The 109,400-nt window shown below is 66.5% G+C and carries 113 protein-coding genes (2 of these 113 only partly in view); 52 read left to right on the top strand and 61 right to left on the bottom strand.

The window, feature by feature from the left end; translation table 11 throughout:
- A protein-coding gene (locus tag ACFO5X_RS22025) for a DMT family transporter (protein WP_380721523.1) crosses the window boundary here: on the top strand, positions 1-363 show its 3' end. Its footprint begins 546 nt before the window's first position; the window shows 363 of its 909 coding nt (coding positions 547-909); its start codon lies beyond the left edge, outside the window; the stop codon is at positions 361-363.
- On the opposite strand, the gene ACFO5X_RS22030 is transcribed toward ACFO5X_RS22025, so the two are convergent.
- Positions 350-1,357, bottom strand: a complete 1,008-nt coding sequence (locus tag ACFO5X_RS22030) for an HWE histidine kinase domain-containing protein (protein WP_380721526.1) — start codon at positions 1,355-1,357, stop codon at positions 350-352. The genes ACFO5X_RS22025 and ACFO5X_RS22030 overlap by 14 nt on opposite strands.
- 402 nt (positions 1,358-1,759) lie before the next feature.
- A complete protein-coding gene (locus ACFO5X_RS22035; RefSeq protein WP_380721530.1) occupies positions 1,760-1,906 on the bottom strand; it encodes a hypothetical protein in 147 nt (48 codons plus the stop codon).
- Between the two features lie 343 nt (positions 1,907-2,249).
- On the opposite strand from ACFO5X_RS22035, the gene ACFO5X_RS22040 reads away from it, so the two are divergent.
- The gene (locus ACFO5X_RS22040) at positions 2,250-2,894 is read left to right on the top strand and encodes a sulfotransferase family 2 domain-containing protein (RefSeq protein ID WP_380721533.1); all 645 of its coding nucleotides are present in this window, start codon (positions 2,250-2,252) and stop codon (positions 2,892-2,894) included.
- Between the two features lie 3 nt (positions 2,895-2,897).
- On the opposite strand, the gene ACFO5X_RS22045 is transcribed toward ACFO5X_RS22040, so the two are convergent.
- On the bottom strand, positions 2,898-4,109 hold the full coding sequence (locus ACFO5X_RS22045) for a polyhydroxyalkanoate depolymerase (RefSeq protein ID WP_380721536.1): 1,212 nt from the start codon (positions 4,107-4,109) through the stop codon (positions 2,898-2,900).
- Positions 4,110-4,211: 102 nt separating this feature from the next.
- Between ACFO5X_RS22045 and ACFO5X_RS22050 the strand changes: the two genes are divergently transcribed.
- Positions 4,212-4,865, top strand: coding sequence for a glutathione S-transferase family protein (locus ACFO5X_RS22050; RefSeq protein ID WP_380721538.1), 654 nt, complete (start codon positions 4,212-4,214; stop codon positions 4,863-4,865).
- Positions 4,866-5,345: 480 nt separating this feature from the next.
- Here the strand turns inward: ACFO5X_RS22050 and ACFO5X_RS22055 are convergent, their stop codons facing one another.
- The 9 genes from ACFO5X_RS22055 to ACFO5X_RS22095 form a co-directional block, all read right to left on the bottom strand.
- The gene (locus ACFO5X_RS22055) at positions 5,346-7,547 is read right to left on the bottom strand and encodes a 3-hydroxyacyl-CoA dehydrogenase NAD-binding domain-containing protein (protein ID WP_380721541.1); all 2,202 of its coding nucleotides are present in this window, start codon (positions 7,545-7,547) and stop codon (positions 5,346-5,348) included.
- A 40-nt stretch (positions 7,548-7,587) separates the two neighbouring features.
- Complete coding sequence (locus ACFO5X_RS22060; RefSeq protein ID WP_380721544.1) at positions 7,588-8,049, bottom strand: hypothetical protein; 462 nt, start codon at positions 8,047-8,049, stop codon at positions 7,588-7,590.
- A complete protein-coding gene (locus ACFO5X_RS22065) occupies positions 8,049-9,260 on the bottom strand; it encodes an acetyl-CoA C-acetyltransferase (RefSeq protein ID WP_380721547.1) in 1,212 nt (403 codons plus the stop codon). The genes ACFO5X_RS22060 and ACFO5X_RS22065 overlap by 1 nt, the downstream gene beginning before the upstream one ends.
- A 15-nt stretch (positions 9,261-9,275) precedes the next feature.
- Positions 9,276-9,914, bottom strand: a complete 639-nt coding sequence (locus ACFO5X_RS22070; RefSeq protein ID WP_380721550.1) for a glutathione S-transferase family protein — start codon at positions 9,912-9,914, stop codon at positions 9,276-9,278.
- 268 nt (positions 9,915-10,182) lie between these two features.
- Positions 10,183-11,307, bottom strand: coding sequence for an acyl-CoA dehydrogenase family protein (locus ACFO5X_RS22075; protein WP_380722350.1), 1,125 nt, complete (start codon positions 11,305-11,307; stop codon positions 10,183-10,185).
- Between the two features lie 55 nt (positions 11,308-11,362).
- Entirely contained in the window at positions 11,363-11,575 is a 213-nt protein-coding gene (locus tag ACFO5X_RS22080; RefSeq protein ID WP_380721553.1) for a hypothetical protein, read from the bottom strand.
- 76 nt (positions 11,576-11,651) lie between these two features.
- Entirely contained in the window at positions 11,652-13,433 is a 1,782-nt protein-coding gene (locus ACFO5X_RS22085) for an acyl-CoA dehydrogenase C-terminal domain-containing protein (protein WP_380721556.1), read from the bottom strand.
- Between the two features lie 72 nt (positions 13,434-13,505).
- Positions 13,506-13,904, bottom strand: coding sequence for a MerR family transcriptional regulator (locus ACFO5X_RS22090; RefSeq protein ID WP_380721559.1), 399 nt, complete (start codon positions 13,902-13,904; stop codon positions 13,506-13,508).
- 194 nt (positions 13,905-14,098) lie between these two features.
- Complete coding sequence (locus ACFO5X_RS22095; protein WP_380721562.1) at positions 14,099-14,467, bottom strand: MerR family transcriptional regulator; 369 nt, start codon at positions 14,465-14,467, stop codon at positions 14,099-14,101.
- A 146-nt stretch (positions 14,468-14,613) separates the two neighbouring features.
- Here ACFO5X_RS22095 and ACFO5X_RS22100 point away from each other — a divergent pair, with 146 nt between their 5' ends.
- The 3 genes from ACFO5X_RS22100 to ACFO5X_RS22110 are packed head-to-tail and all read left to right on the top strand — an operon-like array spanning position 14,614 to position 16,899.
- A complete protein-coding gene (locus ACFO5X_RS22100) occupies positions 14,614-15,030 on the top strand; it encodes a PaaI family thioesterase (protein ID WP_380721565.1) in 417 nt (138 codons plus the stop codon).
- Entirely contained in the window at positions 15,030-15,551 is a 522-nt protein-coding gene (locus ACFO5X_RS22105; RefSeq protein ID WP_380721568.1) for a PaaI family thioesterase, read from the top strand. The genes ACFO5X_RS22100 and ACFO5X_RS22105 overlap by 1 nt, the downstream gene beginning before the upstream one ends.
- Positions 15,544-16,899 (top strand): MATE family efflux transporter, encoded by a 1,356-nt coding sequence (locus ACFO5X_RS22110; protein WP_380721571.1) that lies wholly within the window; start codon positions 15,544-15,546, stop codon positions 16,897-16,899. The genes ACFO5X_RS22105 and ACFO5X_RS22110 overlap by 8 nt, the downstream gene beginning before the upstream one ends.
- Before the next feature lie 70 nt (positions 16,900-16,969).
- Here ACFO5X_RS22110 and arsC read toward each other — a convergent pair whose 3' ends face one another.
- From arsC to ACFO5X_RS22125, 3 genes are read right to left on the bottom strand one after another with little or no spacing between them, the layout of a single operon-like run.
- Positions 16,970-17,311, bottom strand: coding sequence for an arsenate reductase (glutaredoxin) (arsC, locus tag ACFO5X_RS22115; protein WP_380721574.1), 342 nt, complete (start codon positions 17,309-17,311; stop codon positions 16,970-16,972).
- On the bottom strand, positions 17,308-18,366 hold the full coding sequence (locus ACFO5X_RS22120; protein WP_380721577.1) for a quinone-dependent dihydroorotate dehydrogenase: 1,059 nt from the start codon (positions 18,364-18,366) through the stop codon (positions 17,308-17,310). The genes arsC and ACFO5X_RS22120 overlap by 4 nt, the downstream gene beginning before the upstream one ends.
- Positions 18,363-18,701: a DUF952 domain-containing protein gene (locus ACFO5X_RS22125; protein WP_380721580.1), complete on the bottom strand. Its 339-nt coding sequence runs from the start codon at positions 18,699-18,701 to the stop codon at positions 18,363-18,365. The genes ACFO5X_RS22120 and ACFO5X_RS22125 overlap by 4 nt, the downstream gene beginning before the upstream one ends.
- 131 nt (positions 18,702-18,832) lie before the next feature.
- Here ACFO5X_RS22125 and ACFO5X_RS22130 point away from each other — a divergent pair, with 131 nt between their 5' ends.
- Positions 18,833-20,389: a bifunctional metallophosphatase/5'-nucleotidase gene (locus ACFO5X_RS22130; protein WP_380721583.1), complete on the top strand. Its 1,557-nt coding sequence runs from the start codon at positions 18,833-18,835 to the stop codon at positions 20,387-20,389.
- A 45-nt stretch (positions 20,390-20,434) separates the two neighbouring features.
- On the opposite strand, the gene ACFO5X_RS22135 is transcribed toward ACFO5X_RS22130, so the two are convergent.
- The gene (locus tag ACFO5X_RS22135) at positions 20,435-20,662 is read right to left on the bottom strand and encodes a hypothetical protein (RefSeq protein WP_380721586.1); all 228 of its coding nucleotides are present in this window, start codon (positions 20,660-20,662) and stop codon (positions 20,435-20,437) included.
- A 367-nt stretch (positions 20,663-21,029) separates the two neighbouring features.
- Here ACFO5X_RS22135 and ACFO5X_RS22140 point away from each other — a divergent pair, with 367 nt between their 5' ends.
- The 3 genes from ACFO5X_RS22140 (at position 21,030) to ACFO5X_RS22150 (ending at position 22,699) form a co-directional block, all read left to right on the top strand.
- Positions 21,030-21,365 carry a hypothetical protein gene (locus ACFO5X_RS22140; RefSeq protein ID WP_380721589.1) on the top strand — a complete coding sequence of 112 codons (336 nt, stop codon included), beginning with the start codon at positions 21,030-21,032 and terminating at the stop codon, positions 21,363-21,365.
- Between the two features lie 54 nt (positions 21,366-21,419).
- The gene (locus tag ACFO5X_RS22145; protein WP_380721592.1) at positions 21,420-21,884 is read left to right on the top strand and encodes a GFA family protein; all 465 of its coding nucleotides are present in this window, start codon (positions 21,420-21,422) and stop codon (positions 21,882-21,884) included.
- 149 nt (positions 21,885-22,033) lie between these two features.
- Complete coding sequence (locus tag ACFO5X_RS22150) at positions 22,034-22,699, top strand: SOS response-associated peptidase (RefSeq protein ID WP_380721599.1); 666 nt, start codon at positions 22,034-22,036, stop codon at positions 22,697-22,699.
- Between the two features lie 2 nt (positions 22,700-22,701).
- On the opposite strand, the gene ACFO5X_RS22155 is transcribed toward ACFO5X_RS22150, so the two are convergent.
- Complete coding sequence (locus ACFO5X_RS22155; protein ID WP_380721602.1) at positions 22,702-23,163, bottom strand: MarR family winged helix-turn-helix transcriptional regulator; 462 nt, start codon at positions 23,161-23,163, stop codon at positions 22,702-22,704.
- A gap of 96 nt (positions 23,164-23,259) precedes the next feature.
- Here ACFO5X_RS22155 and mnmH point away from each other — a divergent pair, with 96 nt between their 5' ends.
- Positions 23,260-24,321, top strand: coding sequence for a tRNA 2-selenouridine(34) synthase MnmH (mnmH, locus tag ACFO5X_RS22160; protein WP_380721605.1), 1,062 nt, complete (start codon positions 23,260-23,262; stop codon positions 24,319-24,321).
- Here mnmH and maiA read toward each other — a convergent pair.
- From maiA to hmgA, 8 genes are all read right to left on the bottom strand, one after another.
- Positions 24,318-24,959, bottom strand: coding sequence for a maleylacetoacetate isomerase (gene maiA, locus ACFO5X_RS22165; protein WP_380721608.1), 642 nt, complete (start codon positions 24,957-24,959; stop codon positions 24,318-24,320). The genes mnmH and maiA overlap by 4 nt on opposite strands.
- Positions 24,952-25,149 (bottom strand): DUF2783 domain-containing protein, encoded by a 198-nt coding sequence (locus ACFO5X_RS22170; protein WP_380721611.1) that lies wholly within the window; start codon positions 25,147-25,149, stop codon positions 24,952-24,954. The genes maiA and ACFO5X_RS22170 overlap by 8 nt, the downstream gene beginning before the upstream one ends.
- Complete coding sequence (locus ACFO5X_RS22175) at positions 25,146-26,765, bottom strand: FAD-dependent oxidoreductase (protein ID WP_380721614.1); 1,620 nt, start codon at positions 26,763-26,765, stop codon at positions 25,146-25,148. Before ACFO5X_RS22175 ends, ACFO5X_RS22170 begins: the two co-directional genes overlap by 4 nt.
- Positions 26,766-26,768: 3 nt before the next feature.
- Entirely contained in the window at positions 26,769-27,032 is a 264-nt protein-coding gene (locus tag ACFO5X_RS22180) for a hypothetical protein (protein WP_380721617.1), read from the bottom strand.
- Positions 27,033-27,037: 5 nt separating this feature from the next.
- A complete protein-coding gene (locus ACFO5X_RS22185; protein WP_380721620.1) occupies positions 27,038-27,988 on the bottom strand; it encodes an MBL fold metallo-hydrolase in 951 nt (316 codons plus the stop codon).
- A 121-nt stretch (positions 27,989-28,109) separates the two neighbouring features.
- Positions 28,110-29,366 (bottom strand): fumarylacetoacetase, encoded by a 1,257-nt coding sequence (fahA, locus tag ACFO5X_RS22190; RefSeq protein ID WP_380721623.1) that lies wholly within the window; start codon positions 29,364-29,366, stop codon positions 28,110-28,112.
- A gap of 199 nt (positions 29,367-29,565) precedes the next feature.
- Positions 29,566-29,721: a hypothetical protein gene (locus ACFO5X_RS22195; RefSeq protein ID WP_380721625.1), complete on the bottom strand. Its 156-nt coding sequence runs from the start codon at positions 29,719-29,721 to the stop codon at positions 29,566-29,568.
- A 1-nt stretch (position 29,722) separates the two neighbouring features.
- The gene (hmgA, locus tag ACFO5X_RS22200; protein WP_380721628.1) at positions 29,723-31,078 is read right to left on the bottom strand and encodes a homogentisate 1,2-dioxygenase; all 1,356 of its coding nucleotides are present in this window, start codon (positions 31,076-31,078) and stop codon (positions 29,723-29,725) included.
- A 71-nt stretch (positions 31,079-31,149) separates the two neighbouring features.
- Here hmgA and ACFO5X_RS22205 point away from each other — a divergent pair, with 71 nt between their 5' ends.
- Entirely contained in the window at positions 31,150-31,581 is a 432-nt protein-coding gene (locus tag ACFO5X_RS22205; protein ID WP_380721631.1) for a MarR family winged helix-turn-helix transcriptional regulator, read from the top strand.
- Positions 31,582-31,688: 107 nt separating this feature from the next.
- Positions 31,689-34,463: a protein kinase domain-containing protein gene (locus tag ACFO5X_RS22210; protein WP_380721634.1), complete on the top strand. Its 2,775-nt coding sequence runs from the start codon at positions 31,689-31,691 to the stop codon at positions 34,461-34,463.
- An 18-nt stretch (positions 34,464-34,481) separates the two neighbouring features.
- On the opposite strand, the gene ACFO5X_RS22215 is transcribed toward ACFO5X_RS22210, so the two are convergent.
- From ACFO5X_RS22215 to rplS, 4 genes are all read right to left on the bottom strand, one after another.
- On the bottom strand, positions 34,482-35,291 hold the full coding sequence (locus ACFO5X_RS22215; protein WP_380721637.1) for a division plane positioning ATPase MipZ: 810 nt from the start codon (positions 35,289-35,291) through the stop codon (positions 34,482-34,484).
- A gap of 119 nt (positions 35,292-35,410) precedes the next feature.
- Positions 35,411-37,015 carry a tetratricopeptide repeat-containing sulfotransferase family protein gene (locus ACFO5X_RS22220; protein WP_380721640.1) on the bottom strand — a complete coding sequence of 535 codons (1,605 nt, stop codon included), beginning with the start codon at positions 37,013-37,015 and terminating at the stop codon, positions 35,411-35,413.
- 140 nt (positions 37,016-37,155) lie between these two features.
- Positions 37,156-37,377, bottom strand: a complete 222-nt coding sequence (gene rpmE / locus ACFO5X_RS22225; RefSeq protein ID WP_380721643.1) for a 50S ribosomal protein L31 — start codon at positions 37,375-37,377, stop codon at positions 37,156-37,158.
- An 11-nt stretch (positions 37,378-37,388) separates the two neighbouring features.
- Positions 37,389-37,772, bottom strand: a complete 384-nt coding sequence (gene rplS / locus ACFO5X_RS22230) for a 50S ribosomal protein L19 (RefSeq protein ID WP_380721645.1) — start codon at positions 37,770-37,772, stop codon at positions 37,389-37,391.
- 239 nt (positions 37,773-38,011) lie between these two features.
- On the opposite strand from rplS, the gene ACFO5X_RS22235 reads away from it, so the two are divergent.
- From ACFO5X_RS22235 to ACFO5X_RS22270, 8 genes are all read left to right on the top strand, one after another.
- Entirely contained in the window at positions 38,012-39,217 is a 1,206-nt protein-coding gene (locus ACFO5X_RS22235) for an endonuclease/exonuclease/phosphatase family protein (RefSeq protein WP_380721648.1), read from the top strand.
- Between the two features lie 92 nt (positions 39,218-39,309).
- Entirely contained in the window at positions 39,310-40,392 is a 1,083-nt protein-coding gene (gene hisC / locus ACFO5X_RS22240) for a histidinol-phosphate transaminase (RefSeq protein WP_380721650.1), read from the top strand.
- Positions 40,392-41,318 carry a prephenate/arogenate dehydrogenase family protein gene (locus ACFO5X_RS22245; protein ID WP_380721653.1) on the top strand — a complete coding sequence of 309 codons (927 nt, stop codon included), beginning with the start codon at positions 40,392-40,394 and terminating at the stop codon, positions 41,316-41,318. The genes hisC and ACFO5X_RS22245 overlap by 1 nt, the downstream gene beginning before the upstream one ends.
- Positions 41,315-42,163 (top strand): extensin-like domain-containing protein, encoded by an 849-nt coding sequence (locus tag ACFO5X_RS22250; protein ID WP_380721656.1) that lies wholly within the window; start codon positions 41,315-41,317, stop codon positions 42,161-42,163. Before ACFO5X_RS22245 ends, ACFO5X_RS22250 begins: the two co-directional genes overlap by 4 nt.
- A 39-nt stretch (positions 42,164-42,202) precedes the next feature.
- Entirely contained in the window at positions 42,203-42,733 is a 531-nt protein-coding gene (locus ACFO5X_RS22255; RefSeq protein ID WP_380721659.1) for a gamma-glutamylcyclotransferase, read from the top strand.
- 70 nt (positions 42,734-42,803) lie between these two features.
- Positions 42,804-43,994, top strand: coding sequence for a biopolymer transporter ExbB (locus ACFO5X_RS22260; protein WP_380721662.1), 1,191 nt, complete (start codon positions 42,804-42,806; stop codon positions 43,992-43,994).
- 3 nt (positions 43,995-43,997) lie between these two features.
- The gene (locus ACFO5X_RS22265) at positions 43,998-46,577 is read left to right on the top strand and encodes a peptidoglycan -binding protein (RefSeq protein WP_380721664.1); all 2,580 of its coding nucleotides are present in this window, start codon (positions 43,998-44,000) and stop codon (positions 46,575-46,577) included.
- 115 nt (positions 46,578-46,692) lie between these two features.
- On the top strand, positions 46,693-47,118 hold the full coding sequence (locus ACFO5X_RS22270) for a DoxX family protein (RefSeq protein ID WP_380721667.1): 426 nt from the start codon (positions 46,693-46,695) through the stop codon (positions 47,116-47,118).
- Here the strand turns inward: ACFO5X_RS22270 and ACFO5X_RS22275 are convergent.
- From ACFO5X_RS22275 to gloB, 3 genes are all read right to left on the bottom strand, one after another.
- Positions 47,105-48,064, bottom strand: coding sequence for a M23 family metallopeptidase (locus ACFO5X_RS22275; protein WP_380721670.1), 960 nt, complete (start codon positions 48,062-48,064; stop codon positions 47,105-47,107). The two genes, ACFO5X_RS22270 and ACFO5X_RS22275, sit on opposite strands and share 14 nt — an antisense overlap.
- On the bottom strand, positions 48,064-50,385 hold the full coding sequence (gene clpA / locus ACFO5X_RS22280) for an ATP-dependent Clp protease ATP-binding subunit ClpA (protein ID WP_380721673.1): 2,322 nt from the start codon (positions 50,383-50,385) through the stop codon (positions 48,064-48,066). The genes ACFO5X_RS22275 and clpA overlap by 1 nt, the downstream gene beginning before the upstream one ends.
- A gap of 174 nt (positions 50,386-50,559) precedes the next feature.
- Positions 50,560-51,327: a hydroxyacylglutathione hydrolase gene (gene gloB, locus ACFO5X_RS22285; protein WP_380721676.1), complete on the bottom strand. Its 768-nt coding sequence runs from the start codon at positions 51,325-51,327 to the stop codon at positions 50,560-50,562.
- Positions 51,328-51,394: 67 nt separating this feature from the next.
- Between gloB and ACFO5X_RS22290 the strand changes: the two genes are divergently transcribed.
- From ACFO5X_RS22290 to ACFO5X_RS22320, 7 genes are all read left to right on the top strand, one after another.
- Positions 51,395-52,135, top strand: a complete 741-nt coding sequence (locus tag ACFO5X_RS22290; RefSeq protein WP_380721679.1) for a class I SAM-dependent methyltransferase — start codon at positions 51,395-51,397, stop codon at positions 52,133-52,135.
- 350 nt (positions 52,136-52,485) lie between these two features.
- Positions 52,486-53,046: a F0F1 ATP synthase subunit delta gene (locus tag ACFO5X_RS22295; protein ID WP_380721682.1), complete on the top strand. Its 561-nt coding sequence runs from the start codon at positions 52,486-52,488 to the stop codon at positions 53,044-53,046.
- The gene (gene atpA / locus ACFO5X_RS22300) at positions 53,047-54,585 is read left to right on the top strand and encodes a F0F1 ATP synthase subunit alpha (protein ID WP_380721685.1); all 1,539 of its coding nucleotides are present in this window, start codon (positions 53,047-53,049) and stop codon (positions 54,583-54,585) included.
- Positions 54,586-54,600: 15 nt separating this feature from the next.
- On the top strand, positions 54,601-55,476 hold the full coding sequence (locus ACFO5X_RS22305; protein ID WP_380721688.1) for a F0F1 ATP synthase subunit gamma: 876 nt from the start codon (positions 54,601-54,603) through the stop codon (positions 55,474-55,476).
- Between the two features lie 20 nt (positions 55,477-55,496).
- Positions 55,497-56,918, top strand: a complete 1,422-nt coding sequence (atpD, locus tag ACFO5X_RS22310) for a F0F1 ATP synthase subunit beta (RefSeq protein WP_380721691.1) — start codon at positions 55,497-55,499, stop codon at positions 56,916-56,918.
- A 13-nt stretch (positions 56,919-56,931) separates the two neighbouring features.
- Positions 56,932-57,348 carry a F0F1 ATP synthase subunit epsilon gene (locus ACFO5X_RS22315; RefSeq protein WP_380721694.1) on the top strand — a complete coding sequence of 139 codons (417 nt, stop codon included), beginning with the start codon at positions 56,932-56,934 and terminating at the stop codon, positions 57,346-57,348.
- Between the two features lie 125 nt (positions 57,349-57,473).
- Positions 57,474-57,824 carry an H-type lectin domain-containing protein gene (locus ACFO5X_RS22320; protein WP_380721697.1) on the top strand — a complete coding sequence of 117 codons (351 nt, stop codon included), beginning with the start codon at positions 57,474-57,476 and terminating at the stop codon, positions 57,822-57,824.
- Between the two features lie 16 nt (positions 57,825-57,840).
- Here the strand turns inward: ACFO5X_RS22320 and ACFO5X_RS22325 are convergent, their stop codons facing one another.
- Positions 57,841-58,860: a ribose-phosphate pyrophosphokinase gene (locus tag ACFO5X_RS22325; RefSeq protein ID WP_380721700.1), complete on the bottom strand. Its 1,020-nt coding sequence runs from the start codon at positions 58,858-58,860 to the stop codon at positions 57,841-57,843.
- Between the two features lie 104 nt (positions 58,861-58,964).
- Between ACFO5X_RS22325 and ACFO5X_RS22330 the strand changes: the two genes are divergently transcribed.
- Positions 58,965-59,567, top strand: coding sequence for a 2-hydroxychromene-2-carboxylate isomerase (locus tag ACFO5X_RS22330; RefSeq protein ID WP_380721703.1), 603 nt, complete (start codon positions 58,965-58,967; stop codon positions 59,565-59,567).
- The gene (locus ACFO5X_RS22335) at positions 59,564-60,385 is read left to right on the top strand and encodes an alpha/beta fold hydrolase (RefSeq protein WP_380721706.1); all 822 of its coding nucleotides are present in this window, start codon (positions 59,564-59,566) and stop codon (positions 60,383-60,385) included. The genes ACFO5X_RS22330 and ACFO5X_RS22335 overlap by 4 nt, the downstream gene beginning before the upstream one ends.
- A 4-nt stretch (positions 60,386-60,389) precedes the next feature.
- On the opposite strand, the gene ACFO5X_RS22340 is transcribed toward ACFO5X_RS22335, so the two are convergent.
- From ACFO5X_RS22340 to ACFO5X_RS22375, 8 genes are all read right to left on the bottom strand, one after another.
- Complete coding sequence (locus ACFO5X_RS22340; RefSeq protein ID WP_380721709.1) at positions 60,390-61,430, bottom strand: threonine aldolase family protein; 1,041 nt, start codon at positions 61,428-61,430, stop codon at positions 60,390-60,392.
- Positions 61,430-61,900 (bottom strand): YcgN family cysteine cluster protein, encoded by a 471-nt coding sequence (locus ACFO5X_RS22345; protein WP_380721712.1) that lies wholly within the window; start codon positions 61,898-61,900, stop codon positions 61,430-61,432. The genes ACFO5X_RS22340 and ACFO5X_RS22345 overlap by 1 nt, the downstream gene beginning before the upstream one ends.
- Before the next feature lie 39 nt (positions 61,901-61,939).
- Positions 61,940-62,872, bottom strand: coding sequence for a bifunctional riboflavin kinase/FAD synthetase (locus ACFO5X_RS22350; RefSeq protein WP_380721715.1), 933 nt, complete (start codon positions 62,870-62,872; stop codon positions 61,940-61,942).
- Positions 62,873-62,983: 111 nt separating this feature from the next.
- Positions 62,984-63,427 (bottom strand): MaoC family dehydratase, encoded by a 444-nt coding sequence (locus ACFO5X_RS22355; RefSeq protein WP_380721718.1) that lies wholly within the window; start codon positions 63,425-63,427, stop codon positions 62,984-62,986.
- A 104-nt stretch (positions 63,428-63,531) separates the two neighbouring features.
- Entirely contained in the window at positions 63,532-64,407 is an 876-nt protein-coding gene (locus ACFO5X_RS22360) for a TIGR01459 family HAD-type hydrolase (RefSeq protein ID WP_380721722.1), read from the bottom strand.
- Positions 64,408-64,479: 72 nt separating this feature from the next.
- Positions 64,480-64,881 (bottom strand): DUF1294 domain-containing protein, encoded by a 402-nt coding sequence (locus tag ACFO5X_RS22365; protein WP_380721724.1) that lies wholly within the window; start codon positions 64,879-64,881, stop codon positions 64,480-64,482.
- Positions 64,882-64,945: 64 nt separating this feature from the next.
- Positions 64,946-65,866 (bottom strand): manganese-dependent inorganic pyrophosphatase, encoded by a 921-nt coding sequence (locus ACFO5X_RS22370; protein ID WP_380721726.1) that lies wholly within the window; start codon positions 65,864-65,866, stop codon positions 64,946-64,948.
- 263 nt (positions 65,867-66,129) lie between these two features.
- Entirely contained in the window at positions 66,130-67,113 is a 984-nt protein-coding gene (locus ACFO5X_RS22375) for a TraB/GumN family protein (protein WP_380721728.1), read from the bottom strand.
- A 107-nt stretch (positions 67,114-67,220) separates the two neighbouring features.
- Here ACFO5X_RS22375 and ACFO5X_RS22380 point away from each other — a divergent pair, with 107 nt between their 5' ends.
- The 4 genes from ACFO5X_RS22380 to groL all read left to right on the top strand — a co-directional run bounded on the left by ACFO5X_RS22380 (position 67,221) and on the right by groL (position 70,578).
- On the top strand, positions 67,221-67,898 hold the full coding sequence (locus tag ACFO5X_RS22380; RefSeq protein ID WP_380721730.1) for a DUF2161 domain-containing phosphodiesterase: 678 nt from the start codon (positions 67,221-67,223) through the stop codon (positions 67,896-67,898).
- 62 nt (positions 67,899-67,960) lie between these two features.
- Positions 67,961-68,347, top strand: coding sequence for a hypothetical protein (locus tag ACFO5X_RS22385; RefSeq protein ID WP_380721732.1), 387 nt, complete (start codon positions 67,961-67,963; stop codon positions 68,345-68,347).
- A 240-nt stretch (positions 68,348-68,587) separates the two neighbouring features.
- Positions 68,588-68,875 (top strand): co-chaperone GroES, encoded by a 288-nt coding sequence (locus ACFO5X_RS22390; RefSeq protein ID WP_380721734.1) that lies wholly within the window; start codon positions 68,588-68,590, stop codon positions 68,873-68,875.
- Between the two features lie 59 nt (positions 68,876-68,934).
- Positions 68,935-70,578 carry a chaperonin GroEL gene (gene groL, locus ACFO5X_RS22395; protein ID WP_380721736.1) on the top strand — a complete coding sequence of 548 codons (1,644 nt, stop codon included), beginning with the start codon at positions 68,935-68,937 and terminating at the stop codon, positions 70,576-70,578.
- 119 nt (positions 70,579-70,697) lie between these two features.
- Here the strand turns inward: groL and ACFO5X_RS22400 are convergent, their stop codons facing one another.
- Complete coding sequence (locus ACFO5X_RS22400) at positions 70,698-71,510, bottom strand: phosphatase PAP2 family protein (protein WP_380721738.1); 813 nt, start codon at positions 71,508-71,510, stop codon at positions 70,698-70,700.
- 93 nt (positions 71,511-71,603) lie between these two features.
- Here ACFO5X_RS22400 and ACFO5X_RS22405 point away from each other — a divergent pair, with 93 nt between their 5' ends.
- From ACFO5X_RS22405 to ACFO5X_RS22415, 3 genes are read left to right on the top strand one after another with little or no spacing between them, the layout of a single operon-like run.
- Positions 71,604-72,086 carry a GNAT family N-acetyltransferase gene (locus ACFO5X_RS22405; protein ID WP_380721739.1) on the top strand — a complete coding sequence of 161 codons (483 nt, stop codon included), beginning with the start codon at positions 71,604-71,606 and terminating at the stop codon, positions 72,084-72,086.
- Between the two features lie 37 nt (positions 72,087-72,123).
- On the top strand, positions 72,124-72,861 hold the full coding sequence (locus ACFO5X_RS22410; RefSeq protein ID WP_380721741.1) for an esterase/lipase family protein: 738 nt from the start codon (positions 72,124-72,126) through the stop codon (positions 72,859-72,861).
- Complete coding sequence (locus ACFO5X_RS22415; RefSeq protein WP_380721743.1) at positions 72,858-74,000, top strand: alpha-D-ribose 1-methylphosphonate 5-triphosphate diphosphatase; 1,143 nt, start codon at positions 72,858-72,860, stop codon at positions 73,998-74,000. Before ACFO5X_RS22410 ends, ACFO5X_RS22415 begins: the two co-directional genes overlap by 4 nt.
- Here ACFO5X_RS22415 and ACFO5X_RS22420 read toward each other — a convergent pair whose 3' ends face one another.
- The 4 genes from ACFO5X_RS22420 to ACFO5X_RS22435 form a co-directional block, all read right to left on the bottom strand.
- Positions 74,001-74,522 (bottom strand): HutD/Ves family protein, encoded by a 522-nt coding sequence (locus ACFO5X_RS22420; RefSeq protein WP_380721745.1) that lies wholly within the window; start codon positions 74,520-74,522, stop codon positions 74,001-74,003.
- Positions 74,519-75,598 carry a 5-(carboxyamino)imidazole ribonucleotide synthase gene (locus tag ACFO5X_RS22425; protein ID WP_380721747.1) on the bottom strand — a complete coding sequence of 360 codons (1,080 nt, stop codon included), beginning with the start codon at positions 75,596-75,598 and terminating at the stop codon, positions 74,519-74,521. The genes ACFO5X_RS22420 and ACFO5X_RS22425 overlap by 4 nt, the downstream gene beginning before the upstream one ends.
- Entirely contained in the window at positions 75,591-76,079 is a 489-nt protein-coding gene (gene purE, locus ACFO5X_RS22430) for a 5-(carboxyamino)imidazole ribonucleotide mutase (RefSeq protein WP_380721749.1), read from the bottom strand. Before purE ends, ACFO5X_RS22425 begins: the two co-directional genes overlap by 8 nt.
- Before the next feature lie 73 nt (positions 76,080-76,152).
- Positions 76,153-76,377 carry a YdcH family protein gene (locus tag ACFO5X_RS22435; RefSeq protein ID WP_380721751.1) on the bottom strand — a complete coding sequence of 75 codons (225 nt, stop codon included), beginning with the start codon at positions 76,375-76,377 and terminating at the stop codon, positions 76,153-76,155.
- Between the two features lie 160 nt (positions 76,378-76,537).
- On the opposite strand from ACFO5X_RS22435, the gene ACFO5X_RS22440 reads away from it, so the two are divergent.
- Positions 76,538-76,951, top strand: a complete 414-nt coding sequence (locus ACFO5X_RS22440) for an Hsp20 family protein (protein WP_380721753.1) — start codon at positions 76,538-76,540, stop codon at positions 76,949-76,951.
- Between the two features lie 3 nt (positions 76,952-76,954).
- Entirely contained in the window at positions 76,955-77,179 is a 225-nt protein-coding gene (locus tag ACFO5X_RS22445) for a DUF1150 family protein (protein WP_380721755.1), read from the top strand.
- A gap of 36 nt (positions 77,180-77,215) precedes the next feature.
- Here the strand turns inward: ACFO5X_RS22445 and ACFO5X_RS22450 are convergent, their stop codons facing one another.
- On the bottom strand, positions 77,216-78,073 hold the full coding sequence (locus ACFO5X_RS22450; protein ID WP_380721757.1) for a sterol desaturase family protein: 858 nt from the start codon (positions 78,071-78,073) through the stop codon (positions 77,216-77,218).
- Between the two features lie 198 nt (positions 78,074-78,271).
- Between ACFO5X_RS22450 and ACFO5X_RS22455 the strand changes: the two genes are divergently transcribed.
- Positions 78,272-79,159: a PhzF family phenazine biosynthesis protein gene (locus ACFO5X_RS22455; RefSeq protein ID WP_380721759.1), complete on the top strand. Its 888-nt coding sequence runs from the start codon at positions 78,272-78,274 to the stop codon at positions 79,157-79,159.
- 5 nt (positions 79,160-79,164) lie between these two features.
- The gene (locus ACFO5X_RS22460; RefSeq protein WP_380721761.1) at positions 79,165-80,028 is read left to right on the top strand and encodes a hypothetical protein; all 864 of its coding nucleotides are present in this window, start codon (positions 79,165-79,167) and stop codon (positions 80,026-80,028) included.
- A gap of 110 nt (positions 80,029-80,138) precedes the next feature.
- On the opposite strand, the gene ACFO5X_RS22465 is transcribed toward ACFO5X_RS22460, so the two are convergent.
- The 3 genes from ACFO5X_RS22465 to trxB all read right to left on the bottom strand — a co-directional run bounded on the left by ACFO5X_RS22465 (position 80,139) and on the right by trxB (position 84,719).
- Positions 80,139-81,848, bottom strand: coding sequence for a bifunctional sulfate adenylyltransferase/adenylylsulfate kinase (locus ACFO5X_RS22465; protein ID WP_380721763.1), 1,710 nt, complete (start codon positions 81,846-81,848; stop codon positions 80,139-80,141).
- Between the two features lie 138 nt (positions 81,849-81,986).
- Complete coding sequence (locus ACFO5X_RS22470) at positions 81,987-83,669, bottom strand: adenylate/guanylate cyclase domain-containing protein (protein WP_380721765.1); 1,683 nt, start codon at positions 83,667-83,669, stop codon at positions 81,987-81,989.
- Between the two features lie 78 nt (positions 83,670-83,747).
- A complete protein-coding gene (gene trxB / locus ACFO5X_RS22475) occupies positions 83,748-84,719 on the bottom strand; it encodes a thioredoxin-disulfide reductase (protein ID WP_380721767.1) in 972 nt (323 codons plus the stop codon).
- 181 nt (positions 84,720-84,900) lie between these two features.
- Here trxB and ACFO5X_RS22480 point away from each other — a divergent pair, with 181 nt between their 5' ends.
- From ACFO5X_RS22480 to ACFO5X_RS22490, 3 genes are read left to right on the top strand one after another with little or no spacing between them, the layout of a single operon-like run.
- The gene (locus tag ACFO5X_RS22480; protein WP_380721769.1) at positions 84,901-85,401 is read left to right on the top strand and encodes an Lrp/AsnC family transcriptional regulator; all 501 of its coding nucleotides are present in this window, start codon (positions 84,901-84,903) and stop codon (positions 85,399-85,401) included.
- Positions 85,402-85,451: 50 nt separating this feature from the next.
- Positions 85,452-86,252 (top strand): PaaX family transcriptional regulator C-terminal domain-containing protein, encoded by an 801-nt coding sequence (locus ACFO5X_RS22485; RefSeq protein ID WP_380721771.1) that lies wholly within the window; start codon positions 85,452-85,454, stop codon positions 86,250-86,252.
- A gap of 31 nt (positions 86,253-86,283) precedes the next feature.
- A complete protein-coding gene (locus ACFO5X_RS22490) occupies positions 86,284-86,622 on the top strand; it encodes a DUF2794 domain-containing protein (protein WP_380721773.1) in 339 nt (112 codons plus the stop codon).
- Here ACFO5X_RS22490 and ACFO5X_RS22495 read toward each other — a convergent pair.
- From ACFO5X_RS22495 to ACFO5X_RS22505, 3 genes are all read right to left on the bottom strand, one after another.
- On the bottom strand, positions 86,619-87,437 hold the full coding sequence (locus tag ACFO5X_RS22495; RefSeq protein WP_380721775.1) for a C40 family peptidase: 819 nt from the start codon (positions 87,435-87,437) through the stop codon (positions 86,619-86,621). The genes ACFO5X_RS22490 and ACFO5X_RS22495 overlap by 4 nt on opposite strands.
- Positions 87,434-88,816 carry a leucyl aminopeptidase family protein gene (locus ACFO5X_RS22500; protein ID WP_380721777.1) on the bottom strand — a complete coding sequence of 461 codons (1,383 nt, stop codon included), beginning with the start codon at positions 88,814-88,816 and terminating at the stop codon, positions 87,434-87,436. The genes ACFO5X_RS22495 and ACFO5X_RS22500 overlap by 4 nt, the downstream gene beginning before the upstream one ends.
- Before the next feature lie 76 nt (positions 88,817-88,892).
- Positions 88,893-89,282: a hypothetical protein gene (locus ACFO5X_RS22505; RefSeq protein WP_380721779.1), complete on the bottom strand. Its 390-nt coding sequence runs from the start codon at positions 89,280-89,282 to the stop codon at positions 88,893-88,895.
- A gap of 144 nt (positions 89,283-89,426) precedes the next feature.
- Here ACFO5X_RS22505 and ACFO5X_RS22510 point away from each other — a divergent pair, with 144 nt between their 5' ends.
- A complete protein-coding gene (locus tag ACFO5X_RS22510; protein WP_380721780.1) occupies positions 89,427-90,077 on the top strand; it encodes a carbonic anhydrase in 651 nt (216 codons plus the stop codon).
- Between the two features lie 9 nt (positions 90,078-90,086).
- Here the strand turns inward: ACFO5X_RS22510 and ACFO5X_RS22515 are convergent, their stop codons facing one another.
- From ACFO5X_RS22515 to ACFO5X_RS22535, 5 genes are all read right to left on the bottom strand, one after another.
- Entirely contained in the window at positions 90,087-91,700 is a 1,614-nt protein-coding gene (locus tag ACFO5X_RS22515) for a DUF4139 domain-containing protein (RefSeq protein ID WP_380721782.1), read from the bottom strand.
- 63 nt (positions 91,701-91,763) lie between these two features.
- Positions 91,764-91,979, bottom strand: a complete 216-nt coding sequence (locus ACFO5X_RS22520; protein ID WP_380721784.1) for a hypothetical protein — start codon at positions 91,977-91,979, stop codon at positions 91,764-91,766.
- 71 nt (positions 91,980-92,050) lie between these two features.
- Entirely contained in the window at positions 92,051-93,832 is a 1,782-nt protein-coding gene (locus ACFO5X_RS22525) for a gamma-glutamyltransferase family protein (protein WP_380721786.1), read from the bottom strand.
- 89 nt (positions 93,833-93,921) lie between these two features.
- The gene (locus tag ACFO5X_RS22530) at positions 93,922-97,899 is read right to left on the bottom strand and encodes a translocation/assembly module TamB domain-containing protein (RefSeq protein ID WP_380721788.1); all 3,978 of its coding nucleotides are present in this window, start codon (positions 97,897-97,899) and stop codon (positions 93,922-93,924) included.
- Complete coding sequence (locus ACFO5X_RS22535) at positions 97,899-99,662, bottom strand: autotransporter assembly complex protein TamA (RefSeq protein WP_380721790.1); 1,764 nt, start codon at positions 99,660-99,662, stop codon at positions 97,899-97,901. Before ACFO5X_RS22535 ends, ACFO5X_RS22530 begins: the two co-directional genes overlap by 1 nt.
- A 272-nt stretch (positions 99,663-99,934) precedes the next feature.
- On the opposite strand from ACFO5X_RS22535, the gene ACFO5X_RS22540 reads away from it, so the two are divergent.
- The 3 genes from ACFO5X_RS22540 (at position 99,935) to ACFO5X_RS22550 (ending at position 103,250) form a co-directional block, all read left to right on the top strand.
- On the top strand, positions 99,935-100,858 hold the full coding sequence (locus ACFO5X_RS22540) for a LysR family transcriptional regulator (protein ID WP_380721792.1): 924 nt from the start codon (positions 99,935-99,937) through the stop codon (positions 100,856-100,858).
- A gap of 79 nt (positions 100,859-100,937) precedes the next feature.
- Positions 100,938-101,576, top strand: a complete 639-nt coding sequence (locus ACFO5X_RS22545; protein WP_380721794.1) for a TetR/AcrR family transcriptional regulator — start codon at positions 100,938-100,940, stop codon at positions 101,574-101,576.
- A 582-nt stretch (positions 101,577-102,158) separates the two neighbouring features.
- A complete protein-coding gene (locus tag ACFO5X_RS22550; protein WP_380721796.1) occupies positions 102,159-103,250 on the top strand; it encodes a histidine kinase dimerization/phosphoacceptor domain -containing protein in 1,092 nt (363 codons plus the stop codon).
- Between the two features lie 8 nt (positions 103,251-103,258).
- Here ACFO5X_RS22550 and uraH read toward each other — a convergent pair whose 3' ends face one another.
- The gene (gene uraH / locus ACFO5X_RS22555; protein ID WP_380721798.1) at positions 103,259-103,612 is read right to left on the bottom strand and encodes a hydroxyisourate hydrolase; all 354 of its coding nucleotides are present in this window, start codon (positions 103,610-103,612) and stop codon (positions 103,259-103,261) included.
- Between the two features lie 141 nt (positions 103,613-103,753).
- Between uraH and puuE the strand changes: the two genes are divergently transcribed.
- The 3 genes from puuE to ACFO5X_RS22570 all read left to right on the top strand — a co-directional run bounded on the left by puuE (position 103,754) and on the right by ACFO5X_RS22570 (position 107,134).
- Positions 103,754-105,166: an allantoinase PuuE gene (puuE, locus tag ACFO5X_RS22560; RefSeq protein WP_380721800.1), complete on the top strand. Its 1,413-nt coding sequence runs from the start codon at positions 103,754-103,756 to the stop codon at positions 105,164-105,166.
- Positions 105,163-105,651, top strand: a complete 489-nt coding sequence (locus ACFO5X_RS22565; RefSeq protein WP_380721802.1) for an ureidoglycolate lyase — start codon at positions 105,163-105,165, stop codon at positions 105,649-105,651. Before puuE ends, ACFO5X_RS22565 begins: the two co-directional genes overlap by 4 nt.
- Positions 105,652-105,712: 61 nt before the next feature.
- Positions 105,713-107,134 (top strand): uracil-xanthine permease family protein, encoded by a 1,422-nt coding sequence (locus ACFO5X_RS22570; protein ID WP_380721804.1) that lies wholly within the window; start codon positions 105,713-105,715, stop codon positions 107,132-107,134.
- A 136-nt stretch (positions 107,135-107,270) separates the two neighbouring features.
- Here the strand turns inward: ACFO5X_RS22570 and ACFO5X_RS22575 are convergent, their stop codons facing one another.
- Together ACFO5X_RS22575 and ACFO5X_RS22580 are read right to left on the bottom strand one after the other, a co-directional pair.
- On the bottom strand, positions 107,271-108,239 hold the full coding sequence (locus ACFO5X_RS22575; RefSeq protein WP_380721806.1) for a type I glyceraldehyde-3-phosphate dehydrogenase: 969 nt from the start codon (positions 108,237-108,239) through the stop codon (positions 107,271-107,273).
- Positions 108,240-108,284: 45 nt separating this feature from the next.
- Positions 108,285-109,109, bottom strand: coding sequence for a bifunctional allantoicase/(S)-ureidoglycine aminohydrolase (locus ACFO5X_RS22580; protein ID WP_380721808.1), 825 nt, complete (start codon positions 109,107-109,109; stop codon positions 108,285-108,287).
- Between the two features lie 129 nt (positions 109,110-109,238).
- Between ACFO5X_RS22580 and ACFO5X_RS22585 the strand changes: the two genes are divergently transcribed.
- Positions 109,239-109,400, top strand: the 5' portion of a protein-coding gene (locus tag ACFO5X_RS22585) for a hypothetical protein (RefSeq protein WP_380721810.1). 798 nt of this gene lie beyond the right edge of the window; the window shows 162 of its 960 coding nt (coding positions 1-162); the start codon lies at positions 109,239-109,241; the stop codon falls past the right edge of the window.

Below are 109,400 nucleotides of genomic sequence, written 5' to 3' on the forward strand. Positions count from 1 at the left end.
GGCGGGGCGATGCTGGCGCTGATGCTGCTGGGGGCGGGCGGGCTGGTCTGGCTGGCGCTGTTCCCGGTCGAGGCGGCGCCGGGGGCGGAGGGGTTTCTGCAGCGCGGCTGGGTCTGGCCGATGCCGCAGGCGCTGCCCTGGGTGGTGGTGCAGGCGGTCGGATCGGTCGGGGCGGTGTTCCTGATCACGCGGGCCTACCAGCTGGGCGAGCCGTCGCTGGTCGGGGTGTTCGAGTATTCGGTGATGATCTTCGGCCCGCTTTACGCGGTGCTGGTCTTTGCCCAGGGCATCGGGCCGTGGCAGGGGCTGGGGATCGGCCTGATCGTGCTGGCGGGCGCGATTATCGCGGTCAGGAGCCGGTAGCGAGGATTTGGTCGGCCGGCAGATCGATCCGGGCGATCAGACCCTCGGGGCGGTAGTCGAGGTCGATGATGCCGCCAAGCGAGCCGGCCAACACATGCGTGAGCAGCTGGGTGCCGAAGCCGGTGTCGGAGGGCGCCGTGACGGGCGGGCCGTTGGTTTCGGTCCAGGTGAGGACCAGTCGTTTGGTGTCGTCGCCCTCCAGCGTCCATGCGACGGCGACCTGGCCGGCGGGACTGGAGAGGGCGCCGTATTTGGCGGCGTTGGTCGACAGTTCGTGCAGCACGCGAATCATGCTCTGCACTTCCTTGGGATTCAGCGCGAGATCGGGGCCCTTGATCCAGATGCGCCGCTTTCCATCCTCGTCATAGGGGGCTGCGGCGGCCTGAACGAGGGAGGTCAGCGAGGTGCCCTGCCACTGGGCGTCGAGCAGCAGGCCGTGGGCGCGGCCCAGGGCCGAGAGACGGCCGATGAAGGAATCGCGCAGCGGCTGGGCGGCGCCGCGCAGGCTTTGCCGGGCCAGCGACTGGACGAGGGTCAGCACGTTCTTGACGCGGTGGTTCAGTTCCTTGACCAGGATGGACTGCAGCCGCTCGGTGCGTTTGCGTTCGGTGATGCTGTTGAACAGGACGCCGACCCGGTAGAGACAAGGATCATCGAAGGGGAAAGCGAAGACCTCGTATTCTTCGCCCAGTGCGGCGGCGGCGGCCTCGAAGCGGATGGACTGGCCGGTTTTGGCGACATCGCCGTAGGTCCGGAACCAGTGGTCTTCGTGGGTCGGGTGATGCTCGCGCATGGTTTTGGTGGTGGCGTCTTTCAGGCCGGTCTGCTGTTCGAAAGCGGCGTTGACCTCGACGAAGCGGTAGTCGACCGGAATTCCCTTAGGGTCGAAGACCATTTCGATGACGCAGAAACCCTGGTCGATCGCGTTGAACAGCTGGCGGTAGCGGATGCCGTGATTGGCTGCCTGGGGATCGTTCCTGATATGAGACGTCACCGGCACAGTTCCCAATGTGAGATGGTTCTGCGTAGAAACGCGCGCAGTCCGTGCAGGCCAAACCGCTTGGCTTTGGAACAAATGTAGTCCGCTTGATGTGATGTTCCAACAGCAATGAATGGAATTTTCGAATATTAGGGAACCCTTTGTAAAGTATGATCATTTTATGGCCCACCCTTGCCGGGATAGCCAGCGGGATGATTCCTTTTGATCTGCGGAGCGTTGCCGGATTAGGGTCCTGTCCATGATCCTGAGCCCCGGACGCGGTTACGTCTTCGCTTCTATCTAAAGGAGGGCGCAGAGGCAGCGCAAAGCGACCGCGGAAAAGTTCGGGACAGATCGGGGCGTATGACGGCAGGGCTTGAAGCCTTCATTCCGGAGAGAGGATGCGCATCGGGCGGCTCACTCCACCTTCCAGCGGCCCCAGCCGTCGAGATCGCTGTCGCGCTTGTTCGGATAGAATTTCTTTTTATGGGTCAATTCGTAGAAGAGAATTCCATCAATTCCCCTGATGTCTTTTCTCGCCACAGGCCGACGCCACATGCGCATGAACGCTTCGTCGTATTCGTCTCCCCATCTCTCTAAAAAATCTTCAATGAATTCTATGTCCTGGCCATCTCACGGAAAGATTACGTCAAAAAATTCCGGTTCCGCATCAAAGCAATCATAGGCGCAGTTGAGAGCGCCATCGACTATGAGGATCGTTCTAAAAGTCTTCATCTCTTGGTCTTTCGAATCTGTCCAAAGCGAATTGATATCGTAATGCTTGGAGACTTACGACTCACTTCAATAATTTCAAACGGTTTTGCCGCCGTTGGCGTGACGGTAAAGCGGGATGCTCCTGCTCACCGCGGGATTCCCGCCGACCGTCATTTGCGCTAGCCTGCCTCCCATGATCCTGAGCCCCGGACGCGGTTACGTTTTCGTGCATATCCCCAAGACCGGCGGCACCGCGATGGCGCTGGCGCTGGAGGGGCGGGCGATGCGGGACGATATCCTGATCGGGGACACGCCCAAGGCGCGGCGCCGCCGGGGCCGGCTGGAGGGCGTGCGGGCGCGGGGGCGGCTGTGGAAGCATTCGACGCTGGCGGATGTGGAGGGGCTGGTGCCCGATGCGGTGCTGGACGGGCTCTTCTCCTTCACGCTGGTGCGCAATCCCTGGGACCGGATGGTGAGCTATTATCACTGGCTGCGGGGGCAGGGGTTCGATCATCCGGCGGTGCGGCGGGCTAGCGCAATGACCTTCGACGGCTTCGTGACGCATCCCGAGACGCGGGCGGCCTTCGCGGCGATGCCGGCGGCGGCCTACATGCGGCGCAGCGACGGGCGCGAACAGTGCGCGGCCTATGTGCGGATCGAGCATTTGGCCGAGGACATGGCCCCGGTCGAGGCGCATCTCGGGTTCCCGGTCGCGCTGGAGCGGGTTAACGCATCAGCCCGGAGCGCCGATTACCGGGGCTATTACAGTAACGCGGCGGCCGAGGCGGTGGCGACCGCCTGCGCCGAGGATATCACGCGGTTCGGCTACACCTTCTGAGCGCTATTCCATCGCCAGGATCATGTTGCGCACGACGGGGTAGATCTCTTTTTCCCACCGCTTGCCGTTGAACACGCCGTAATGGCCGACGTTGGCCTGGAGGTGGTGGCGCTTCAGGTGCGGGCGCAGCGAGCGGCAGAGGTCGTGGGCCGAGGAGGTCTGGCCCAGCGAGCAGATGTCGTCGCGCCCGCCTTCGACGGTGAGCAGCGCGGTGCGGTGGATCGCGCCGCAGTCGACCGTGCGGCCGCGATAGGTGAAGGTCCCGTTGGCCAGCTGCGCCTGCTGGAAGATCTGGTCGATGGTTTCGACGTAGAATTCCTCGGGCAGGTCGAGCACGGCGAAATATTCGTCGTAAAATTCCTTGATCTTGCGCGCCTCTTCTGTGTCGCCGCGGGCCAGCAGGGCATACATCTTCTGGTGCTGGTCGCGGTGGCGTTTCATGTTCATCGACATGAAGGCGAAAAGCTGGACGAAACCCGGGTAGACCTTGCGCCCCGCGCCGGGATAGCGGCCCGGCACTTCGGCGATGACCTGGCTCTTGAACCATTCGAGCGGCTTCTCGTTGGCGAGATCGTTGACGGTGGTGGGGCTTTCCCGCACGTCGATCGGGCCGGCCATCAGGGTCATCGTGCGCGGGGTCGCGGGGTGCCTGTCCTCGGACATGATCGCGACGGCCGCCAGTGCCTGGACGCAGGGCTGGCAGACGGCGAGGATGTTGTTGTCGGGGCCGATGGCGTCGAGAAAGGTGATGAGGTAGTCGATATAGTCCTCGACCCCGAAGCGCCCGGCCGAAAGCGGCACGTCGCGGGCGTTCTTCCAGTCCGTGATATAGACGTCGTGATCCTGCAGCATGGTGCGCACCGTGCCGGCGAGCAGGGTGGCGAAATGGCCCGACATGGGCGCGACGATCAGGACCTTGGGCTGGGGCGCGTCGATGTCCTTGGCGAAGTGCAGCAGGGTGCCGAAGGGCAGATCGAGCGCGACCTCCTCGCGCACCGCGACGATCTGGTTGCCTGTCTGCACGGTTTCGATGCCCCAGGCGGGGCGGCTGTGGGTCAACTGGTAGCGCGAGAGCATTTCCATCAGCGCGTCGACGGGGCGGGTCAGCTCGTCGAAGGCCTGCATGAAGGGATAGCCGGTGAACCGGGTGCGGGCCGCGAAGGCGCGCAGCGGGGCGAGCAGATCGTCCTGCATCTGATACATCTGGTAGAGCATTCCGGCGTCTCCGCGTGTGAAGGTCTTTTCCAGAAAATTAGTGCACGCCATTTCGCGCTGCGACAGAATTATCTGCAGTGCAGCATTCCGAAGGGACAGGTCATGGCGCGGGCGACACTTACGATTTCATCCAAGAATTATTCGTCCTGGTCGCTGCGCGGCTGGCTGCTGTGCCGGATGGCGGGGCTCGATTTTGTCGAGCAGCCAGTGGACCTGGACGATCCGGAAAACCGGCAGGAACTGCTGCTGCTGGCCCCCTCGGTGCGGGTGCCGCGGCTGAACCATCAGGGGGTGCAGGTCTGGGACACGCTGGCGATTGCCGAGTATCTGCACGAGATCTCGCCCAAGGCGAAGATGCTGCCGGCGGGGATCAAGGCGCGGGCGCATTGCCGGGCGGTGTCGGGGGAAATCCATTCAGGATTTTACAACCTGCGCTCGGCTTTACCCATGAATATCAAGGCGAAACACGAGTCGTTCAAGATTTTCTCGGGCGCGCGGCCGGATGTGGCGCGGGTCAAGGAAATCTGGACGGATTGCCTGACGACCTATGGCGGGCCGTACCTGTTCGGCAAGCCGACCATCGCGGATGCGATGTATGCGCCGGTCTGCACGCGGTTCCGCACCTATGCGGTGGAGCTCGATCCGATGCTGTCCGCCTATTGCGACACGATCTTCGCCTGGGAGCCGATGGTGGAGTGGTGCGCGGCGGCGGTGGCCGAGCCGGACGAGGTGCTGGAGCTGGAGGTGGAGTTCTGAGGCGGGGCCGGGGGTGAGTCTCGGCGCCGCATGGACAAGGGGCCATTTTTGGATCTGCGGCACGCCCGGAAAATGGGCGGAGAGCCTTAGATCTGGGCGGTCGGCATCTTGGCTCTGAGGGGGTGCGAGCTGCGGTTGATTCGATGACGAGGTCTGGCGGTCTTCCGTGGTGCCGGGCTTCGTGCCGGCGATTGAGGGGGGGTGGGCAGATTGCCCACCCTACGTGGTGGATGGATTGACGGCGTTGTCCGGTGGGCAGATTGCCCACCCTACGCGGTGGGTGGATTGACGGCGTTGCCCGGTGGGCAGATTGCCCACCCTACGGGGTGGGTGGATTGACGGCGTTGTCCGGTGGGCAGATTGCCCACCCTACGTGGTGGGTGGATTGACCGCGTTGTCCGTTGGGCAGATTGACCGCCCAACGGTGGAAGGTGGAGAAGCGCCCGTCCGGCGGGCGGGCGCTTGCCTTGGGTTGCGGTCTCAGGCCGCTTTCGTCTCGACCCCGAAACGGCCGTAGAAGGTCTCTCCCTTGTCGGCCATCTCGCGGAGCAGGTCCGGGCACTTGAACCGCTCGCCATAGGCGGCGGTGAGCTGGTCGCAGCGTTCGACGGCGTAGTCGAGGCCGATGATGTCGAGCCAGCTGAACGGGCCGCCGGACCAGGGCGCGAAGCCCCAGGCGAGGATGGCGCCGACGTCGCCTTCGCGGATGTCTTCCAGCACGCCCTCTTCCAGCGCGCGAACGGCCTCCAGAACCTGGGCGAACATCAGCCGCTGCTGCACCTCGATCAGGTCGGGCTGATCCTCGGCCAGCGGATACTTGTCCTGCATCCCCTTCCAGTAGCCGAGGCGCTTGCCGGTCTCGTCGTAGTCGAAGAACCCGGCCTTCGCCTTGCGCCCGAGGCGGCCCTTTTCTTCCATCCAGAAGATCATGTCGTCGGCCGGGCTTTCGGGATAGGCGTTGCCCATCGCGGCCTTGGTCGCGCGGGCGATCTTGGCACCGAGGTCGATGGAGGTTTCGTCGGTCAGCTGGATCGGCCCGACCGGGAAGCCGAGCTGCTGCGCGGCGTGGTCGATCAGCGCGGGGGCGACGCCCTCGGTGATCATCCGCGCGCCTTCATTGACGTAGGGAATGATGCAGCGGTTGCAGTAGAAGAACCGCGCGTCGTTCACCACGATGGGGGTCTTGCGGATCTGGCGGACGTAGTCGAGCGCCTTGGCGACGGCGGTCGGCCCCGTTTCCTTGCCCTTGATGATCTCGACCAGCAGCATCTTCTCGACCGGCGAGAAGAAGTGGATGCCGATGAAATCCTTTTGCCGCGGGAAGGCCCTGGCCAGATCGGTGATCGGCAGGGTCGAGGTGTTGGAGGCGAAGATGCAGGTCTCGGGGATGACGGCGGCGACCTTCTGGGTGATCTCGGCCTTGACTTTCGGATCCTCGAAGACCGCCTCGATGATCAGGTCGCAGCCCTTGAGCGCGTCGAGATCGGGGGTGGCGGTGATGAGGTTCAGCATCGCCTCCTTCTTCTCGGGCGTGACCTTCTTCCGCTGGATGCCCTTGTCGAGATATGCCTCGGTATAGGCCTTGCCCTTGTCGGCGGCGGCCTGGTCACGGTCGATCAGCACGACCTCCATCCCGGCCTGGGCCGAGACCAGCGCGATGCCCGCGCCCATCATGCCGGCGCCGAGCACGCCGAGCTTCTTCACCCGCTGGTCGGGCACGTCCTTGGGCCGCACCGCGCCTTTTTCCAGCGCTTCCTTGTTCAGGAAGAGCGAGCGGATCATTGCGCCCGAAGAGGGGTTCATCAGCACGTGGGTGAACCAGCGCGCCTCGATCTTGAGCGCGGTGTCGAAGTCGACCAGCGCGCCTTCGTAGACGGCCGAGAGTAGTGCCTTGGGGGCCGGGAAGGCGCCCTTGGTCTTGCCGTTGACCATCGCGTTGGCGCCGACGAAGGTCATGAAGCCGGCCGGGTGATAGGGCGCGCCGCCGGGCATCTTGTAGCCCTTGTCGTCCCAGGGTTTGACCAGATCGGCGGGCTTGGCGTTCAGCACCCAGTCCTTTGCGGCCGCGAGCGGGTCTTCGACCACCTCGTCGATGATGCCCGCGCCCTTGGCCTTCTTCGGTTCGACCATCTGGCCTTCCAGCAGGAAGGGCGAGGCGGCCATCGCGCCGAGCTTGCGGGTGAGGCGGGTTGTGCCGCCCGCGCCGGGGAAGATGCCGACCATGATCTCGGGCAGGCCGATGCGTGCTTTCGGGTTGTCGGCGACGAAGATGCGGTGGGTGGCGAGCGGCAGTTCCAGGCCGATGCCGGCCGCGGTGCCGGGCAGGGCGGCGGCGACGGGCTTGCCGCCCTTCTTGGTCTTGCGGTCCATGCCGGCCAGCTCGATCTTGCGCAGCAGGCGGTGCATGGCCATCGTGCCCTCGAAGAGACCCTTGGCCGGGTCGTCACCGGCCTGTTCCTTGAGGGTGGCGAGCAGGTTCAGGTCCATGCCGCCGGCAAAGCTGTCGGGCTTGCCCGAGGTGATGACGATGCCCTTGACGGCCTCGTCGGCCAGGGCGGTGTCAAAGCAGGCCTCGAGTTCGGACAGGCCGTCGAGGGACATCACGTTCATGGATTTGCCGGGGCAGTCCCAGGTGATGATGGCAACGCCGTCGGCGTCGGTTTTCAGGGTGAAATCGGTCATGTCTGTTTCCCTTGTGTGGGTCGAAGGCGGCGCGCCGGTGTCAGTGCGGGGCAAAGTCGGGATGCACCGGTGGGGCGACGGTATAGACGCCCTTTTCGGTCAGTTTCATCCGTTCGTGCCAGTCATACATCCCGACGCTGGCGGTTGCCGAGATGGCGCACCAGCGGCCGCGGACCTTGCGGACGGTCATGCAGGTCAGATAGGGATCGACCGGTTGTCCGTCCTCGCGCACCGGCTGGGTTTCGAAGATGAAGCTGGCCAGCGACTCGCCCAGCATGGTGGACGAGACCACCTTCGCTGAGGCGTCGACGAAGCCCATCTTGAAGAAGCCCATGCGGAAGAGGTGGAAATTGTCCACCAGTTCGGATTGGCGCACGAAGAAATGCGAGCCGGCCGCGGTATTGATCAGATAGGGCAGGTCGATCAGCGGAAGATAGGATTCGAGGTCATCCCGCCGGATGGCATCGATGATCTTGTCGATGAAGGACTGGAAGTTCGCCATCACACGCGCTCCAGAACTGCGGCCGCTCCCATGCCCGAGGCGATGCAGAGGGTGGCCAGGCCGGTTTCCTTGTCGGAACGCTCCATCTCGTCCAGCAGCGTGCCGATGATCATTGCGCCGGTGGCGCCCAATGGGTGGCCCATGGCGATAGAGCCGCCGTTGACGTTGACGCGTGTGTCGTCCACGTCGAAGGCCTGCATGAAGCGCAGGACGACGGCGGCAAAGGCCTCGTTCACCTCGAAGAGGTCAATGTCGGAGATCTTCATCCCGGTCTCGCGCAGCACCTTTTCAGTGACGGGCACAGGGCCGGTCAGCATGATCGTCGGGTCGGTGCCGATCTTGGCGGTGTGGCGGATGCGGGCGCGGGGCTTGAGGCCCCATTTCTCGCCAAAAGCCTTGCTGCCGATCAGCACGGCGGCGGCACCGTCGACGATTCCGCTCGAGTTGCCGGCGTGGTGGATGTGGTTGATCTTTTCGAGGTGCGGGTATTTCAGCATAGCCACCTTGTCGAAGCCCGGCATCACCTCGCCCATGGCCTGGAAGCTGGCGGTGAGCGCACCCAGCGTCTGCATCGTGGTTTCGGGGCGCATGTATTCGTCGCGGTCGAGGATGGTCAGGCCGTTCTGGTCCTTTACGGTGATGACGGATTTGTCGAACCGCCCCTCGTCCCAAGCCTGTTTGGCGCGCTTCTGGGATTGCACCGCCAGCGCGTCGGCCTGATCGCGGGTAAAGCCGTATTCGGTGGCGATGATGTCGGCGGAGATGCCCTGCGGGACGAAGTATTTCTCCATCGCCAGCGTCGGGTCCACGGCGATGGCCGCGCCGTCGCTGCCCATGGCCACGCGGCCCATCATCTCGACGCCGCCGGCGATGTATCCGTCGCCCGCGCCGCCGCGCACCTGGTTGGCGGCAAGGTTCACCGCCTCCATGCCGGAGGCGCAGAAGCGGTTGATGGCGAGGCCGGGGATACGTTCGTCGAGATCCGAGGCCAGGACCGCCGAGCGGGCAAGGCAGCCGCCCTGCTCCATCACCTGCGTGACGTTGCCCCAGATCACGTCCTCGACGGCGTGACCGTCGAGGTTGTTGCGCTCTTTCAGGGCATTCAGCGTCAGGGCGGAGAGCCGCAGGCTGGTCAGTTCGTGCAGGCTGCCGTCGGCGCGGCCCTTGCCGCGCGGGGTGCGGATGGCGTCATAGATATAGGCGTCGGTCATGGTGCGGTCCTTTCTTCAGAGGCCTCGGTCCGAGGGGCGGCCGGGCATCAGGTCGTAGGGGTGTTTCCAGCCGGGCAGCGCGGCGATGCGGTCGAGCCAGGCGTCGATATGGGGCCAGTCCTTGCGGTCGAAGCCGAAGGGTTCGGGGTAGTAGAGATAGCCGCAGCAGGAGAGATCGGCGTTGGTGATCGCGTCGCCGACGATCCAGTCGCGGCCATCGAGGTGATTGTTGAGGACGGCATAGGCGGCCTTGAGCCGGCCTTTGGCAAAGTCGATCACATCCGGGTTGCGGTGCTTTTCGGGCAGGAAGTTGATCATGAAGCGGGTCATGCCGGCCTGGGAAGAAAGTTTGTGGTTGTCCCAGAGCACCCAGCGCAGCACCTCGTATTTCTCGGCCTGAGAGGTGCCGCCGAACTTGCCGGTCTTGTCGGTGACATATTGCTGGATGACGCCGGATTGCGACAGCTTCACATCGCCGTCGACCATCACCGGCGCCTCGCCCATCTCGTTGATGGCGCGGTATTCCGGGGTGCGGGCGGCACCGTTGAAGAAATCGACGAAGACCGGTTCCCAGTCGAGCCCGGAGAGCTGGAGCGCCAGCGCCGCCTTGTAGGAGTTGCCGCTTTCGCCGAAGCAGTAGAGTTGGATCGTCATTCCCTTGCCCTCCCCGGGCGCGCTGGTGTGGTCTGTTGCATCGGGATTTCACACCCCGTCGCCATTGTCTGTTAAGGTCGATGCGGTCGCGTCAGGGGTGCGGTACAGGCTGGAGAGCCGATGACTGCAAGAGGAGAAGCCCCGCCGTCCGCCGCGAGAGGCAGCGCGCCGGATCGGCGCCGGATGTCGGGGTTGACCTGACTGCATCTTCTTCTCTTTCCAAATACTCCCGCCGGAGGCGATCCTGTCCTTGCCACGCGCGCGCCGGTCACAGGGCGCGCGCGATCAGTTCCTTCATGATCTCGTTGGTGCCGCCGTAGATTCGCTGCACACGTGCATCGGCCCACATGGCGCCCACTTCGTATTCCATCATGAAACCATAGCCGCCGTGAAGCTGCACGCAGTCGTCCAGCACCTGTCCCTGCGCCTCGGAGGACCAGAGCTTGATCATCGCGGCCTTGTCGACGGTCAGCCTTCCTTCGAGGTGTTCGGTCATGCATTCGTTGAGGAAGGCTCGGCTGACCATGGTGCGGGTCTTGCATTCCGCAAGCTTGAACCGGGTGTTCTGGAACTGGGTCAGCGGGCCCTTGAAGGCCTCGCGTTCCTGGCAGTAGCTGATGGTGCGCTCCAGCGCGCCTTCCATGGCGCCCTGGGCGGTGCAGGCGATGGTGAGCCGTTCCTGCGGCAGCTGCTGCATCATCTGGTAGAAGCCCTGGCCTTCGGCGCCACCGAGCACGTTTTCGGGGGGGATTTCGACGTTGTCGAAGAAGAGTTCCGACGTGTCCGAGACGCGCAGTCCGACCTTGTCGAGCTTGCGGCCGCGCTGGAAGCCTGTCGCGCCGTCCGTCTCGACCACCATCAGAGAGACGCCCTTGGCGCCGAGCGAGGGATCGGTCTTGGCCGCGACCACGATCAGGTTGGCGTGCTGACCGTTGGAAATGAAGGTCTTCTGGCCGGAGAGGCGATAGGAGTTGCCCTCTTTCACCGCCCTGGTTTTGATCGCCTGCACGTCAGAACCGGTGGAGGGTTCGGTCATTGCCAGCGCGCCGACCAGTTCGCCCGAGACCATCCGGGGCAGCCAGCGCTGTTTCTGCTCTTCCGAACCGTAGTTCAGGATGTAATGGGCCACGATGGGGCCGTGGATCGCGGCGCCCCAGCCGGCGAGGTTGGCGCGGGCCGCTTCGATCAGGATCGCGGCCTCGTGGCCGAAGTCGCCGCCGGCGCCGCCATATGCCTCGGGGATCGAGGGGCAGAGCAGGCCGAGCGCGCCGGCCTGCTGCCAGCAGGAGCGGTCCATCTCGCCCTGCGCGCGCCAGCGCTCGTACTGGGGTACCCATTCCCGGGTGATGAAATCGGCCGCCAGTTCGGCGGTCATGCGATGCTCGTCGGTCATCCAGGTGGATGTGGCGGCAAAGGTGTCTTTCAACAGCGTCCCTCCCCAGGGTCTTTCAGCGTTTTCGGGCGTCGATCTCGTCGTTGAACAGCCGCAGCCGGGTGGCCAGCTTGTCGTGGTCGATCACCGAAGTGAAGTTCTCGAACAGGAACGACAGGGCCTCGCCCTCGTCAAGCCCGGCCTCGGCCGAGAAGGATTTCAGCCGGCGATAGCCGTCTTCGGTCATGGCGACCGGGAAACGGCGGGTCAGGCGGAAGCGTTTGGGCATGTCGGGTCCTCGTCGCATCGGCAGGGCGGGGCGTGCCCCGCCGCCACCGGAGGGCGGGGTTGCCCCCGCAGTACCGTCAGAATTGTGCCGCGTCGAGCGCCATGACGGTATCTGCCCCGGAGCTGATACGTGCAAGATGCATTCCGGTCGCAGGAAGCTGGCGCGCCATGTAGTAGCGTCCGGTGGCCAGCTTGATTTCGTGGAATTCGGCATCCGAGGTGCCGGCGGCCAGTGCCTCCATCGAGGCCTTCGCCATGCGCGCCCACATCAGGCCGAGGCAGACGTGGCCGAAGAGGTGCATGAAGTCATAGGAACCGGCGAGCGCGTGGTTGGGGTTCTTCATGCCGTTCTGCATGAAATACATGCCCGCCGCCTGCAGGTCCTTCGAGGCCTTCTTGAGCGGTTCGAGGAAGTCGCGGTCGAAGGCTTCGTCCTGGCCGGCGTTGTCCTTGGCGAAGGATTTGACCAGATCGAAGAAGGCCATGACGTGCTTGCCGCCGTCCGCCGCCAGCTTGCGGCCCACGAGGTCGAGCGCCTGAACACCGTTGGCGCCCTCGTAGATCTGGGCGATGCGGGCGTCGCGGGTGAACTGCGACATGCCGGTCTCTTCGATATAGCCGTGGCCGCCGTAGACCTGCTGGGCCTGAACGGTGCAGTCATAGCCCTTGTCGGTCAGGAAGCCCTTGATGACCGGGGTGAGCAGGGAAATCAGGCCATCGGCCTCCTTGTCGCCGCTGCGGTGGGCGCGGTCGATCAGCGATGCGCCCCAGAGCAGGAAGGCGCGGGCGCCTTCGACAAAGCTTTTCTGGTCCATCAGGTTGCGGCGGATGTCGGGGTGGACGATCAGCGGATCGGCGGGGCCGTCGGGGTTCTCGGCGCCGGTGACGGCGCGGCCCTGGAGGCGTTCCTTGGCATAGTCGAGCGCGTTCTGATAGGCGACGTCGGCCTGGCTGAGGCCCTGCATGCCGACGCCGATCCGGGCCTCGTTCATCATCGTGAACATGGCGCGCATGCCCTTGTGTTCCTCGCCCAGCAGCCAGCCGGTAGCGCCGTCGTAGTTCATCACGCAGGTGGCGTTGCCGTGGATGCCCATCTTTTCCTCGAGCTTGCCGCAGGCCAGCGCGTTGCGCTCGCCGAGGCTGCCGTCTTCCTTGACGAGGAATTTCGGGACGATGAAGAGCGAGACGCCCTTGATGCCCTCGGGTCCGCCGACGATCTTGGCGAGCACGAGGTGAACGATGTTGTCGGCCAGATCATGTTCGCCGGCGGAGATGAAGATCTTCTGCCCGGTGATCTTGTAGGACCCGTCGGCCTGCGGCTCGGCCTTGGTGCGCATCAGCCCGAGGTCGGTGCCGCACTGGGGCTCGGTCAGGTTCATCGTGCCGGTCCAGTCGCAGGCGACCATCGGCGGCAGATAGGTGGCCTTCTGCTGGTCTGAACCATGGGCGAGGATCGCCGAGGCGGCGCCGTGGGTCAGGCCCTGATACATGGTGAAGGCGTGGTTGGCGGCCGAGAAATACTCGCCCACGGCGGTGCCAATGATGTAGGGCATGTTCTGGCCGCCGAATTCCTCGGGCATGTCCAGACCCGGCCAGCCGCCTTCCTTGACCTGATCGAAGGCCGCCTTGAAGCCTTTCGGCGTGCGCACGACGCCGTTTTCGAGATGGCAGCCCTCGGTATCGCCGACCGCGTTCAGCGGGTGCAGCACTTCGGAGCTGATCTTGCCGGCCTCCTCGAGGATCGCGGCGGTGAAATCGGGTTCCAGATCGGCATAGCCCGGGATGTCCTGCGCGGTCACCTTCAGCACGTCGTGCAGAAGGAACTGCATGTCCTTGGTCGGGGCGGTGTAGCGGGTCATCCGGGGGTCTCCTCCGTCTTGGGCGATACTTGCGATGTTGCGGTGCGGGCCGGGGCCGCGCGGCCGCCGAGATTACTCGGCGGCGTTCTTCTGGTCGGCGGCGGCGATCATCTGGCGGCCCCATTCGAGCTGTTCCTTGAGCTCGTCAATGGCGGCGGTCAGGTCGTCGCGCTGTCGTTCCATCGCGGCCAGCCGCTGCTGGGCGATCTCGTAGGTGCGCTGCAGCTGGGTGTGCTGCTGGTCGCCCATCTGGTAGAGGTCGAGCAGCTGACGGATCTCTTCCAGGCTGAAGCCGAAGCGCTTGCCGCGCAGGATCAGCTTGAGCCGCGCGCGGTCGCGCTTGGTGAAAAGCCGCTTCTGGCCCTGGCGGATCGGGGCGAGCAGTTCCTTGGCTTCGTAGAAGCGCAGGGTGCGGGCGGTCACGTCGAAGGCCTCGCACATCTCGCTGATGGTCATGGTTGTTTCAGTCATAAGACTCACTCTGGTCGATAAGTATCTAAGGGCCAGATGTTGCGATCGGCTTTCGATTACAACACTGGTTGACGTTTACGTAAGCGCTACGTCACGTCACTTTGGGGTTGACGTAAGAGTATTTCACGGCATCCCGGCAGGCCGCAACTTTGCAACCCGGAAACGGGCTGGTTTCCGCTGGCGGCGGGGTTGTTTCAGCTAAGATTCGCGGCGGTTTCCTGGCGCAGGGCGGTCAATTCGGCCATCGCCTCGTCGATCTGGGCGCGCTGGTCGGCGAGGTCTTTCAGTTGGCGGTCGGCCATGTCGAGAAAGGCGCGCATCTGCGCCTTTGTGCCTTCCTTGCCGTAGATCAGGAGCCACTGGCGGATGTCCTCGAGCTGAAACCCGAAGCGGCGGCCGCGCAGGATCAGCTTCATCCGCGCCTGTTCGCGAGGCCCGTAGAACCGCGAGCGTCCCTCGCGGTCGGGGCACAGCAGTTCGATATACTCGTAATATCGCAAGGTCCGTGGGGTCACGTCGAAGCGTGCGCACATTTCCTTGAACGACAGGCGTGCCTCGGACATCGCCACCCTCATTGTCTTACCGATTGTCTTGCTTGCGCAGCGCAACCGTAAGTCGACGCAACGGCAAGCGCAACGGGTGGGCTTGCGCTTTTGGCGGCGGTCTGGTCTTGGTTTCCCGACAGACGGACGCAGGCCGGTGGTGGCAGATGGCAGACAAGGCACATTTCGCGCGCCAGTTCATCGCGGCGATTCCCCATGCCAGGGCGTTGGGCATGAGCCTGACCGCGCTGGGCCAGGGCAGTGCCGAGATCACCATGCCCTATGACAAGCGGTTCGTCGGCGATCCGAAGACCGGTGTGCTGCACGGCGGGGCGATTTCGGCGGTGATGGACACCTGCTGCGGCGCGGCAGTGATGAGCCATCCCTCGGCGCCGGGGGCGACCGCGACCATAGACCTGCGCATCGATTACATGCGGGCGGCGACGCCCGGGCAGACGATCACAACGCGGGCGACCTGCTATCACATCACCCGGGCCGTCGCCTTTGTGCGGGCCGAGGCGCTGGACGAGGACATGGCGAACCCGGTCGCCGTGGCCACGGGCGCCTTTACGGTTGAGCGCTGATGGCCCGCCCGCCGCCAGAACCGGTTCAGGTCGTCAAGCAGCGCCGCGACGCCGCTTTGAAGGCGCTGGTGGATGGCGTGCCCTATGCGCAGTTCCTTGGCATCGGGTTCGACCGGCGCGGCGACGAGCTGACCGCCGTGCTGCGCTTTGACGACCAGCTGATCGGCAATCCGATGCGGCAGGCGCTGCATGGCGGGGTGACGGCGGCCTTTCTGGAGGTGACGGCGATCATCACGCTAAGCTGGAGCTATCTCTGGGCCGATATCGAAAGCGGCGTCATTGACGTGGAGCGTTTGGTGGCGGGCGATCTGCCGCGGCTGCCGAAGACGATCAACATGACGGTCGAATACCTGCGCGCGGGTCTGCCGCGCGACGCCTATGCGCGCGCGGTGGTCAGCCGGACGGGCCGGCGCTATGCCACCGTGCGGGTCGAGGCCTGGCAGGACAACCGCGACCGCGCCTATGCCGAGGCCTCGGGACATTTCCTGATGCCGCCGCCCGAGGGCACCGGGCGTGGCTGAGACGGCGGTCGGGGCTACCGGCGTGCTGGGACAGGCCGAGATCACGCACCGCCGGGTGCTGAACATCGCGATTCCCATCGTCATCTCCAACGCGACGGTGCCGATCCTGGGGGCGGTTGACACCGGCGTTGTCGGCCAAATGGGACTGGCCGCGCCGATCGGCGCGGTGGGGATCGGCGCGATCATCATCTCGTCGCTCTATTGGTTCTTCGGCTTCCTGCGAATGGGCACGACCGGCCTGACCAGTCAGGCGCTGGGCGCCGGGCGGCAGGGCGAGGTGGTCGCGATCCTGTCGCGCACGGTTCTGGCCGGCGCCGTAGGCGGGCTGCTGATCCTGCTGTTGCAGGCGCCGCTGTTCTGGGCCGCCTTCCGCCTGTCGCCCGCCTCGCCCGAGGTGGAGGAGATGGCGCGTGCCTATCTCGGGATCCGTGTCTGGTCGGCCCCGGCGGCGATCTCGATCTATGGCGCAACGGGCTGGCTGATCGCGCAGGAGCGCACGCGGGGCGTTCTGGTCTTGCAGCTGTGGATGAACGGGCTGAACATCGTGCTGGACCTCTGGTTCGTGCTTGGCCTTGGCTGGGGCGTCGAGGGGGTGGCCTTCGCCACCTTCCTGGCCGAATGGACCGGGCTGGCGCTGGCGTTGTGGCTGTGCCGCGACGCCTTCCGCACACCGGCCTGGCGCGATGTTGCCCGCGTTTTCGACGCCGAGCGGCTGATGCGGATGCTGACGGTCAATGCCGACATCATGATCCGCTCGGCCCTGCTGATGAGCGTCTTTGTCTCGTTCCTTTTCGTCGGCGCGCGGTTCGGCGATGCCACGCTGGCGGCCAATCAGGTGCTGCTGCAATTCATCGAGATCACCGCCTATGCGCTGGACGGCTTTGCCTTTGCGGTCGAGACGCTGGTTGGGCAGGCCATCGGCGCGGCGAGCGTCGCGCGGCTGCGCCGGTCGGTCTGGATCGCCACGCTCTGGTCGCTGGCGGGGACGCTGGTGCTGACGGTGGTTTTTTTCGCGGCGGGGCCTGCGATTGTCGACCTGATGGCCAAGGCGCCCGAGGTGCAGGCCGAGGCGCGTGCCTATCTGCCCTGGATGGTGGCGGTGCCGCTGCTGGGCATCGCCAGCTGGATCCTGGACGGCATCTTCATCGGCGCGACACGGACGGCGGACATGCGCAACATGGCGGCGGTATCGACCGCCATCTATGCGTTGGCCGCGGTGCTGATGGTGCCGGCCTGGGGCAACCACGGGCTGTGGGCGGCGTTCCTGATCTCGTTCGTCGCACGCGGCGTGACGCTGGCGTTGCGCTATCCGGCGCTGGAGCGGGCGACGGCGGCCGGGGCGCTGTAACCCCGCGGGCGGTCATGCGGCGGCGCCGCGCCTTGAGTATTTGGAAAGAGAAGAAGCCGCAGGGGGCGCGTCAGAGCAGGTCGAGCAGGCGTTCGGGCGGGCGGCCGATCACGGCGCGGGTGCCGCTGATGGCAAGCGGGCGTTCGATCAGCGCCGGGTTGGCGGCCATCGCGTCGAGCAGGGCGGCGTCGTCCTTCCCCGCCAGGCCAGCTTCGCGGAAGGCGGCGTCCTTGGTGCGCATCATCTCGGCGACCGGCGGCTTGCCGAGCGCTTCCCAGGCGGCGGCGAGTTCGGCGCGGGTGGGCGCGTCTTCGAGATAGCGGCGGACGCGGAGGTCTGCGCCTTTAATTTCGAGCAGGGCAAGGCCCTCGCGGGATTTCGAGCAGCGCGGGTTGTGCCAGTAGTCGATCATGTCCAGTCCTTCGTTCGGGTGCCGACCGCCTCGGCCACGGTGGCGAAGCCGTCGCGGGCAAGCAGCTGGTCGAGGCCGCGCGCGATGCGGGCGGCGAGGCTGAGCCCCTCGTAGACCAGCGCCGAGTAGAGCTGGACTGCCGAGGCGCCGGCAGTGATCTTGGCATAGGCGTCTTCGGCCGAGCCGATGCCGCCGACGCCGACCAGCGGGATCCTGCCTTCGGTGATTGCGGCAAGCCGGGCCAGGATGCGGGTCGAGCGGTCGAACAGGGGTGCGCCGGAAAGGCCGCCGGCCTCGCCCCGGTGGGTCGAGGTCAGACCGTCGCGGTTGAGCGTGGTATTGGTGGCGATGATCGCATCGACCTGCGTGTCGGCGGCGGCCTCGGCCACATCGGCGAGCGCGGCGGGGTCGAGATCGGGGGCGATCTTGAGGAACACCGGAATCGGCCGGGGCAGGGCGTCGCGCGCGGCCATGACGCCGCGCAGCAGGGCGGTCAGGGCTGCCTTGCCCTGCAGGTCGCGCAGCTTTTCCGTATTGGGCGAGGAGACGTTGACGGTGGCGAAGTCGAGATGGGCCGCTGTTGCCTGAAGCACCTGCACGAAGTCCTGCGCGCGGTCGGCGCTGTCCTTGTTGGCGCCGAGGTTCAGGCCGATCACCGCGTCCTTCGGGCGCCGTGCGAGGCGGGCGGCGATGGCCTCCATCCCCTCGTTGTTGAAGCCGAAGCGGTTGATGACCGCGCGGTCCTCGGTCAGACGGAACAGGCGCGGACGGGGGTTGCCGTCCTGCGGGCGCGGCGTGGCGGCGCCGACCTCGATGAAGCCGAAGCCGGCGCGGGCCAGGGGATGCAGCGCGACGGCGTTCTTGTCGAAGCCCGCCGCCAGCCCGACCGGGTTGGCGAGATCCAGCCCGGCGAGGCGGGTTCTCAGGCGGGGCGAGGTCACGGTGCCGGGCAGGGGTACGAGCCCCGCACGCAGTGCCTTCAGCGCCAGACCATGGGCGGTTTCGGGGTCGATGCGGCGGAGCGCGGCGAGGCCGAGCGTTTCGGTCAGGCTCATGCCATGTCATCCGGAAAGGCGTGGGTGCCGTCGACCAGCGGCAGCGGGCGGGACCAGAGCACGTCGGCCATCCGCAGGGGACGGTAGAGATGCGGGAACAGCGCGCCGCCGCGCGAGACCTCCCATTTCAGCGCGTCGCCCAGCGGATCGGCCTCCACCGCCAGCAGCATCAGCCCGTCTTCGCCGGCGAAGTGTTTCGCCGCCGTCTCGCGCGCCTGGGCGGCGGTGGAGAAATGCACGAAGCCATCGGCCAGATCGACCGGCGCGCCGGCGGTTTCGCCGGCGGACTGGAGCGCGGCCCATTCGGAGGCGCGGAATATCTTGTAGATCAGCATGGGCGTTCTGATGCCCCGGGCGGCGGTCTTTCGCAAGCCCCGGCTGCGGCGCGCGGGCCGGGTGCGCTATCCTTTGACAAGCGGGGCCGGGCCGTCGCACCATCCGGGCAAACACTAACAGGAGAGCTGCCATGCTGACCCGATTCCTCTCGACCGTCGCCGTGCTGGGCCTGAGCGCCGGCACCGCTGCGGCGGATTACACGCTGACCATTCTGCACACCAACGACTTTCACGCGCGGTTCGAGCCGATCAGCAAATACGACAGCACTTGCGGCGAGAAGGATGCCGCCGAGGGCAAGTGCTTTGGCGGCTCGGCGCGGCTGGTGACGGCGATTGCCGAGGCGAGGCAGCGCAGCAACAATTCGATCCTCGTGGACGGCGGCGACCAGTTTCAGGGCACGCTGTTCTATACCTATTACAAGGGCAAGCTGGCCGCCGAGATGATGAACAAGATGGGCTATGACGCGATGACCGTGGGCAACCACGAGTTCGACGATGGCCCCGAGGTGCTGCGCGGCTTCATGGATGCGGTGAGTTTTCCGGTGCTGATGTCGAACGCGGATGTCAGCCGGGAAGAGCTGCTGAAGGACGTATTGAAGAAATCCACCATCATCGAGAAGGGCGGCGAGAAGATCGGCCTGATCGGCCTGACGCCGCAGGACACGGATGAGCTGGCGAGCCCGGGGCCGAACGTCATCTTCACGGATCCGGTGGACGCCGTGCAGCACGAGGTGGACGCGTTGACCGCCGAGGGGGTCAACAAGATCATCGTGCTGAGCCATTCGGGATACGGTGTCGACCAGCGCGTCGCTGCCGGGACCACGGGCGTCGATGTGATCGTGGGCGGGCATTCGAACACGCTGCTTGGCAGCATGGAGGGGGCGGCCGGTCCTTATCCGACGATGGTGAACAACACCGCCATCGTCAGCGCCTATGCCTATGGCAAGTTCCTGGGCGAGCTGAACGTGACCTTCGACGACGCGGGCAACATCACCGAGGCCAAGGGCGCGCCGATCATCATGGATGGCGCCGTGGCGCAGGACGAGGCCACCGTGGCGCGGATCGCCGAGGCGGCCAAGCCGCTGGACGAGATCCGCAACAAGGTGGTGGCCGAGACCGCCGAAGCGATCGACGGGTCAAAGGACAATTGCCGGCAGGTGGAATGCGCGATGGGCAATCTGGTGGCCGACGCCATGCTGGCGCGGGTGAAGGACCAGGGCATCCAGATCGCCATCGCCAATGGCGGCGGCCTGCGCGCCAGCATCGACGCGGGGCCGGTGACCATGGGCGAGGTGCTGACGGTGCTGCCGTTCCAGAACACGCTGTCGACCTTTCAGGTCAAGGGTGCGGTCGTGAAGGAAGCATTGGAGAACGGCGTCAGCCAGGTCGAGGAGGGCGCCGGCCGTTTCGCGCAGGTGGCGGGGCTGACCTATGCCTTCGACCCGAGCCAGCCGGCCGGCAGCCGGGTCAGCGACGTGATGGTCGCAGGCGCGCCGCTGGTGATGGACAAGGTCTACGGCGTTGTGTCCAACGACTATGTCCGCAAGGGCGGCGACGGTTACAAGATGTTCATCAATGCCGAGAACGTCTATGACTTCGGGCCGGATCTGGCGGATGTGACGGCCGAGTTTCTGGCGCAGAACGGGCCATACAAGCCCTATACCGACGGGCGGATCGTCCGGAAGTAAGCGATCTGGGGGCGTGCCGGGCGGCGCGCCCCTGTTTCCCGCGCGTCAGTCCTTGGGCTTGAGCACGCCAAAGCTGCCCGAGGGGGCGCCTTCGGCGCGGCTGAAATAGCCTTCGGCCTCGAGCCCGCGGCGCAGGAGTTCGCGGACAGCGGCCGAGCGGCTGGGCATCCGGGCCTCGAACCGCCAGTCGTCCAGCGCCTGGATTTCTTCCGGTGTCAGCATGATCTGAAGTCGGTCTGACCGTTTCGCCTGGTCATCCTGCATGTCGTCCATCCGGGCTCCGCATCCTTTCTGCTCATAATACTGTAGGTCTCAATTTCACACAAATACGTTTAAGTGGCATGAGGGTAACTTGCGTGTTGTGTGCCGGTTCCCGGTATTACGCATTCCCCCATATCACTGGTGATGAGTACAAGTAGGTCTTTATGTATCTGATTTATATTGATAAATTATGAAAAATCGTTGCATCTCACCCGCGCTGCCAATAATGTGTCAGATGCGAACAAGGTCCCGACTCCGAGTTCTACCCGGATGGGCCTCTCTGGCGGCCCACCCTTACTCTCGACACAGGCGACCTGCAGAGATGACACTACACGGTTTGCAAAGACCCAGAATAATTACGTGCATTCACGACGCCGTCGTGGCGATGGATGTGGAGGCGGCCTTTGGCGAGGCCGGGTTCGACGTGCTGAACATCCGGGCCGGTGCGACAAGCGGCGATCTGCCCAGCGCTTTCCGGAATTGTTCCTACGTGCTGCTGGATCAGGATATCGGCTGGCAGGACCTTGTGGCGCTGGCTCAGCCGGCGCGGGAGCAGGGCATTCCGGTCGGCCTGTTCATCGTTGACGACAAGGACGACGCCTTGCCGCCAGAGTTGTCTGGCGCCAAATGCTGGCAGAAGCCCTTCGACACCGGTGCCCTGGTCGACGAGGTGCAGGGCTCCTGGCCGGGACAGCCCGTTCTGCAGGGGGCTTGACGCGCGGCTTTCCGGTAGGATGATCGTGCGGCGAGTCCAGTTGGAGCGTCTGTCATGAATGGAAGATGCGCCTGTGGCGCGACGGCCTATCGTCTGAACGACAGCCCACTGTTCGTGCATTGCTGCCATTGCCGCTGGTGCCAGCGCGAGACCGGCTCGGCCTTCGTGCTGAATGCGATGATCGAGACGGCGAAGGTGGAACTGACCGAGGGGCGGACCGTAGAGGTGCTGACCCCGAGCGAGAGTGGACGGGGACAGCGCATTCACCGCTGTCCGACCTGTCACGTGGCGCTGTGGAGCCACTATCCGGGGGCGGGGCCGAAGTTTGCCTTTGTCCGCGTAGGCACGCTGGCCGATCCGGATGCCTGTCCGCCGGATGTGCATATCTTCACCGAAAGCAAGCAGCCCTGGGTCAGCCTGCCCGACGGCGTGCCGGCCTTTGCGCAGTTCTATGACCGTGACAGCCTGTGGCCTGCCGGGGCGCTGGCCCGGCGGGCGCGCGTGCTGGCGCAGGGCTGAGCGGCGCCTGCGCGGATGGAGGCGCGGGTTCCATCCTCTGGGATGTCAGCCACTTTTTTCCTGACCTCGCCGAGCGCTTGGTGGATGCGATGATGCAGGCCGCCTGAGGGGTGGATTGCATTCGCGCGCATGCCGTCTAGATTGCCGGCATGTGCGGACGATTTGCGGTTACCCTGCCCCCCGATGCGATGGCGCAGCTGTTCAAGGCGCAGCCGGCAAACGATCTGCCGGTCGTGCCGAATTTCAACGTCTGCCCGACGAACCGCGTACATGTGGTGCGGTTGGGCGCGACGGGGCGGCAGTTGGTGGGGATGCGCTGGGGGTTCATTCCGCATTGGTACAAGGAAGAGAATGGCGGGCCGCTGCTGATCAATGCGCGGGCCGAGACGGTGGCCGAGAAACCGGCGTTCAAGGCGGCCTGCCGCGAGCGGCGGTGCCTGATCCTGGCTACGGGGTTCTTTGAATGGACCAAGGACGAGGCGGGCAACCGGCTGCCCTGGTATTTCCGGCGGCGTGACGGCGCGCCGGTGGCCTTTGCCGGTCTGTGGCAGAGCTGGGGCCGCGAGGCGCCGCAGGATACCTGCGCGATTGTCACCACGGGGGCGAATGAGGAGGTTTCGGTGCTGCACCACCGGATGCCGCTGATCCTGGAACCCGACGAGGTGGCGCTGTGGCTGGGCGAAGAGGGCACCGGCGCGGCGCGGCTGATGCAGCCGGGGCGCGAAGGCGTGCTGGAGTGGTATCGCGTTTCGACCCGGGTCAATTCCAACCGCGCCTCGGGCGAGGATTTGATCGAGCCCTTCGAGGAGGACTGAGGTCAGTCCTCCACTGGACGCAGAGGGGCGCGGCTGAGCGCATTGCCGGCCATCGTGACCTTGTCCAGCAGGTCCAGGAACTGCGCGCGCTCGCTGTCGCTGAGCCCGCCGAGGATCTGGGGCTGCACGGCCTGCACATGGGGCAGGGCGGTGCGGTAGAGGGTCCAGCCCTCGTCGGTCAGGTTCAATACCTTTGCGCGACGGTCGGCCTGCGAGACGTCGCGGCGGACCGCGCCGCGTTCTTCCAGACGGTCGATCACCTTGCCCAGCGTCGCACGGTCGTAGGCGACAAGACCGGCCAGGGTGGCCTGGTCGATACCGGGGTGTTCCGTCAGCGCGTTCAGCGCGGCGAACTGGACCGGTGTCAGGCTCAGTCCGGCCGCGGCCATGCGGTCCATGAACAGACCGGTCGAAATCTGGTTGAGGCGCCGGACGAGGTGCCCCGGCATGTGGTGTATTTCCATGGGCCATATCCTGCGTCCAGACCGGAAAAATGGCAAGTATGCTTATGATTTCCGCGCTGGCTTCCACCGGATCGCGGGGCGGGGTATGACGGAGGCATGGCGCTTGAATTCACCTCTCTGAAGACCCTGCTCGACCACGGATATGACACCGTGATCGACGTGCGCAGCCCCGCCGAATTTGCCGAGGATCACATCCCCGGCGCGATCAACCTGCCGGTGCTCGACAACGAGGAGCGCGCCCGGGTCGGGACGATCTACAAGCAGGAAAGCCCGTTTCTGGCGCGCAAGCTGGGTGCGGCGCTGGTGTTCCGCAATGCGGCCCATCACATCGAGACGGTGCTGGCCGGCAAGGATGGCGGCTGGCGGCCGCTGGTCTATTGCTGGCGGGGCGGGCAGCGGTCGGGCTCCTTTGCCTGGATGCTGGGTCAGATCGGCTGGCGGTCCGAGGCGATATCCGGTGGCTATCGCACCTATCGGCGACTGGTGGCAGGGATGTTGTACGACGCGCCGCTCCCCCACCGGTTCATCGCGCTGGACGGCTATACCGGGACGGCGAAGACCGAGCTGCTCCTGCGAGCCGGGGCGTTGGGGCTGCAGGTGCTGGACCTGGAGGGCGCGGCGGCGCACCGGGGGTCGCTGCTGGGCGCGATGGCCGAGCCGCAGCCGTCGCAGAAGGCCTTCGACACCCGGCTGGCGGTGGCGCTCTGCGGGATGGACCCGGCGCGGCCGGTGCTTGTGGAGGCGGAGTCGAGCAAGATCGGGCGGTTGAATCTGCCGCCCAGCATCTGGGAAGCGCTGAAGGAGGCGCCGCGGATCGAGGTGACGGCGGATATCGAGGCGCGCACCGGATATTTGGTGCGGGCCTATGAGGATGTGCTGTCGGATGCCGAAGGGATGAGCCGCAAGCTGTCCTTCCTGCGGCGGTTCCGGGGTCATGCAGTTGTCGACGCCTGGGACAAGCTGATTTTCGAGGGCGACAAGGCCGGGGTGACGCGGGCGCTGATGGAACAGCATTATGACCCGGCCTATGACACCTCGCGCCGGGTGCACGCGCATACCGTCGCGGGCGCCGTGCGTGTCGAGCGGTTCGATGAGGCCGGGCTGGATGCCGCGGCGCGTCGGGTCGTGGCCGAGGTGGCGCGGCTGTCGGCGGCCTAGGCTGCCGGCTGCCACTTGTCGGGATGGGCCGCTGCAAAGGCCGGGTGCGCGGCGCAGGCGGCGGCGACGCCGCTGAGGCGCGGCAGGTCGTCCGTATTCACCCTCCAGCGGGTGGCGTTGTAGAGCTGCGGCATCAGGCAGATATCCGCAAGGCCGGGCGTATCGCCGCAGCAGTAGGGCGCCTGGGTGAAGCCGGCGAGCAGGCCCTCGAAGGCGACGAGGCCGGGGCGGATGAAACGCTGCATCCAGAATTCCATCTTGTCCTGCCCGCCGCCGGCCATCTCGCGCGCCTGGGTGGCGACCGAGAGGTTGCAGACCGGGTGCAGGTCGACCGCGATGGCATAGGCCAGCGCCCGGGCATGGGCGCGGGTCACGGGATCCTCGGGCAGGAGGTTCAGGCCGCGCGTCTCGTCGAGATACTCCAGCATGGCCAGCGACTGGGTGAAGCGGTGGCCGTCGATATCGAGCACCGGGACCAGCCCCTGCGGGTTGCGCGCCACATGGTCGGGCGTGCGGTGTTCGCCCTTGGAGAGATCGACCGGGACGGAGGTATAGGCGATGCCTGCGAGATGCAGGGCGATGCGCATGCGGTAGGCGGCGGAGGAGCGCCAGTAGTCGAAGAGGACGGTCTCAGCCATGGTCATAACTCCGGGCGGTCGTGAGGATATCGGTCAGCACATCGAGATCGCCGATGCGGTTGGCCATCAGCAGGACCAGCCGGGCGTTGAGCGCGTGGCTCTGCGCCTCGGTCAGGCCGGCGTGGGCCGCCATCAGCGCGCTGTAGAATTCGTCCTGGAAGGGGGCGAGGCGGTCGGGGAAGACGGTCATTGCGCGACCTCCAGTTCGGCGCCCATGGCGCGGGCGCGGGCGGCACGGATCGCCTCGGCGTCGGGCGTTGTGAAGCTGGCGCAGACGTGGCCGTCGGGCCGGAAGAGATAGGCGCGCCCCTCGCCATAGCGGCGGATGGCCAGGCCCTTGAGGGCGGTGAAACAGGGGTAGTCGGCGCTGCGCTGGTTGATGCCGAGGCGGGCGATGCCCTCGATCTCGGGCAGGGGGACGTCGCCGAAGCCGACGAGGGTAGAGCCGCCCGTCTGGACCTGTTCGAGCAGCCAGGTGTCGCCTTCGGGGCCGTTCAGCGGTGCGTCGGCCACCGCGCGGCCCGAGGCGAGAGCGCCGGTGCCGGGCGTCTGGAGCGGGAAGCCTTCGAGCGAGCAGGGCACCGAGAGCCGGCCCGAGTTCAGCAGGCGGCGCGCGAAGGGCTGGTCGTGGGCGAGGCGCAAAGCCTCGGAGCGGAACAGCGCCTCGATGGGGGTTTTCGGCGTCATGAAATTGGTCGCGCGGGAGGAATTGAGGATGTTCTCGGCCGAGCCGTGCGACCGTTCGTCGTGGTAGGTCTGAAGCAGCGCCTCGGGCGCCTCGCCCTTCAAGACGGCGGCGAGCTTCCAGCCGAGGTTGTCGACGTCCTGGATGCCGCCATTGCCGCCGCGCGCGCCGAAGGGGCTGACCACGTGGGCGCTGTCGCCCACGAAGATCACACGGTTGTGCACAAAGCGGTCGAGCTTGATGCAACGGAACTTGTAGACGGACACCCAGTCGAGGCGGAACGGCTTGTCGCCGACGATGGCCTTGATCCGGGGGATCACCTTGTCGGGGGCGGCCTCGGCCCGGCCGTCAGCATCGACGTCGAGTTGCAGGTCGATGCGGTAGATATTGTCGGGCTGCTGGTGCAGCAGGGCGGATTTGCCCTGGTGAAACGGCGGGTCGAACCAGAACCAGCGTTCGGGCGTCCCTTGCGCGAAGGGGCTTTCCTCCATCTCGATATCGGCGATCAGGAACTGTTCCTGGAAGGTCTGGCCGGTGAAGTCGAGGTCCATCCGGTTGCGCGTGGGCGAGGCGGCACCGTCGCAGGCGAGGAGATAGTCGGTTTCGAGCGTGTAAGGGCCCTCGGGGGTTTCCACCGTCAGGACGACATGGTTCCAGCGGTCTTCGTGGTGGACGAGCTTGTTCTTGAAGCGCAGGTCGATCAGGTCGGGAAACTCGCGCGCGCGGTCGACGAGGTATTCCTCGGCGTAATATTGCTGGAGGTTGATGAAGGCCGGATACTTGTGGCCTTCCTCGGGGAGCAGGTCGAAACTGTAGACTTCGCGGTCGCCGTGGAACTGGCGACCGACCTTCCAGGTGACGCCCTTGGCCAGCATCCGCTCGCCCACCCCGAGGCGGTCGAAGATCTCCAGCGTCCGCTTGGCCCAGCAGATTGCGCGGCTGCCGACGGAGACCACGTTGTTGTCGTCCAGCACGACCGAGGGCACCCCGCGCTGCGCGAGGTCGATGGCCATGGCAAGACCGATGGGGCCGGCGCCGACGATGACCACGCGGTGGCGCGGTTCGGGTGCGGTCAGCCCGGGGGCGGAGACATAGGGGAAGGGGGTATAATCATAGGCCATCGTTCACTCTCCGATCCAGGCGAGTCCGACCAGCCAGACCAGCATCCCCATGGTCAGGCCGGTCAGGCGCTGGCGCAGGATGCGGTCCTCGGGGTGGCGGAAGAAGCGGCCCCACTGGCGCAGGGCCTGGCCGGGGCCGGGAAAGGTCTGGCCGCTTTCGGCCTCGGCGCGTTTGCGCAGAAGGAAAAGGACCCGGAACATCAAGAAGGTCCAGGACGCGAAGATCACGGCGCCAATGGCCAGCATGAGGATCCGGGTGAGGGTCATCGCGGTTACGCCTGCAGCGCTTCCCACATCTTGATGTCGCGCTCGGCGGTCCAGATGCGGGGGGTGTCGATGCCCTGGGCCTCGTCATAGGCGCGGGCGACGTTGAAGGGCAGGCAGTGTTCGTAGATCGCGTAATCCTTGAACTTGGGGTCGCATTCGGCGCGCACCGCGTCCCAGGCGTCTTTCAGGGTGCCGCCCTTCACCGCGACGCGGGCGGCGGGGGCATAGGTGGAGGCGACGAAATCGGCGGTGGCGTCCAGCGCGGCGTTGACCATCTTCTTGCCGACCAGCGCGTCGCCCCGGCCCGGCGCGATGGCGTCGAGGTCGAAGCGGCGGACCGCCTCGAGCGTTTTGGGCCAGTCGTGGAAATGGCCGTCGCCGCAGTAGCAGGCCGAGTGGTATTCGACGATGTCGCCGGTGAACATGGTGTTGGCGTCGGGGACGTGGATGACGATATCGCCCGCCGTATGGGCACGCCCGAGGTGCATCAAGTCGATCCGGCGCTTGCCGAGGTAGACGGTCATGCGGTCGTTGAAGGTGGTGGTGGGCCAGGTCAGGCCGGGGATGCTCTCATGCCCCTGGAACAGGCGTGGAAAGCGCTGGAATTCGCTGTCCCAGTCCTCTTGCCCGCGTTCGGCGACCATGGCGCGGGCCTTTTCGCCCATGATGACCTGCTGCGCGTCGAAGGCGCTGGCCCCCAGCACGCGGACGGCGTGGTAGTGGGTCAGAACGACATGGGTGATCGGCTTGTCGGTCACCTCGCGCACCTTCTCGATGACCATATTGGCCAGGCGCGGGGTGGCCTGGGCCTCGACGATCATCACCGAGTCGTCGCCGATGATGACGCCCGAGTTCGGGTCGCCCTCGGCGGTGAAGGCCCAGAGACCTTCGCCCACCTCGGTGAAGCTGATCTTCTTCTCGGTCAGGTCGCCCTGAGATGCGAAGGCCTTGGCCATGTCGGTGTCCTTTCAGGTCAGTGCGCGGGAGTTTCGGATCGCTGATGCGATCCGACCGGAGCGAGGGGCGCTGCCCCTCGCGCTCCCCGGGATATTTGCAGCAAGAGGAAGAGGAGGGTCGTCATCTTGCGTAGGGGTTTTCGAGCGCCGGGAGCACCGTGCCGGTGCAGTCGCCGAAGCCGATGGTATAGCCGTCGCCCCGCGCCGCGCCGGTCAGCGTGAGCGTGTCGCCGTCCTGGAGAAAGCTGCGGGTCTCGCCGGTGTCCAGCGTCAGCGGCTCTTTCCCGCCCCAGCTGAGTTCGAGGAGGGAGCCGCGTTCTTCCTTCCCTGCGCCCGAGATGGTGCCCGAGCCGAGCAGGTCGCCCACGTTCATCGGGCAGCCCGAGGTGGTGTGATGGGCAAGCTGCTGGGCGGAGGAGTAGTACATTTCCTTGTAGTTCGTCCGCGCGATGGTGGTGGCGGGCTTGCCCTCGGGGGCGAGCGTCACCGCGAGGTCGATGTCGTAGAGCATCGGGCCGGCGTCCTTGAGGTGGTCGAGCAGTTCGAACTCGCGCGGCGGAGTGTCGGTGCGGAAGGGTTCGAGCGCCGCCTTGGTGACGATCCATGGGCTGATCGAGGTGGCCGTGGCCTTGGCCTGGAAGGGGCCGAGGGGCTGGTATTCCCAGGCCTGGATGTCGCGGGCCGACCAGTCGTTCAGCAGGACGTATCCGAAGATATTGGCGTCGGCCTCGGCCACGGTGATCGGGCCGTCGCTGTCGGCGCCGACGATGGCGCCCATCTCGAGCTCGAGATCGAAGCGGCGGCAGGGCAGGAAGGCGGGCAGGGCGTGGTCGGCCGATTTCAGCTGGCCCCAGGGGCGGCGCACCGGGGTGCCCGAGACGACGACCGAGGAGGCGCGGCCGTTGTAGCCGATCGGCAGGTGCAGCCAGTTCGGCGGCAGCGCGTTTTCGGCGCCGCGGAACATGGTGCCGACGTTGGTGGCGTGGTGTCGGCCGGCGTAGAAGTCGGTGTATTCGCTGACCATGAAGGGCATGTGCAGCGTCACCTCGGCCAGCGGCACCAGCAGCGGTTCGACCCGGTCGCGCTCTTTTGTGCCCTCCGCCAGCAGGGCGGTCAGGCGGGCGCGCAGGGCGGCCCAGACGGCGGGGCCTTCCTCCATCAGGACGTTCCAGAAGGGCAGGTCGAAGAGCGGCTCGTCGGCCAGTTCGATCAGGCCCTCTTCCTCGGCGGCGGCCATGTCGAGCACCATCTCGCCGATGGCCACGCCGCAGCGGGGATCTTCGCCTTCGGTCGAGAAGACGCCGTAGGGCAGGTTGTTCAGTGGAAAGGGGCAGTCGGCGGAATTGGCCGAAGCGACCCAGCTTTTCATCAGTGGCATAGTCTTTTTCCCGTCTGCGGCGCGGGGCCGCTCAATCCTTGTTCTGCTTGCGCTTCTGAAGCCAGCGCAGCACGACGCCCAGCACGATGAACAGGCCGATCCAGAACAGCAGATCCTTCATTGCATCGCTCACCGGTTCGTCTCCTCTGGTTGTCGCCACGCATCGGGCCACCCTTTGTCCGGGTCCGCGCCGCCGAGGTCAATCCCCGCCGCCATCGCCGCCGCCGTCGGAATCGCCTAGGGAGGTGGGCTCGCGGTGGCTGTCCGCGCCGCGCCGGTCCTGGCGGTTGCGGCGGCGGACCACGATCAGGAGCACCAGGACGACGATCCCGAAGGCGAGGAGGGCGGGGCTCACCTCACTTCTTCCCCGGGGTGCCGTCGAACTTCTTTTGGAGATCCGTCCAGCAGTCGATGTAGTCGTCCTGCAGCGGCGCTTCGGTTGCGGCGAAGGCGCTGAGATGCTGCGGGAAGCGGGTCTCGAACATGAAGGACATGGTGTTGTCGAGCTTGTGCGGCTTCAGCTCGGCGTTCGACGCCCCCTCGAAGGCGTTGCGGTCGGGGCCGTGGGGCAGCATCATGTTGTGCAGGCTCATGCCGCCGGGGACGAAGCCCTGCGGCTTGGCGTCATACTGGCCGTAGATGTTGCCCATCAGCTCGGACATGATGTTCTTGTGATACCACGGCGGGCGGAAGGTGTTTTCGGCCACCATCCAGCGTTCGCGGAACAGCACGAAGTCGATGTTGGCAGTCCCCGGCACGCCGCTGGGCGCGGTCAGCACGGTGAAGATCGACGGGTCGGGGTGGTCGAAGAGGATCGCGCCGACCGGGCAGTAGTGGCTGAGGTCGTATTTGTAGGGCGCGTAGTTGCCGTGCCAGGCGACCACGTCGAGCGGGCTCTGCCCGATCTGCGTCTCGTGGAACTGGCCGCACCACTTGATGGTGAGGGTGGAGGGCACCTCGCGGTCCTCGTAGGCGGCCACCGGCGCCTTGAAGTCGCGCGGGTTGGCGAGGCAATTGGCGCCGATCGGGCCGCGGCCCGGCAGTTCGAATTTCTGGCCGTAGTTCTCGCAGACGAAACCGCGGCAGGGGCCTTCCAGCACCTCGACCCGGTAGACCAGCCCGCGGGGGATGATGGCGATTTCCTGCGGTGCGAGGTCGATGAGGCCGAGTTCGGTGCAGAAGCGCAGGCGGCCTTCCTGGGGCACCACCAGCAGCTCGCTGTCGGCCGAGTAGAAATACGCGTCGACCATGCTTTCTGTGACGAGGTAGATGTGGCTGGCCATCCCGATCTGGGTGTTGACGTCGCCCGCCGTGGTCATGGTGCGCATGCCGGTCAGCCAGGTCAGCTTTTCCCCCGTATGCGGCACCGGATCCCAGCGGTACTGGCCGAGGCTGGTCACGTTGTCGATGACGTTGGGGGCGCTTTTCCAGTAGGGCAGGTCGATGCGCTGGTAGCGCGCGGAATGCTTCACCGATGGGCGGATGCGATAGGTCCAGGTGCGTTCGGGCGGGTTGGCGGTGAAGGCGGTGCCCGAAAGCTGTTCGCCATAGAGACCGTAGTTGCACTTTTGCGGCGAGTTCATGCCCTCGGGCAGCGCGCCGGGCAGCGCCTCGGTTTCGAAGTCGTTGCCGAAGCCGGGCATGTAGCCCTCGGTGATGCCGGTCTGCTGGCTGGCCTGCACGAAGCGGTGCGGGTGAGTCGGTCGGTTCATGGGCGTTCCTCCCTTTGCTGGTTGCGGAGGTAATAGTTGATTTTGTAACTAACAACCGCAAAGGAGGCCGCATGGACAAAAAACACGACTTCGATCTTCAGCTTTTCCTGCCCTACCTGCTGAACCAGGCGGCCGAGGAATCGAGCCTCGCGTTTCAGCGGGTCTACAAGAGCCGGTACGGCATGCTGCGCACCGAATGGCGCGTGCTGTTCCATCTGGGCATCTACGGGCGAATGACGGCGACCGAGATCGGCCAGCGGGCGCGGACCCACAAGACCAAGATCAGCCGGGCGGTGCAGAAGCTGGCCGAGCGCCGGTTCCTGCAGCGCAGCCGCGACGAGAGCGACCGGCGGTCGGAGCATCTGGAACTGACGGCGGCCGGGCTGGCCGCCTATCGCGATCTGCGCGCGGTGGCGCAGGAGTATGACGCGGCGCTGGTGCGCGATCTCTCGGAGGAGGAGGTGGCGACATTGCGCCGGCTTCTGCAGCGGCTGGCGGGATAGGTTCGGCTTTCGGAAAGGTGCGAAAAACTTTTGGCAGATGAAAAAATCTTGCTAAGACCTTTGCCAATTCGTCAGTTCACTTCGTTCCCCGTTTTCAAGAGGCATCCATGGCAGACCTGACTCCGGCCCAATTGCAATTTCTCCAGAAACATCTTGGCTATGACACCAAGAACTTTTTGGCGAAGAAAACGCTGAGGTCCCAGATCCAGGAATTCTGGCGGCGGCGGGACAAGGCGCAGGCCGAGATTCAGACCCTGCCGCCCGAGCATCCGCAGCTGGTGGCGCTGAAACAGGCGATCGAGGCGGCCAACAAGAAGGCCGAGGGCGGCAATCTGAAAGGCGCCTACAGCGATCTGAAGTCCGTCAAGACCAGCGCCCGCGCGGCGGCAAATGTGGTGAAGGGCGGCATCAGCCTGGGGGCGATCAACAGCGATCTGGACGATCTGGAGGCCGAAGTGCGGCGGTTGCAGACGGAACAGCAGCGCATCCGCGACATGCTTGCCGACGGCGCCAGCGATGTCACCGACGAGGCACGGGTGCTGCGCGATCCGGCCTCGGAACGCAGCCGCGAGGCGATCATAACCCTGGCCGGCGAGAACCTGCGCCGACAGAAGGAGCTGATGGCCGAATGGGATGCGCTGGCGGACAACGTGACCCAGGCGTTGCAGACCTACAAGGCGATGTTCGCCAAGACGCCGACGATCCCGTCGCAGCTGGCGCTGATCGCGCACAACATCCAGCTGATGGGCAAGAAGGATCCGAATTCGGTCAAGGGGATGCACAATGCCCGCTATACCTTCCTCGACCAGCAGGTGCGGCAGAGCCATCTGGGCGGCAGCGGCGCGGAGTTGCAGAGCGAGATGACCGCCGCGCTGCGCAGCCATCGCAACACCCTGCTGGAGGTGTTGAAGACCAAGACCAGCCCGCCACCGATGGAGGTGCTGGCCGCAACCGACGACGCCGGCAACCGGCTGGACGGGCCCGAGGCCAAGCAGGCGGCGCAGAAGCTGGCGGATCAGTTCAAACACCTGGACAAGCTGGAGGAAGCGCGGTTGCAGAAGGCCAAGCAGGCCTATCTGGAAGCGCTGCGCACCGACAATGCGGTGCTGTCGATGACCGAGGACACCTCGCTCATGACCAGCACACGGATCCGGCCATTTGATACCGCCGAGATGATGGACGACCTTGGCATCGACGTCACCGATACGCGCAAGCGGCCCGACGAGATCGGCGCGGCGGCGGGCAAGGGGGTGGCGGAGGCGCTGGACACCCTGCTGGCCAATGGCACCGTGCCCGACGAGGCCTTTGACATGTGCACCCGCAGCCAGCGCGACTGGTATGTCGAGGCGGCCAAGGCGGCGGGGATCCAGTTCAACCCCGACAAGCCCGACACCATCGACCCGACGGTCTGGTACAAGATCAAGGCGGCGGGCGACGCGATGCGGCAGGCGGCGCACGACAAGTATCCGGACAAGGCCAAGGTCGACAAGGACGGCAAGATTTCCGAATTCACCATCGGCGGCGTCGTGTTCAACGACATCAAGTTCCTGGGCCAGGGTGGCGGCGGGACCGTGTATCTGGCCAAGGACGCCAGCGGCAACAAGGTCGTGCTGAAGACGCCGCGCGGGTTCAGTGCCAATTCCGATATGGACGAGGACGAGCATCAGACGCTGAAGAGCGAGGTCAGCAATCACCGCGCGGTCAGCGGCGGCGAGGATGGCGACTGCCCGGACAATGTGCTCGACATGAAGGGCATGGTGTTGGCGCCGAACGGGGCGCCGCTGATCGTGATGGATCTGGCGGGGGCGGGCGATGCCGAAAAATACACCGAATCCGTGGGCGCGGCCGAGAAATCGGGCCTGATTTCGGACGGCGCGAAACAGGCGATGATGGCGCAGCAGATGCGCGAGATCATCACTGGCATGAAGGCGATGCAGGCGCGGGGGATGACCCACCACGATCTGAAGGAAGCCAATATCTTTGTCAGCGAGGACGGCACCTTCAAGGTCGCGGACTTCGGGCTGGCACAGCATGTCGATTCCCACACGGACGCGATCCGGGGGCTGGAGGAATATACTCCCGGCTACGAGCCGCCCGAACTCAAGGGCGACGGCGGCGCGGTGACGCAGAAGTCGGACAATTTCACGCTGGGTGAAATCCTGGACCGGGTCACGGATCCGTTGCGCGGCGAGGGGACGTTCAAGGAGAGTTTCTCGAGCGCGAACCCGGGGCCGACGCAGAAGACGGACGAAGACGGCAAGGTGGCCAAGGTCTCGTCGCTGACGCGGCTGATGAACCGGATGAAGGACCCGGACCCGAGCAAGCGGCCAACGCTGGACGCGGTGCTGATGAGCAGCTTTTTCGACGAGGTCGATCAGAATTACACGGCGGAGGACATTGCGCGTCTGAAGAAGGCGACGGTGGCCTATTCCAAGGCCCTGGGCAGCGAGGTCAGCGCGCTGAACCTGCAGATCAACGGGGCCGAGGGCCGGATCCGTCAGCTGGAGCTGAGCAAATCGGACGGGCTGGTGCAGATGAAGATCGAACAGGTCAGCCTGCTGAAAGGCCAGCTTGAAGGGCGCAAGCGGCGGCTGGAACGGCAGCTGGGCGCCGAATGGGACGAGAAGAAGAAGGTCAAGATCGAGCGCCTGGTGAAGAACAACGCGAACAGCCTCAAGCAGGTCGAGGACAAGATCGCGCAGCTGGGCGGTCAGATCGGGACGGCGAAGTCGCGGGTCGATCTGGAGGATATCGACAAGAAGATCGCCGCCGAGCGCGACAAGATCTTCGCGGCGCGCCAGAAGCTGAAACAGCTTCACGAAGATCCGCAGCACGCGGCGGTGCTGATGGAGCTGGAAGAGGCCAACAAGGCCTTTGGCTGAGGGATCGGGAAGGTCGCCCTAGAAGGTGACCTTGACCCCCGGCAGGCGCAGCGCCTTCATCATGTCGCGCAGCTCCTGTCGGGCGGCGACATTCGAGATGTTCAGCTGCTTGACGCCGATATCCTTGAGGTCGAGCAGGGTGAGGCCGCGGGGGAAGAGTTCGCGGAAGATCACCCGCTCGGAAAAGCCGGGGGCGACGCGGAAGCCCAGCCGGTCGGCGAGCATCTTGATCGCGCGTTCCATCTTTTCCTTGTTGACCATGCGCTGGGTCGCGACGCGGTTGCGCATCACCACCCAGTCGATCGGTTTCAGCCCGGCCTGGGCGCGCAGTTGCCGCGCGCTCCACACCATTTCGGAATAGACCGAGGGGCCCAGGATCTTTTCGCCACTGATGTCGGTGCGGGCCAGCAGGTCGAAGTCGATGAAGCTGTCGTTCAGGGGCGTGACCAGCGTGTCGGCGAGCGAGTGGGCGACCTGCGACAGGCGGGTGTGCGAGCCGGGGCAGTCGATCAGGATGAAGTCGCTGTCGGGTTCGAGCTGGGAGACTGCGGCCGACAGGCGGTGGTCGTAGATGTTTTCGCCCGGGCGCAGCACGGCGGGATCGATTTCGGGCAGGTCGTGGCAGCGGGCGCTGGGCAGGTCCAGCCCGGCCTTTTTCAGGAAGGTGGCGCGATTTTCGGCATAGCGGGCAAGGCTGCGCTGGCGCAGGTCAAGGTCCAGCGCGCTGACCTTATGGCCCAGCCGCGCGAGGGCGGTGGCCACGTGCATGGAGACGGTCGACTTGCCGGCGCCTCCCTTTTCGTTCCCCACAACGATGATATGCGCCATGCCCGGTCCTCTCGCATGCGGCTTTGCACAGTCCGACTGTTTTGGGCACTATATTTAGTGTCTACGCGGATGAAAAGCGCCCATCAGAGGTTATGCACAGCTGTGCTTTTCCGGTGCCGTCAGATCAGACCGGCCTGCTGCAGCGCCTTTCGCATCGGGGCCAGCTGACGTTCGTAACGGCGCCATCCGGCGTTCGAACCGTCGTAGATCGGTTGGCGCACCTGGGCCGAGCTGGCGGTCAGCACGGCGCTGCCCGAGCGGTGGGGGCTGAGGCAGTCGTCGCGCCAGTCGAGAGCGCAGGCGTCGACCAGGCGGCGCAGTTCGGATTCGGGGGCACGCACCATCTGGTCGTAGTCGAGCTGGAAGAGGCGGTTGCCGAGCCGGGCCTGCCAGAAGGCTATCAGATCGCGGTGCAGCAGCATGTAGGCGGTGATTTCCCCGATGCCGTAGGCAAAGCCGTTGCCGCGCCCGGCGAAGGCATGGCGAAACAGCGACCAGGCGACGGCCTGGGGATCACGGGCGACATGGACGATGCGCGCCTCGGGCAGGGCGGCGGCGATGAAGCCGAGCCAGCGGAAGTTCAGCGGCATCTTGTCGATCATCACCGGCGCGCCGTCGGAATGCCGTGCGAGTCCATCGGCGATCTGCGCGCGAAGGCTGAGAATGTCGTCGCGGTCGAGGCGGTTGCGTTTTTCGTCCTGCAGGGTGCGCAGCAGCTTGGCGGCGGCACGCGCCACGACCGACAGCTCTCCACAGGCCTGGGTGCCCGGTGTGCAGGCAAGGACCTGTTCGATCAGCGTGGTGCCAGAGCGGGGCAGCCCGACAACGAAGATCGGCCGCGCGGGCAGGGGGGTATTGAAGGACACTTCGGCGACAGGCTCGGCAAACAGCGATTTGACATGGGCAAAGCGCAGGGCGTCGTGGCGCACCTCATAGCCGATGGCCGCCCGTTTCATCCGGTTGCCTTCCACCAGATGGTGGAACGCCTTGTCGCGCTGGTCGAGGTCGTCGAAGGCCTTGAACAGCGCGAAATGCAGCGGCGACTGCGCCGGATCATTGGGGGTGACGCGGGCCAGAAGGCGCAGCATCTGGTCGATGTGGGCGTCGCCTTCGGCATAGGTGACGACGTGCGAGAGGTTGTGGTGGAGGTCCGGCACGTCGGGGCGGAGTGCGATGGCGCGGCGGTAGAGGTCGGCCGCGGCAGCCTTGTCGCCCCGCGCCTGGGCGAGAATCCCAAGGTGGTTGAGCGGGCCGGTATCTTCGGCCCCGCCGCGCAGGGCGGCGCGATGGCAGGCCTCGGCCTCGTCGATGCGGCCCAGATCGCGCAGCGCCCGGCCGCGCGTGTCGAGCGCGCGGGCGTCGCCGGGGCAGACCTCGAGCACCCTGTCTATGGCGTCGAGCGCGGCGGCGGGCTGGCCCATTTCCAGCCGGCAGAGCGCCAGCCCGATGCCCAGCCCGGCCGTTTCGGGCGCGCGGCAGACCGCGAAGGTCCAGCGTTTTTCGGCGGCGTAGAGTTTGCCCCTGGCCTGCATTTCGCGCGCGCTTTTCGCCATGTCCATCGCGCTGCCCTGACAGAGCGCCAGCAGCCCCTGCTGCGCCCGCCGGTTGGCCGGATAGCGTTCGAGAACTTTCATGTAGAGGTCTTCGGCAACCTCGACCGCGCCGGTCTTGATCGCCTTGCTGGCACGATTGAGGGTCTGGCTGACAGAGAGGGCAGGAGGCATGGTGATTCCGGTCGGTTGTGCGTGCCCCGAAACTGCCGCCAAAATGTTTCTATTTGGTCACCAGCCGCCCCCTCGGCACCCCCGAAAACGACAAACGCCGCCCCGGGGGGCGGCGTTCGCGTAACGCGGTGGCGCAGGGGTCAGAACCCGAGGCCGGCGTATTTGTTCTTGAACTTCGACACGCGGCCGCCGGTGTCCATCAGGCGGGTGCCGCCACCGGTCCAGGCCGGGTGCACGGAGGGGTCGATGTCGAGCGACATCTGGTCGCCTTCCTTGCCCCAGGTCGATTTCATCTGCACCACGGTGCCATCGACCAGCTTGACGTCGATGACGTGGTATTCGGGGTGAATGCCTTGTTTCATGACTCTGATCCTTACGCTTCGGCCGACGACGACAGCTCTTTGTAGTGGGTGTTCTCGGCGATCCGGGCCGATTTGCCCTGACGCGAGCGCAGATAATACAGCTTGGCCCGACGGACACGGCCGCGGCGGACGACTTCGATGCTGTCGATGTTGGTCGAATAGAGCGGGAACACACGTTCCACGCCTTCGCCGAAGGAAATCTTGCGGACGGTGAAGGAAGCGCCGATGCCACCGCCCTTGCGCGAGATGCAGACGCCTTCATACATCTGGACGCGGCTGCGGGTGCCTTCGGTCACCTTGTAGCCGACGCGGATGGTGTCGCCGGCGCGGAAGTCGGGGATCGATTTCCCCAGCGAGGCGATCTGTTCCGCCTCGATCTGTGCGATCAGGTTCATCGCTTGTCTCTCCAATAAGCCTGCGGTTGTTCCGCAGAGTGTGCGCGCCCGAGAGCTCCAGGTCTTCAACCGGGTCCGCCGCAGCGCCCGCAGGAGATCGTTCGTCGGTTCCTTTTCTACCCCGTTCAGGCTGCGGTCCGGGTCGGCCGAAGAAAGCCGGGACCGCGCGGTCGCCAAAACGGAAACGCCCGCAACCGCACAGGCGATTCCGGGATTGCGGTCGTGTAGGGGAAAGCGGCGTGCGGTTCAAGGTGGAATTGCACGACCTGCGCCGGATCGACAAGGCGGCGCGTGGCTGGCATCCTGCCCGCGCGGGGCGCACCGGAGGACAAGTCATGGCCTTTTACCACGGACTGAAATCCTATGAAGCCGATCCCAGCTATCCCGCCAAGGCGGCCTGGATCGCGGCCCGCCTGCTGTCGCTGCGGCGCGATCTGCACGATCAGGTGCTGAAGAACCGGCGCGCCAATTCGCTGATCATCGGATCATGGAACATCCGCGCCTTCGACGATGGCGTTCCCCGGCTGGACGAGAGCTACCACTACATCGCCGAGATCGTGAACAGCTTCGACATCTGCGCGGTGCAGGAGATCAAGAGCGACCTGACCCCTTTGCAGCGGCTGGTGAAGCTGCTGGGACCCCAGTGGGAGTATTTCGTCTCGGACGTCTCCACCCACAGGGGCGGCAACTCTGAACGGATGGCTTTCCTGTATAACACCGACAAGGTGATCTTCCGCAACCTGATCGGCGAGATCGTCCTGCCGCGCGAAGAGCTGATCGCCGGCGAGCAGATCGCGCGGTCGCCCTTCTTTGCGGCGTTCCAGGCGGGGTGGTTCCGCTTTGCGCTGTGTTCGGCGCATATCATCTTCGGCGGCGAGAGCGCGGCCGAAAAGGCGCTGCGGGCACAGGAGATCGCGGCGATCACGCGGATGCTGGTGGCGCGGGCCAAGGTCGAGGATCAGGTCTATGTGCTGCTGGGCGATCTGAACATCGACACGCGAGACGGGCCGATCATGGACGCCCTGACGGCGAGCGAGATGGTGGTGCCCGAATTCCCGGCGACGAACATGGGGGGCGACAAGTTCTTCGACCAGATCGCCTTTACCGTGAAGGGCAAGGCCGAGCGCAAGACGCGACTGCTGCGGCATGGCGTGTTCGACTGGCGGCGGTCGGTCTTCGGACCCTGGCCCGACCGCGATTTCCCACCCCAGACGGCGGCGGAGGCGGCGCTGCCGCAGCGCCGGCTGACCGATGCCGAGCAGATCGCGCATTACCTGCCGGTCACCGTGGCCGAACGGGCGAAACACGGCAAGCCGCCCTATGCGCATTTCGAGAAGAGCTATCGCGGCTGGACGACCTACGAGATGTCGGACCATCTTCCGATCTGGATCGAGATCGAAATCGACTATTCCGACGACTACCTGGCGCGCTTCCTGACCCCCTGAGGCCCCGGCAAGGGGCGGCGCGCATGGGCGTTTTGCTCTGGTCTTGGGGGGCGGAGAGTCATAGAACCCGCCGGACTCGAATGGGGGATATCATGGCCGGGATTGCGCCGCAGCCGGGGATCATGGACATCGCGCTGTATGTCAGCGGCGAGAGTTCGATCAAAGGCCGGACGGATGTGCTGAAACTTTCGTCGAACGAGAACCCCTACGGGTGCTCGGAAAAGGCGCGCGCGGCTTATCTCGCCGCTGCCGGCGAATTGCACCGCTATCCCAATACCGACCATGCCCCGTTGCGCCGCGCGATCGGCGAGGTTCACGGGCTGGACCCCGACCGGATCATCTGCGGCGTCGGCTCGGACGAGGTTTTGCAGTTCGTGACGCAGGCCTATGCCGGGACGGGCGACGAGGTGATCACCACCGAGCACGGGTTCTCGATGTATCCGATCCTGGCGCGCGCGGTGGGCGCGGTGCCGGTGACGGTGGGCGAGCGGGAGCGCTGCATCGACGTGGACGCGATCCTGGCGGCGGTGACCGAGCGGACGCGGATCGTGTTCCTTGCCAATCCGGCCAACCCGACCGGCACGATGGTGTCCGAGGCGGATCTGGACCGGCTGGCCGAGGGGCTGAAGGACCGGGCGCTGCTTGTGCATGACGGGGCCTATGCCGAATTCGTCGAGGGTTTCGATGGCGGCGCGGGTCTGGTCGAGGCACATGACAACGTGATCATGACGCGCACATTTTCGAAGATCCACGGTCTGGGCGGGCTGCGGATCGGCTGGGGGTATGCGCGGCGCGAGGTGATCGACGTGCTGAACCGGCTGCGCCAGCCGTTCAACCTGAGTCAGGGGCAGATGGCCGCCGCCGAGGCGGCCGTGCGCGACACCGCCTTCACGCGGTTCTGCCGCGAGGAAAATGCGCGCTGGCGGTCCTGGCTGTCGGATGCGCTGCGCCAGATGGGGATCGGCTGCGACGAGAGCCACGCGAATTTCATCCTGGCCCGCTTCGGCGATGCCGACGAAGCCGCCGGCGCCGATGCCGCGCTGCGGGCCGAGGGGATCATCGTGCGCCGGGTCGCGGGCTATGGCCTGCCCGAGGGGCTGCGGATCACGGTGGGCGACGAAGCCGCCTGCCGCCGGGTCGTTGCCGCGCTTGCCGCCTTCCGGGGGGTGCGCTGATGGAGCAGGTGTACGACCGGGTCGCCCTGATCGGGCTGGGCCTGATCGCCTCGTCGATGTTCTGGGCGATGAAGCGCGACGGCCAACTGGTGGGCGAGGTCGCAGGCTTTGCCCGCACCGAGGCCACGCGCGAGACGGCGCGGCGGATTGGGCTGTGCGACGTGGTTTGCGACAGCGCGATCGAGGCGGTCAAGGACGCCGATCTGGTGGTGCTTTGCGTGCCGGTGGGCGCGATGGGGCCGGTGATGGAAGAGATCGCGCCGCATCTGAAGCCCGGCTGCACGATCACCGATGTCGGTTCGGTCAAGGGCGACGTGATCCGCACGGTCACGCCGCATCTGCCCGAGGGCGTGTTCTTCGTGCCCGGCCACCCGTTGGCCGGGACCGAGCATTCCGGCCCCGAGAGCGGCTTTGCCGAGCTGTTCGACAACCGTTGGACGCTGCTGGTGCCGGTCGAGGGCGTGCCGGATGCCGAGATCGCGCGGCTGCGCGCCTTCTGGGAACGGCTGGGCGCGAATGTCGACCTGATGGACGCCGACCACCATGATCTGGTGCTCGCGGTGACCAGTCACACGCCGCACCTGATCGCCTATACGATGGTTGGCGTGGCTGACGACCTGCGCCGGGTGACCGACAGCGAGGTCATCAAGTATTCGGCCGCCGGGTTCCGCGATTTCACCCGGATTGCCGCATCGGATCCGACCATGTGGCGGGACGTGTTCCTGACCAACAAGGACGCGACGCTGGAGATCCTCGGGCGCTTCACCGAAGAGCTTTTTGCGCTGCAGCGGGCGATCCGCACCGGGGATGGCGACCATCTGCACGCCTATTTCACCCGGACGCGCGCGATCCGGCGGGGGATCATCCAGGCCGGGCAGGATACCGCGGCGCCGGACTTTGGCCGCGTGAAGACAGGTCCGAAATGAAGCGCGGGCTGGCTGCCATAGTTCTGGCGCTGGCCTCCTTGCCTGCGGCGGCGGACGCGCCGGTGAAATCGCTGCGCCCGCCCCAGCTCACGACTGGACCGGTGGTTGAACCCACGGTGCCGGCTGTCGCGCCTGAGGTCTCGGCTGCCGAGCCCGTTGCGCAGGGGCTGGCGCGGTCGCCGCGCCCACGTGCACGGCCCGATGGGCTGGGCACGGTCACCGCCACCACCACCGCGCGGGCCTCGACCGTGCCGCTGACGCCCCAGGCCAAGGCGCGCGCAAACGCGGCGCAGGCCGACCGCAATACCGCCAGCCGGCGCGAGTTGAAGCGCAAGGGGGCGGTCTGCGGCGATCTCGACATTGTGGGTGAGGAGGTGGGCACGGTCTCGTCCGCGTCCTCTGCCTGTGGGATCAAGGATGCGGTGCGGGTGCGTTCGGTGGCCGGTGTGACGCTGAGCCAGAGCGCGCTGATGAACTGCCCCACCGCCGCCGCGCTGAAGAGCTGGGTCGTGCGGGGCGTTCAGCCCTCGTTCCGCAAGCGCGATCAGGTCGTTCAGCTGCAGGTCGCGGCGTCCTATGCCTGCCGAAGCCGCAACAACGTGAAGGGCGCGCGGGTGTCGGAACATGGCAAGGGCAATGCCATCGACATCTCGGGCTTTGTCCTGAAATCGGGCAAGGCGCTGTCGGTGCTGCACGACTATTCCAACAACGGACCGCTGGGTGCCGCCCGCCGCGCCGCCTGCGGGATTTTCGGGACGGTGCTGGGGCCGGGATCGGACCGCTATCACGCCAACCACTTCCATCTTGACACGGCCCGGTACAGGACCGGAGCATATTGCCGGTAAAATACTGATATCATGCAGGGATGCGAGGAAGATGACATCGTGACCATGTGGGTCTTCGGCTATGGGTCGCTGTTGTGGAATCCGGGCTTCGAGGTGGCCGACCGGGCACTGGCGACCCTGGACGGCTATGCGCGGTCCTTCTGCATGCGGTCGATCCATCACCGGGGCACGGAGGAGGCGCCGGGCCTGGTGCTGGCGCTGGACAAGGTGCCGGGCGCGGCCTGTGTCGGCGTTGCCATGGCGGTGGCGCCGGGGCTGGAGGGCGAGACCATCGGCTATCTCCGTGACCGCGAGCTGATCTCTTCCGCTTATCTGGAGAAGAACCTGACCGTGCGGCTGGACGACGGGCGCAGCGTGAATGCTGTGACCTATGTAATCGACCCCAATCACGATCAATATTGCGGCGGGCTGGATCTGGAAACGCAGGCGCAGATCATCGCCAAAGCGGTGGGCGGGCGCGGGCCGAACCACGAGTATCTGTTCAACACCACCGACCATCTTGCCACGCTGGGCCTGCCCGACGAGGACCTCGAATGGCTGGCCGAGCGGGTGCGGAAGCTGATGGCATAAAGCCTTGGCGTTCCACCAGTTACTTATATAGACTCGGGCAAGAGCAGAAAACGTGTCGGGATCGCAGCGCATGGCGCCGTCAGACAGCAAGACCAGGCCGCAGTTCTCGCAGCCGTTTCAGCAACTGCTGTTCATGACCATCGCCGCGGGTCTGGCCTCGGCCGGTGCCATCCTCGCGTTGCCTTTCGTGCTGCCTGTGTTCCTGTCGAACCTCTGGCTGAACGGCTTCATCGCCATCGTCTTCCTCTTCGGCGTGCTGGCCTGCTTCTGGCAGGTGTTCCAGCTGATGGGCTCGGTCCGCTGGATCGAGGGCTTTGCCAATGACGACAGCGAGACGGTCAACCGGCCGACCCGCCTGCTGGCGCCCCTGGCCTCGCTGCTGCGCTCGCGCGGGGCGCGGATGCAGCTGTCGTCCTCTTCGACGCGGTCGATCCTCGATTCCGTCGCCACACGGATCGACGAGGCGCGCGAGATCACGCGGTATCTGGGCAGCCTGCTGATCTTCCTCGGGCTTCTGGGGACCTTCTATGGCCTTGCCACGACGGTTCCGGCGGTGGTCGACACGATCCGCAGCCTGTCGCCGCAGGAGGGCGAGAACAGCATTTCCGTCTTCAACCGGCTGATGGGCGGGCTGGAGGCGCAGCTGGGCGGCATGGGGACGGCGTTTTCCTCGTCGCTGCTGGGGCTGGCCGGATCGCTGATCGTCGGGCTGCTGGAACTGTTCGCCGGGCACGGCCAGAACCGGTTCTATCGGGAGCTGGAGGAGTGGCTGTCGTCGATCACCCGGGTCGGGTTTTCCTCAGGCGAGGAGGGCGGGACCGATACCAGCGCGATCTCGGGCGTGATGGACAGCATGGCCGAGCAGATGGAAGCGTTGCAGCAGATGTTCACCCAGTCCGACGCGGCGCGCGCCGGAGTGGACCGCAAGCTGAGCGACCTGATCGACGTGATCTCGGTCATGAACGACCGGCAGGAGCAGAACGAGAGCATCAGCTCGGCGCTGGACCGGGTGGCGCTGGGGCAGGAGACGCTGATCGAGCTGATGCGCCAGCAGGGACCGGGCGAGGGGATGGACGCGGAAAGCCGGATGCGGCTGCGCTCGATCGACGTGCAGATGCTGCGCATTCTCGAGGAAATCTCGGCCGGCCGGCAGGAAAGCATGGCCGAACTGCGCAAGGATATCGACCTGCTGGTCAAGGCACTCGGCCGGCCACGGGAGACGGCGCGCCCGGCGCGGATGCGCGCGGGCGAGCAGGAGTAGTCCATGGCCCTGTCGCGGCGCACCGGCAACCGCTTTCAGGGTTCGATCTGGCCCGGCTTCGTCGATGCGATGACCGGCCTGCTGCTGGTGATGATGTTCGTTCTGACGATCTTCATGATCGTCCAGTTCACCCTGCGCGAGACGATCTCGGGGCAGGAAACGGAACTGAACAACCTGTCGGACGAGATCGAGGCGCTGGCCAGCGCGCTGGGGCTGGAACAGCGCAAGTCGAACCAGCTGCAGGCGCGGATGGGCGCGCTGAACGCGACGCTGGGCGACACCCAGAGCGATCTGGAAGCGGCACAGTCGCAGATTGCCAACCAGACGGCGCTGATCGCCTCGCTGACCGCGAAGACCGAGACGCAGGATGCTGCGCTGAGCGAGGCCAAGACGCAGATCACTGCCTTCGAGGCGCAGGTGGCGACGCTGATCGCCAGCCGCGATCAGGCGCTGGAGAATATCGCCGGGCTGGAGCGCGAGCGGGGCGATCTTATTTCCGAGCGGGACGCATTGAACGCCGCGCTGGCGCAGAGCCGGACCGAGATAGACGCCCAGACCGAGGCCGCGCGGCTGGATGCGGCCAAGCGCGAGGCGCTGGAGGCGCTGGTGGCGGATCTGAAGCGGGACAGTGCCGCCCAGTCGGATCAGGTGGCCGCGCTGGAACAGAAGCTGAGCGCCGAGGAAGCCGCCCGGCTGACCGAGGCCGCCGCCGCCGAGGCGCTGCGCAAGCGGCTGGAGAATGCCGATGCGGAACTGACCGCGATGACGCTGGCGCTGGAGAAGCAGCGGCAGGAGGCGGAGGACACGCTGACCCTGCTGGCCGCTGCGGACGCGGTGAAGAAAGAGCTGGATGCCAAATTGGCCGAAGCGCTGGACAAGCTGGATCAGGCGAACGCCCAGGCGCAGGAGCGCGACATTCTGGCCGAGCGGCTGACGCGCGTTCTGGCGCAGATGGAGGCGAGCCAGGCCGAGAGCAGCCAGTCGATGAGCGCGCTGGAGGCCGAGCTGGAGCGGATCCGGGTGGATGCCGACCGCTCGCGCGCCAATCTGAGCGCTGAACTCGCGGCGGTGCAGGCGCGCTCGCAGGAGGCGCGGACGGCGCTGGAGGCGGAGCTCGCGGACGCCCGCACCGAGGCAGAAGCGGCACGCGCCACCCTGGCCGAGACCGAGGCGGGCGCCGCCCGGACCCGCGCCGCGCTGGAGGCCGAGCTGGCCCGGCAGCGGTCGCAAAGCGTGCAGACCGAGACGGATTTCCAGGCGGAACTGGCCCGGGTGCAGTCCGAAAGCGCCGAAGCGCGCCGGACGCTGGAAGCGCAGCTGGCCGATGCGCAGGCCGCCGCCGCCGAGCGCGAACAGGCGTTGCAGCGCGATCTGGATGCCGCCCGCAGTGCGGCGGCCGAGACCGAGGCGGGTCTGCGCGCCGAACTCTCGGCGCTGCGGGCCGATGCCGAGACCAGCGCCCGCGATCTGCAGGGCGCGCTGAGCCGGGCCGAGAGCGACGCCGCCGGCAAGATTGCCGCGCTGGAGGCGCAGCTGGCCCGCGCACAGGAGGACTTGAAAGCGGCGCAGGCGTCCGCCGCCTCGACCGCCGAAGATCGCGCCTCGGTCGAGGCGCGGTTGCTGAGCGCGCTGGAATCGCTGGAAAAGGCGCAGGCCGCGGCGAGCGACCAGGAGGTGCTGCGCGCCCGGCTGCTGGCCGCGCTCGCCGCGCAGCAGAGCGCGGAATCGGCGGTCGCCGAGCGGCAGAGCGAGGCCGAGCGCCGGGCCGCCCTGCTGGAACAGGCGCATCAGGCCCTGTCGGAACAGGAGCTGAAATCGGAGGCCGCGCGCCGCGAGGCGGCGTTGCTGAACCAGCAGGTTGCCGCGCTACGCACCCAGCTGGGCCAGTTGCAGGCGCTGCTGGACGATTACGCCGAGCGCGACGCGGCGGCCAAGGTGCAGATCCAGAACCTGGGCACGGACCTGAACGCGGCGCTGGCACGGGCCGCCGCCGAGGAGCGCCGCCGCCGGATGCTGGAAGAGACCGAGCGAAAGCGGCTGGAGGAAGAGGCGAAAAAGCTGGCGCAGGAGGCCGAAGAGGCCCGGATCGCCGCCCTGACCGCGCAGACCCAGGCGAAGGATCTGGAGAAATATCGCTCGGACTTCTTCGGGCGGTTGCGTGACGTGCTGGGCGGGCAGGAAGGCGTGCGGATCGAGGGCGACCGGTTTGTCTTTTCCTCGGAAGTGCTGTTCCCGCCGGGCGAGGCGAGCCTGTCGCCGGCGGGCGAGGTGGAGATCGCCAAGGTGGCGCGCATCCTGCGGACGGTCGCCAGCGAGATCCCGCCCGAAATCAACTGGGTGATCCGGGTGGACGGGCATACCGACAACACGCCGCTGGGGGGCGCCGGGAAATACTCGGACAACTGGGAACTGAGCCAGGGCCGGGCGCTGTCGGTGGTCAAATTCATGATCTCGTCGCTGGGCATCCCGCCGGACCGGCTGGCCGCCAACGGGTTTGGCGAATACCAGCCCATCAACCCGGCCGACACGCCCGAGGCGCGCGCGCAGAACCGGCGGATCGAGATCAAGCTGACGGAGAAATAGTAAGAATTGTGCGAATCCGCACAGAACCCGTTTGACGGTGGGCCTGCCGAACTGGGGGCCGGTTTGTTAAGTGAGCGCGAAGCCGCGGTGCGGCATATCCATTCAGGAGCTTGAAATGACGTCTTTCGTTACACTGATCCAGACCCTTGCCGCGCCGGTCGGGCGGGTCCTTCTGTCGGCGATCTTCCTGATCTCCGGTCTGCAGAAGATCAACGGCTATGCCGACACCCAGGGCTATATGGAGGCAATGGGTGTGCCCGGCGCGCTCTTGCCGCTGGTCATCGCCGTCGAGGTGCTGGGCGCGCTTGCGATCATCGTCGGCTGGCACGCGCGGCTGGCGGCCTTTCTCGTCGGCGGCTTCGCGGTGATCTCGGGCTATCTCTTCCACTATGTGCCGAGCCTGGGGCTGGAAGGCATGGAAGCGCAGATGCAGATGATCGGGTTCATGAAAAACCTGTCGATCGCAGGCGGCATGGGCATGATCGTCGCGCTGGGCGCCGGGCCGTATTCGCTGGACAACCGCAAGGTCAGCGCAGGCTGATCTCGCGTGTCAGTTCGCCAAGGGAGGTGCCGTCGCGCGTCAGCGTGACGGTGCCCAGATAGCGCCCCGCCGGCCAGCCGCCGGCGGGGCGTTTCTTTCCGGCGGCCCGGTAAGCCTGGGCCTGATCCTTGTCCAGCGTGATCGGGGTCCGGATGACCTCGCCCTCGGGGCCGCTGATCGTGAGGGTCAGCACGTCGCCTTGTTGCAGGCCGTAACCCAGGCCGAAGATCACGAGGCCGGCGGCGTCTGTTCCAAGCCCGGTGGCAGCGGCGGTGCCGGCGCGGATGTCGTCATAGGTGGGCAGGCCGGCGGCGAAACCGGCGTCGACAAGGCCGCCCGGCGCATAGGAGGGTTCGACCTGCCAGATGTGAGCGTCGCCTTCCGCACAGCTTTCGGTGGCGTCCCGGTCGAAGGGGTCGACCGCCGTCCCGTTGTGGCGTACGGACAGATGCAGATGCGGGAACTCTGTCATCCCCGAGAGGCCGACCTGACCGAGGACCGCCCCCTGCGCGACATGGTCACCGGGCGAAACGGTGATGCTGCCCAACTTCATGTGGCAATACTGGGTTTCCCAGCCGTCCGCATGGCGGATCAGCACGCCGTTGCCGCATTCGCGGCCGTCGATGCCAGCGGCGGATTCCGGTGTATAGAAACGGTCGACCTCGCCGTCGCGCCGCGCGGCCACCTCGCCCGGCGCCGCGGCCAGCACATTCACCCCGGCCATCATCTGTGCGAGCGTCGGCAGGGCGATGTCGGTGCCGTCATGGTCATCATACGAGAGTGTGCCGCATCGGTAGTCGGCGATGCCGGGGCCGGGGTCGCGGTCGACGTAGTTCTGGATGTGGCAGGTGGTGCCTGGCTGGCAATCCACCGGGAAGCCCAGAGTCAAATCGCCCGCCGCGGCGGGCGCGGCGAGCGACAGGGCGGCAAGTGCCGCGCGAAACATCAGTCTGCGGTCAGCAGCGGCGGCTTGTTGCCCGACAGGCGCGGATGATCCGGCCCTTCGACCTGAAGGTCGAGCTTGCCGTCCTTCACGCTGACCTTGACCACGCCGCCCTTGGAGAGCTTGCCGAACAGCAGTTCCTCGGCCAGCGGCTTCTTGATGTTTTCCTGGATGACCCGCGCGAGGGGGCGCGCGCCCATCTTGTCGTCATACCCCTTGTCGGCCAGCCATTCGGCGGCGGGCCGGGTCAGTTCGATGGACACGTGGCGGTCCATCAACTGGGCCTCGAGCTGCAGCACGAACTTCTCGACAACCTGGAGAATGACCTCTTTCGGCAGCGGCGCGAAGGTGATGACCGCGTCCAGTCGGTTGCGGAATTCCGGCGTGAAGGTGCGCTCGATCGCCGCCGTATCCTCGCCCTCGCGACGCAGTCGCCCGAACCCGATGGCCTCTTTCGCCTGTTCCGAGGCCCCGGCGTTGCTGGTCATGATCAACACGACGTTGCGGAAGTCGACGGTGCGGCCGTTGTGATCGGTCAGCTTGCCGTGATCCATCACCTGCAGCAGGATGTTGTAGACATCCGGGTGCGCCTTCTCGATCTCGTCGAGCAGCAGCACGCAATGCGGGTGCTGGTCGACGCGGTCGGTCAGCAGGCCGCCCTGGTCGAAGCCGACATAGCCCGGAGGCGCGCCGATCAGGCGGGAGACCGCGTGTTTCTCCATGTATTCCGACATGTCGAAGCGCAGCAGTTCCACGCCAAGCGTATCGGCCAGCTGTTTCGCCACCTCGGTCTTGCCGACGCCGGTGGGGCCGGCGAAGAGATAGTTGCCGATCGGCTTTTCCGGTTCGCGCAGGCCGGCACGGGCCAGCTTGATCGCACTGGCCAGGGCCACGATGGCGTTGTCCTGCCCGAAGACCACGCGCTTGAGCGAGCCTTCGAGGTCCTTGAGAACCTCGGCGTCGTCCTTGCTGACGCTCTTCGGCGGGATGCGGGCGATCTTGGCCACGACGGCCTCGATCTCCTTGGTGCCGAGCGTCTTGCGGCGCTTGCTTTCCACCACCAGATGCTGCGCCGCGCCGGCTTCGTCGATGACGTCGATGGCGCTGTCGGGCAGTTTGCGGTCGTGGATATAGCGCGCGGCCAGTTCCACCGCGGTCTTGATCGCATCGGAGGTGTAGCGCACCCCGTGATGTTCCTCGAAATAGGGTTTGAGGCCCTTGAGAATCTTCACCGAGTCGTCGACCGAAGGTTCGTTCACGTCGATCTTCTGGAACCGGCGGCTGAGCGCGCGGTCCTTTTCGAAATGCTGACGGAACTCCTTGTAGGTGGTCGAGCCCATGGTGCGCAGCTTGCCGCCCTGAAGCGCGGGCTTCAGGAGGTTCGACGCGTCCATCGCCCCGCCGCTGGTCGCGCCGGCGCCGATCACGGTGTGGATCTCGTCGATGAACAGGATGGCGTCGCGGTGCTGTTCCAGCTCGTTCACCACGGCCTTGAGCCGTTCTTCGAAATCGCCGCGATAGCGGGTGCCGGCCAGCAGCGCGCCCATGTCGAGCGAGTAGATCGTGGTCGAGGCCAGTACGTCGGGCGTTTCGCCGGCGACGATCTTGCGCGCCAGCCCTTCGGCAATGGCGGTCTTGCCGACGCCGGGGTCGCCCACCAGCAGCGGGTTGTTCTTGCGCCGGCGGCAGAGCACCTGAATGCAGCGCTCCACCTCGGCCTCGCGGCCGATCAGCGGGTCGATGTCTCCTTCACGCGACTTGGCGTTCAGGTCGACGCAGTATTTGGCGAGCGCGCTTTCCTTCTGTTCGCCCTCGGTGACGCCCTGATGGCTGTCGTCCTGTTCGGGCGCGCCACTGACCGGGCGGCTTTCGCCGAAAGCCGGGTTCTTGGCGACGCCATGGGCGATGAAGTTGACCGCATCATAGCGGGTCATGTCCTGCTCTTGCAGGAAGAAGGCGGCGTTGCTTTCGCGTTCGGCGAAGATCGCGACCAGCACATTGGCTCCGGTCACTTCGGTGCGGCCGGACGACTGGACATGGATCGCCGCGCGCTGGATCACGCGCTGGAACGCCGCGGTCGGCACGGCCTCGGACCCGTCGATGTCGGTCACGAGGTTCGAGAGATCCTCGTCGATGAATTCCACCAGCGTGCCGCGCAATTCGGTCAGGTCGACGTTGCAGGCCTTCATCACCCGGATCGCGTCGGGTTCGTCCAGCAGCGCCAGGAGCAGATGCTCCAGCGTCGCGAATTCATGGCGACGATCGTTTGCCAGCGCCAACGCTGCGTGAATCGCGCTTTCCAGGGTGCTCGAGAATGAAGGCACGATGCGTGCTCCTCTTATAGGGCTGGGGAGGGAACAGCGGACACCGGCTCCCCCGGTCCAACCATGTCTTCATAGTGTTAGAGTTTGGTTGATCATTGCGGCGCTTCAAGGTTTTTCTTGTGAAATCCGATCACTTTTCTCCGCAGCGTTGCCGAGGCGCGCGGATTTGCGTCATCAGAACCGGTCCTTCCGGGCCCGGACTTCGGCGAATACGCGGGCCGGGTCAGCGCCTTGCATCTCAAGGTTGCGCTGGAGCTCGGGGAGGTGGGCCCGCAGGAAGGGGTTGGTCGCCAGTTCAAGCGACAGTTTCGAGGGAACGGTTGGCGTGTTGCTGGCCCGGGAGCGGGCGATGGCTTCGATCCGGGATATAAGCTCGGGATTGTCCGGTTCAATGGTCCTGGCGAAACGGGCGTTGGACTCGGTGTATTCGTGACCGGAGTAGACCATGGTTTCGGGCGGCAGCGCGGCGAGCTTGGACAACGACTCCCACATTTGCTCGGGCGTGCCTTCGAACAGCCGCCCGCACCCCAGTGCCATCAGGCTGTCGGCAGTGAACACGGCCAGGCTTTCCGGCATGTGGAAGGCGATGTGGCCCACTGTGTGGCCGGAGACGTCGAAAACGTGAACGGGTTCGCCGCCGATGGTGAAGCTGTCGCCTTCGGAGACGGCAAGATCGAGCGGCGGCAGGCGCTGCGCATCGGCCTTCGCGCCGATCACCTGCGCCTTGTGGCGGTCCAGGATGCCCGGCAGGCCGTCGACGTGATCCCAGTGGTGGTGGGTCAGCAGGACATGGGTGAGTTTCCAGCCCTTTTCGTCCAGCGCGGCAAGAATCGGCCCGGCCTCGGGCGCATCGATCAGCGCGGTTTCGCCGCTTTTGGCGTCATGGGCGAGGAAGGCGTAGTTATCCTTGAGGCAGGGGATGGTCAGGATTTCAAGAGGCATGGCCTTTCGCCCTTTCATGGTTAAACTGCGGCACAGGACAGCTTGGCCCATTGCCCGCGGAGCCGCAATGCATCTCGACGTGCAGGACCTGCGCAACTTTTATTACCGCAGCACGCTGGGCCGTGCGGCGCAGGCGAGCGTGCGCGGGCGGCTGCTGGACATCTGGCCCGAGGCAAAGGGGCAGACGGTGGCCGGATTCGGCTTTGCCGTGCCGCTGCTGCGCCCCTATCTGGCCGATGCGCGCCGGGTGGTCGCGCTGATGCCGGCGCAGCAGGGGGTGATGCCCTGGCCGGCGGGGATGCCGAATGTGTCGGTGCTGTGCGAGGAGACGCTGTGGCCGCTGGAAACCGGGCGGGTCGACAAGCTGGTGGTGATGCACGGGCTGGAACCGTCGGAGCGCCCCTCGGCCCTGCTGGAGGAGTGTTTCCGGGTGCTGGGGCCGGGTGGAAAGGCGGTGTTCATCACGCCGAACCGGGCCGGTGTGTGGTCGCGGTCGGACAACACGCCCTTCGGGTTCGGCCGGCCCTATACGCTGGGGCAGCTGGAGAACCAGCTGAAGGCGCATAACTTCCTGCCCGAGCGTCATGCGGCGGCGCTGTATCAGCTGCCGTCCGACCGGCGGTTCTGGCTGAAGACCGGTCCGCTGATGGAGCGCATGGGCCACCGGCTGCCGTCGCTGATGCCGGCCGGGGCCTATCTGGTGGAAGCGAGCAAGCGGGTTCTGCCGGTCAGTGGCACGCCGGTGCGTCGCGCGATCCGGAACCCGTTGCCGGGGCTGCAGTCGGAACCCGAGACCTCGCCCATCTGATCGGGTGGCGGCCGGTGTGGCGCGCCGATGGATTCTCCGTTTTGGCCGCGGCGGGCAGGGTTCCGGCGCGAGTCAGACCATATTTCCGTCAGGAATCGCGGATCTGGCGGAAGGAAGATGGATTTTTTGTAACCTGATCCCGTGTCCAAACGGTCGCACCTTGGTTAACCTTTTGTATTGGTTGAATAAAGCTCTTCCGCGATGTTCACGAAACCGTATTGCGAGCAAAGGACCGCTCTGTTACATCGGCCCTGATTTGCGGCCCTGCCATTTTTGGCGGGGATTTGTCACGCCCCCGGAAGCCCGCGCACATCGTGGTAAACCGGGGCCAGAATGTCGGAAGGGTGGACGTGTCCGAACCAGCTTCGATTTCCGCCGGGATAGCCGAGCGCTATGCCACAGCGGTCTTTGAGATCGCGCAAGAAAACAAGTCGCTCGAGTCGCTCGAGTCCGGTGTGAACGCATTGTCGGACGCCCTGGCAGAAAGCGCCGATCTGCGCACGGTCATCGTCTCGCCGCTGCTGAGCCGTGAAGAGCAGGGCAAGGCGATCACCGCCGTGTCCGCCAAGATGGGCCTGGCGCCGGTGCTGCAGCAGACGCTGGGCCTGATGGCCGAGAAGCGCCGCCTGTTCGTGGTGCCGCAGCTGCTGGCCGCCCTGCGCGCCCTGCTGGCGGACAGCCGCAACGAAGTGACCGCCGAGGTCCATAGCGCCGTTGCGCTGACCGAGGCGCAGACCGAGAAGCTGGCGGCGACGCTGAGCAAGTCGGTCGGCAAAACCGTGAACATCCATGCGACCGTCGATGAAAGCCTCATCGGCGGTCTTGTCGTCAAGGTGGGCTCGAAGATGATCGATACCTCGATCCGCTCGAAGCTCGATTCCCTCCAGAATGCTATGAAAGAGGTCGGATAAATGGGTATCCAAGCAGCAGAAATCTCTGCGATCCTGAAGGACCAGATCAAGAACTTCGGTCAGGAAGCCGAAGTTGCCGAAGTCGGCCGGGTGCTGAGCGTCGGCGACGGTATCGCCCGCGTCTATGGCCTCGACAACGTCCAGGCCGGCGAGATGGTCGAATTTCCGGGCGGCATCATGGGGATGGCGCTGAACCTGGAAAGCGACAACGTCGGTGTCGTGATCTTCGGTTCGGACCGGGACATCAAGGAAGGCGACACGGTCAAGCGCACCAAGTCGATCGTGAGCGTTCCGATCGGGGACGAGCTGCTGGGCCGCGTTGTGGACGGCCTGGGCAACCCGCTGGACGGCAAGGGCCCGCTGAACACCACCAAGACCGGCATCGCCGACGTCAAGGCGCCGGGCATCATTCCGCGCAAGTCGGTGCACGAGCCGATGGCAACCGGCCTCAAGTCGGTCGACGCGATGATCCCGATCGGCCGTGGCCAGCGCGAGCTGATCATCGGCGACCGTCAGACCGGCAAGACCGCCGTGGCGCTCGACACCATCCTGAACCAGAAGTCGTATAACGAAGCCGCCGGCGACGACGAGAACAAAAAGCTGTACTGCGTCTACGTCGCCGTGGGCCAGAAGCGTTCGACCGTTGCGCAGCTGGTGAAGCGTCTCGAGGAATCGGGCGCGATCAAATACACCATCGTTGTCGCCGCGACCGCTTCGGACCCGGCACCGATGCAGTTCCTGGCGCCCTATGCGGCCACCGCGATGGCGGAATACTTCCGCGACAACGGTCGTCACGCACTGATCATCTATGATGACCTGTCCAAGCAGGCCGTGTCCTACCGCCAGATGTCGCTGCTGCTGCGCCGTCCGCCGGGACGTGAAGCCTATCCGGGCGACGTGTTCTATCTCCACTCGCGCCTGCTGGAGCGTTCGGCCAAGCTGAACGAGGAAAACGGCTCGGGCTCGCTGACGGCGCTGCCGGTCATCGAAACCCAGGGCGGCGACGTGTCGGCCTTCATTCCGACCAACGTGATCTCGATCACCGACGGCCAGATCTTCCTGGAAACCGAACTGTTCTATCAGGGCATCCGCCCCGCCGTGAACACCGGTCTGTCGGTGTCGCGCGTGGGTTCCTCGGCCCAGACCAACGCGATGAAGTCGGTTGCCGGTCCGGTGAAGCTGGAACTGGCCCAGTATCGCGAGATGGCGGCCTTTGCACAGTTCGGTTCCGATCTCGACGCCGCGACCCAGCGCCTGCTGAACCGTGGTGCGCGTCTGACCGAGCTGATGAAGCAGCCGCAGTATTCGCCGCTGACCAATGCCGAGATCGTGGCCGTCATCTATGCCGGCACCCACGGCTATCTCGACAAGCTGCCGGTCAGCGACGTCGGCCGGTTCGAGAAGGGCCTGCTGGCCCACCTGCGCGGCAAGCGCAGCGACATTCTCGACTGGATCACCAAGGACGATCCGAAGATCAAGGGTGAAGCCGAGGACAAGCTGAAGGCAGCTTTGGACGAATTCGCCGCCGACTTCGCGTAAGGGAGAGCTGGGCTCATGCCAAGTCTCAAGGACCTCAGGAAACGGATCGAGTCGGTCAAGTCGACCCGCAAGATCACCAAGGCCATGCAGATGGTCGCGGCGGCCAAGCTCCGCCGCGCCCAGGACGCGGCTGAAGAGGCGCGGCCCTTTGCCGAACGCTTCAACGCGGTGATGGCGGGACTGGCGGCGTCGGTCGGGACGAACGACAGTGCGCCCCGTCTGCTGACAGGAACCGGCGACGACAAGACCCATCTGCTGGTGGTGATGACCGCCGAGCGGGGGCTGTGCGGCGGTTTCAACAGCAACATCTCGCGCCTGGCGCGGGCCCATGCCGACCGCCTGCGCAATGCTGGCAAGACCGTGAAGATCCTCACGGTCGGCAAGAAGGGCCGGGACGCGCTGAAACGCGACTATGCCGATCTGTTCGTCGGCCATATCGACCTGTCGGAAATCAAGCGGTTGGCCTACAGCGACGCGCAGGCCATCGCGCGAGAAGTGCTGAAGCGGTTCGACGCCAACGAATTCGACGTGGCGACGATCTTCTATTCGAAGTTCGTCAACGTCGTGTCTCAGGTGCCGACCGCCCAGCAGGTGATTCCCGCCGCCTTCGAGGCGCAGGAAGATACCGGCGTGTCGACGGTCTATGACTACGAACCTGGCGAGGAGGAAATCCTGGCCGACCTGCTGCCGCGTGGCGTGGCGACGCAGATCTTCAGCGCGCTGCTGGAGAATGGCGCATCGGAACAGGGCGCCCGGATGAGCGCGATGGACAACGCGACGCGCAACGCTGGCGAGATGATCGAAAAGCTGACGATCCAGTTCAACCGGTCGCGTCAGGCGGCCATCACCAATGAGCTGATCGAAATCATTTCCGGCGCGGAAGCGCTGTAGAGACAAACCGGAGACGAAACATGGCAAATGCAAAAGGCAAAGTGACCCAGGTCATCGGCGCCGTGGTGGACGTCCAGTTCGAGGATGCCCTGCCCGAGATTCTGAACGCGCTGGAAGTTGACAACAACGGCAAGCGTCTGGTTCTGGAAGTGGCGCAGCACCTGGGCGAGAACACCGTCCGGACCGTTGCAATGGACGCCACCGAAGGTCTGGTGCGCGGCGCGGAGGTCACCGACCTTGGCGAACCGATCTCGGTTCCGGTCGGCCCGGCGACGCTGGGACGCATCATGAACGTGATCGGCGAGCCGGTCGACGAAAAGGGCCCGGTCAACGCCGCGACCCGCCGTTCGATCCACCAGCCGGCCCCGGCCTTCGAGGATCAGGCCACCGAAAGCCAGGTTCTGACCACCGGCATCAAGGTGATCGACCTGCTGGCCCCCTACGCCAAGGGCGGCAAGATCGGCCTGTTCGGCGGCGCCGGCGTGGGCAAGACGGTTCTGATCATGGAACTGATCAACAACATCGCCAAGGTGCACTCGGGCGTGTCGGTGTTCGCCGGTGTGGGCGAGCGGACCCGTGAAGGCAACGACCTTTACCACGAGATGATCGAAGGCGGCGTTATCGTTCCGGACGATCTGGAAAAGAGCAAGATTGCCCTGGTCTATGGCCAGATGAACGAGCCTCCGGGAGCGCGTATGCGCGTCGCCCTGTCCGGTCTGACCCTGGCGGAGCAGTTCCGCGACGAAACCGGCGCCGACGTGCTGTTCTTCGTGGACAACATCTTCCGCTTTACGCAGGCGGGTTCGGAAGTGTCGGCCCTTCTCGGCCGTATTCCTTCGGCCGTGGGTTACCAGCCGACGCTGGCGACCGACATGGGCGCGATGCAGGAGCGGATCACCTCGACCAAGTCGGGCTCGATCACCTCGGTGCAGGCCATCTACGTTCCCGCGGACGACCTTACCGACCCCGCGCCGGCAACCTCCTTCGCCCACCTCGACGCGACCACGGTTCTCAACCGTGCGATCTCGGAAAAGGGCATCTACCCGGCGGTGGACCCGCTCGACTCGACCTCGCGCCTGCTTGACCCGGCGGTTGTCGGCGAAGAGCACTACAAGGTGGCAACCGACGTTCAGCAGATCCTTCAGCGCTACAAGTCGCTGCAGGACATCATCGCCATCCTCGGGATGGACGAACTGAGCGAAGAGGACAAGCTGACCGTGACCCGCGCGCGGAAGATCGAGCGTTTCCTCAGCCAGCCCTTCGACGTGGCGCAGGTGTTCACCGGTTCGCCGGGCGTGCAGGTGCCGCTGGAAGAGACCATCGCGTCGTTCAAGGCCGTTGTGGCCGGCGAATACGATCACCTGCCCGAAGCGGCCTTCCTCATGGTTGGCGGCATCAGCGAAGTGATCGCAAAAGCCGAACGCATGGCCGCAGCGGCCTGACAGGAGCGCCCTTATGGCAGAGACAATGCAATTCGACCTCGTGAGCCCGGAGCGGAGCCTCGCTTCGCTTCAGGTCCGCGAGGCGCTGATTCCCGGCGCGAACGGCGACATGGTGGCGATGCCCGACCATGCGCCGCTGATCACGACCCTGCGCCCCGGCATCCTGCGTGTCGATGGCCCGGGCGGCACTGCCGAATATCTGGTGTCCGGCGGTTTCGCCGAGATCAACGGCGAAGGTCTCTCGGTTCTGGCCGAGAAGGCCTTGCCGCTGAGCGAAGTCACCCGCGAGCATGTCGACGAGCTGATCGCTTCGGCGCGCGAGGCGCACGAGAAGGCCCGGGAAGAGTTCAAGAACGAACCCGGTCCGGTCGACGATGCGGCCAAGCTGCTGGCCGACATGGTGGCCCTGGGCGATCACATCCGCGTCTGAGTCAGGTCGGATCAGGGTAAAGACAGCGAATGCCGGCCCGACACGGGCCGGTATTTTTCATTTCACGCTTTCGCCGGAATCCGTGTGTAGGTTCAGCAGGGTCAAAGCGAGGCGCCGGGGCAGGCATGAAACGACTGCGCAGTCATCTTGTCGGGATCGATCAGGGCGATCTGGTCCTGTTCGCCGATTTCGAGAATGGCGGCGACATGTGGACCGGCTCGGGGCCGCGTGAGCGGCGGCAGTCGGTGGTATTTTCCCAGGCCTTCCGGTCGCCACCGACCGTTCAGGTGGTGCCGTCGCTGTGGGACATGGACACGAAATCGGCCATCCGCGCGGAACTGGTCACAGAGAACGTGACCGAGCGTGGTTTTGACGTTGTCTTTCGCACCTGGCTCGACAGCCGTGTTGCCCGCCTGCGGGCGGGCTGGACGGCCATCGGCGAGCTGGCCGGCGAGGACGACTGGGACGTCGACTGAGCCGTCCGGTGCCGCCTCAGTCGGTGCCGTAGAGAGATTCGTAGATCGGGACGAGCGTGGCATCCTCGAACAGCGAGGAGACCGAAGTGCCGTTCCAGATGTTCAGGATCGCCTGCGCGAAGACCGGCGCAGTTGGCACGATGCGGATGTTGGAGGCGCCCTTGACGGCTTCGGTCGGCTGGATGGTGTCCGAGATCACCAGCGATTTCATCACCGAGTTCTGCACCCGTTCTACCGCCGGGCCGCTCATCACGCCGTGCGAGATATAGGAGTGCACCTCTTTCGCGCCGTTCTGCAACAGCACCTCGGCGGCCTTGCAGAGCGTTCCGGCCGTGTCGCAGATGTCGTCGACGATCAGGCAGATCTTGTCCTGGACGTTGCCGATCACCGTCATTTCGGCGATTTCGCCCGGTTTCTCGCGCCGCTTGTCGACAATGGCGAGGGGGGCGTTGACACGCTTGGCCAGTTCGCGCGCCCGCGCCACGCCGCCCACGTCGGGCGAGATGATGGTCAGTTCGCTCAACTGGCTCTTGAAATGCGTGCGGATGTCCAGCGCGAAGATCGGCGAGGCATAGAGGTTGTCGACCGGGATATCGAAGAACCCCTGAATCTGCGCGGCGTGCAGGTCCATCGTCAGGATCCGCTCGATGCCGGCGCCGACCATCATGTTGGCGACCAGCTTGGCGCTGATCGGGGTGCGGGCCTTGGTGCGGCGGTCCTGGCGGGCATAGCCGAAATAGGGGATCACCGCAGTGATCCGCGCGGCCGAAGAGCGGCGCAGCGCGTCGGCGATGATCAGCAGCTCCATCAGGTTGTCGTTGGCCGGGTTCGAGGTCGGCTGGATGATGAACATGTCCTCGCCGCGGACGTTCTCGAAGACCTCGACAAAAATCTCGCCGTCGTTGAACCGTTCGACCCTCGCTTCGACCAGACCGGTGTGGGTGCCGCGGTGCATGGTCATCCGCCGCGCGATCGCTTTCGCCAATGGCAGGTTGGCATTCCCAGCGATCAGCTTGGGTTCGGTCACTATTGGCATGTCTGGGGTTCCCGTAGCAGCGGTAACGGAGAGATTCGTGTTATTGACACCGCTTAACATGGCCTTACCGTCAGGCAAAGATTGCCACAGGGAGAAACTTGCGCATGGCCGATATTGACTATTTCTTTGCCACGGTGTCGCCCTGGACCTATCTGGCCGGGACCCGGCTGGAACAGATCGCGGCGCGGCATGGCAAGACCATTGCCTACAAGCCGGTCGACCTGCTGGCCGTCTTCGCGCGTACCGGGGGCGTGGCGCCCAAGGACCGGCATCCGTCGCGCATGGAATATCGCGCGCAAGAGCTGACGCGGCAATCGGCGAAGCTGAAGATGCCGTTGAACCTGAAGCCCCGGCACTGGCCCACGAATGTGGCGCCTTCGGCCTATGCGGTGATCGCGGTGGCCCAGGCGGGCGGCGATGTGGGCCCACTGGTGCATGCCTTCACCCGCGCCGTCTGGGCGGAGGAGCGCGAGATCGCGGACCCCGAGGTGATTGCGGCGATAGTGAGCGACTGCGGCTTCGATCCGGCCGTGGCAGACAAGGGGATGCTGTCGGCGGCCGAGACCTATGCCGCCAATACCGAGGAAGCGGCGGCGCGCGGGGCCTTTGGTGCGCCCTTCTATATCGTCAACGCGGATGACGCGCGGTTCTGGGGGCAGGACCGGCTGGACGATCTGGACGCCCACCTCGGCTCGGGCGCGGCGTGAACCGGCCCGAGAGGATCGCCCAGCCGCTGAACTGTCGCAGCTTCGGGACCGGGCCGCGTCAGGTGCTGGCGCTGCATTGCACCATGGCGCATTCCGGCGCCTGGCGCGGGCTGGCCGAGGTGATGGACGGTGAGGTGACGATTCACGCCACCGACATGCTGAACCACGGGAAAAGCCCGGATTGGGACGGCAAGGGTGACTTTCAGCAATGCGTTCTGGAAGGGGCGGCGGCACATCTGAGCGGGCGGATGGACGTCATCGGCCATTCCTTCGGCGCGACGGTTGCGCTGCGGATGGCGGTCGAGCTTCCGGAGCTGGTGCGCAGCGTCACCCTGATCGAGCCGGTCTATTTTGCATTCGTGAAGGACAGCCACCCCGAGAAGCTGGCGCAGGAACAGGCTGGGTCGGCGGCGTTCTACACCGCGCTGGCAGAGGGCGATCCGCTGCGGGCGGCGCGTCTGTTCAACGCCGGCTGGGGGAACGAGGGCGGGCCGTCCTTCGACCAGCTGCCCGAGGCGAGCCAGCTGTCGATGGCGCGGGGCGTGCAGATCGTGCCGGCCTGCGCGCCCGCGATCATCGGTGACTGCCACGAGATTTTGCGCCCCGGCGTGCTGGATCGCGTCGCGATGCCGGCGCTGCTGATCCGGGGAAGTGCGACGACGCCGATCATCGGGCTGACCAACGACGCCATCGGCGCCCGCCTGCCGGATGCGCGCAACGTTGTGGTCGAGGGGGCAGGGCACATGGTGCCGCTGACCCATCCGACGGCGGTTGCGGGGCTGCTGCGCGAGCTCTTCGCGCGCGCGCCGGCGGAGTGAACCGTCAGCCGCGCACCAGCTCCAGGAATCGGTCGATATTCGCCTCGGTCGCCGACCAGTCGCATACCAGGCGGCAGCCGACCGCTTCGTCGTCGGCACCGTCGAGCGTGCCATCCCAGAGGTAATAGCGCGCCCCGGCCTCGTGCAGGCGGCGGTGCGCGGCGCGGGGGAAGGTGGCGAAGATCATGTTGGCCTGCGGTTCGTGCAGGAACCCGGCGCCCGCGGCGCGCAGGCCGTCGGCGAGACGGGTGCAGGCGGCATTGGCCCTGCGGGCGGCGTCGAGCCAGACATTGCCGGTCAGATAGCCCGCCATTTGCGCCGAAAGATAGCGGTGCTTGGAGAAGAGATGCGCCCCGCGCTTGCGGCGCAGCTCGAACTCCTGCGCGCGGGCCGGGTCGAAGAAGACCACCGCCTCGACCCCCATGCAGCCGTTCTTGGTGCCGCCGAACGAGACGGCATCGACGCCCAGCTTCCAGGTCATCTCGGCCGGGGTGCAGCCGAGCGCGACCAAAGCGTTGGCAAAGCGCGCGCCGTCGAGATGGACGGGCAGGCCGAAGTCCTTTGCCACGGCGGTCAGGGCGGAGAGTTCGTCGAGCGAGTAGACGCCGCCGCGTTCCGTCACCTGCGTGATCGAGACCGGCCCGCGCACGGGGCCGTGCACGCCCCGCGTCTCTTCCTTGGCGATGGTGGCGCGCAGGGAGTCGGGGGTCATCCTGTCACCGCCCGGCACCAGCGTCAGCTTGGCGCCGCCGCTGTAGAATTCGGGCGCGTTGCACTCATCCTCGTGGATATGCGCGACCGGCGAGCAGAAGACGGTGCCATAGGGCGGCACCAGCGTGGCCAGCGCCAGCGAATTGGCCGCGGTGCCGGTGGAGACCAGATAGACAGCCGCCTCGGGCGCCTCGAAGATCTCGCGCACCCGGGCGCGGACCTGCTCCATGATCGGATCGGCGCCGTAGGGCATGGCATAGCCGGTGTTGGCGTCGGCCAGCGCGGTCATGACCTCGGGCAGGACCGGGCCGGAGTTGTCGGAGGCGAAATACATCAGAGCGGTTCCTCGATCAGGTGGTCTTCCCAGTCTTCCTCGGGCACTTCGAATTCGGGCAGGGTGCGGTCGCGCATCGAGACGCCGGCGTGATGCACCGTCTCGGCCCGCCCGGAAATCAGCGGGTGCCAGTCGTAGAGCGGGCGGTCTTCGTGGACCAGCCGATAGGCGCAGGTCTGCGGCAGCCAGTAGAGATGTTCCTCGATGGTCGAGGGGCGCAGCACGATGCATTCGGGCACGAACTGGTGCCGGATCGGGTATTGTGCGCAGAGGCAGGTTTCGTCGTCGAACAGGCGGCAGGCGATGCGGGTCAGGACGACGATGCCCGTATCCTCGTCCTCCAGCTTGTTCATGCAGCATTTGCCGCAGCCGTCGCAGAGCGCCTCCCATTCCCCTTTGGTCATGGCCTCCATCGGGATGTTTTCCCAGAAGCGTGGGCGCAGGCCCTTGCGGTGGAACCGGTCAGTCATGGGGCGGACACTACAGCGCGAGGCGGGAAAGGAAAGGGGTCAGAGGGCGTTCAGGATGTCGCGGGCGCGGTCGCAGTCGGCCCCCATCTGGGCGATCAAAGCATCGAGGCTGTCGAATTTCTCTTCGCCGCGCAGGTAGTCGACCAACGCGATGGACAGGGTCGCGCCATAGAGGTCGCCGGAAAAGTCGAAGAGGAAGGTTTCGAGGTTCGGAACCTCGCCGTTGAACATCGGCCGCACGCCCAGGCTGGCCGCGCCGTGGTAGCGGCCCTTGTGCGGCCCGTCGAGAACGTCGGCCAGCACGGCATAGACGCCGAAGGCCGGCAGATGCAGCCCGGACAGGGACATGTTGGCGGTGGGATAGCCCAGATCGCGGCCGCGCTGTTCGCCGCCGATCACCACGCCTTCGATGCGGTGCCAATGGCCCAGCATCGCGGCCGCATCGCGCGGACGGCCCTCGGCCAGCGCCTTGCGGATTGCGGTGGACGACACGGTCGTGGCGCTTTCCTCGAGCAGCGGCGCGATGGTGACGCCAAAGCCCATCTCTTGCCCGAAGCGGATCAGGTCGTCGGTGGTGCCGGCGCGGCCCTTGCCAAAGCAGAAATCGGCGCCCACGACGACGTGCGCGAGGCCGAGGCCCTGCACGATGACCTTCCGCGCGAAATCTTCCGGGCTGAGCGAGGAGAGCGCGGCGTTGAAGTTCAGTTCGTACAGCACGTCGACGCCCAGTTTCTCGAGCTGGTGACGGCGCGCTTCGCGGCTCATCAGGCGGAAGGGCGGGGCCTTGGGGGCGAAGAATTCGCGCGGGTGGGGCTCGAAGGTCAGCACCCCCAGCGGCGCGTCGGGCGCGGCCTGGCGCGCAAGCGCGATCACCGACTGGTGGCCAAGGTGCACACCGTCGAAATTGCCGATGGCGACGCTGGCGCCGCGCTCTTCTGGCTTGACGAATTGATAGTCCCGGACGATCCGCATGGCGCCTGCCTAGCGCCACAACGTGGGGTGTGCAAGTGGGGCTGCGCCGGGGACGTGAAGCGGGCGGGCGGCGCGGAATTTCTGCCGAAAATCCGCGCTCTGCGGCGGTTCCTAGTCGAACTTGCGGCTGGGCGCCATGACGGTGGCTTCGCCGATCAGGACCTTCTTGCCCTCGACAGAGCAATGGCAATCGAGCTGCACGCGGCGCTTGGCCATGTCTATGCCGATCACCTTGACCTCGGCATAAACCATGTCGCCGGGGCGCACGGGGGCGAGGAACTTCAGCGTCTGGCCCATGTAGACCGTGCCATGCCCCGGAAGCTGTTCACCGATCACCGCCGAGATCAGCCCGGCGGTGAGCATTCCGTGGGCGATACGCCCTTCGAAGATCGTGTCGCGGGCATAGTCGTCGTCCAGATGAACCGGGTTCCGGTCGGTCGAGACCTGGGCGAACATTTCGATATCCTCGTCGGTCACAACCTTTCGCAGGTGGCGGGACATGCCCATCTCGATATCTTCGATACAGATCGTTCCGCGCGGCAGATTGTCCAACATGGCACCCTCGTTCCGAAATCGGCCGGGAAAGAATCTATCCGTATATCCCGGCGGTTCGGCAACTTTATTACTTCGCAGTCGCAGAAAGGCAAGCCCCAATCGGTCTAGCGGAGGAAACCGATCGTATAGGTCGGAGTGACCATTTCCCTCTGCAGATAGGCCTCAAGCGCTGCCGGGTCGGGCTGGTGAGTTGTCTTTGTCTCTTCCGCAGCCAGTCCGCCCGAGATGAGCAAAGAGTCGATATCCTCGCCCATGGCCCCGTCGATGTCGGTGTGCACCCCGTCGCCGATGGCGAGGATTCGCGAGTCGGGGCAGAGCTTGCCGATTTCGCTCAGGCGGCGGCGGGCAAGGTCGTAGATCGGCGGATGGGGTTTGCCGAAGTAGAGGCTTTCTCCGCCCATCTCGGTATAGAGCCGCGCCAGCGCGCCGGCGCACCATTCCCGCACGCCGCCGCGGTCGACCACGATGTCGGGGTTGGCGCAGAGCAGTTTCAGCCCTTTCTGCTTGGCATAGAGGAAAACCGGACGGTTCACCTCGGGGTCGGCCTGCGGATCGTCGGGGCCGAGACAGGCGATGCCCTCGGCCTGTTCGAGCGGCACAATCTCGATGGCGACCGGGTTCTCGACCACGTGGGGCGGTGTGAAGAAGCCGTTGTCGGTGGCCTGGTTGCCCATGAACAGCACCTTGCTGCCGATGGCGCCCTGGAACATCGCGACCCGAGCGCTGTCGCCCGAGGTGGCGATGGTGTCATAGGCGTCTTCGGGTACGCCGAAGCCGGCGATCTGGCGCCTTACGTCCGCACGCGGACGGGGCGCGTTGGTCAGCAGGACCACCGTCCCGCCGCGGGCGCGGAAGGCCTGCAGAGCGGCGACCGCCTCGGGGTAGGCCCTCACACCGTCATGCACACAGCCCCAGAGGTCGACGAAGGCGGCGTCGTAGCGGTCGGAGATATCGGAGAGGGCGGCGATGATCTGGGTCATGTGGTGGCTTTCCCGTTAGGTGTCGGCGCCAGATGTATTCCGGATCGGGGCGGAAGCCCAGAAGCGGGGTGATCAGGGCTGTCGGGCCTTCTGGAAAAAGCGTCGCGCGGGTTGTGTGACGGGTTCTGCTGTTTGCCGGTGAACAACCAGCGAGGTTACAGCCGTTGCAAGGACACCCGGTGTTGCGCGCAACGCTTGGAATGTCGCCGGGACCATGAGCATCAGCCAGAGAATGGTCACCCATGTGATCGGGACAAAATTGAGGAACGCGGCGAAGGGTTGCTTGCGCGTCTTGTGGCGGAACCGGCGCTGGGCGAGTTTTGCGCCGAACCAGCCGCCGGCGAGGGCGAGGGTCAATAGCCGCGTCTCTGGGATGCGCCACTCGCCGGCCATGGCGCGGCGCTTGTCGGCCCGGAAAGCGAGCCATGCGACGGTGTTGATGAAAATCAGCCAGATCGGAATTGCAATCGTCATGCCCGCACCCGGACATGAAAAAGGCGGCGCCGGTTGGGCGCCGCCGTGAAGCTCTTGGGGCAGATCAGAGCGCGAGCGCCGGGATGATCTGCTTCTTGCGGCTCATGATGCCGGGCAGGACGACGGTGTCGCCGCCGACGGTGGCGCCAAAGCTCTTTTCCGCGATGGTCTTGACCAGATCGTTGGGGACCAGCAGCGTGGCTTCCTCGTTCAGGATGTCGACCACGAAGAGCAGGACCTGGTCGGCACCGTCTTCGGCGGCGACGGCGGGCATGGCGGCCATCAGCGCCGCCTTGCGGTCGAGCACGGTTTTCGGCGAGGTGGTTTCCAGCACCGAGACGCGGAACTGCTTGCCGCCGACCTCGTATTCCTTGGAATCCATCCGCAGCAGTTCGGCTTCGGAGAAGTCGGACACGTCGGATTTGGCGGCGAACATCTCGGCGGCGTAGTCGGCGACGTTCACACCCAGCTCGGCGGCCAGCGCCACGGCGATGGCCTTGTCATGGTCGGTGGTGGTGGGCGAGCGGAATTCCAGCGTGTCCGAGAGGATGCAGGTCAGCATCGCGCCCTTCACGGCCTTCGGCATCTTCGCCATGTCGGCGCCGATCAGGTCGTGCATGATGGTGGCGGTGCAGGCCAGCGGGCGGACGGTGATGTCGATGGGGCCCTTGGTTTCCAGTCCGCCGACCAGCTTGTGGTGGTCGATGATGGCCTGGATATCGGCGGCGTTGATGTTGTCTGGCAGCTCGGCCGGGTTGTTGGTGTCGACGATCACGACCGGCGTGCCGGCCTCGACGCCGGGGATGATGGCGGGCTTGGGGAGATCCCAGCGGGTCAGCATGAAGGCGGCTTCGGTGTTCGGCTCGCCCAGCAGTTTGGGTTCGGCCGGGGTGCCCTTCACCTCGGAGAGATACCAGGCCCAGATGATGGGCGAGCCGGTCGAGTCGGTGTCGGGGGATTTGTGGCCGAAGACTTGGATGGTCATTGGATGCGTCCTGTATCGCGGGAGGAAGATTTGGCCGGCGTTATAAGAGCGTGGGTCGGCGATGTCACGAGGGCGCGGCGCGGGCGGGCTGCGACCGAAAATCAGGGGCTGAAAATGGCCTGTTTCGGAGCGTCCCAGCTAGGACGCTATCCAACACTTTGATTTTGAATGAAAATTTTGAAGTGACGTTTTTTGACCCTCTTCGGGCCGGGAAAAACATACCAGTTGGGGGCGGCTGGAAGCGGCCGACCGGGCCTGCGCGATCAGAAGGGTGCGCGTTCGAGTGTGTAGCCGGCGCGGGCGAGCAGGTTCAGCACGCCGGCGCGGCCAGGCAGGTGGGCGGCGCCGACAGCGACGACCAGCGAATTGCCCGGGGTGCCCAGAATGCGCGGCACCCAGGCCTGGTTGCGGCTGTCGAGAATGTCGGCGGTGTAGTTGGACCAGAGCCGCTGCCGGTCGCGCGGGGCACCCGGAGCGTTGGCCAGGAACTGCCATTTCTCCAGCACCATGCCCGAACCCATCCGCTCGTCGAAATAGGCTTCGCGCAGGGTGACGAAGGTGTGGTCGTTGCCGGTGGAGGAGGTGAGATCGTATTCCAGCATCTTCGCCTGATCGGCCAGCGACCGGCGCGACAGGACCGTGATCGCCGAAGCCACCGTCTCCAGCGAGCCAAGCGGCACGCCGGCGCGGATGGCGACGGACTCGATGCGGTTGTCGAGCCCGTTCTGCGGTCGGAAGCCGCGCGGGCCGCAGAAGGATTCGGCCAGCAGCACCGAGAGGAACCAGGGCTGGATGCGGGCGACGCGGCGGGGGTCGAGGTTCATCGCCAGCGCGGCGCGGCTGAGCAGCTCCCACCCGCGTTCCGACATCACCTCGGTCAGGCCCGGGCCCTTGCGGATCACGAAGAGGTTGATGTTCTCTTCGGGGGTTTCCCAGAACCTGCGCCCCTCGGGGCCGGTGACTTCGAGCAGCACGGCGTCGGCCGAGCGGATGACCGGGGTGAGGCGGCGCATCACGCCGTTCAGGCGGCTGTCGTTCACATGCATGGTGCCGACGATATGGATCGTGCGCGCGCCCTTGCGGGCGATCCAGTGGTTGCCCTCGCCGTAGGGGATCTGCGCCAGTTCCCGGGTCAGCGCGGCGCTCTGGTTCGCGTCGAGATGATCGCGCAGGTCGGCGCCCTGGCAGCGGGCCTGCGCCTGGAGGGCCAGCAGGCTGAACAGCAGGGCGGCGAGTAGTCGGATCATGAAGGGTGTCCTGCTGGTGGTGGTGGCAAGGCTACAGGCAGGGCCGGGCGGCCACAAGGGACCGGCGGGACACTGGCGGGGATGTGAGCGGTTTGCTATCGAAACGCATGGAAATTTCCTCTGAAAGCGCACTCTATGCCCCGATCAAGGCGCTGTTCGAGCGGCAGGGCTATGCCGTCAAGGGCGAGGTGGGGGCGGTGGATGTGGTGGCGCGGCGGGGCGACGAGCCGGTGGTCATCGTCGAACTGAAGGTGCGGTTCTCGCTGTCGCTGTTCCATCAGGCGGTTGCGCGGCTGGCGCTGAGCGATCTGGTCTATCTCGGGGTGCCGCGGCCCACGGGGCGCAGTGCGAAGCGGGCGCTGCGGGACAACCTCGCGCTGTGCCGGCGGCTGGGTCTGGGGCTGATCTGTGTCGATGCGCGGGGGCGCGCCGAGGTGCTGTGCGATCCCGGCCCCTATGCGCCGCGCAAGTCGAAGGCGCGGCAGGCGCGGCTGCTGCGCGAGTTCGACCGGCTGCGGGGCGATCCGAACGACGGCGGGGCGACGCGGCACGGGATCGTCACGGGCTATCGGCAGGACGCGCTGGCCTGTGCGCTGCATCTCGCGGGGCAGGGGCCGTGCAAGGGGTCGGTGGTGGCGCAGGCCACGGGGGTGAAGGCGGCGACGCGGCTGATGGCGGACAACCACTATGGCTGGTTCGAGCGGGTTTCCATCGGCATCTACGGGCTGACCGAGGCGGGTCGGTGGGGCTTGGCCGACTGGGACGGCTCGCTGCCGGAGGCGTGAGGGAACGGCGGCCGGCCGGGGAGGGTTTTCGTTCTGACGGAACGCATGGAAAGGACATCAGGATGAAGACGGCTTTTCTGGCAGGGCTTGGAGTGTTGTCTATGGCCGCCTGCGATGTGGGGGCGGGCGATCCCGCCACGATTCCCGAGGGGATGCAGGGGCGCTGGGGCCTCGTGGCGGCGGATTGCGAGCCCGGGCGCGACGATGCCAAGGGGCTGATGACGGTGGGCGCGACGACGCTGGCCTTCTATGAATCGCGGGCGGCGCTGGGCGCGGTCGAGGACCGGGGCGCGGATCGCATCACCGCCGATTTCGCCTTCAGTGGCGAGGGGCAGACCTGGAGCCGGACCATCGCGCTGCGTCTGACGGAGGGCGGCGCGCGGCTGGTGCGCGAGGACGCGGGCAACGACCCCGAGGCGCTGAAGGTCACCTATCTCAGATGTCCTTGAGGCAAGCCGGCCGGCGGGTTGAACCGGCGGCGCGGAATGCATAGGTAAACCAATGAGCCATGCACGGCCGGCGCCGGTGCGCGGGCCTTTGCGATCAATCCGAAAAATCCGATGAATCCCGTTGACTCGCGGCGCGGCTGTTCCTAACTAGGCCCCGTTAGCACTCACCGCCTGTGAGTGCTAATGCCCCGCGAAACGGGGCACAGAGATACAAACGTTGAGCGTTGAGGAGCTGCAAAGATGGCATTCACCCCACTTCATGACCGCGTGCTGGTTCGCCGCGTCCAGGGCGACGAGAAAACCAAGGGCGGTCTGATCATCCCCGACAGCGCCAAGGAAAAGCCGAGCGAAGGCGAAGTCGTCGCCTGCGGCGAAGGTGCCCGGAAGGATTCGGGCGAGCTGATCGCGATGGCCGTCAAGGCCGGCGACCGCATCCTGTTCGGCAAATGGTCGGGCACCGAGGTCACGATCGACGGCGAAGAGCTGCTGATCATGAAGGAAAGCGACATCATGGGGAAAATGTCCTGAGGCCACCGGCCCGGACGTAACCCCGATTTCTGACGACATTCCCCAGAGGAGAATTCAAAATGGCTGCTAAGGACGTCAAGTTCGATACCGATGCCCGCAACCGCATGCTGCGCGGCGTGAACATTCTTGCCGATGCCGTGAAAGTCACCCTCGGCCCGAAAGGCCGGAACGTGGTGCTCGACAAATCCTTCGGCGCGCCCCGCATCACCAAGGACGGTGTGTCGGTCGCCAAGGAGATCGAACTGGAAGACAAGTTCGAGAACATGGGCGCGCAGATGGTGAAGGAAGTTGCTTCCCGCACCAATGACGAGGCCGGCGACGGCACCACCACCGCGACGGTTCTGGCCCAGGCCATCGTCAAGGAAGGCATGAAGTCGGTCGCAGCGGGCATGAACCCGATGGACCTGAAGCGCGGCATCGACCTGGCCACCACCACCGTCGTGGAAGCCATCAAGAACGCTGCCCGCGACGTGACCGACAGCGACGAAGTCGCGCAGGTCGGCACCATCTCGGCCAACGGCGAAGCCCAGATCGGCCGCTTCATAGCAGACGCGATGCAGAAGGTCGGCAACGAGGGTGTCATCACCGTCGAAGAGAACAAGGGCCTGGAGACCGAAGTCGAGGTCGTCGAAGGCATGCAGTTCGACCGTGGCTACCTGTCGCCCTACTTCGTCACCAACGCCGACAAGATGACCGCAGAGCTGGACGACTGTCTGATCCTGCTGCACGAGAAGAAACTCTCGTCGCTGCAGCCGATGGTCCCGCTGCTCGAGCAGGTGATCCAGTCGCAGAAGCCGCTGCTGATCGTAGCCGAGGACGTCGAGGGCGAAGCGCTTGCAACCCTCGTGGTCAACAAGCTGCGTGGCGGCCTGAAGATCGCCGCCGTCAAGGCGCCGGGCTTCGGCGATCGCCGCAAGGCCATGCTGCAGGACATCGCAATCCTGACCGGTGGTCAGGTGATCTCGGAAGACCTGGGCATGAAGCTCGAGAACGTCGGCATGGACATGCTGGGCCGCGCCAAGAAGGTGCAGATCAACAAGGACAACACCACCATCGTCGATGGCAATGGTGAGAAGGCCGAGATCGAAGCCCGCGTCTCGCAAATCCGTCAGCAGATCGAGGAAACCACCTCGGACTACGACCGTGAGAAGCTGCAGGAACGTGTTGCCAAGCTGGCCGGCGGCGTTGCCGTCATCAAGGTCGGCGGCATGACCGAAGTCGAGGTGAAAGAGCGCAAGGACCGCGTCGATGACGCGCTGAACGCCACCCGCGCGGCCGTGCAGGAAGGCATCGTCGTCGGCGGCGGCGTCGCCCTCGTGCAGGCTGCCAAGAAGCTCGAAGGCCTGACGGGCGACAACAACGACCAGAACGTCGGTATCTCGATCGTTCGCCGCGCGCTGGAAGCGCCGCTGCGCCAGATCGCCGAGAACGCCGGTGTTGACGGTTCCGTGGTTGCCGGCAAGGTCCGCGAAAGCGACGATCCGAAGTTCGGCTTCAACGCCCAGACCGAAGAGTATGGCGACATGTTCAAGTTCGGCGTCATCGACCCGGCCAAGGTCGTGCGCACCGCGCTGCAGGACGCCGCCTCGATCGCCGGTCTGCTGATCACCACCGAAGCCATGGTGGCTGACAAGCCTGCCAAGGAAGGTGCCGGCGCCGGTGGCGGTATGCCCGACATGGGCGGCATGGGCGGCATGATGTAAGCATCCGCCCGGATGCAGGATTGACGGAGGGGCCGCGGTTTCGCGGCCCCTTTGCTTTTGCGGGGTGGCGTTGTCCTGCAAAGAAAATGTCCGAAATCCTTGCAGGATTTCGGTGCCGCTCAGACGCTGTCGCGCGCTTCGGCGTCAATCCCGCCGCGCCGTTCGAGCCAGTGGGCGACCAGGGAGACCAGCAGCGCCCAGGCGGCCCCGAGCGACCAGCCGGCCAGCACGTCCGAGGGCCAGTGCACCCCGAGGTAGACCCGGCTGATGCCGACCAGCACCGAGACGATGGCCGCCAGCGCGATCACGAAGACCCGCAGACGCCAGCTTTCCTCGACCCTTGTCAGCATCACGGCGAGGGTCAAGTAGGTGACCGCGGCCATCATCGAATGGCCCGAGGGGAAGGAGGCGGTGGAGACGTCTACGCCATGCGGCACGAGGTCGGGGCGCGGGCGCGAGAAGCCGAGCTTGGCGAGGCTGGTCACCGCGACCCCGCCGAAGACGGCGACGGTGAGGAACAGGGCCGAGGCGCGGCGGCCGCGCAGCAGCAGATAGGCGACGACCGAGGCCGAGATCAGGGCGAGAACCGTGGTGCCGCCAAGCGCTGTGAGGTCGCGCATCGCCATTTCGACCGCCGGCCCGCCGATGGGATCGGCCGGATTGCCGGGCGTGCGCAGGGCGGTGAGAACCAGGTTGTCGAAGGCGTGAAGATCGCCCTCCATCATCTCGGAGGCGAGCCCGCCGAAGGCCCAGAGCGCTCCGGCGAGGGCGAGGAAGGCGATCAGCGTCACCGCCTCGACCCGGCCGGACAGTTTGCGCAGGAGGTGGCCGAGTCTGGTGTTGGTGGGAAACATGCCGGGCTTTCTGATCTTGCAGTGCCGGGGCCAACGCGCGAAGGGGCGCACCGGCTCCGGCTTATCGGGTCGGATCATGGCGCAATCCCATGGGCGATGCGAGGAGGTTGCGCGCGGCATTGCGGCGCGGGTGGGGTTTTCGTTGGCGTGCCCGCGCGCTAGAGGTGTCTTATGGTCGTGACCCCGGATTTTCAGCGCGAGATGCGTCCCGATGAAGTGCCCCAGGTGGACGCCCTGCTGCGTCTTGCCTTTGGCGGCGCGGCGGAGACCGAGCTGGTGCGCGCGCTGCGCAAGGCGGGCGATATGGTGGGCGAACAGGTGCTCAGCGCCGGCGACACGGTCATCGGCTATGCCGGGCTGTCGCGGATGGTGGCACCGAAGGGCTGGCTGTGCCTGGCGCCGGTGGCGGTGCATCCCGACTGGCAGGGGCGGCGGGTCGGCCGGCGCATGGTGGGCATGATCGCCGAATGGGCGCGGCTGTCGGGGGTGACGATTGTCGTGCTGGGGCAGGTGGGGTTCTACGAGCGGGCCGGGTTCAGCGCAGCGCGCGCGGCGCGGTTGACCACTCCCTATCCGGTGGAGCACACGCTGCTGGCCGGACCCGGCGATGCGGTGCCCGAGCAGACGCTGGTCTATCCCCGCGCCTTCGGCTGACTTCCCCTTTCTCCGATTCCCGGCTATGGCGGCGGCCATGCGTGGCCTTGTCCTGATCCTCTTGCTGGCGGCCGGCCCGGTGCGGGCCGACTGTGTCGTGCTGCTGCACGGGCTGGCGCGCACCGATGCCTCGCTGATCGTGATGGAGGAGGCGCTGGCGGCCCGGGGCTATCACGTGGTCAACGCCGGATACCCTTCGACCGACCTGCCGATTCCGGCGCTGGCGGAACAGACGCTGCCACCGGCGGTGGCAGAGTGCGGCGAGGAACGCGTGAACTTCGTCACGCATTCGATGGGGGGCATCCTGCTGCGCTATTGGCTGCGTCAGATACGGCCGGCGCATCTGGGGCGGACGGTCATGCTGGGCCCGCCGAACCGCGGCAGCGAACTGGTCGACAAGATGGGCGACTGGGAGGTCTTCGGGATGCTGAACGGCCCGGCGGGGCGGCAGCTGGGCACCGACGCCGACAGCTGGCCGCTGCGGCTGGGGCCGGTGGACTATCCGGTGGGGGTGATCGCGGGGGATGTCTCGCTGAACCCGGTGTTTTCGGCGATGATCGACGGACCGGACGATGGCAAGGTCTCGGTCGCCTCGACGGCGGTCGAAGGGATGAGCGACCGGATCGTCCTGCCGGTGACGCATACCTTCATGATGAACAACCCGCGGGCGATCGCGCAGACGGTGCATTTCCTGCAGCAGGGCCGGTTCGATGCCGGCATTTCCTGGCTGGACGCGGTGATGGGCAATACCGGCGCGGTCGAGGTGGCGGAATGAGCGGGCTGGCCTTTGACCTGACCGGGGCCGAGGTGCTGCGGCCCGATGGGCTGGACCGGGGGACGCTGAGTTTCGCGGATGGCGTGATTGCCGATGCGCCGGTGGGGCGCGCGGTGGATCTGGGCGGGTTTCTGGTGCTGCCGGGCATCGTCGACCTGCATGGCGACGGCTTCGAGCGGCATCTGGCGCCGCGCCGGGGCGCGATGACCGACATGGGCGAAGGGATCGTGGCGACCGAGGCCGAGCTGGCGGCGAACGGGATCACCACCGGCGTGCTGGCGCAGTTCCTGAGCTGGGAAGGCGGATTGCGCGGCGGCGCCCATGCGGAGGGCGTCTTTGCCGCCATCCGGGAGGTGCGCGGGGCGCTGGCGACGACGCTGCTGCCGCAACTGCGGCTGGAGACGCATCTGCTGGAGGAATATGCGACGCTGCCTGAGCGGTTGATCGATTGGGGCGTGGAGTTTGTCGTGTTCAACGATCACCTGCCGCATGACCGGCTGGCGGCGGGCCGCCGTCCGCCGAGCCTGACCGGCCAGGCGCTGAAAGCGGGTCGAAGCCCCGAGGCGCATCTGGCGCTGTTGCAGGAATTGCACGCGCGCGGGCCCGAGGTGCCGGCGGCGCTGGATGCGCTCTGCGGGCGGCTGGCGGCGCAGGGGGTGCGGATGGGCAGCCACGACGACCATACCGCCGAGGATCGCGCCGCCTGGGCCGCGCGGGGCGCGACGATTGCCGAGTTTCCCGAAACCGAGGTGGCGGCGCGGGCCGCGCGGGCGGATGGCGGCGGCGTGGTGCTGGGCGCGCCCAATGTGGTGCGGGGCGGGTCGCACAAGGGCAACGCCAGTGCGCGGGCTCTGGTGGCGCAGGGGCTGTGCGATGCGCTGGCGTCGGATTATCACTATCCCTCGCCGCGCCGGGCGGCCTTGGCGTTGGCCGGGGAGATGGGGCTGGCCGCCGCCTGGGCGCTGGTCTCGTCCGGGCCGGCGCGCCTGCTGGGGCTGGACGATCGGGGGAGCCTGACGCCGGGCCAGCGGGCGGATATCGTGGTGCTGGAAGCCGCGACGGGCCGGGTGGCGGGCACTCTGGCCGGCGGGCGGTTCACCCATCTTGGCGGCGATCTGGCCGAGCGGTTCCTGGGCTGATCAGCCTTCGAGGATGTCGATGCAGAGACCTGCGGCGGCGGGCGGCGGCTGGTGCGGGTCGAGTTCCACGAGGTCGTAGCGGGACAGACCGGCGCCGTCCGCGAGCGCGAGGAGGTAACGGGCGACGACCTGCTTAAGTGTCTCACTCCAGGTGGGTCCGACATGGCAGCCATAGGGCGCGCGGCACATCACGTTGAGGTCGAGCAGGGCGGGGCCGGTGAGGGTGGCCTGACAGCCGATGTCGCCGGAGAACCGGACCGGCCCGGAGGTTTCCGTGACCGTTTCTGTCCGGCCGTCGTCAAAAGCCAGCACCATCGGCCCGCCCTCCAGGACGCAGAGCGTGCGCGCGACGCCCGGGAAGGTGGAAAACGGTCCCGAGGCGGCGACGCGCGCGGTGCTGATGCGCCAGGCGAAGTCGTCGATGCCCGCGCCGGGGGGCTGGCAGATGATCTCGGCCGTCTGCCCGCCGCCGTTCTTCCACGGGGCAAAGCGGCGGTCGGCCAGGCGGTGGATCGCGATCATCCGCGCGACGGGCCGGTCACGCGGTTGAAGTGGCCCATCTTGCGGCCGGGCTTGGCCTCGGTCTTGCCGTAGAGGTGCAGCGAGACATCGGGCTGGGTGGCCAGGCCGACAACGCGGTCGATGTCGTCGCCGATCAGGTTTTCCATCACCACGTTGGAGTGGCGGCTGCCATCCCCCAGCGGCCAGCCGGCGATGGCGCGGATGTGCTGTTCGAACTGGTCGACGGCGCAGCCGTTCTGGGTCCAGTGGCCCGAGTTGTGGACACGCGGCGCGATCTCGTTGACGATCAGGCCCTGGGGCGTCACGAAGAGCTCGACCCCGAGGACGCCGATATATTCCAGCGCGTTCAGGATGTTGGCCGCCAGCAGCACGGCGTCGGTGCGCTGGTTGGGCGACAGGCGGGCGGGCACGGTTGTGGTGTGCAGGATGCCGTCGCGATGCACGTTCTCGCCCGGGTCGAAACAGGCCACGTCGCCGTGGCTGCCGCGCGCGGCGATGACAGAAACTTCGTGCGTGAAGTCGACGAACCCTTCGAGGATCGCCGGGGCGCCGTTCATCGCGGCAAGCGCCTCTTCGACCTGGGACGGGTCGGTGATGCGCACCTGGCCCTTGCCGTCATAGCCGAAGCGGCGCGATTTCAGGATGGCGGGGGTGCCGATCTCGGCCAGAGCGGCGGTCAGCCCGTCGAGGTCGGCGATATCCGCAAAGGGCGCGGTTTTCAGGCCGAGCGCCTGGAGGAACGTCTTTTCGGTCAGCCGGTCCTGGCTGATGCGCAGCGCCTCGCGCCCCGGGCGGATGGCACAATGACCTTCCAGCAGGTCGAGCGCCTGGGTCGGGACGTTCTCGAATTCATAGGTGATGACATCGACGCTTTCGGCGAAGCGGGTCAGTGCCTCGGCGTCCTCGTAGGAGGCAGTCGTGACATGCGCCGCGACCTGACCGGCGGGTGGATGGGCGCCCGGTTCGTAGATGTGGCAGGCAAAGCCGAGGCGGGAGGCCGCGACCGAGAGCATCCGGCCGAGCTGGCCGCCGCCGAGGATGCCGATTGTCGCGCCCTGCGGCAGGGGGTTAGGCATCCTGCGGCTCCTCGGGGATCGAGTCCGACAGCGCGGCGCGCCAGGCGTCCAGCCGTTCGGCCAGCGCCGGATCGGAGAGGGCGAGGATGCCGGCAGCCAGCAGGCCGCCGTTGGCGGCGCCGGCGGCCCCGATGGCCATGGTGGCGACCGGGAAGCCCTTGGGCATCTGGACGATGGAATAGAGCGAATCGACGCCGTGCAGCGCACGGGTCTGGACCGGGACGCCGATCACAGGCACGCGGGTTTTCGAGGCCATCATGCCGGGAAGATGCGCCGCGCCGCCGGCCCCGGCGATGATCACCCTGAGGCCGCGCGCGACCGCGCCCTTGCCGTAGTCCCACAGACGGTCCGGCGTGCGGTGGGCCGAGACGATGCGCTTTTCGTAAGGCACGCCGAGGGCGTCGAGAATGTCGGCGGCTTCCTTCATGGTCGGCCAGTCCGACTGGCTGCCCATGATGATGCCGACCTGAACCTGCTGCATGTTCCGTGTCCCCGGCTGAAAGAGCGGGCACTATAGCCGATGGCCCGAGGGTGGCAATCCGCCTGTGGCGGGCTCAGGCGATGATGTCGGGGGTCAGCCGGTCTTCGATCAGCGAGATGATGTCCTTGAGCCGGAGCTTCTGCTTTTTCAGGCGCTGGACGGTCAGCTGATCGGCTGTGCCACGGTCGACCAGGGCCATGATCGCCTCGTCGAGATCGCGGTGCTGGCGCCGGAACACCTCGAGTTCGACCCGGAGCACGTCGTCGTTCTTCATCGAGAGGTCGATCGGGGCGTTCATGGCAGGCGACTCGGGCTGGCAGACGGGACCCCGAAGTTACAGCGGACAGAGGATTTCTCCTAGCCCTTGTGAAACCTGAAAGAGGCTCCCATATTTCCCTTGCGCGGTTGCCGCAACGGGACCGCACATTCCGTCGCTTTCAAGGCAAAGGACGCAAAACGTGACGAAACTGACCCTGGGCACCTACCCGCATATGTTGGGGTTCGAACAGCTGGAGCGCTTGCTGGAGCGCACCGCGAAATCGGGCAACGAAGGGTACCCCCCGTTCAATATCGAACAGACCTCGGACTTTTCCTATCGCATCACGCTTGCGGTGGCCGGCTTTGCCGAGTCGGACCTGGCGATCACGGTCGAGGACCGTCAGCTGGTGATCCGTGGCCGTCAGCAGGATGACGGGGAAGACCGCATCTATCTTCACCGCGGAATCGCCGCCCGGCAATTTCAGCGGAGCTTTGTGCTTGCTGAGGGCGTTGAGGTGGGAGAGGCCGTGATTGAGAACGGTTTGCTGCACATCGACCTGTCGCGCGCGGTTCCCGAAACCGTGGTTCAGACGATCAGAATAAGGAAGGGGTAAGCCATGAACACGCCATTCGATTTCCAGGAGCCCGGCAAGGGTATTGTCTACGTCAAGCCGGTCCAGGTGGCCGACCTGCCGGAGGCGCTCAAGGCCGAGGCGGGCGAACTGGAACTTATCTACGCCGTGCACGACTCGGACGGCCACCAGCTGGCGCTGGTCGCCGACCGCAAGCTGGCCTTCATGCTGGCCCGCCAGCACGACTATGCGCCGGTCAACGTGCACTGAACGCGACGGCGGGGCTGTTGCCCCGCCGGGTGCCTGTCAGGCTGCCGTCTCTTCCGATGTCGGGGCGCGGCGGACAAGGCGCGCGTAGGCGCTGGGGCGCAGCGGATAGCTCATCTGGCTTTTGAGCGTCGGCTGCATGTCGTCGGCCACGCCGAGCGGCCCGTCACAGGGACCGGGCAGGTAGAAGGTCCCGAACATCCGGTCGAACAGGCAGAAGATTTCGGCAAAGTTCTTGTCGAAGGCCTTTTCCTCGGCCGAGTGATGCCAGCGATGCATCGCGGGCGAGACGATGTACTTGCCCCACCGCCCGAAGGTGAAGGGCAGGTCGGCGTGGATGAAATAGCCGTAATAGCCGCGCAGCATCCCGTTGAAGATCACCGCATAGGCGGGAAAACCCATCATCAGAATGGCACTGCCGACCAGCCCGTGGACCGTGAGCAGGTTGATCGGGTGCCAGCGGTTGGTCGTGATCCAGGTCACATGGGTGTCGGAGTGGTGGACCGCATGCGCGGGCCAGAGCAGCGCCGAATGGTCGAGCCGGTGACGCCAGTAGCTGAAGAAATCGGCCAGGAAGACGGCAAGGAACAGCACGAGGACGGTTGGCAGGCTGGCCCAGCTTTCGGGGCGGAACAGCACGAGGTCGTTGGTCACCAGCCATGAATGCAGCGCGGTGATGACAACGGCCAATACCGGGCCTGCGAAGAGGGCGTTGAAGACCAGGATCTTGAGCGTGAGCCCGGTTTCGGGGAGGGCGCTTCGCAGATCCGGGAGAAAGTCGCGGCCCTTGAAGTGCCAGCCGAGACCAAGGAAGACCACCGCCGGAATGAGCATGTAGGTCAGGGCCTGAACCACGTTGATCGCGCTCTCGCGCAACAGGTCGATGACCAGATCCATTCTTTCTGTCCCTCTGCATTCTGCCGATGCCGGCCCGCTTCGCGGAGCCCGGGCGCAGGCTCGCGGGAAATACGGGCGCAATCATGGCGCGCAGGGGGCCATTTGCGCTCCGTCGCCGAAAACGCGGGCGCGACTTGTGCGGGCGGCGGGAACAGGCCATCTACGGATAACGAAGGTGTGCACGAAAGGCCCGAATCCATGAGCCTGTTCCAATTCGACTGGGTCGATGCCTTTGCCGACCGGGCCTTCGGCGGCAACGGCTGTGCGGTGGTGCATGGCGGGGCGGTGCTGGACGAGGCCACCGCGACAGCCTTCGTGCGCGAGACCTCGCTGGTCGAATGCACCTTTACCGGACCCTCCGATGTGGCCGACGTGCGCGTGCGCTATTTCCTGGCCAGCCGCGAGATCCCCTTTGCCGGGCATCCCACCATCGCCACGGTGGCCGCCATGCGGTCGCGCGGGATGATCGCGGGCGCGCGCATCACGCTGGAGACCGGGGCGGGGGTGATCCCGGTCGCCTTCGAGGGCGACCGGATCGTCATGACCCAGATCGCGCCGGTTTTCGGGGCCGAGGTGGAACGCTCGCTGGTGGCGCAGGCGATCCGACTGTCGCCCGAGGATATCGTCGGCCAGCCGCAGGTCGTGTCGACCGGGCTGCCCTTCTGCATCACGGTGCTGCGCGATCATGCGGCCCTGCGTGCCGCGCGGCTGAATGTCGAGGCGTTGCGGCGCGTGGCCGAAAGCGCCGGGTTTGCCGGGTCGGACATGGCCGAGCCGTTTCTGGTCACGTTGCAGGGCGCCACCGAGGCGGGCGACACCTTCTCACGCCTGCTGCTCGCGCCACCCAGCCCGGCCGAGGATCCGTTCACCGGCTCGGCCACCGGGGCGATGGCGGCCTATCTCTGGAAGCACGGACTGATGACGCTGGACAGCTTCACCGCCGAGCAGGGGCACTGGATGGGACGGCCCGGCACGGCCACCGTCACCCGGATGGGTCCGCCCGAGGCGATGACCGGCATCCGCGTGGCGGGGCAGGGGTTCGTGCTGATGCGCGGCGAGGTCGACCTGCCGGGCGGGGAGCGTTGAGCGCCATGCCCTATGAGCCGGCGATTGCCGTCCTGCCCTATGGACATCACCAGAAGTCGGGCCTTCAGGCCACGCCGGTGGAGGATCTGATCTGGCCGCTGGGCTGCCCCGACCGGCTGTTCGGCGGCACGGTCGCGGACATGCGGCCGCAGGATCACCTGCTGATGTATCCGCGCACGCTGACCCATTTCCGGCGGCGCGCGGCGATCCAGGCGAAGGTCTCGCTGATGCTGTTCGAACCGGCCTTCATCCACGCGCGCCATCATGCGCTCCTGCGCCTGACCTGGCGGCGGTTCTTCCGGATCCTGACCTTCGACGAAACGCTGCTGACGCGGATCCCGAACGGCATTTTCTTTCCACTCGGATCGACCTGGGTGCCGGAATGGCGCACCCTCGACGTGACCAAGGACCGGATGTGTTCGCTGATCGCCTCGGCCAAGCGCGACAGCGAAGGGCACCAGCTGCGCCACGCCGTCGCCGACTGGGCGCGCGAGACGGGGCAGGATGTAGAGCTGCTGGGCGGCGGCTACGCGCCTTTCGGGCAGAAGGCCGAAGGGCTGGCGCGCTATCGCTATTCGGTGGTGATCGAGAACGTGCGCGAGCGAAATTACTTCTCGGAGAAACTGCTGGACGCCGTTTTCTGTTCGACCATACCGATCTATTGGGGTTGTCCCAATATCGAGGATTTCTTCGACCCCGCGGGCATCATCCTGTGCTCCGGCGAGGAGGATATCCGCCGCGCCGTGCTGGCCATGTCGGAGGCGGATTACGCCGCGCGCCTGCCGCGCCTTCAGGCGTTGCAGCCGGTGCTCGACCCCTACGCGCGGGTCGAGGAGCGCGCGGCACGGGCCTTGCTCGCCTCGCTCTGACGCGCCTCCCTGAATGCGAAGGGGCGCCCCGTTTCCGGCGCGCCCCCTGCTTCTTCTCTTGTCAAATACTCCCGCCGGAGGCATCGCGCCGCAGTCGCGATTGCGCCGTCTCAGCCGGCGATCAGGCCCATGTTCTCGAGCTTGAGCAGGACCTGATGCGCGCAGTTGTCGACGTCGGAGCCTTCCGTCTCGACCCGCAGCTCGGGGTTTTCGGGAACGTCATAGGGGTCGGAGATCCCGGTGAATTCCTTGATCTTGCCCTCGCGCGCCAGCTTGTAGAGACCCTTGCGGTCGCGCCGTTCGCATTCCTCGATGGAGGTTGCGACATGCACTTCGAGGAAGGCGCCGTATTGTTCCACATCCTCGCGCACCGCGCGCCGGGTCGTGGCATAGGGCGCGATCGGGGCGCAGATGGCGATACCGCCGTTCTTGGTGATCTCGGAGGCGACATAGCCGATGCGGCGGATGTTCAGGTCGCGATGCTCTTTCGAGAAGCCGAGCTCCGAGCTGAGGTTCTTGCGCACGATGTCGCCGTCGAGCAGCGTCACCGGGCGGCCGCCCATCTCCATCAGCTTGACCATCAGCGCGTTGGCGATGGTCGACTTGCCCGAGCCGGAGAAGCCGGTGAAGAAGACGGTGAAGCCCTGTTGCGACCGCGGCGGACGCGTGCGGCGCAACTCCTTCACCACTTCGGGGAAGGAGAACCATTCCGGGATCTCCAGCCCCTCGGCCAGACGGCGGCGCAGTTCGGTGCCCGAGATGTCGAGCACGGTGTCGCCCTCGGGCACCTCGTTCGCCGGGTAATACTGCGCCTTCTCCTGCACGTAGACCATGTGCTTGAAGTCGACCATTTCGACGCCGATTTCGTCCTCATACTGCTTGAACAACTCCTGGGCGTCGTAGGGGCCGTAGAAATCCTTGCCCTGGCTGTTCTTGCCCGGGCCGGCGTGGTCGCGGCCGACGATGAAGTGGGTGCAGCCGTGGTTGCGGCGGATGATCCCGTGCCAGACCGCCTCGCGCGGGCCGGCCATGCGCATCGCCAGGTTCAGCAGGCTCATGTTGGTGGTGGCGGCGGGATACTTGTCGAGCACCGCCTCGTAGCAGCGCACGCGGGTGAAGTGATCGACGTCGCCCGGCTTGGTCATGCCGACCACGGGATGGATCAGCAGGTTGGCCTGCGCCTCTTTCGCGGCGCGGAAGGTCAGTTCCTGGTGGGCGCGGTGCAGCGGATTGCGGGTCTGGAAGGCGACGATGCGGCGCCAGCCGACCTTGCGGAACCATGCGCGCAATTCGTTCGGGGTGTCGCGGCGGGCGCGGAAGTCATAGTGGATCGGCTGCTGGATGCCGGTCACCGGACCGCCGAGATAGACCTTGCCGGCGGTGTTGTGCAGGTAGTTGACGGCCGGGTGCGCCGAGTCGTCGGCGCCAAAGACCTTGGCCGCCTCGTTGGCCTTGTTCGGCACCCAACGGTCGGTCACGGTCATCGTCGCGAGGATCACGCCTTCCTGGTCGCGCAGCGCGATGTCTTCGCCGATCTCGAGCCCTTCGGCGAATTTCTCGGACACGTCGAGCGTGATCGGCATCGGCCAGAGCGTGCCGTCGGCCAGGCGCATGTTCTCGACCACGCCGTCGTAATCGGCTTCCGACAGGAAGCCCTTGAGCGGGAAGAACCCGCCGTTCATCAGCAGTTCAAGGTCGCAGATCTGGCGCGGGGTCAGGTCGTGGCTTTTGAGGCTGGCGGCTTCGACCTTCAGCTTTTGTGCCGAGTCGTAGGATACATAAAGCTCGGGGACCGGGGCCAGGTTGCTAAGCATGTTCATCTCAATCTTTCGGTTGGTCGTGTCGCACGGGGGCCAATAGCCCTTCGCGGCGCGCTTACCCATAAGGCAGGGCGAAAGTCTAGAGTTGCATGACGGATTTCTGGGCGGCGGGCTTTTTTGGCGCGGCGAACCGCCGATTCAGGCGACGGGAACCGCGGGCTCGAGCAGGGCGGCAATCTCGGCGGCGTGCTTGAGCGGCAGCGCGGCCACCGGTTCGGCCACGCCGCGCAGCTCCAGCGTGACGAGCGCCATGTCCGCGGTGTCGAGCCCGGCGCCGGTCAGCAGCGGGCCGGAGACCAGCGCCTCGACCGCCATGTCCTTGGTCATCGCCTCGAGCCGGCTGGCGGCGTTCACCGTCTCGCCGATGATCGTGCGGGGCGCATGGCCGGCGGCACCGATCTCGCCCTGAACCAGATCGCCGAGGTGCAGGCCGATGCCGATGCGGATGGCGGACGCGCCTTCCGAGGCGAGGCCCTGGTTGAAGGTGGCGAGCGCGCGACCGATCCCGGCGGCCGCGCGCAGTGCGGCGCGGGCCGAGGTTGCCTCGTCCGGGGCCTCGAACAGGGCGAGCAGTCCGTCGCCCAGGTATTTGTCGACCACGCCGCCCGAGGCGGTGATGGCGGGAACGATGGCGTCGAAGAAGCGGTTCAGCAGGAAGACCACGTCGTAGGGCAGCTGCCCGGTCGTGCGCGCGGTAAAGCCGCGGATGTCGAGGAACAGCACCGCCATGCGGCGTTCCTGGCCCTGGCTGGCATGGGCGCGGTTGCGCCGGCCGTCGGGGCGGAAGACGCGGAAGACGGTCAGCGGCTGGACCGGGCGGATCTGGCAGGCAAGGCGGGTGCCGGGCGGCGCGCCGACGGCGGCGAGGCTTTTCGCCTCGGCCTCGGAGGGCGGGTGCAGCAGGTCGGCGCCTTCCTCGACCAGCACGCGGCAGGTGGTGCAGCGGCCGCGCCCGCCGCAAAGCGCGGTATGGGGCACGCCGTTGGCGCGCGACATTTCCAGCAGTGTCGGTCCGCGCGGCGAGGAGATGTCCGGCCCGTCGATATAGCGCACGCGCACCGCCTGCCGTCCGCGCCGCAGCCTGCGCCCGAGATAGACCGCGGCGACCAGTGCGAGCAGGCCCCAGTAGATCCATTCGGTTGTTTTCTGGATCGAGATCAGCGCGACGAAGGTGTCGCGGTCGGGCCAGTGCAGCGCCGCGCGGATCGAGGCGCGCAGGTCGGGGTCCGCGAAGACCGCGGCGATGCGGCGCCCTTCGGTCAGGAAACCGGCGAGGGCGAAGAACGGCACCAGCGTGGCCAGCGCGATCAGCCAGGGCAGGCCGCGGCGCCAGCGCGGTTCGCCGCGCAGCCAGAAGTGCAGGCCCATGCAGCCATGGGTCCAGACGATCAGCAGCAGCAGGCTTTGCAGCCAGCCGTCCTTGGACCCGAAGATCAGCCCGATCAGGTAGACGAACCTGTCGTCCACCCCATAGGCCGAGTGGGCGACGCGGGTGAAGACGATGTGGACGATCAGCAGCAGCGGGATGATCAGACCGAGCGCGATCTGGGTGGCCTCCCAGAGCGGCATCCGCAGCGTGCGCCGGCCGGCGAGTTTCCACAGGGCAAGGCCCGCGTGGGTCAGCAGCGCGCCGTAGAGCACCGCCGCGCCAAGCGGGTTGCGGGTGACGACCTGGCGCCAGCCCTGCGCGCGGTCCATCAGGTCGGGCGAGAACAGGCCAAGGCCGATGTTGAGGAAATGGAACAGCGCATAGGCAAAGAGCACCAGGCCCGAGACGATGCGCGCCCGTGTCACCCAATTGCCGCGCCAGATCGTGGTCACACCCGAACTCCGTTGTCGGCCGTTCGGGAAAGTCTGCGGCGCGCGCCGTCCGAGGTCAAGCGGCGGGCGCTTGCGCGGTCACTCGGCGGCCGACGCGGCGGGAACGGCCGACTCTTCCGCCGCGAGGAAACGCTCGGCGTCGAGCGCGGCCATGCAGCCCATGCCGGCGCTGGTCACCGCCTGGCGATAGACGTGGTCGGTCAGGTCGCCCGCAGCAAAGACGCCGGGGATCGAGGTTTCGGTCGAGCCCGGTTTCACGACCACATAGCCGCCGTGATGGGTTTCAAGCTGGTCCTTGACCAGTTCGCTGGCCGGCGAGTGGCCGATCGCGACAAAGACGCCCTTGGCCGGGATCTCGGTGATCTCGCCGGTCTTGACGTTCCTGACGCGCACGGCCTCGACCCCCAGCGGGTTGTCTGCGCCGACGACCTCGTCGAGTTCGTGGAACCAGAGCGGGACGATCTTGGGGTTCTTGAACAGGCGGTCCTGCAGGATGCGTTCGGCGCGCAGCTCGTCGCGGCGGTGGATCAGCGTGACCTTCGAGGCGAAGTTGGTGAGGAACAGCGCCTCTTCCACGGCGGTGTTGCCGCCGCCGATGACCACGATTTCCTGGCCGCGATAGAAGAAGCCGTCGCAGGTGGCGCAGGCGCTGACGCCGAAGCCCTTGAATTTCTCTTCGCTCGGCAGCCCCAGCCAGCGGGCGCGCGCGCCGGTGGCAAGGATCACCGCGTCGGCGGTATAGGTGGTGCCGCTGTCGCCCTTGGCGGTGAAGGGGCGTTTCGACAGGTCCAGCGAGGTGATGATGTCGCCGACGATCTCGCAGCCCATCGCCCTGGCGTGGGACTCCATCCGCACCATCAGGTCGGGGCCCTGCACCTCGGTGTCACCGGGCCAGTTCTCGACCTCGGTGGTGGTGGTCAGCTGGCCGCCCGGTTCGATCCCCTGCACCAGCAGCGGTTTCAGCATGGCGCGCGAGGCATAGACCCCGGCGGTATATCCCGCCGGCCCCGAGCCGATGATCAGAACCCTGCTGTGACGTGTCTCGGCCATGTCGTCCCCCAAAGTCGCAGTGGCAGCCTGTCCCGGATATAGCCATCGCACCGCCCGGATTGAACCCCCGATTTGGGGCCTCATTTTGCGGCAGGGGGCAGGAAGATAATTGCGTGCGCCTGCAACATTATTGCGTCTGCCGGTTGCCTGCTATAACAAACGGAAAAAATCCGGAGCACTTATGGTTGCCGCACGCCTCGATCCGATCGACCGCATGATCCTGTCCGAATTGCAGGCCGATGGCCGCATGACGAACGTCGAGCTGGCGCGCCGGGTCGGCATCTCGGCCCCGCCCTGCCTGCGGCGGGTGCGAACGCTGGAAGAGGCCGGGCTGATCGGAGGCTATCACGCCGACATCAATGCGCGCGAACTGGGGTTCGAGGTGCAGGTCTTTGTCATGGTCGGGCTCGACAGCCAGGCCGAGACGGCGCTGTCGGCCTTCGAGAACCGCTGCCGCGCCTGGCCGCTGGTGCGCGAGTGCCATATGCTGAACGGCGAGGTGGATTTCATCCTGAAATGCGTGGCGCCGGATCTGAGCAGTTTCCAGTCCTTCCTGACCGGCCAGCTGCTGACCGCGCCGAATGTCGCCAGCGTCAAGACCTCGCTGGTGATCCGCGTGGCCAAGGACGAGCCCGGCGTGCCCTTCGACGTGCTCGAGGAGCGCCTGAACAAGTCGGCCTGATCCTGCGCTGGCTTGTGATCCCGCGCACCGGCCGCTAAGGCCATGTCCCCATGAGCGATCCGATTGCCCCGCTGATCGAAAGCCTGCATGCGCAGGGCCGCCTGCGCGTCTGGTCGCTGGTCATCACCGCCTTTGGCGATCTGGTGCAGCACCGGGGCGGGGCGATGTCCTCGGCGCGGCTGGGCCGGCTGCTGGGCCGGGTCGGGATCGAACAGGGCACCATGCGCACGGCGATGTCGCGGCTGGGGCAGGATGGCTGGGTCAGCAGCGAGCGGCGGGGGCGGTCGAGCCTCTATCGGCTGAGCGACGAGGGGCTGGCCAAATTCGCGCCGGCGACCACGCGGATTTACGCGCCACCGCGCCGAGAGCCGGTGACCGACTGGGCGCTGAGCGTCAGCCTGAGCAGTGGCGCGCCCGAGATCATTTTGACTCCGGCCGAAGAGCCGGGGGGCGATGCCGATCTGCGGCTGACCGGGCGGATCGATGTCCTGTCGGACGCCTATCGCGCCGCTTTGCTGAGCGACTCGCACCGCGCCGCGCTGGAGGGTCTGGCGCGCGATCTGAAGGCGCTGCATTCGGTGCCGATAACCGCGCCGCTGGATGCCGCCGCGGCGCGGATGCTGCTGATCCACCGCTGGCGGCGGATCGTCCTGCGCTATCCGCAGTTTCCGGCCGAGCTGATGCCGGCGGATTCGCCTTTGGCGGACCCCCGTCAGGCGGTGGCGGATGCCTACGGGCGGATCGCACCCCTGGCCGAGGTCTGGCTGGGCAGCGCGGACGGCGATCTGGAGGCAATGCCCGAGGCGGCAGACCGCTTTGCGCTGCGCTTTGGCGGGGCGCAACGGGCTTGATTTGCCGCGCGTTTGGCGCGAGGCTTGGGGCATGACGATCCAGCAGCCCTATCCGTTTCCCCATGCCCCGGAACAGGTCGCCTTCGACCGGCGCGAGATGCAGGATATCCTGACGCTTTATGGCCGCATGGTGGCTGCCGGAGAGTGGCGTGACTACGGCATTTCCTGCCTGCGCGAGATGGCGGTGTTTTCCGTCTTCCGCCGCACCGCCGAGCATCCGCTCTACCGCATCGAAAAGCAGCCGCGGCTGCGCGGGCGACAGGGGATGTATGCGGTGGTCGGCATGGACGGCCGCGTTCTGAAGCGCGGGCACGATCTGAAGACCGTGCTGCGCGTGCTCGAGCGCAAGCTGATCCGCCCGGTCGACTAGACCCGCCGCCGGTGCGCGCGGGGCGGGCCCATGCGGGCGAGGCCTTCGGCGATCGGTTCTTCCACCACCGCCATGTAATGCGCATTGGCGTGGAGGATGGTCTCGGGCGTTGCAACCGTCACCACATGTCCGGGCCAGAACAGCAGATCGCCGGGCGCGGGAGGTGTGCCCTCGGGCATCGGCTGGCCGATGCTGGTGCTTTGCAGGTCGCTGTCGCCGGCGCAGGGCAGGCCGCAGGCCTGGGCCGCGAGTTGCACCAGACCGGAACAGTCGATCCCGAAGGCCGAGTTGCCGCCCCAGAGATAGGGCGTGCCAAGCAGCAGCCGGGCCACAGCGATCGGATCGGTTGCAGGGCTATCCAGCGGGGCGAGATGGCTGGCCGGGATATAGCGTTCTTCATCAGTGACGAAAAAGCGGCCTTCCTCGCGGATAACGCTCAGGCGGCTGTTCAGGCTGAGCGGGACCGGGCCGGGGGTCTTGATGTCGGGCGCGCGGAAGGCAAGCGTGGTGCGCACGCAGACCCGGTGCGTGGCCGCCGGGCCGTCGTCCAGCGCTTTGGTCGGCACCCATCCGACGTAGCCGTTCAGTTCGGCCCGCCCGAAGCTGTAGCCGTTCAGCCGGTCGATTTCGAGAAACGGCTCGCCCATGAGCAGCTGGCGGTCCAGCCGCCCCGGTCCGGCGGCGCGCAGCAGGTCGGCCACGGGATGGGCGATGCGGCGAAGCTGGCCGGGCACATAGCTGTCGGCCTGGACCTGGCCGCGCAGCGAGTCATGCGCGACACGGCCGTTGGAGAGGGTGAGGCGGGGATCGGTCATTTCGAGGCGAGCCCGGGAAGCGCCTGGAACAGCGCGCGGATGCCCTGGCCGACGCCGCCCTTGGGCTGGGCCGGTTCGCTGCCGGGCTGCCAGGCGTAGATGTCGAAATGCATGTAGCGGCCAGCCCCGGCAAAGCGGCGCAGAAAGAGCGCGGCGGTGATCGAACCGGCAAAGCCGCCCTCGGGCGCGTTGTCGAGATCGGCGATGCCCGGCTCGATCCGCTTTTCGTAGGGCGCGTGGAAGGGCATCCGCCAGACCGGGTCGTCGACCGCCTTCGCCGCCTGTGCCAGCGCGGCGGCGGCGGCGTCGTCATCGGTGTAGAAGGGCGCGATGTCCGGCCCGACCGCGACACGGGCCGCACCGGTGAGGGTCGCCATCGAGATCATCAGGTCGGGCGCCTCCTCGGCCGCCAGCGCCAGCGCGTCGGCCAGCACCAGCCGGCCCTCGGCGTCGGTGTTGTTGATCTCGACCGTCAGGCCCTTGCGCGAGGTCAGGATGTCTCCGGGGCGGAAGGCGTTGCCGGCGACCGAATTTTCGACGGCTGGGATCAGCACACGCAGCTGCACCGGCAGCTTCAGCGCCATGATCATGCTGGCAAGTCCCAGCACATTGGCCGCGCCGCCCATGTCCTTCTTCATCAGCTTCATGTTGGCGGCGGGCTTGAGATCGAGGCCGCCGGTGTCGAAACAGACGCCCTTGCCGACCAAGGTCAGCTTTGGCCCGGTGTCGCCCCAGCGGAACTCGATCAGCCGAGGCGCGGTGGCCGAGGCGCGGCCGACGGCGTGGATCATCGGGAAGTTCTGCGCCAGCAGGTCGTCGCCAGTGATTGTCGAGACGGCCGCGCCATGGGCCTTCGCGAGGGCGGCGGCGGCCTCTTCCAGCTTGTCCGGCCCCATGTCGGAGGTGGGGGTGTTGACCAGATCGCGCACCAGCGTCTCGGCGGCGGCGATGGCCTCGATGCGCTTGGCGTCGATGCCATCGGGGGCGACCAGATTCACGGCCCGCGCCTTGCGGCTGCGATAGCGGTCGAAGGCATAGTCGCAGAGCAGCCAGCCGAGGCATTCTGTCTCGCGTTCCGCTCCGTCCAGCCCCGAGGCCAGCGCATAGGTGCCCTCGGGCAGTTTCTGTGCCGCAGCGGCCAGCGCGAAGTGACCGCGCGCCCGGTCTTCTTCCGAACCGTAGCCGGCCAAGGCCATCAGGGCGAGCCCGCCAGGTCCGGGCACCAGCAGCGCCTGGCCGATCCGCGCGGCAAATCCGTTCAGTCGCACCCAGGACGAAACCTCGGGCGCCTGCGCCGCAAGCCAGCTGTCAAGCGCCTCGGTCTCGATCACATGCAGGGGCAGGGCGGTGTCGGTCGGGGCGGCGAACTGGTAGGGCATGGGGCTCTCTTGCGTCGGGATATACGCCGCGCAGCCTAGCGGGCGTCGCGCGGGCCGCAAGGGGGGGTGCCCCGGATCAGACCGAAATGTCCTGCAGATCCCAGACCGCGGTCAGCGAGCGCTCGCCAATGCGCATCAGGCGGAACAGCGTCGCCCCCAACGCGATATGATCGTCGGAGTCGATGGCGCAGGTGACGTCGCCAGCGACCCGCGCGAGGGTCGTCATGCCGACCTGATCCGAGATCGCGATCAGCGACCGCGCGCTCTTGCGGAGATCCCCCAGGGCGTGCGACCGCCACAGCCGTTCGCAATGGGCCAGGCGTACGGCAAGCTCCTCGATCGCGCGCGAGACCACATCCTCGGCCCCGGCCTCGCCGAGTTGCAGGTAGAGCCCGTGCAGGCGGTCGGGATCGAGCCGCACGGTTTCGGATTGTACAAGGTCCAGCACGTCGGCCACCACGATCACCCCAATTTCCCTTTAGCCCCCACGGCCGGTTGGACCTTGCGCCATGGATGTTTGCAAAAGGTTGAGGGCAAGTACATTAATCCCTTAAATTCGGTGAGAAGTCCCGCTATCTGCTGGGCAGGCAAATCTGCAAGGAGAGTCGTTTTGGACAAGGCCCGCCCCCTGCCGCAGTATCTGGTGCAGCGCTATCACGGCTGGAAAGCCACGACCTACAAGGAAAATCAGGCTTGGTACCGCCGTCTGGTCTCGGACGGCCAGCATCCGCGCGCGATGGTGATCTCGTGCTGTGACAGCCGGGTGCACGTGACCTCGATCTTCGGTGCCGATCAGGGCGAATTCTTCATTCACCGCAATATCGCGAACCTGGTTCCGCCCTACGAACCGGACGGCAACCAGCACGGCACATCGGCGGCAGTGGAATACGCCGTGACCGTGCTGCGCGTCGCGCATCTGATCGTGCTGGGCCATTCGCAGTGCGGCGGGGTTCAGGGCTGTCTGGACATGTGCAAGGGCAATGCGCCCCAGCTGGAGCAGAAGGAAAGCTTTGTCGGGCGCTGGATGGATATCCTCAAGCCGAAGTTCGAGCTGGTGAAGGACATCGCCGAGGTGCCGCAACAGACCCGCGCGCTGGAACAGTTCGCGGTGATCGCCTCGCTGGAAAACCTGATGAGCTTCCCCTTCGTCAAACAGGCGGTGGACGAAGGCCAGCTGACCCTGCACGGTCTCTGGACCGATATCGGCGAGGGCGGGCTGGCCTATTACGAGTCCGCGTCGAGCCGCTTTCTTCCGGTGTGACGCCGGCGGCTATTCCAGGACCTTGCCCTCGGGCCAGCTTAGGGTGTGTTCGAGGGTGATGCGCTTTTCCTCGCCGGGCGCGATGTCGACGTCCCAGGCGAGGACGCCGCGCTTGTCCTCCCAGTCGGTGACATCCGGGCGCGGATCGGCCTTCCATGTGATCGTAAGATCGTCCTGTGTCGCATAGGGCAACTGGTCGAGCACCAGCACCTTCCAGCTTTCGCCGGTGAGGTTGCGCAGGGTCAGGCGGGCCGTCTCGGCCTGCTGGTTCGATCGGCTGATGAACCCGCTGTTCCCCTCGTTCTCGGCCGCGATCACACGGTTCAGCAGCAGGCCCTTGATCGGGCCGAAGAACAGATCGGTCTTGTCGTTCGCGGCCAGCCCTTCGGTGGCCGCCGACCCGACGAAGGTGTCGTCGACGTAGAGAGATGACTGCATCGAGGGCAGGATCTCCTCGCCGCTGGTGTTGACCACATGGGCCGAGAGAAAGGCAGGCGTCTCGCCATAGCCGGGCACCGCGCGGGCCGAGACGGTGGCGTCGAGATCAAGCGTGTCGAGCCGCAGCCGCAGGGCATCGGCATCGGTGGCCACGTCGACCGGATCGGGGTAGCGATAGACGGCCACATAGCCGCTGAGATCGGCCATGGCCTTCGTTTCAGCCACAACCACAGGTTCGGCCATCGGGGCGAAACTGACCCCGGCCTCGGCCGTATCGGCCGCGGGATCGGTGATCCGCCGGAGCCGCGGATAGATGTCGCGCGGCTGCATCCGGTCGGCGGGCGCGGCGGTGGAAAGCACGAGGTTGACCGCCCGCCAGCTTTCGCCGGTGTGCTGGGCGACATAGGCGCCCCGGTCGATCGCGAGCCGGCCCGCCTTGCGGTCGAGCCGCAGGTCATAGACCGGCTGCCAGAAGGCATCCTCGGTGTAATAGCTGACGGTCAGCATGCCCTCGGCGGCGGCACCGGCGGAGATCTCCTGAGCGAGATAGGCGCGGGCCTCCTGTTCGGGCGTGAGCGCGTCGAGCGCCTGTTTCGCATCGGCCAGCTGGTCTTCGAGGTCGGGGAGGGCGCGCTCGATCCGGCGCGCGTCAATTTCGCCCGACTGGGCGGCGCGGGCGGCATCCAGCGCCTCGTCACCGATCATCTGGGACAGGGCGCGCAGGGCGTCGATGCCCGCCGTCGCCATCCCTTCGGCCTTGCCGAGGTCGCCGAGAAACTGCTGCCGGATCGCGGCAGCGTCGGCGGCGAGGCGCGCGGTGGCGGCGCGGTCCTTCACGCCGTCAATCTGGCGTTCCAGCGCCTCCACCCTGTCAATCGCGGCCTGCACCTCGGGCGTCGGCGTGCGGTCGCGGGGCGGTGTGTGCTGCTGGCGCAGGGTCAGCGGGCCGGCCTGCGCGCCGTCGACCGAGACGCGGACGTATTCCAGATCGACCGAGGCGGGCAGGTCCTGAAGGATCAGGCGGTGACGGCCGGGGGGCACCGAGAAGGGCACGCGGCGCACGACCTCGGCGCCGATTTCAAAGACGGTGGCATCGGTGACCGGGCTGGAAAGGGTGAACTCCTCGGCCCCGGCAGGGAGGGCGGCGAACAGGGCGATACCGGCCAGGGACAGGGCAAGACGCATGACAATACCTCGGGCTGCAATGCGACCAGCTTCTGGCATCGCGCCTGCCAGATCAAGCGAATGCTACTTGCGGGACGCGGACTGCTTGCCCTCGCGGATCGCCCAGGCGTCGAACCCGGTGATGGCCCGCAGGTCGAATTCAAAGGCGGCGTCGGTCTTGGAGATCTCGGTCAGCATGAATTCACGCAGCACCGCGCCAGGCGTTTCACGCCGTTCGGCGCACATCAGCCAGAACCGCTGCGCCAGATAGGCGGGGCAGTTGAAGTGAAGTTCTTCCATGCGGGCTCCCACGTGTTGGAATCAGGCGTTCCGAACCCTAGCTCCCTGCGGGTTAAGGACCGCCTAATACCCTAGCGCCCAATGGCATAGGCCTGCATCAGCCGCGGAGTCGCCGCTGCGCGGATCAGACCGTCGGGGCCCTGGGAGGCCGCGGTCAGTCGGCCAACAGTCCAGGGGGCGGCGACCTCGACCGCGTGGCCGCGTGCGCGCAGGTCGGCCAGCACCGCCTCGCCCACCGCCGGTTCGATCATCAGGTGGCCCGGGCGCACCTCGCGCGGCCAGAACGACCCCTGGAAATGCGCGGTATGGAACAGCGGGGCGTCCACGGCCTCCTGCAGGTTCAGGCCCTGATGCACGACGCGCAGGAACCAGATCAGCTGCCACTGGTCCTGCTGGTCGCCGCCGGGCGTGCCGAAGGCAAGGCGCCGGCCGTCCGGTCCGCGCGCCATCGAGGGCGAGAGCGTCGTGCGCGGCCGGGTGCCGTGCACCAGAGAGGAGGGCAGGCCTTCGTCCAGCCAGAACATCTGCGCGCGGCTGTTCAGCGGCATCCCCAGGCCCGGCACCACCGGCGAGGATTGCAGCCAGCCACCGGAGGGCGTGGCCGAGACCATGTTGCCCCAGCGGTCTATGGCGTCGATATGCACGGTATCGCCGCGCTTGTCCGAAAGATGGGCCATCGTCGGTTCCCCCGCGCCGACGCCCTTCGCCTCGGTCTGCCGACCGGCGCGCGCGATGGCGGCTTCGGCGAGCTGTTCGAAGCCGGGCAGGCGTCCGGGCCGCTGTTCGACCGAGGCCTGCGCGCCGATCAGCGCGCTGCGCGCCTCAGCATAGTCGCGGCCCAGCAGCGCCTGGTGCGGCCAGTCGCCCGGCGCGTCGCCGTAATAGGCCTCGCGGTCGGCGAAGGCGAGCTTCATCGCCTCGGTCACCAGATGCACGAAATCGGCCGGACGGTCGGGATCCACCGTCATGCCCTCCAGCAGGCGCAGCGTCTGCAGGAAGACCGGACCCTGCGACCAGAACCCGGGCTTGAGCACCTGCCAGCCGTGGTAATCCACATCGAGCGCCGGTTCGTAGCTGGCCTCCCAGTCGGCCATGTCCTGCCCGCGCAGCACGCCCCTGCGCCGGCCGCCTGCGGCGTCCATCACGCAGGCCTCCTGCATCCAGCGGTCGATCGTCTCGGCCACGAAGCCCTTGTAGAAGGCGCGCCGGGCCGCCTCGATCTGCGTCTCGCGGCCGCCCTGCGCGGCCTCGGCCTCGGTCAGCAGCCGGTCCCAGGTGTCAGCCAGCGTCGGATTGGCGAAAAGCGCGCCGCCCTCGGGCGCGGTGCCGCGCGGCAGCCAGGTGGCCGCGCTGGTGGGCCATTCGTCCCGGAAGAAGCCGGCCAGCCCGGCAATCACCCCGGCCGCGCGCGGCAGCATCGGATGGCCGGCGCGGGCATAGTGGATGGCTGGCGACAGGACCTCGCGCAGCGACAGCCGCCCGTGATCGCGCAGCATCACCATCCAGGCGTCGAAGGCGCCGGGCACGACGGTGCCAAGCAGGCCCGAGCCGGGGATGGAGCTGAGCCCCTCGGCGCGCATGTGGGCCATCGTCGCCCCCGCGGGCGCAACACCCTGGCCGCAGATCACCAGCGGGTGATCGGCGCCGGCCGGCCAGATCATTGCCGGCATGTCGCCCAGCGGGCCGTTGAGATGCGGTTCGACCACGTTCAGGGTAAACCCCATCGCCGCCGCGGCATCGGCGGCGGTGCCGCCGAGCTCGAGCATCCGCATCCCGACCGCCGAGGCGATCCAATGGGTCGAGGCGACGGCGCCGAAGGTCCCGCAGATCTCGGGCCGGGTGGTGAAGGACATTCAGGCGCTCCCTTATGCGCGTCGGTTCGGGACGCGCCCGAGATCCGCCACGGATTTCGTCCGGCTTCCCCTTGGGCAACCGGCCCGGCTCAGTAGTCGCGCTCGAAGAACAGCCCGACACCGGTGTCGCCGGTATTGCCGACAGAACCTTTCAAGGTCAATGAATCGGTCAGGTCGAGGTTGAGGTTCACCTCGGTCTCGCCTTCGGCGTTCACGTTCACGTCGGCATAGACCTTTTCGCTGATATAGCTGCCGATCCCGACATTGGCATTGCCGTCGTCATCGGTGCCGAGGTCGAGCGAGTCGACGCCCAGGCCCTTGCGGATATTGCCGAGGAAGCCGCCGCCGCTGCCGCCGAGCGTGGCGAGCTGGGCACCCAGCTGGGCGATCTTGAGCGGCGAGAGTTCGGTGAACTTGTCGCCGAAGAGCAGCAGAGCCAGCGCCTCTTCGCTGGGCCGTTCCGGCACCGAGGTTACCTGGATCACCGGCGCCTCGAGCGGGCCGGCGATCGAGAGTGTCGCGGTGCCATCCCCGGTCGAGGTGCTGGCGCGGAATTCCAGATAGGGTTCGAGCCGGCCCTGCATGGTGATCCGACCCTCGTCGAGCTGGAGGCGCCGCCCGAGGATGTCGAAGACACCGCGGATCAGCGAGATCTGGCCCGAGGGCACGACCCGGTCGGTGGTGCCGCCGACGGTGACAACGCCGCCGAGTTCGGCGTCGAGGCCACGGCCGCGGGCGAAGATGCGGTTGGGCGCGCTGAGCACGAGATCGAGCGCGATGGGCCGCGAGCCGCCACCGCCGCCGCCATTGCCGTTTCCGATCAGACCGGCGCGGGCGCGGGTGCGACGCGAATCCGCAGGTTCGCCGACGTGGAAGATGTCTGGGATCGGTGCCGCGCCGACCGCGCCCGAGGCGGTGGCGACGTTGATCTCGGTGGGCCCGAAGTCGATCCGCCCCGAGAGGGTGCCGCCGCCGGAGGCCGGGCCGCTGAAGCGCAGCTGCCCATCGGCGGTGGTGTTGTAGGTCAGGTTGTCGGTCAGCACGATCCCGTTCAGGGCGATGTCGAGGGCGGCTGTGTTGGGCGAGGCGAGCCCGGCGGTGCCGCTGACCCGGAAGCCGCCGCCGGCGCGCGAACTGCCCGAGAGGTCGATCCGCGCGGTGCCGTCGGCCATGCGGACGGTCGCATCTATCCCGGTCAAGGCCTGCGCCACGCTCGGAATCGCCACGCTGGCGCCCGAGGTGGTGACGGTGCCGCCAAGAGCGTCCAGCCCCGGGGTGCCCCTGAGGGCGAGGTCGAAGCGGGCGAGGCCTGACATTGTATTGGGCCGCACGAAGGCGTTGGCCAGGCCCAGCTGGGCCTGGCCCCTGGCCGTCATGTCGGCAATCTTGCGGTCTTCGTCGTAGGTGCCGAGCATCGCGGCCTCGATCCCGCCCGGTCCGGTCGCATCGGCGTCGAGCGACCATTCCGCGCCCTTGCGCGCTGCGGTGCCGCGCGCCTTGAGGGTGCCGGGGAACTGACGGACGATCCGGTCGAGCCGCGCCAGCGCCGCGTCGAAGGCAAGCGCGACGTCGCCCGAGCTTTCCTCGAAGTTGCCGTCGAAGCGGCCCGAGATGCCGGCCGAGCCGTTCACGTCGGCCTCGCCCTGCCAGTGGCCGTCGCCCGAGCGTTCAGCCAGGCCGCGCGCGGCGAGGTCGCCACGCAGTTCGGGCACAAGTCGTTCCAGCCGCTCGAACAGCGCATCGAACGTCAGTTTCGCGTCGCCGGTCGCTTCTTCGTAGGTTGCCTCGAAGGTGCCGTCGATCCCGGCAGTACCCTCGGTGCGCACGTCCGCGCGCCAGGTGCCGTTCTCGTTGCGGCTGGCCATGCCGCGCGCGCCAAGCTTGCCCTTGAGCTGGGGCACCAGCCGTTCGAGCCGGTCGAGCGCCGCGTCAAAGCCGATATCGGCGATGCCGGTGACCTCGCTGAAACGCGCGCGGAACTTGCCCGAGAGACCGGCGGTGCCGCTGGCCTCGGCGCCCACGGTCCATGCGGCTTCGGTGGTGCGGCTGGCACGGCCTTCGGCGGCCAGCACACCGTCGAGTGCGGGCACCAGCCGGTCGAGCCCGCCAAGGCGGGCGCGATAGGTCACGTCCAGCGCGCCGTCCAGGCTGGCAGTGCCGTTGGCCACGGCGAAAGAGCTGTTCGGTCCGGAGAAGCGGACCTCGCCCGTGATGTCGCGGTCCTTCTGGGTCAGATCGCCCGTCAGCGTCACCGGGCCGGGGAAGGCCGGAACGACTTGCCCGAATTCGTCCAGCGCGGCGCGGAAGGTGACGTCGGCCTGGCCGGTTTTCAGGGTGCCGCGCGCATTGGCCGAGATGGCCTTGCCGTCGAGCGTGAAGGCGCGCAGCGTGGTGCCTGTCTCGTCGCGCCGCGCGTCGAGCGCCACGGTGGTGCGCCCGGCGATCAGCGGGTCGACCTGCGCGATGCCGGTGGTCAGGTCGTCGGCCTCGGCGTCGAGGCGGAAATCGAAGGCGCCGCCCAGCGGCACGCCGTTGCCGACCAGACGCAGGCTGGCTGCGCCGCCGAGATCGACGTCGGCCAGACCGGCAAATCGGCTGAGATCGGTCGCCTCGACCTCGGCCTGTCCGTCCACCGCGAAGCCGGTGGCCAGACCGTCGATCCGGGCGGTAAGCCGCGCAGTGTAATCTTCTCCGGTCAGCACCATCTGTTCGAGGGAGAGCGCGGTGCCACCCGCCCAGGCGAACCGGCCGTCCAGCTGCACCTGGGCCCCGACCGCCTGCTGCAAAGCCTCGTCATGCAGGTCGAGCCCGGTCAGACCGGCGCTGAGCGTGCCGTCGAGCCGGGGCTGGTCGCCCTGTTCGAAATCGCCGGAGGCCGTGATCCTGGCCTCTTCGACGGTGATGCCGCTGCGGTTCAGCCCATCGACGCGGGTGGTCAGGGTCCAGCTGTTGCCGGTGGTGATGTCGAAGCCGCCGCGGACTTCGGCGTGGCGCACCTGCACCGCCGGTTCGCCGAGCGGGAGCACGACGGTCTGGCCTTCGGGCGGGGTGATGGTGCCGGCAAGGTCGGCCTTCGTGAGCCGGCCATTGCCGTCGATGGCCAGCGCGCCGGACAGATCGAGCGCGTTGGCCTGAACCGAGAGCTGGGGTATCGAAAGGCTGCCGTCCGCGCCGGTCACACCCTGCAGCAGCAGGTGGGCGTCGGTGCCGAAGAACTCGCGGTAACTTTCGGCGAGGATCGGGGTGATATCGCCGCCCAGATCGGCGCCGAAGGCCAGCCCGCCGCCTTCGTCGTTGCCGAGCGTGACCTTGCCGCGGACCCGCTCGGCGCCATCGGTCGCCAGCGCGATGTCGGCGGCAAAGTCGCCGACGGGGCCCTCGCCCTTTACCGTGAGGTCCACCGAGGGCCTGCCCGGAATGCTCAGGAGTTGCGAGACCAGCCCGCCCTCGGCTTCGGTGACTTCGAGGTCGAGTCCGATCTGGCGGCTGTCGTTGGCATAGGTGGCGGTCAGGGCGATCCGGTCCGATGGACGGTCGATGCGCTCTACCTCGATCTTGGTGTCGAGCGCGCCGCTGATCAGCGAGAGCCGCCCGTCGGCGGTCAGATCGGCGGCAATGCCCGCCACCGGCTGGGCCAGCGAGAGGCGGCCGACCGAGAGCTTGTCGATGGTGATGCCGACCGGAAGGTCGGGCAGGCTGAAGGGCTGGGCCTCGGGCGTGGGCAGATCGTCGGTCGTGGTGGTGCCGGGCTTGCGCGCGACCTCGATGGTCTCGGCGGTAAGCTGGGTGACGACGAGATTGCCCCGCAGCAGGGCGCTGCGGTTCCAGTCGAGCACGGCGCCGGTGATGGTCAGCCAGACACCCTCGTCATCGGCGACGGTGAGCCGTTGCAGGGTGGCACGGGAACTGAGCGCGCCGTCCAGCCCGGTCACGGTCACAAAGCGATTGTCGCCCGACAGCGAGCTTTCCAGGAAATCGACGATGAAGCCGCCCGACTCTTTCTCTTGCGCCGCAAGCGGCGTGGCGAGGCACAGGGTGACGGAGGTTGCGAGGAGAACGCGCCGCATCAGAAGGACTGCCCGATACCGAGATAGAATTGCAGCCCGTCATCGGTTGTCCCGCTGACCGGTGCGGCGATGTCGAAGCGGATCGGGCCGAAGGCGCCGATGTCATAGCGCAGGCCGATGCCCGCGCCCGAATGCGACTCGGCGCCCGAGCCGACAAAGGCGCTGCTGTCGACCGCGCCGTAATCGAAGAAGCCGACCACGCCGATCTTTTCCGTGACCTTGGCGCGCACCTCGGCGCTGGCCACCAGGATCGAGCGGCCGCCGGCCACATCGGTGCCGACGGGAATGCCGAGCGACTGGTAGGGATGGCCGCGCACGGTGCCAGCGCCGCCCGAGTAGAACAGAAGGTCTGGCGAGATTTCCGACAGGCTGGCTCCGACGACCGAGCCGAGCTGCAGGCGCCCGGCCAGCACGATCGATCCGCTTTCGCTGAGGCTGAGATAGGCGCGCGTGTCGATCTTGGCGGCCACCCCCGAGGCAGACTGGCCGAAGCCGGTGAACGGGGTGACGGTGGCATCGACGAAATAGCCGCGTGTCGCGTTGTTGGTGGAATCCCGTTTGTCGAGCTGCACGTGAAGGGGCAGCGACAGCAGGTTGAAGTCTCGGTCGCCGAAGGCATCGGTCGCCCGCGCGGTGGAGAGAGTCAGCGAGGCCTCGCCGAACAGCTGGTCGGATTTGGTGCGCCGGATACCGACGCCGATCAGGAAGCGGTCCATGTTGTAGTGCAGCCGCTCGATCCGTTCCAGTTCGGTCAGGAAGAAGACATTGTTGTCGCGGCCAAGACGGGCCGGCATGTCGAGGCGGGCGGAGACCAACCCGTCGATGGGCTGGTCGCCGCCGATGTTGCGGACATCGGCCTCCAGCCGCAGACGCTCGGCATTGCCGAAGAGGTTGCGATGCAGCCAGACCGCCGACAGGTTGACGCCCGAGCGCGATTGCACCTCGGCGCCGAAGGTGATGCGCCGTGGCAGCTGTTCTTGCACCTCGGCGGTGAAATCGAGCGTGCCGTCGGCATTGGCGGTCTCGGACTCGACGATGCTGACCGATTTGAAGGCGCCGGTGCGGCGCAGCCGGGCGCCGAGCCTTTTGACGGTTTCGGGGTCGTAGATTTCGCCCGTCGGAATGCCGGCGATGCGCAGGATGGCTGCCTCGCGCACCCGGTCCTCGCCGGTGACGTAGAGCTTGCCAAAGCGCAGCTGGCGGCCCGGCAGAAGGCGGATATCGGCATCGAGCTCGGCGCTGGGATGGATCGCGGTGATGCGTTGCTGGCCAACGGCGACCTTGGCATAGCCCGCCCGCCGCCAGCCGTCGCGGGCGGCGGCGCCGGCGTCGCGGATCACCGCCGTGCTGGCGGGCCGGCCCGGCGCGAAATCGGGCGGAAGTTCGGTGTCCTGCGTCACCGGCGCGATGCGCGCGGTGCGAAAGCGGAAGGGGCGCCCCGGTTCGACCGTGATCGCGACCTTGGCCACCTGCTGCGGCGGGCTGATCGAAGAGATCTCGGCCGCCTCGCGTCCGTCCAGGCGGATCGAGACCACCGGGCTGAAATAGCCCGCGTCATACAACACCTGGACCAGCGTGCGATAATCCGAGAGGGCGGCGGCATAAAGTTCCTGTGCGCCTTCGACCTTGGCGTTGCTGGCCGCCAGAACCGCCGAGGCGGCGCGCAGCCGGTCCGTCACCGCATCCGGCGCTCCGGGCGCGGTCAGCACGGTTTCTGCGGCCTCCGCCGCCGGAGGGATCATCAGGAATGCCAGTGCGGCCATCGCGCCGCGTGTCCAGCCGACTTGCCGCTTATGCCCCGATTTCGTCACGCGCCTGTCACCCTGTCACCGTCCGGTTCCAACCATTGGTCCGGCCCCCAAGACCTAGCACCTCTTGACCACCGAGTTAAACGCGAAAGGACGGGCCCGGTTGCCGGAAAGGCGGATTTTGGTATGGGCGCGATGCCTGTGTTGCAAACCGCGCAGACTGGCGATCCGATGTGTTCTTCGGTATTGATTGACAGTAGGGCGGAACTGTCAAAAATCTACGCAAAATGTCCCATCTCGACAACATCCGCACCTTCGTCCGCGTCTACGAGCTTGGCAGCATGTCCGCCGCCGGGCGCGATCTGCGGGTGTCGCCTGCGGTGACGTCGGCGCGGATTTCCCAGCTGGAGGATCATCTGAACGTGCGGCTTTTCCAGCGCACGACGCGGAACCTGTCGCCGACCGAGCATGGCCGCGCCTTCTATGAGGGGGCCTGCGCCGTGCTTGAGACGCTGGAACAGGCCGAGGCCTCGGTCATGCGGCTGACCGACAGCCCGCGCGGTTCGCTTTATGTCGCCGCGCCGCTGGGGGTGGGGCGCCGGCTGATCGCGCCGCAGGTGCCGGAGTTCCTGGCGCAATATCCCGAGATCGACTTCCGCCTGCGGCTGTCGGACCGGACCGTCGACCTGACGACCGAGGGGCTGGATCTGGCGTTCTTCCTGGGCCAGCCCAGCGACAGTACGCTGCGGATCCGCAAGATCGCCGACTGCCGCCGCCTGCTGTGCGCCGCGCCGTCCTATGTCGCGCGGCGGGGGATGCCGGCAAATGGCGCCGAGCTGATCCGCGACCGGCACGACTGTCTGAACCTGCGGTTTCCGGGCGCGACCGAGTTCCAGTGGACCCTGCTCACCCCCGACGGCCCGCAGCGCTTTGCTGTGACCGGGCGCTGTGAATGCGACGACGGCGACGTGCTGACCGACTGGGCGCTGGACGGTCACGGCATCGTGCTGAAGCCGGAGTTCGAGGTGGCCGACCATCTGCGCGCAGGCCGGCTGGTGGCCGTCGCGCAGGAGACGCCGCCGCTGCCGGTGCAGATGGCCTGCCTTTATTCGCACCGCCGCCATCAGGACCCGAAGGCGCGGCTGTTCATGGATTTCACCGCCCAGCGGATTGCCCGGATGATCCGCGAGGCGGAGGACAAGGCGGCATAGGATCAACCGGAGGCTTTGACTTTCGGCAAGGCGTGGTATCGTCGGGGGACCCAGAGCCCTGATCACCGGACGCCCGAAATTGACGACCCGCGACTCTTCCGCCGAAAAGAAGCCGCAGATCCTTGCTGCCGCCGCGACGCTTGTCAGCACCCGTGGACTGCAGGCGCTGTCCTTCGAGAACGTGGCGAACGAGGCCGGGCTGTCGCGGCAGCTGGTGCGCTATTACTACGCGGATGTGGACGCGCTGATCGTCGAGCTGTGCGACTATCTGGCCAATACCTACCGCGAGATCCTGCTGAGCGGGATCGTGCAGGTGGGCAAGGTGGAGCGGCTGGATTTCTTCCTCGACTTCTTCTTCGACCTGGCGGCCGGGCATCCGATGCCGGGCAACCTGGAAGCCTATGACGCGCTGATCGCCTATTCGGTCGGGTCCGAGCGGCTGCGGAACCGCATGTGCGACCAGTATCGCACGCTGGGCCATGTGGTGGTGCACGAGCTGGCTATTGCCCACCCCGAACTGGGCGTGACGGCCTGCGAGGAGCTCTCGTTCATCTTCGTGTCGATGATGCATGCGCACTGGAGCTTTGTGGCGAGCCTCGGTTATTCGCGCGAGCACGGGCGGCTGGCCCGCAAGGCGATCGACCGTTTGATCCGGTCCTATCTCGACGAGGCGCCGGTGGCGCCGGTGATGGAAAAGCCCTGGGCACGGAACAAGTGAGTCGCGCCTAACGGGCGCGCAACATCCAAAAAGCGGTGAAATCGGGCTTAGCGGCAGGGGAGGCGTGTTTTTCTTTTTGAAAAAAATGAACCTGCGCGGCGGGGCCTCCGCCCGCCTCGGGACGCGGAAAAATCCGAAGGGATTACTACTATCAGTGTAGCTATCCAGGAGCGCGCCCGCATGACGTGTTTCCGGTTCGGAAATCGTCGCAAGCGCGCGTTGACAGACCCTCAGGATGTGGCATTCCGTGGGGTCACTGGGTGATTTCCAGACTGTTTTTTCGAGAGGGGGAAGACAGGACATAGCAGTAAATTTAGGCGGCAGGCTGCATTCGCGCTGGGTGCGGAAGCGTCGGTTGCCCCGGACACAGACGAAGAACTCTTTCTATTACCTACCTTTTTCGGGCGGCATCCCACCTTGTGGCGGGGTGCCGTCCTATTGCTGCCGATGGGTGGCGAAGGATGCGTGAGGTGACCTGCCCTGGCGCCTTGGCAGACCTGTCGAAATGGCAATTGGAAATGCCCCGGTGCGCTGTTACTTAGCTGTCGTTTTCCCGTACCAGTGTGACCAGAAACCGCGACAATGTTGGCCGATTCCCATCCCCGCCAGGGCGAACGTCTGGACGCGTTGCGCGCCTATGACATCCTCGACACCCAGCCAGAATCCGATTTCGACGACTTCGTGAATCTTGCCGCCCGCATCTGCGACATGCCGATCGCGCTGGTCAGCCTGGTGAGCCATGACCGCCAGTGGTTCAAGGCCAAGACCGGTCTTGACGCAAGCGAGACGCCGCTCGACCAGTCGATCTGCTCTCATGCCATCCTGGAGGACGGGCTGCTCGAGATCCACGACACCCGGACCGATCCGCGCACCGTGGAAAACCCGCTGTGCGTGGGGGAGAATGCGATGCTATTCTATGCCGGCGCGCCTCTGGTCACTGCCGAAGGGCTGCCGATCGGAACGCTGTGCGTTCTGGATTACAAACCGCGCCGCCTGACCGACCTGCAACGCGACACGCTGAGGCTGCTGGCCCGCCAGGTGATGAAACTGCTGGATCTGCGGCAGTCGCTGCGCGACCGCGAGGCGCTGCACCGCGAGATGGACCACCGGGTGAAGAACTCGCTGCAATCGGTTTCCTCCGTGGTTCGGCTCTATGCGCGTGGCGTCACCGATCCGGCAGCGTCCGAGGTGCTGGAGGCGGTGCAGCGCCGCATCAACTCGGTCGGGGCGCTGCACGAGGCGCTCCAAGGCGCCGAGGATTCCCACAGCGTCGACGTGGCGGACTATCTCGGGCGGGTCTGCGGATTGATCGAAAGCGCCGCGCCGGAGGGGGTTACGGTGGTTCACCGTCTGGCCAGCGTGCGCCTGTCGGCACGCAAGGCGGTTGGTCTGGCCATGATCGTGAGCGAATTCATCGCCAATTCGATCAAGCACGGATTTGCCGACGGACGCGCCGGCACCGTGAGTGTCACGCTGGAACCCGAGAGCGAGGGGGCCATGCGCATGATCTGTCAGGACAATGGCATCGGCCTCCGCAGCGACGACCCCGACCCCAGCCATGCCGAGGGGCTGGGCCGCGCTCTGGTCGAGGCCGCAGCGACCAAGATCGCGGGCCGCCTGGAACAGCATATCGACGAGAGCGGCAGCCGCCTGACCCTGACCTTTCCGGTCTGAGCGGGCCGTCAGCTGCCGCGATAGGTGGAATAGCCGTAGGGCGAAAGCAGGAGGGGCACATGGTAATGCGCCTGCTCTGCCATGCCGAACCGGATCGGCACCTGATCGAGGAACAGCGGATCCTCCGTCGTCTGCCCGGTGCGGCGCAGATAGTCGCCGGTGAAGAAAACCAGTTCGTAGGTGCCGGTGGCGAATTCTTTCTCGGGCAGGATCGGCGTGTCGGTGCGGCCGTCGCCATTGGTCACCGCCTCGGCGATCTTGCGGTGGGAATTGCCGCTGACCCTGTAGAGCGCGATGGCGATGCCCTCGGCCGGGCGCCCCAGGGCGGTGTCCAGAACATGGGTTGTCAGATATCCGCTCATTGGCTTGCCCTCCGGTCGCCCCTTTCCTGTGCCGCAGGCGCAACCATTGTGCAAACCCGCCATGTTTGACAATGCTTTTGCTGTTTTTTGAAAATGCCCGTGCCAACAATGACGTAGAACGGGCCAAACGGAGTGCCCAGGATGAACAGATACCCGCGCGACATGATCGGTTATGGCGCGACCCCGCCCGACCCGCAGTGGCCCGGCGGCGCGCGGATCGCGGTGCAGATCGTCCTGAACTACGAGGAAGGCGGCGAGAACAACATCCTGCATGGCGATGCCGCCTCCGAAGCCTTCCTGTCCGAGATCGTCGGCGCGGCGCAATGGCCGGGGCAGCGGCACTGGAACATGGAGTCGATCTATGAATACGGCGCGCGCGCCGGGTTCTGGCGGCTGCATCGCCTGATGAAGGATCTGCCGATCACCGTTTATGGCGTCGCCACCGCGCTGGCCCGCTCGCCGGATCAGGTGGCGGCGATGCAGGCGGCCGGCTGGGAGATCGCGAGCCACGGGCTGAAATGGATCGAACACAAGGACATGCCCGAGGCTGACGAGCGCGCGGCCATCGCCGAGGCGATCCGGCTGCATACCGAGGTGACCGGCGAGGCGCCGCGCGGCTGGTATGAAGGGCGCGCCTCGATCAACACGGTGCGGCTGGCCTCGGAGACCGGTCAGTTCGACTATGTCGCCGACACCTATGACGACGATCTGCCCTACTGGACGAAGGTGGGAGCGCGCGACCAGCTGATCGTGCCCTATACGCTCGACTGCAACGACATGCGATTCGCGACCCCGCAGGGCTTCAACTCGGGCGATCAGTTCTTTGCCTATCTGCGCGACACCTTCGACGCGCTTTATGCCGAGGGCGCGGCGGGGCAGGCCAAGATGATGTCGGTCGGGCTGCATTGCCGCCTGGTCGGGCGGCCGGGGCGCATTCGCGCGCTGGAAAATTTCCTGGCCCATGCAAGGTCGCACGACCGGGTGTGGTTCGCCACCCGCCTGCAGATCGCCGAACACTGGGCCAAGGTGCATCCGCCGGCCGAGCGCCCGCGTCCGCACCTGATGGAGAAGGACGCCTTTGTCGCGGCCTATGGCGGTATCTTCGAACACTCGCCCTGGATTGCCGAACGCGCCCACGAGCTGGAACTGGGCCCCGCACACGACACCGCCGGGGGCCTACACAATGCGCTGGCGCGTGTGTTCCGCACGGCCTCGGACGAGGAGCGGCTGGGCGTGCTGACGGCGCACCCCGATCTGGCCGGCAAGCTGGCGGCAGCGAAACGGCTGACGGCCGAGTCGAGCGCCGAACAGGCGAGCGCGGGGCTGGACGCGCTGACCGACGAGGAACGCGCGCAGTTCACGCGGATGAACGCCGCCTATGTGGAGAAATTCGGCTTTCCCTTCATCATCGCGGTGCGCGACCACAGCCGTGCGTCGATCCTGGCCGCCTTCCGCGCGCGGCTGGAGAACGACCGCGCCACCGAATTCGCCACCGCCTGCCGGCAGGTGGAACGCATCGCGTACCTGCGGCTGGGGGCGCTGTTGCCCGCATGAGCCGCGACATCGCCATCCGCCCGATCACCGCCGCGGCCTTCGCGCCCTTCGGTGACCTGCTGGACTGCGAAGGCGAGCCTGACAGGATCATCAACGCCGGGATGTGCGGCCGCTGGCACGACCGCGCCACGCTCGATTTTGGCGACGGGCGCGCCGGGGTCAGCCTGTTCAATGCCATCCCGCGCGAGCTGCCCTATACGCTCGACCTGGTCGAGCGGCACCCCGAGGGCAGCCAGTGCTTCGTGCCGATGTCGCTGACCCCCTTCCTGGTGATCGTCGCCGCCGACATGGGCGGCACGCCCGGCCAGCCGCTGGCCTTCGAAACCGCGCCGGGGCAGGCGATCAACTTTCACCGGGGCACCTGGCACGGCGTGCTGACGCCGCTGCATGCCCCGGGGCTCTTCGCCGTGATCGACCGGATCGGTCCGGGCGCCAATCTCGAGGAATACCGGTTCGACGCGCCGTATCGCATCGACCGCAGCTGATCCGAAGCCGCCCGACAGAGGCGGCCGGTGGAACGACCTGCAACGGATAGGGAACAGGGAAATGGCTTATACCTCGCTCGGCACGCCCGAGCAATTGCGCGATCCGAATTACACCCCGGCACTGGCCCAGGCCATTCCGCTGGGCATCCAGCACGTGCTGGCGATGTTCGTCTCGAACGTCACCCCCGCCATCATCGTCGCCGGCGCGGCGGGGATCGGCTTCGGCTCGGACCAGGGGGCGCTCGGCTTCCCGGACATGAGCTACATGATTCAGATGTCGATGCTCTTCGCCGGCATCGCGACTCTGTTCCAGACCATCGGCTTTGGCCCCGTGGGCGCGCGGCTGCCGATCGTGCAGGGAACCTCCTTCGCCTTCGTGCCGATCATGATCCCTGCCGTCGCGGGGCTGGGTGCCGGGGGATTGGGCGGCTTGATGACCGGCGTCATGCTGGGCGGCATCTTCCACTTCTGCCTCGGCTTCATCGTCGGGCGCATCCGCTTTGCCCTGCCGCCGCTGGTGACCGGGCTGATCGTGTTGATGATCGGCCTCGCGCTGATCAAGGTCGGCATCCAGTATGCCGCGGGCGGCGTTCTGCGCCACACCGCGGCGCTGGATCTCGCCGCCGCCGGCAAGCTTGGCACCGATGTGGCCGAGCGCACGGTGGGGATGGCCGACAGCTTCGGCTCCTGGGCCTATTGGGGGCCGGCCATCGTCGTGGTACTGGTGACGCTGGCGATCAAGTTCTTCGCGCGAGGTTTCCTCTCGGTCGCGGCCGTCTTCATCGGCATCGTCGCGGGCTATCTCGTCGCGGCGGCGATGGGGCAGGTGAGCTTTGCCAATGTCGGCAAGGCGGCGCTGTTCGAGCTGCCGGTGCCGTTCAAATACGGCTTTCAGATCAACTGGGCCATCGTGATCGGCATGTGCTTCATGGCCATCGTCTCGGCCATCGAAACGGTGGGCGACACCAACGGGATCACCAAGGGCGGCGCCGGGCGCGAGGCGACCGACAGGGAGGTGGCGGGCGCCACCTTCGCCGACGGTCTGGGCACCGCCATCGCCGGCGTCTTCGGGGCGCTGCCGAACACATCGTTCAGCCAGAACGTCGGGCTGGTGGCGATGACCGGGGTGATGAGCCGCCATGTGGTCACCATCGGCGCGCTGTTCCTGATCGTCTGCGGGCTGATGCCGGTGGTCGGCGCGGTGATCCGCACCATGCCCGAGCATGTGCTGGGCGGCGGCGTGATCGTGATGTTCGGCATGGTCTGCGCCAGCGGCGTCAACATGCTGTCCGAGGTGACCTGGAATCGCCGCAACATGGTGATCTTCGCCACGGCGCTGTCGGTCAGCTTCGGCCTGCAGCTGGTGCCCGAAGCGCTGCAGCACCTCGGCCCGACGCTCAGGATCCTGCTGACATCGGGCCTGCTGCCGGCGGCCTTCATCGCCATCGTGCTGAATCTCGCCCTTCCGGAAGAGCTGGACTGAGAGGCCGGAGGGGGCTTTGCCCCCGCCGCCCGTTCCGGGCGGCCCCCCAGGATATTTATGGCAAGAGGAAAAGCAGGCCGCCTTTTCCTCTTGCTGAAAATATCCCCCGCGGAGCGAATCCGCCGCAAGGCGGATGTCAGGCGCGCGCCATCAGCGCCGCGACGTCGAGCATGCGCGCCGAAAAGCCCCATTCGTTGTCATACCAGCCGAAGACGCGCACCTGAGGTCCGACGGCGCGGGTCTCGGGGCCGGCGATGACCAGCGACTCGGGTCGCGCGCGGAGATCCGAGGAGACCAGCGGCAGGTCGGTCCAGCCCAGCACCTCCGAGGCCGCGACCGCCGCGCGCAGCGCCTCGGGCGACACCGGGCGCGCGAGCTGGGCCACCAGGTCGACCGCCGAGACGCTGGCGACCGGCACCCGCACCGCGGCGCCGGTGATGCGGCCGGCGAGTTCGGGCAGCACCTCGTCCACCAGATGTGCGGCGCTGGTGGTGGTGGGCACCATCGACTGGGCGCCGCCCCGGCTGCGGGCAAAGTCGCCGCGCGGCGCGTCGACCATGGGTTGGCTGTTGGTATAGCAGTGGATCGTGGTCATATGCGCCCGCTCGATCCCGCCGAGACCGTGAAGCAGTTTGGCCAGCGGTGCCAGCGCATTGGTGGTGCAGGAGGCGTTCGACACCACCTTTGCGTCCCCCAGCGCGTGGTCGTTGGCGCCCAGCACCACGGTCAGTTCGGCCGCGGGCGAGGGGCCGGAGATCAGCACCTTGCGCGCGCCCGCCGCGATCCCGCGCCGGGCCACATCCGAGGTGCGGGCGATGCCGGTGCAGTCGAGCAGCACGTCGACGCCGGTGAGGTCGACCTCGGAGAGATCGGCCGAATGGCTGACCGGGATGCTTCGCCCGGCCACGTCGATCCGCCCCTCTGTCGTCGTCACCGGCGAAGGAAACGGCCCGAAGGTGCTGTCCCAGGCAAAGAGATAGGCGCACATGTCCAGCGGTGCGATATCGTTGATCCGCACCACGTCGATATCCCGGTCCGCGCCGGTCAGAACCTGGCGCAGCACGGTGCGGCCGATCCGGCCGAATCCATTGATGGCGATCCGCATGGGCGAGGTATGCCAGCGGCTCCGGCGCGCCGCAATGGGGGGCGGTCAGCGCAGCGACAGGGGCATGTGCCGGTTCACGTCCTTGTAGAGGAGATAGCGGAACGGGCCCGGCCCGCCGGCATAGCAGGCCTGCGGGCAGAAGGCGCGCAGCCACATGTAATCGCCGGCCTCGACCTCGACCCAGTCCTGATTGAGGCGGTAGACCGCTTTGCCCTGCAGCACGTAAAGCCCGTGCTCCATCACGTGAGTCTCGGCGAAGGGGATGGTGCCGCCGGGCAGGAAGGTCACGATGGTGACATGCATGTCGTGCCGCATGTCGTCGAGACCGACGAAGCGGGTGGTCGCCCAGCGGCCTTCGGTTCCCGGCATGGCGGCGGGGGTGATCGTGCGCTCGTTGGTCACGATCGGATCGGGCAGGTCGATCCCGTCGGCGCGCTGATAGCGCTTGCGGATCCAGTGAAAGCGCGCCTCGGGGCCGGCGTGGTTCGCCAGCCGCCAGTCGCAGCCCGGCGGCAGGTAGGCATAGCCGCCCGGCTCCATCACGTGATCGGTGCCCGCGATGGTCAGGGTCAGCGCGCCCTCGGTGACGAAGAGCACGCCCTCGGCATCGGGGTCGGCCTCGGGGCGGGTGCTGCCGCCACCGGCGGCGACCTCCATCAGGTAATGCGAGAAGGTCTCGGCAAAGCCCGAGAGCGGGCGCGCGATGACCCAGAGGCGGGTCTTGTCCCAATGCGGCAGGAAGGAGGTGGTGATGTCGCGCATCGTCCCCTTGGGGATCACCGCATAGGCGGTGGTGAACATCGCCCGGTCGGTCAGCAGCTGCTCCTGCGGGGGATGGCCGCCGTGGGGGGCGTAGTAGTCGGCTGGCATGAGGCTCTCCTTTGACCGGCGTGGCGCAGTATCGCGCGGCGGCGCGGTCTTGTCCAAAGCTGCACGGTGGATAACACTGTCTGGGAATTCTTGAAAATGCCGCGCGCCCTGCGCGGTGAGGAGACCGCGATGATCCGCGCCGCCACCCTTGTTCTGATCGGCCTTGCCGGACCGGCGGCGGCCCAGGTCTGGGTCGCCAGCAAGGCCGACGACGGCGCCTATGTCTATGGCAGCGCCAGCCCCGAACCGGTGCAGGTCTGGCTGTCGTGCAACGCGCCCTCGGCCACGCGG

Origin of the sequence: Seohaeicola nanhaiensis (assembly GCF_042654245.1) — a bacterium.
GTDB lineage: Bacteria > Pseudomonadota > Alphaproteobacteria > Rhodobacterales > Rhodobacteraceae > Seohaeicola_A > Seohaeicola_A nanhaiensis.

Excerpts from the sequence above, each read along its gene's own strand:
- ACFO5X_RS22035 (WP_380721530.1), bottom strand. The coding sequence starts at position 1,906 with ATGCGCATGTGGCGTCGGCCTGTGGCGAGAAAAGACATCAGGGGAATT.
- ACFO5X_RS22040 (WP_380721533.1), top strand. The coding sequence starts at position 2,250 with ATGATCCTGAGCCCCGGACGCGGTTACGTTTTCGTGCATATCCCCAAG.
- ACFO5X_RS22045 (WP_380721536.1), bottom strand. The coding sequence starts at position 4,109 with ATGCTCTACCAGATGTATCAGATGCAGGACGATCTGCTCGCCCCGCTG.
- ACFO5X_RS22050 (WP_380721538.1), top strand. The coding sequence starts at position 4,212 with ATGGCGCGGGCGACACTTACGATTTCATCCAAGAATTATTCGTCCTGG.
- ACFO5X_RS22055 (WP_380721541.1), bottom strand. The coding sequence starts at position 7,547 with ATGACCGATTTCACCCTGAAAACCGACGCCGACGGCGTTGCCATCATC.
- ACFO5X_RS22060 (WP_380721544.1), bottom strand. The coding sequence starts at position 8,049 with ATGGCGAACTTCCAGTCCTTCATCGACAAGATCATCGATGCCATCCGG.
- ACFO5X_RS22065 (WP_380721547.1), bottom strand. The coding sequence starts at position 9,260 with ATGACCGACGCCTATATCTATGACGCCATCCGCACCCCGCGCGGCAAG.
- ACFO5X_RS22070 (WP_380721550.1), bottom strand. The coding sequence starts at position 9,914 with ATGACGATCCAACTCTACTGCTTCGGCGAAAGCGGCAACTCCTACAAG.
- ACFO5X_RS22075 (WP_380722350.1), bottom strand. The coding sequence starts at position 11,307 with ATGACCGACGAGCATCGCATGACCGCCGAACTGGCGGCCGATTTCATC.
- ACFO5X_RS22080 (WP_380721553.1), bottom strand. The coding sequence starts at position 11,575 with ATGCCCAAACGCTTCCGCCTGACCCGCCGTTTCCCGGTCGCCATGACC.
- ACFO5X_RS22085 (WP_380721556.1), bottom strand. The coding sequence starts at position 13,433 with ATGACCCGCTACACCGCCCCGACCAAGGACATGCAGTTCCTTCTGCAC.
- ACFO5X_RS22090 (WP_380721559.1), bottom strand. The coding sequence starts at position 13,904 with ATGACTGAAACAACCATGACCATCAGCGAGATGTGCGAGGCCTTCGAC.
- ACFO5X_RS22095 (WP_380721562.1), bottom strand. The coding sequence starts at position 14,467 with ATGTCCGAGGCACGCCTGTCGTTCAAGGAAATGTGCGCACGCTTCGAC.
- ACFO5X_RS22100 (WP_380721565.1), top strand. The coding sequence starts at position 14,614 with ATGGCAGACAAGGCACATTTCGCGCGCCAGTTCATCGCGGCGATTCCC.
- ACFO5X_RS22105 (WP_380721568.1), top strand. The coding sequence starts at position 15,030 with ATGGCCCGCCCGCCGCCAGAACCGGTTCAGGTCGTCAAGCAGCGCCGC.
- arsC (WP_380721574.1), bottom strand. The coding sequence starts at position 17,311 with ATGATCGACTACTGGCACAACCCGCGCTGCTCGAAATCCCGCGAGGGC.
- ACFO5X_RS22120 (WP_380721577.1), bottom strand. The coding sequence starts at position 18,366 with ATGAGCCTGACCGAAACGCTCGGCCTCGCCGCGCTCCGCCGCATCGAC.
- ACFO5X_RS22125 (WP_380721580.1), bottom strand. The coding sequence starts at position 18,701 with ATGCTGATCTACAAGATATTCCGCGCCTCCGAATGGGCCGCGCTCCAG.
- ACFO5X_RS22130 (WP_380721583.1), top strand. The coding sequence starts at position 18,833 with ATGCTGACCCGATTCCTCTCGACCGTCGCCGTGCTGGGCCTGAGCGCC.
- ACFO5X_RS22135 (WP_380721586.1), bottom strand. The coding sequence starts at position 20,662 with ATGGACGACATGCAGGATGACCAGGCGAAACGGTCAGACCGACTTCAG.
- ACFO5X_RS22145 (WP_380721592.1), top strand. The coding sequence starts at position 21,420 with ATGAATGGAAGATGCGCCTGTGGCGCGACGGCCTATCGTCTGAACGAC.
- ACFO5X_RS22150 (WP_380721599.1), top strand. The coding sequence starts at position 22,034 with ATGTGCGGACGATTTGCGGTTACCCTGCCCCCCGATGCGATGGCGCAG.
- ACFO5X_RS22155 (WP_380721602.1), bottom strand. The coding sequence starts at position 23,163 with ATGGAAATACACCACATGCCGGGGCACCTCGTCCGGCGCCTCAACCAG.
- mnmH (WP_380721605.1), top strand. The coding sequence starts at position 23,260 with ATGGCGCTTGAATTCACCTCTCTGAAGACCCTGCTCGACCACGGATAT.
- maiA (WP_380721608.1), bottom strand. The coding sequence starts at position 24,959 with ATGGCTGAGACCGTCCTCTTCGACTACTGGCGCTCCTCCGCCGCCTAC.
- ACFO5X_RS22170 (WP_380721611.1), bottom strand. The coding sequence starts at position 25,149 with ATGACCGTCTTCCCCGACCGCCTCGCCCCCTTCCAGGACGAATTCTAC.
- ACFO5X_RS22175 (WP_380721614.1), bottom strand. The coding sequence starts at position 26,765 with ATGGCCTATGATTATACCCCCTTCCCCTATGTCTCCGCCCCCGGGCTG.
- ACFO5X_RS22180 (WP_380721617.1), bottom strand. The coding sequence starts at position 27,032 with ATGACCCTCACCCGGATCCTCATGCTGGCCATTGGCGCCGTGATCTTC.
- ACFO5X_RS22185 (WP_380721620.1), bottom strand. The coding sequence starts at position 27,988 with ATGGCCAAGGCCTTCGCATCTCAGGGCGACCTGACCGAGAAGAAGATC.
- fahA (WP_380721623.1), bottom strand. The coding sequence starts at position 29,366 with ATGCCACTGATGAAAAGCTGGGTCGCTTCGGCCAATTCCGCCGACTGC.
- hmgA (WP_380721628.1), bottom strand. The coding sequence starts at position 31,078 with ATGAACCGACCGACTCACCCGCACCGCTTCGTGCAGGCCAGCCAGCAG.
- ACFO5X_RS22205 (WP_380721631.1), top strand. The coding sequence starts at position 31,150 with ATGGACAAAAAACACGACTTCGATCTTCAGCTTTTCCTGCCCTACCTG.
- ACFO5X_RS22210 (WP_380721634.1), top strand. The coding sequence starts at position 31,689 with ATGGCAGACCTGACTCCGGCCCAATTGCAATTTCTCCAGAAACATCTT.
- ACFO5X_RS22215 (WP_380721637.1), bottom strand. The coding sequence starts at position 35,291 with ATGGCGCATATCATCGTTGTGGGGAACGAAAAGGGAGGCGCCGGCAAG.
- ACFO5X_RS22220 (WP_380721640.1), bottom strand. The coding sequence starts at position 37,015 with ATGCCTCCTGCCCTCTCTGTCAGCCAGACCCTCAATCGTGCCAGCAAG.
- rpmE (WP_380721643.1), bottom strand. The coding sequence starts at position 37,377 with ATGAAACAAGGCATTCACCCCGAATACCACGTCATCGACGTCAAGCTG.
- rplS (WP_380721645.1), bottom strand. The coding sequence starts at position 37,772 with ATGAACCTGATCGCACAGATCGAGGCGGAACAGATCGCCTCGCTGGGG.
- hisC (WP_380721650.1), top strand. The coding sequence starts at position 39,310 with ATGGCCGGGATTGCGCCGCAGCCGGGGATCATGGACATCGCGCTGTAT.
- ACFO5X_RS22245 (WP_380721653.1), top strand. The coding sequence starts at position 40,392 with ATGGAGCAGGTGTACGACCGGGTCGCCCTGATCGGGCTGGGCCTGATC.
- ACFO5X_RS22250 (WP_380721656.1), top strand. The coding sequence starts at position 41,315 with ATGAAGCGCGGGCTGGCTGCCATAGTTCTGGCGCTGGCCTCCTTGCCT.
- ACFO5X_RS22260 (WP_380721662.1), top strand. The coding sequence starts at position 42,804 with ATGGCGCCGTCAGACAGCAAGACCAGGCCGCAGTTCTCGCAGCCGTTT.
- ACFO5X_RS22265 (WP_380721664.1), top strand. The coding sequence starts at position 43,998 with ATGGCCCTGTCGCGGCGCACCGGCAACCGCTTTCAGGGTTCGATCTGG.
- ACFO5X_RS22270 (WP_380721667.1), top strand. The coding sequence starts at position 46,693 with ATGACGTCTTTCGTTACACTGATCCAGACCCTTGCCGCGCCGGTCGGG.
- ACFO5X_RS22275 (WP_380721670.1), bottom strand. The coding sequence starts at position 48,064 with ATGTTTCGCGCGGCACTTGCCGCCCTGTCGCTCGCCGCGCCCGCCGCG.
- gloB (WP_380721676.1), bottom strand. The coding sequence starts at position 51,327 with ATGCCTCTTGAAATCCTGACCATCCCCTGCCTCAAGGATAACTACGCC.
- ACFO5X_RS22290 (WP_380721679.1), top strand. The coding sequence starts at position 51,395 with ATGCATCTCGACGTGCAGGACCTGCGCAACTTTTATTACCGCAGCACG.
- atpA (WP_380721685.1), top strand. The coding sequence starts at position 53,047 with ATGGGTATCCAAGCAGCAGAAATCTCTGCGATCCTGAAGGACCAGATC.
- ACFO5X_RS22305 (WP_380721688.1), top strand. The coding sequence starts at position 54,601 with ATGCCAAGTCTCAAGGACCTCAGGAAACGGATCGAGTCGGTCAAGTCG.
- atpD (WP_380721691.1), top strand. The coding sequence starts at position 55,497 with ATGGCAAATGCAAAAGGCAAAGTGACCCAGGTCATCGGCGCCGTGGTG.
- ACFO5X_RS22315 (WP_380721694.1), top strand. The coding sequence starts at position 56,932 with ATGGCAGAGACAATGCAATTCGACCTCGTGAGCCCGGAGCGGAGCCTC.
- ACFO5X_RS22320 (WP_380721697.1), top strand. The coding sequence starts at position 57,474 with ATGAAACGACTGCGCAGTCATCTTGTCGGGATCGATCAGGGCGATCTG.
- ACFO5X_RS22325 (WP_380721700.1), bottom strand. The coding sequence starts at position 58,860 with ATGCCAATAGTGACCGAACCCAAGCTGATCGCTGGGAATGCCAACCTG.
- ACFO5X_RS22330 (WP_380721703.1), top strand. The coding sequence starts at position 58,965 with ATGGCCGATATTGACTATTTCTTTGCCACGGTGTCGCCCTGGACCTAT.
- ACFO5X_RS22340 (WP_380721709.1), bottom strand. The coding sequence starts at position 61,430 with ATGTATTTCGCCTCCGACAACTCCGGCCCGGTCCTGCCCGAGGTCATG.
- ACFO5X_RS22345 (WP_380721712.1), bottom strand. The coding sequence starts at position 61,900 with ATGACTGACCGGTTCCACCGCAAGGGCCTGCGCCCACGCTTCTGGGAA.
- ACFO5X_RS22350 (WP_380721715.1), bottom strand. The coding sequence starts at position 62,872 with ATGCGGATCGTCCGGGACTATCAATTCGTCAAGCCAGAAGAGCGCGGC.
- ACFO5X_RS22355 (WP_380721718.1), bottom strand. The coding sequence starts at position 63,427 with ATGTTGGACAATCTGCCGCGCGGAACGATCTGTATCGAAGATATCGAG.
- ACFO5X_RS22360 (WP_380721722.1), bottom strand. The coding sequence starts at position 64,407 with ATGACCCAGATCATCGCCGCCCTCTCCGATATCTCCGACCGCTACGAC.
- ACFO5X_RS22365 (WP_380721724.1), bottom strand. The coding sequence starts at position 64,881 with ATGACGATTGCAATTCCGATCTGGCTGATTTTCATCAACACCGTCGCA.
- ACFO5X_RS22370 (WP_380721726.1), bottom strand. The coding sequence starts at position 65,866 with ATGACCATCCAAGTCTTCGGCCACAAATCCCCCGACACCGACTCGACC.
- ACFO5X_RS22375 (WP_380721728.1), bottom strand. The coding sequence starts at position 67,113 with ATGATCCGACTACTCGCCGCCCTGCTGTTCAGCCTGCTGGCCCTCCAG.
- ACFO5X_RS22380 (WP_380721730.1), top strand. The coding sequence starts at position 67,221 with ATGGAAATTTCCTCTGAAAGCGCACTCTATGCCCCGATCAAGGCGCTG.
- ACFO5X_RS22385 (WP_380721732.1), top strand. The coding sequence starts at position 67,961 with ATGAAGACGGCTTTTCTGGCAGGGCTTGGAGTGTTGTCTATGGCCGCC.
- ACFO5X_RS22390 (WP_380721734.1), top strand. The coding sequence starts at position 68,588 with ATGGCATTCACCCCACTTCATGACCGCGTGCTGGTTCGCCGCGTCCAG.
- groL (WP_380721736.1), top strand. The coding sequence starts at position 68,935 with ATGGCTGCTAAGGACGTCAAGTTCGATACCGATGCCCGCAACCGCATG.
- ACFO5X_RS22400 (WP_380721738.1), bottom strand. The coding sequence starts at position 71,510 with ATGATCCGACCCGATAAGCCGGAGCCGGTGCGCCCCTTCGCGCGTTGG.
- ACFO5X_RS22405 (WP_380721739.1), top strand. The coding sequence starts at position 71,604 with ATGGTCGTGACCCCGGATTTTCAGCGCGAGATGCGTCCCGATGAAGTG.
- ACFO5X_RS22410 (WP_380721741.1), top strand. The coding sequence starts at position 72,124 with ATGCGTGGCCTTGTCCTGATCCTCTTGCTGGCGGCCGGCCCGGTGCGG.
- ACFO5X_RS22415 (WP_380721743.1), top strand. The coding sequence starts at position 72,858 with ATGAGCGGGCTGGCCTTTGACCTGACCGGGGCCGAGGTGCTGCGGCCC.
- ACFO5X_RS22420 (WP_380721745.1), bottom strand. The coding sequence starts at position 74,522 with ATGATCGCGATCCACCGCCTGGCCGACCGCCGCTTTGCCCCGTGGAAG.
- ACFO5X_RS22425 (WP_380721747.1), bottom strand. The coding sequence starts at position 75,598 with ATGCCTAACCCCCTGCCGCAGGGCGCGACAATCGGCATCCTCGGCGGC.
- purE (WP_380721749.1), bottom strand. The coding sequence starts at position 76,079 with ATGCAGCAGGTTCAGGTCGGCATCATCATGGGCAGCCAGTCGGACTGG.
- ACFO5X_RS22435 (WP_380721751.1), bottom strand. The coding sequence starts at position 76,377 with ATGAACGCCCCGATCGACCTCTCGATGAAGAACGACGACGTGCTCCGG.
- ACFO5X_RS22445 (WP_380721755.1), top strand. The coding sequence starts at position 76,955 with ATGAACACGCCATTCGATTTCCAGGAGCCCGGCAAGGGTATTGTCTAC.
- ACFO5X_RS22450 (WP_380721757.1), bottom strand. The coding sequence starts at position 78,073 with ATGGATCTGGTCATCGACCTGTTGCGCGAGAGCGCGATCAACGTGGTT.
- ACFO5X_RS22455 (WP_380721759.1), top strand. The coding sequence starts at position 78,272 with ATGAGCCTGTTCCAATTCGACTGGGTCGATGCCTTTGCCGACCGGGCC.
- ACFO5X_RS22460 (WP_380721761.1), top strand. The coding sequence starts at position 79,165 with ATGCCCTATGAGCCGGCGATTGCCGTCCTGCCCTATGGACATCACCAG.
- ACFO5X_RS22465 (WP_380721763.1), bottom strand. The coding sequence starts at position 81,848 with ATGAACATGCTTAGCAACCTGGCCCCGGTCCCCGAGCTTTATGTATCC.
- trxB (WP_380721767.1), bottom strand. The coding sequence starts at position 84,719 with ATGGCCGAGACACGTCACAGCAGGGTTCTGATCATCGGCTCGGGGCCG.
- ACFO5X_RS22480 (WP_380721769.1), top strand. The coding sequence starts at position 84,901 with ATGGTTGCCGCACGCCTCGATCCGATCGACCGCATGATCCTGTCCGAA.
- ACFO5X_RS22485 (WP_380721771.1), top strand. The coding sequence starts at position 85,452 with ATGAGCGATCCGATTGCCCCGCTGATCGAAAGCCTGCATGCGCAGGGC.
- ACFO5X_RS22490 (WP_380721773.1), top strand. The coding sequence starts at position 86,284 with ATGACGATCCAGCAGCCCTATCCGTTTCCCCATGCCCCGGAACAGGTC.
- ACFO5X_RS22495 (WP_380721775.1), bottom strand. The coding sequence starts at position 87,437 with ATGACCGATCCCCGCCTCACCCTCTCCAACGGCCGTGTCGCGCATGAC.
- ACFO5X_RS22500 (WP_380721777.1), bottom strand. The coding sequence starts at position 88,816 with ATGCCCTACCAGTTCGCCGCCCCGACCGACACCGCCCTGCCCCTGCAT.
- ACFO5X_RS22515 (WP_380721782.1), bottom strand. The coding sequence starts at position 91,700 with ATGCGTCTTGCCCTGTCCCTGGCCGGTATCGCCCTGTTCGCCGCCCTC.
- ACFO5X_RS22520 (WP_380721784.1), bottom strand. The coding sequence starts at position 91,979 with ATGGAAGAACTTCACTTCAACTGCCCCGCCTATCTGGCGCAGCGGTTC.
- ACFO5X_RS22525 (WP_380721786.1), bottom strand. The coding sequence starts at position 93,832 with ATGTCCTTCACCACCCGGCCCGAGATCTGCGGGACCTTCGGCGCCGTC.
- ACFO5X_RS22530 (WP_380721788.1), bottom strand. The coding sequence starts at position 97,899 with ATGCGGCGCGTTCTCCTCGCAACCTCCGTCACCCTGTGCCTCGCCACG.
- ACFO5X_RS22535 (WP_380721790.1), bottom strand. The coding sequence starts at position 99,662 with ATGGCCGCACTGGCATTCCTGATGATCCCTCCGGCGGCGGAGGCCGCA.
- ACFO5X_RS22540 (WP_380721792.1), top strand. The coding sequence starts at position 99,935 with ATGTCCCATCTCGACAACATCCGCACCTTCGTCCGCGTCTACGAGCTT.
- ACFO5X_RS22550 (WP_380721796.1), top strand. The coding sequence starts at position 102,159 with ATGTTGGCCGATTCCCATCCCCGCCAGGGCGAACGTCTGGACGCGTTG.
- uraH (WP_380721798.1), bottom strand. The coding sequence starts at position 103,612 with ATGAGCGGATATCTGACAACCCATGTTCTGGACACCGCCCTGGGGCGC.
- puuE (WP_380721800.1), top strand. The coding sequence starts at position 103,754 with ATGAACAGATACCCGCGCGACATGATCGGTTATGGCGCGACCCCGCCC.
- ACFO5X_RS22565 (WP_380721802.1), top strand. The coding sequence starts at position 105,163 with ATGAGCCGCGACATCGCCATCCGCCCGATCACCGCCGCGGCCTTCGCG.
- ACFO5X_RS22570 (WP_380721804.1), top strand. The coding sequence starts at position 105,713 with ATGGCTTATACCTCGCTCGGCACGCCCGAGCAATTGCGCGATCCGAAT.
- ACFO5X_RS22575 (WP_380721806.1), bottom strand. The coding sequence starts at position 108,239 with ATGCGGATCGCCATCAATGGATTCGGCCGGATCGGCCGCACCGTGCTG.
- ACFO5X_RS22580 (WP_380721808.1), bottom strand. The coding sequence starts at position 109,109 with ATGCCAGCCGACTACTACGCCCCCCACGGCGGCCATCCCCCGCAGGAG.